Here is a 114,129-nt window from a genome sequence, read left to right as displayed (position 1 = left end):
CACAGGACCTTGGGATCCGTGGCCAGTGCCCGCGCGATTTCCAGGCGACGCTGGTACCCATAAGGAAGGTGCCGCGACAGGAAATGGGCGTGATCGGCGATGCCCACGAATTCAAGCAATGCCATGCCGCGCTCGATCGAGGTCTTCTCTTCCCTCACATGGGTCGGCAGGCGCAAGAGAGCCCCGCCGACACTCGTGCGGTGGCGCGCGTCGAGGCCGACAACCACGTTTTCCAAAGCCGTCATCTCACCAAAGAGGCGGATGTTCTGGAACGTCCGCGCCAAGCCTCGCCGGGTGATCTTGTGCTGGGGCAGTCCGTTGAGCAACTGGCCTTCCAGCAAGACCTTTCCCGAAGTCGGCTTATACACCCCTGTCATGGCATTGAAACACGTGGTTTTTCCCGCACCGTTGGGACCAATCAAACCGAGGATTTCGCCCCGGTTGATATCGAACGTGACGTTGTCCAGGGCGACCAGGCCACCGAACTTGATCGTCAGGTCCTGGACCTGGACCAGGGCTTCGCCCACCTTGGTGGCGATCTCCCTCTCGGGTGCCACCTTCTCGGCGACATCAAGGTCCACACCCTGCTCCTTGAGTGCGTCGACGTCGATATCCGGTTCGATCGCTTCACTCATTTGTCAGCCCCCTTTCCCGGTTCCAGGACGACTTTGCCCGAAGGAGGGATATCGCCCACGGCACCCTTGAGCTTGTTGTAGGCCAAGCGTCCATAGGCGAGGAGGCTCTGGCGTGCCGGCAGGAGGCCGCCGGGACGGAAAATCATGATGATCACCAGCGCCGCCCCAAAGATCAGGTACTTGAACTCCGCAATCGCGGTGAAGCGGAGTGGGATATATGCCACCAACGCACCGCCAAGGATCGCACCCACCTTGTTTCCCGTGCCGCCCATGACGACAGCGGCGACGAACAGGATCGAGGTGGCGATATCGAATTTCTGGTTGTTCACAAAACCTACCTGGCCGGCGAACAACGCACCCGAGAGTCCGCCCACGGAAGCGCCGATCGCGAAGGCCCACACCTTGTACTTGAAGGTGGGGACACCCATGATTTCGGCAGCGTCTTCATCCTCGCGGATGGCAATCCACGCCCGTCCCACCCTGCTGCGCTCAAGGTTTCCGGCAGCCAGGAGCACCACAATGATGATGGTCAGCGTCAGCCAATACCACGGGGTTCCGTTCGAATTCTGGAAGATCGTTTGTCCGCTGGAATCCGTACCAGGCGGGTGGCCGACATTCTGGAAGCCGACCTGGCCCTTCATGGCCGGAATGATGGTGGCCAGAATGCGTACGATCTCACCGAAGCCGAGCGTGACGATCGCCAGGTAGTCGCCGCGGAGGCGAAGCGTGGGAACACCCAGGACCACGCCAAAGAACATGGCGACTGCCATCGCCAATGGCAGCGTCCACAAGTAGGGAATGTGCACATACGGCGAATCCGGACTGGTGAACATCGCTGCGGTATAGGACCCCAGGGCGAAGAAGGCCACATAACCCAGGTCGAGGAGGCCCGCATAGCCGACCACCACGTTCAGGCCGACAGCCACCAGGGCATAGACAGACATCTGCGCGAGTGCGATTTGCCAATTGTTGCCCGGTTCCGTCGTGATCAACGGCGGATTGAGGATAGGAAGCAAATACGCAAGGACAACAACGACGATCAGGATCAGCCACTGGGTCTGGCGCGGGAGCGCATTCCATTTGTCACTGAGCCCCGGGAACCAGCCCTTGCGCTGCCGCATCTTGGCTTCGCGGTCGGCAATCTCCTGTGCAGAAGCATCATCGGGAATAAGTGTGGGGCCGTCTGTTGTGCTCATGCCTTACTCTTTCCTAGCGAGCTACCCAAGACACCTTCGGGTCGCACAATCAATACCAACACCAGGACCACGAACGCGACAACGTCCGTCCATTGGGAACTGCCCAGGAGCACCTGGCCGTAGTTGCCAATCAAACCGATCAGCAGGCCGCCCAGCAAAGCACCGCGGACATTGCCGATGCCTCCAAGGACAGCGGCCGCGAACGCTTTGACGCCCAGGATGAATCCGCCGTTGTACTGCACGCCGGACGGAATTTTCATGACGTAGAACAAAGCAGCCGCGCCGGCCAGGATGCCGCCGATGATAAAGGTGGTCACAATGATTTTTTCCTTGTTGACACCCATCAGGGTTGCAGTATCCGGATCCTGCGCCACTGCCCGGATGCCTCGGCCGGTCCGGGACCGCCTAATGAACTGATCAGTGGCGATCATGAGGATAACCGCGGCGACGATAATCACAACCTGCTGCGAATCGACGATCGTCCCGAAGACGTCGAAAATCGCGAGCGGCCGGAACATTGTGAGCGCAGCTTCCGGGCTCGGTCCACGCCACCAGTAGATGGTGTACTGGATGGCGAAAGAAACACCGATGGCGGTAATCAAGAATGCCAGTCGGGGCGCCTTACGTTGACGCAAAGGTTTATAAGCCACCCGTTCCACGATCACTGCCATCAGGGCTGAGGCGATAATGGCGACGACGAGGGCGAGGATAAGGTTTCCCACAATGGCCCAAAAACCCAGCCTCGGAGCGGAGGGGCCGAAATTCAGGGCGCTGAGGGTAAAGAACACTCCGTAGCAGCCCGTGATGAACACTTCCGAGTGGGCAAAGTTGATGAGGTTGAGAACGCCGTAGACGAGCGTATAGCCGAGGGCAACCAAGGCGTAGATTGCGCCGAAGGTCAACCCGTCAAAGGTGGAACTCCAGAAGTTTTGGGTAAAGGAGTTTACGTCGAAGGTGATCCACGTGTCGTCCACGGGAACCGAGTGGAGCAGGGTGGGAATTACTTCACTGATCATGGCACTTTCCTGATGTAATCAAAAGAAATGCTGGGGGTCGGCATGGATGCTAACCCCCAGCATTCATCTGGGCTCGGTGTTATTTTCCGATGACGCCGATGGGAACGATCTTGCCGTTCTCAACTTTGTAGCCGTAGACATCAGGCGTTGCCAGTTCGCCGGTTGAATCCCACTTGTAGTGCTTCGACAGGCCATCTGCGTCGTAGGACTTGACCCAGGACAGCAGGTCCGCGCGGGACTGCTTGCCCTTGTCGATGCCCGAGAGCAGGACCGTGACGGCGTCGTAACCTTCGATGGAGTACGTTCCGGGCTCCGCGTTGGCCAGCTTCTTGTACTCGCTCTCGAAGCTCGGGATCAGCTCGCCCGGGATGCAGGGGCAGGTGAAGTACGCGTTGGACGACGCATCGCCGGCCAGCTTGATGAACTGGTCATCCTTCACTCCATCGGGGCCCACGAAGGATCCGGTGAATCCCTTTGCGACCAGTTGCTGGTCGAAGGGGGCACCCTCTGCGTAGTAGCCGGCGTAGTAGACCGTGTCTGCCTTGGAGTTCATGATCTTGGAAATCACGGCCGAGAAGTCCTTCTGGCCCGTGACGACCTTGTCGGATCCCACCATCGCGGAGCCAAGGGCGGCGGACGTTGTGGTTCCCAGACCAATGCCGTAGTCAGAGTCGTCCTGGACCAGGTAGACCTTCTTTGCCTGCAGCTTGTCCGTGAGGAACTTTGCTGCCGCAGGACCCTGGACGGCGTCATTGCCGAGGGCCCGGAAGAAAGTGGTCCAGCCGTTCTTGGTCAGGCTCGGGTTGGTAGCGGAGGGCGTGATGTGCACCAAGCCCTTCTGCTCGAAGATGTTGCCGGTGGCCTTGGACTCTCCGGAGAACGGCAAGCCCACCACTCCGATGATGTCCGGTTCGGAAACGATCTGCGTCACCGGGCCCGTGGCCTTGTTCGGATCGCCTTCAGTATCGAATTTCTTGAACTGGACCTGGCAGCCGGGGTTCGCGGCGTTGTGCTGGTTGATGGCCAGCTGGATGCCGTTGAAGATGTTGATACCCAGCTGGGCGTTGGGTCCTGTCTCGGCACCGGCATAGGCAAGGGTGGTGGTGGACGGGCATGTCCCCTTTCCATCGCCTGCAGGCAAAACAGCTCCGGCAGGAACGTCGACTTTGGAGATCGCGGGGATATTGACCCTGCTGCCGCCACCCGAGGTTTCCGTGCCGCTGGGAGCGGTCTGGTTCGCACAGCCCGCTACGAGCATGCCAAGGGTGGCTGCTGCTGCAATCGCCGAAATGACTTTCTTCCTGTACATAAATAGCCTCCGCGGTGCGTCTGATTCGTGGTCATTCGCCCGAAGTCACTTTCACTTCGAACATGTTCCATGAGAGTACTACCAAATATGTGTCCTAGAACACATATACGCAGGTCAGGATCTAATAACGGTGTGTCACCGCAGTAACCGGAGAGCTCTTCCCGTGAACACGGGGTTAAATTCTTGTCACGGCACAGCTTGGCGCAAACAAAGAAGGTGGCGCGGCCCGCATTTCTCGTGCGTGCCCCAGGTGGGACTCGAACCCACAACCCGCGGATTTTAAGTCCGCTGCCTCTGCCAATTGGGCTACTGGGGCGCCCGGATAATGGTAACCCAGCGCACTCCCCTCTTTTGGCCTCCTACAGCGCTTGGAAGGGCGCGGCATAACGAAAGGTTCCGCTGGCGCCGTCGGGCCATGCTTTGAGGGGCAAGAGCTGGAAATGGTCTCCCCACCCTGCGCCGGGGGCCGACACGCCCAGCTTGCGGGCGGGAAGAAATCCGAAGCGAGGGTAGTACTCGGTGCTGCCCAGCAGCGCGATGCCCAGCTCCCCCGCCTCCTCGGCCCGCCGGGCCGTTTCCCGCAAAAGCGCAGATCCGATGCCACGCCGCTGGAGGTGCGGCTGGACGCTGATGGGGCCCAGTCCCAAGAGCCGGAGTTCTCCGACCCTGCCGCGGGTGCAGATGACGTGGCCTACGATTTCCCCGCCCATCTCCGCCACGATGCTGAACTCCTGCAGGTACTCATCGGAGTCGAACAGTTCCGTCAGCAGCTTCACTTCGGCCGGGACTCCTTCGACGGGCAATCCGGTGACCGCGCTCGTGGAAAACGCGGCCGCCGTGAGCGCCAGCACCGACTCGCGGTCCGCCGGCCGCTCCGTCCGCAGCACTACGCCTTGGCCCAGCAGCTCCAGCACTTCCATGGCGTGCCGCCGCTCAGTGGACGGAACCAAAAGGTGGTCGTGATGGAACCCGGCGAGGACGTTGCAGCTGATGCCGGCCGCCGTCAGGGCGGAGCTGACTGCCGCGGTGAGCCCCACGGCTTCCAGCGCGGAGTGGATTTGAAGAGTGATCCACGCGGCCACGAAATCGTAGGACAGCCCCAGGCGGCCGGCTTCCTCGCGCCGCAGCACCACGGTGAGGCCTTCCGCTTCGCGGACAGCGGCTTCGATATTGCCTTCAAGCGGTCTTCCGTGCGGCCACAAAGCGTAGACGTAGTCGCCCTCCCGAATCACGGGATGCATGGATCTCAGGAGGGTGGTCAGATCGCTTTCGCCAGCCATGCTGCAAGTCTAGGACCCGGCGTCGCGGAGATGCCGAACCGCCGCCGCGGACCGGACGGCAAGGCACGAGGAATAAAACGACGACGGCGGCCGCCTCCCGCGTGGGAGATGGCCGCCGTCGGCGGGACTGCTTGAGGTGCTGCTACTTGGCGTCAGCCGTGACCGGAGCCTTGGCTTCGGAAGGTGCGGCGGCCGGCTTGGGAGCCGGGGTGGCCGCGGCAACGAAGGCGCCGCGCGGGTTGTCGAGGTCCAGCAGCTGCGTGGTGTCGCGGCCCATGGTCATGCCAAGGATCCAGTTGAAGATCACGCGGACCTTGCGCTCACCGGTGGGGATGGCCAAGCCGTGGTAGCCGCGGTGTGCCAGCCATGCGAGCCCGCCCTTGAGGCCGATGCGGCCCAGGAGGTTGATGTTGGCAACGCCCTTCCACTCGCCGAAGCCGGCGACCGCACCGAGGTTCTTGTGCTTGTAGTCACCCATGGGCTTGTCCCAGCGGGAGGCCCACAGGTTCTTGGCGAGGCGCTTGGCCTGGCGAAGGGCGTGCTGGGCGTTCGGAACACAGGTGCCGTCCGGCAGGCCGCTGCCCGTGAGGTCCGGAACCGCGGCGATGTCGCCGGCGGCCCAGGCGTTGTCGATGATGCCTTCGTCGCCAGCAATCCGCAGGTCCGGGAGGACGCGGACGCGTCCGCGCGGCTCGAGCGGGAAGTCGGTGGAACGGATCATCGGGTTGGCCTGCACGCCGGCGGTCCACACGAGGGTGTCGGCTTCGAACTCCTGGGCAGGGGTCTTGTCCGGCAGGTTGATGAGCTTGAGGCTGCCCTCTGCGTTGTCGAGGGAGGTGTTGAGCAGGACCTCGATGCCGCGGCTGCGGAGGTGTCCCACAACCCACTCGGCCTGGGCTGCGGTGACCTCGGGCATGATGCGGCCCATGGCTTCGACCAGGACGAAGCGGACTTCCTCCTGGCGGATGCGCGGGTTGTTCTTGACGGCAGCGCGGGCGAGGTCTTCCATCTCGGTGATGCACTCGATACCGGCGAAACCGCCACCCACCACCACGAAGGTCAGGGCCTTGGCGCGCTCGGCGGCGTCGGTCATGGTGGAGGCGACCTCGATGCGCTCAAGCACCTTGTTTCGCAGGGCGACCGCTTCTTCGATGGTCTTCAGGCCAATGCCTTCGTCCGCGAGGCCCTTGATGGGGAAGGTGCGGGTAATGGCACCGGCGGCAACCACGACGTCGAAGTAAGGGATCTCGAAGTTGTCTCCACCGTCGGCCGGAGCGACAACGGCGGTGCGGTTCTGGTGGTCGATGCTGGTGACGCGGCCCTGGATGAGTTCCGTTTGCTTGAGGTGCTGGCGGTGCGAGATGACGGCGTGGCGTGCCTCGATGTTGCCGCCTGCCACCTCGGGGAGGAAGGGCTGGTAGGTCATGTAGGGAAGAGGATCGACGACGGTGACGATGCCGCCGGCGTTCGCGATCTTCTTCTGCAGCTTGAGTGCTACGTACAGGCCGACGTATCCGCCGCCGACAACGAGAACACGGGGACGGTCAATGAGCTCAGGGGTGGTTGCCATAAGAATAGAGTACAGCACCTTGTGAAAATCTTCACTAACTATTTCCCGAAGCTACGCACCTGCGCCGGGGGCTATTTCGGGCCGCCCTGATCCACGACGTCCACCACGCCGGTCGCGGGCCCGTCGGGCAGTTCGGGGGTCGTCCGGTAGGCGCGCCTCAATTGGACGGAGGCGCCCGCAACGATCGCCACGAAGAGCGAACCGAAGCCGATCACCACAGCCGCCGGAACGGCTGTGTCGGGCTGCGAGGGCGCCTTGGCGACGGGAACAGTGGGATCGGCCAAGGTCGCCGCGGGGATGCTCGGCGACGACGCAGCCTGCGGCGTGGGGCTGCTGAGGTCCCCGCGTCGGTGGACCCTGATCCAGTCTGCAATGGATCCCACCGGATTACTCGTCACCTCCGGCACATCGGCTTTCAGGGCCGCCTCGGCGTTGAGGATGCCGTAGCCGTAGATCGGGTCCTTGCCGGGCGCGCCGGCATCCACGGCCGTGGACACTATCCTGTTGATGACCTGCTTGGCGCTCATATCAGGCCATTTCGAGCGGATGAGCGCCGCAACGCCGGAGACAATCGGCGCGGAACCCGATGTGCCTGCCCAATCCTCGTAGCTCCCCCCGGGCAGGCCCCCCACCAGCTTTTCCGCGGGCGCCGAGACGCCGATGCTGATTCCCTGCGATGAAGCATCCACGCTGGCCATGCGGTTCCGGTCGAGTCCTGCCACTGTCAGGACGCCTGGAATCGTGGCGGGGGCGCCCACCTGGACGTTGCCGCCGATCCGGTTGCCCGCCGCGGCCACGATCACCACGTCCTTTTGTTCGGCATAGAGGAATGCCGCGTCCCAGCTTTGGGGCCAATCCGGCGAGGTGCTGCCGAGGGAAATATTGATGACCTTGGCGCCGTTGTCCACGGCCCACCGGACAGCTTCGGGAATCTGTTCCTGGTCCGTCTTGCCCGCCGGGTTCGGTGAACCGAGCCAAGCGGAAACCGACAGGATCTGGGCCTCGGGGGCTACGCCCACGATTCCGTCGGTGCCGACGCCGGAACCTGGCGACGGAGACGACGACGGGGAGGCCGACGGGTTGGGAGCAGCGTGTCCACGCCCGGCAAGGAGCGTGGCCACGAGGGTTCCGTGCTCGGGTTTGGCCCCGATGCTCTTCTGCCCGTTCGGATCGCCCGCGCCGGAAGCGTCGGTTCCGCCAACCACCGCACCTTTGAGATCGGGGTGTTGTCCGTCCACCCCGCTGTCGATGATGGCCACCTTCACGCCCGCGCCCTTGGATACCTGCCAGGCGGCGGTGATGCCGTACTCGGTGAGCCAGTATTCCTTGTCCCGCCACGAGTCGGCGAACGCCGAGGGCGCGGCGACAAGGGCCCCCGCAAGGCTTCCCCCGGCCAGCATGGCGGCCAGCGCGGCCGATGCCGCGCGGCGGCGCCAACCGTGTGGCAACGTCATCAGCGGATACCCATCTTTAGCGGACACCCATCATGAGCGGATACTCAGCGCGATGCCGTCGAGGATGTCATGCTCGCTGGAGATGGCCGCTGTGATGGAGCCGTTTCCGGGCTCGGCCCAACGCTGGAGGATGCGGCGCCAGACGAGGGCTCCGGCTCCGATGACGTCAACACGTCCGGGGTGCATGTAGGGCAGCAGGGCACGCTCTTCGCGGCTCATTTCCAGCAGGCTCGTGGCGGCCTTGCTGATGGTCTCCAGGTCCAGGCTGGCACCGTGGATCAGTGCGGGATCGTACTCGCCCAGGCCCAGGGCGTGCGCCGTGATGGTGGTGACGGTTCCGGCAACGCCGACGACGGCGGTGGCCCGGCCCAGCGGGACCGTGCGGGCGACGAGATCAATGGCTGCGTCGACGTCGGCTTCCGCTGCGGCGATCTGCTCCGGCGTCGGAGGATCGCTGCGGAGGTGCCGTTCAGTCAAGCGCACGCAGCCGATGTCGACGGATTTGGCGGCAATGACGCCGTCGGAGTCGCCGAGGACGAACTCGGTGCTTCCGCCGCCGAGGTCAACCACCAGCACCGGATCCTTGCCGCGTGATGGAAGCACGCTGCTTGCACCCGCGAAGGACAGCGCGGCTTCTTCGTCGCCGGAGATGACCTCGGGTTCGACGCCCAGCAGCTCCCGGATCCCGTCAACGAAGACGTCCCGGTTGCGGGCGTCGCGGCTGGCAGAGGTCGCCACGAAACGGACGCCCCGGGCATCATGACGGCGGATCAGCTCGGCGTAGTCCGCGGTTGCCGCGAAGGTGCGTTCGAGCGCCTCGGGAGCAAGCTCGCCGGTGGCGTCAACCCCTTGGCCGAGGCGAACGACGCGCATCTCACGGACGATGTCCCGCAACGGAGACCCTGTTCCCGCGCCGTTGGAATCCGCAATGAGTAGGCGGATCGAATTGGTGCCACAATCGATGGCGGCTACCCGGTTCATGCGTTGCGCTCCCCTGCGACCGACTCCGCGGACGCTTGTGCTCCGTGGGAGGACGTGGATTTGCGGACAGGTGCGGGACGGCCCACGATGTTCGGCAGGCCCTGCGGTCCGTGGCGGCTGAGGTCCCTGGACGGGGCCTCCCCTGCGCTGTCCCACGCGCCGTCGCAATAGCAGCGGTCCGCGGTCCACCATTCGCTGATCGCCTCGATGGCCTCGTCGCCGAGCGGATTGACGCCGGGACCGGCCGCCAGGGAGTGGCCAACCAGGACGTGCAGGCACTTCACGCGGGTGGGCATGCCGCCGGCAGAGATGCCGGCGATCTCGGGGACGTCCCCGGTACCGGCACGTCCGGCAATCTCGTCACGCGCCTGGAGATAGGCCTCGTGGGCGCCCCTGTAAGCCGCAGCCAAAGGCCCGTCCGCGGTGAGCCGTTCGTTCATCTCATTCATGAGCCCGCCGGCCTCCAGGCGCGACACGGCTGCGGTGATGACGGGGTGCGTCAAGTAGAACGTCGTCGGAAACGGAGTGCCGTTGCTCAACCGCGGAGCGGTCGCGGCGACCAACGGGTTGCCGCACACGCAGCGCGCCGGGATTTCGACGACGTCGCGCACCGGCCGCCCGAGCTGGCGGCTGAGGATTTCGAGATCGTGTGCTGATGGCTTGCGTGACTCCTGCGATGCAGGTGCCGAGGTCTCTTCCACTGGCGCTGCCATCCTTCCTGCCCTGTTTGGTCGCGCCCGTCAGTGCGCGACGGCGGCGGGCACCGCGTCTAGTCTGTTGCCGAGCGCCTGATGGATTCCCATAGCCCATCCACCCACGGCAGATTGGACGGGCTTCCGGAAGCCCCTGAGCTGGTGCTTCCACCGGGTGTCCCGGCGGGAACGTCTCCACCAAACACCCAGTAGCCTGCTTCACCCGGCATAACCATGTTAATGCGGTCCCGGGCTTGTTGTTTCACGTAGTTGGGGTCCTGCCACCGCGTGATCTGCTTCTGGAGGCTGGCTTGCTCGGCCTGCTTGCTCGCAATATCGGCTTCCAGGCCCGAGATTTCAGCCTTTTTCTCCAACCAGATCTTGACCGTGGGCGCGAGCATGATGGTGATCGCTATCATCACCACGGCGAGGGCAAGCATGCGGCCGGAGAACGCCTTCGCGGGCACCGGGCGCGCGCCGTGGTCCTTGTCCTGGTGGGTGGAGCCAGCGCCGGACGTTTTGCCGGACGCCTTGCCGACAACCGGCAAGCTTCCCGGCCCGCCCGCATGCGGACGTCCCGGTTTCGGGGCAGCTCCGCCCTTTGTGCCGGACTGGCCCTTGCTTTGGGCGCTGCCTTCGGCTGTGGCATTGGACGGCGCCCTGGACCCGGCGTGAACTGCGCTTTCCTGTTGGGGCGCGGTTGCCTTGCGGGACTCGCCGAAGTCGGCACGGATGACATGGCCACTGTCGGGGTTCTTCTGGGGCGAACGGCCGAGGGCATCGGCCCGGGGGACCTTGGGGCGGCGGGTGGCCATGACACTCCTGTAATGCCTGGTGCTTGCCTGGCGGGTTGCTGCGCGTTGTGTGCCTCACGGAGCCTGCGGTTTGCCGAAGTGCTCGCACATTTCGTTAAACAGAACCGGTGGCTATGGTCTTTCCACCATAGCCACCGGTCAGCTGTTTCAGCGGATACTAGCCCTTGAAACGCGGGAACGCGCTGCGGCCGGCGTAGCGAGCGGCGTCGTCGAGTTCTTCTTCGATGCGCAGCAGCTGGTTGTATTTGGCGACGCGCTCGGAGCGGGCCGGGGCACCGGTCTTGATCTGGCCCGCGTTGGTGGCAACCGCGATGTCAGCAATGGTGGTGTCCTCGGTTTCGCCGGAGCGGTGCGAGGTGATGGTGGTGTAGCCCGAGCGCTGGGCCAGGGAAACGGCATCCAGGGTTTCGGTCAGGGAACCGATCTGGTTGACCTTCACGAGCAGGGAGTTGGCCGTGGCGGAGTCGATGCCCTGCTGCAGGCGGACCGGGTTGGTCACGAAGAGGTCGTCGCCGACCAGCTGGACCTTGTCACCGATGGTGTCGGTAAGGGTCTTCCAGCCTTCCCAGTCGTTTTCGTCCAGCGGGTCTTCGATGGAGACCAGCGGGTAGTCGGCAACGAGTTCGGCGTAGTAGGCGCTCATTTCGGTGGCCGAGAGTGCCTTGCCTTCGAACTGGTAGGCGCCGTCCTTGTAGAACTCGGACGAGGCGACGTCCAGCGCGAGGGCGATGTCCTTGCCCGGGGTGTAGCCGGCGTTCTTGATGGCTTCCTGGATCAGGTCCAGTGCCGCGCGGTTGGACGGCAGGTTCGGAGCGAAGCCGCCTTCGTCGCCGAGGCCGGTGGAGAGGCCCTTGGCCTGCAGGACCGACTTGAGGTTGTGGTAGACCTCAACGCCCCAGCGCAGGCCTTCGGAGAAAGTCTCCGCGCCGATCGGGGCGATCATGAATTCCTGGATGTCGACGTCGGAGTCGGCGTGCGAGCCACCGTTGAGGATGTTCATCAGCGGGACGGGCAGGACGTGGGCGTTCGGGCCGCCCAGGTACTTGTACAACGGCAGGTCCGCGGAGGCGGCGGCTGCGTTGGCCACCGCGAGGGAAACGCCGAGGATGGCGTTGGCGCCGAGCTTGCCCTTGTTCGGGGTGCCGTCGAGGTCGATCATGGCCTGGTCGATGCTGCGCTGGTCAGTGGCGTCGAAGCCGATCAGGGCCGGCGCGATTTCGTCGATGACCGCGTCAACGGCCTTCTGGACGCCCTTGCCGAGGTAACGGCCCTTGTCGCCGTCACGCAGTTCAACGGCTTCGTGCTCGCCGGTGGAAGCACCGGAGGGAACTGCCGCGCGGCCGATCTGGCCATCGGAAAGCAGAACTTCAACTTCTACTGTCGGGTTTCCGCGGGAATCAAGGATCTCGCGGGCGTGGATGGCATCGATAAGCGCCATGGACTGCTCCTTATGGTGAAGCGATTTACTGGGAATCTTGAGGGAAATTCTCGACGTCCTCGTCGCCACTAGCCTAGTCGAGACAGGCCAAGGTTACGGAACAGCGTCGGACCCCTCACGTTTTGTGGCATCGCCGTCGCGGCCCTGGTAGCGGCGGACCGCAGCGCGCAGGGCCCGTTCGGCGTCGAAACCCTTCTCCCGTGAGCCCGCGACCACGGCGAGCAGCAAGTCTCCAAGCGCAGCTTCGGAGTCGGGAACCTCCGCCGCCGCGACGGGTCGGCCTGTGCGCTCCGGGCCGCCCGAACGCTCGGCACGGTCAAGCGACTTTTGCGCCAGGGCGAGGGCAGGAAGGTGCGGCGGGATGCCTTCGAAAGGATCCGAACGCCCGGGCTTTTCGGCCTTCTTCACGGCGTCCCATTTTTCGACGATCTCCTCCACGGTGGCCGGGAAGGAATCCTGCAAGGATCCGTCAGGCCTGAAGACGTGCGGATTTCGCCGCACCATCTTTTCCGTGATGGTGCGGGCGACGTCGTCGAAGGTGAACTGGCCGCGTTCCTCGGCGAGCCGGGCGTGCAGCACTACTTGGAGCAGCACGTCACCCAGCTCGCCGCGGAGTTCGTCGGCCGTGTCGGTGCCGGCCGCGCCGGCTTCGATCGAGTCGACCACTTCGTACGCTTCCTCGATCAGGTACTCGACGAGGGATTCGTGGGTCAGCTCCCCCATCCACGGGCAGTGCTCCCGCAAAGAGGCTATCTTCCCCAGCAGCTCCCCAACCGCGCCTGCAGGGCTTTGTTCAGCCAAGGTTGGCGTAGGCGTCGTTGATGTACTCCACCAACGCTTCTTTTTCGTCCAGCGGCAAGAACGACGACTCGGCCGCGTTGAGGGTCAATTCGAGGAGGTCGTCGAGATCGTAGTCGAAGGTCTCCACGAGAAGCTCGAACTCGTCCGTGAGGGTCACGCCGCTCATGAGCCGGTTGTCCGTGTTGATGGTGACGTTGAAGCCCAGCTGGTACAGCATGTCCAGCGGGTGGTTCTCGATGCCTTCGCCGAAGTTCGCGATGGCGCCGGTCTGCAGGTTGGACGAGGGGCAGATTTCCAGCGCAATCCCGCGATCGCGGACCCAGCCGGCCACCTCACCCAACGTGACCATGCCGATGGTGTCCTCGGCGTCGTCGTCGGCTTCTTCGCCTTCGGCGTCCTCGAATTCAACCGTGATGTCCTCGGCGATACGCACTCCGTGGCCCAGGCGCAGGGCCCGGCCGTCCACGAGTGCGGACTGGATGCTTTCCAGGCCTGCGGCTTCGCCGGCGTGCACGGTAGCCGGAAAATTGTGTTCGGCCAGGTAGGTGAATGCGTCCTTGAAGCGGGACGGCAGGAAGCCGTCCTCGGCTCCGGCGATGTCGAAGCCCACGGCTCCGTTGTAGCGGTGGCGCACGGCGAGCTCGGCAATTTCCTGGCCGCGGTCCGCGTGGCGCATCGCCGTGATGAGCTGGCCCACCTGGATCTGGCGGCCGGACTCCTCAACGGCGTCCACGCCGGCGTCGAGCCCTTCCTGGACCGCGTACACGACCTCGTCCAGGGTGAGGCCCTTCTGCAGGTGCTGCTCAGGTGCCCAACGGATCTCGCCGTACACGACGCCGTCGTCCGCGAGGTCCTCAACGAACTCCTTGGCGACGCGCGCCAGGCCTTCCTTGGTCTGCATGACGGCAATCGTGTGGTCGAAGGTTTCGAGGTAGCGGACCAGGGAACCTGAATCCGCGGACTCACGGAACCACTGGCCCAGCGCTACGGGATCCGTGGAGGGAAGGGTGTGGCCGACGGCCTCCGCCAGCTCGATGATGGTGGCCGGGCGCAGTCCCCCGTCCAGGTGATCGTGAAGGGAAACCTTCGGCAGGCTCTTCAGGTCGAAATCAAGGGCAGGGGCGGCATCAACAATAGGCTCAGTCACGTCTCAACTCTAGGGGGACGGAAGAAGCTTAGCCAGCAGGGTGTGAGCGCTCGACGCCGGCCGCCGCGTTAATCGCGGTCCCTTCGTCTGCTGCGGCTGCTTCCGCGGAAGCTGATTCTTTCTTCTCCGCGTCCTTCTTCTCCAGGTGCTTGTGCCACCAACGCAAGGTGTGGTCCACGATGACGCCGAGTACCACGGCGAATGCCACGGCAATCCCCACGCCAAGGAGCGGGTTGTTGTGCACCCAGTGGCCGGCGAGTGATCCGACGCCGATCGAATAGACAACCCACGTGAAGCATGCGAAGGCATCCAGGAAGAAGAAGGTCTTGTGGCGAAATCCGGTCTGTCCGGCGACGTAGTTCACCGCGACGCGGCCCCAAGGGATGTACCGGGCCGTGAAGATGAGCACGGCGCCGCGTTTGTCCAGCTCGTAGTGTGCCCAGGCGAACATCTTCTGGACCTTGGGCTTGCGCATCCATTTCCAGCGGTCCAGGCCGATCTTGCGGCCCAGCATGTAGGCCATGTTGTCACCGGCCATGGCCCCGACCAGCGCGGTGGCGCCGAGGAGCCACAGGTTGGGCTCGCCGCGGTGCATCGCAAGGGCCGAGAGCCCGACGATGGCCGTCTCGCTGGGAAGGATCGTGGCAAAGCCGTCGATGAAAAAGAAAACCAGGAGCACCGGGTAGATCCACGGTTGCCCGGCGGCATGCTCGAGCATGTGGTTCATGAATTCCACGCAGGCATTGCTCCTCAAGGAAAGTCACGCGGTTGCGCGACACAGATCGCTATCCAGTGTCCCATGGCCGGGACCTCGTTCGCTACGCCCCAGCCGGGGAAGAACACAATTTAAGGCTAGCTCGAAAGGTGGAATGGAAGCATCCCCCTGTGGACGGATCTTCCGGTCCCGTGGGAGTCATACCCCAGGAGGAGGCGGCGCCGCCTTGGCCACCCCGTCTCACACGACGGCTTCCTCCTCGGGCTCCCCGGTCTCTTCGTCCTCTTCAGTGATCGGCGTGGCCCCGCGGACTTTGCTGATGATCCGGTCCACGATGATTCCGAGGATGACGGCCGCGACGATCGCGATGGTCGCCCCGAGCAGGTGGTTGTGCTCGAACCACTGGCCGAAGAACAATCCGATAGCCACCGAGTAGCTGGCCCACAGAATGGCGGACATGGCCGTGAGGGCCACAAAAACGCGGCGCGGAAATCCGGTTGCACCGGCTGTGAGGTTGACCGCCACGCGGCCGATGGGGACGAACCGGGCCACCATGATCAGTGACGCGGCCCGGCGTCGGAGTTCGCGCCCGGCCCAGCGAAAGGCGCTTTGCATCCTTGGTGAACGCATCCACCCCCAACGGTGGACACCTATCCTGCGGCCGATCGCATAGGCGATATTGTCGCCCGTGAATGCCCCGAGGGCGCCCACCAGGATCAGCAGCCACGTGTTGGGCGTCCCAGCCGTCGCCGAAACGGCCGCGAGTCCCACCACCACCGACTCGCTCGGGATGGGCGGGAAGAAACCGTCGATCACGCAGCAGGCAAAAACCAGAAGCAAGACCCAAGGCTGCCCGGCTGCCGAGAGGATGAAGTCGTTGATCGCCTGCACGGTCTTCCCAACGAATGGCCGCGGGGATTGTCTCCCGGGCATCCGAAAATGCCCGGGAGAACAACAGCTACGAGATCCGGTCGATGATGAGCCGTTGCGCCGGCCGTGAGCCTTCCGGCGCGATGAGCACGGCACCTTCCAGGGCTTCCTTTGCCCTTTCGAACTTTTCCGGAGTGTCGGTCAGGAGGGTCATGAGTGGCTCCCCTGCGCGGACCAAGGCACCTGGTTTGGCGTGCATCCGTACCCCCGCACCGGCCTGGACGATGTCTTCCTTCCGCGCACGACCGGCGCCGAGGCGCCACGCGGCCACGCCCACGGACAACGCATCGAGCTCCACCAGGACTCCGTCTGCCGGAGCCGCGATGACCTCGGATTCCTTCGCAACGGGCAGGGCGGCGCGCGGATCCCCGCCCTGGGCTTCAATCATCCGGTTCCAGACGTCCATAGCGCGGCCGTCCTTCAGGGCGGCCGCGGGGTCGGCATCGTGCACTCCGGCGCAGGCGAGCATTTCTTCGGCGAGCCTGACGGTCAGTTCCACGACGTCTTCCGGACCGCCGCCCGCAAGCACCTCCACCGATTCCTCCACCTCGATGGCGTTGCCCGCAGTCAAGCCCAGCGGGGTGCCCATGTTGGTCAGGAGGGCCACGGTGTTGACGCCCGCGTCCTTGCCTAGGGCCACCATGGTTTCGGCCAGCTCGCGGGCACGGGCTTCGTCCTTCATGAACGCCCCGGACCCGACCTTCACATCGAGCACGAGGGAGCCCGTGCCTTCGGCGATCTTCTTGCTCATGATGGACGACGCAATCAAGGGAATGGCTTCCACTGTGCCCGTCACGTCGCGCAAGGCGTAGAGCTTCTTGTCCGCCGGAGCCAAGCCCGTGCCGGCGGCGCAGATGACCGCACCCACGTCCTGCAGCTGGGCAAGGATTTCCTCGTTGCTCAGGTTCGCCCGCCACCCGGGAATGGCTTCGAGCTTGTCAAGCGTGCCGCCCGTGTGGCCCAGTCCCCTGCCGGAAAGCTGGGGAACGGCCACCCCGAAGACTGCGACCAACGGCGCCAGCGGAAGCGTGATCTTGTCCCCGACACCCCCGGTGGAGTGTTTGTCGGTGGTGGCCTTCACGCCGCCGTCGGGACGCCGAAGGCTGGAGAAGTCCATCCGCTCGCCCGAGGCGATCATCGCCTCGGTCCAGCGGGAGATCTCGGCACGATCCATCCCGTTGAGCAGGATGGCCATGTTCAGGGCCGCCATCTGCTCGTCGGCGATGACGCCACGGGTGTAGGCATCGATGGTCCAGTCAATCTGCTCCGGGCTCAGTGTGCCCTTGTCCCGCTTGATGCTGATGATCTGGACGGCATCAAACGCTTCAGTCTGTGTCACAGGTTCTCCTCCAGGTTGTCGGGACCGAATGCATCCGGCAGCACTTGGTCCATGGTCTTGATGCCCTGCGTGGTCATGAGTTGCATGCCGGGTGCCCGGAATTCATAGAGCAATTGCCTGCAACGGCCACACGGCATGAGGACATTGCCCTTCGCGTCGACGCAATAGAACGCCCGCAACCTGCCGCCGCCACCCATGTGGAGGTCTCCCACGAGGGCACACTCGGCGCACAGGGTGAGTCCGTAGCTGGCGTTCTCCACGTTGCAGCCGCTCACGATCCGTCCGTCCTCGGTGAGGGCAGCGGCCCCCACCGGGAACTTCGAATAGGGAGCGTACGCCTTCCCCATGGCGGCGACCGCGGCGGCCTCGAGGACCGCCCAGTCCACTTCGGTATCCGCCACGGTCAGCCCTTGACGTACGGTATGCCGCTTGCCGCCGGCGGTCGGGACCTGCCCACCAGTCCAGCGACGGCGAAGACCGTGAGGGCGTAAGGCAGCATGGCCATGAACTGGCTCGGCACGGGCGATCCGATGATGGTGATGACGCTCTGGAGGTTGTCCGCGAAGCCGAACAGCAACGCAGCCAAGAAGGCGCCGATCGGGTTCCAGCGCCCGAAGATCAGCGCCGCCAGGGCGATGTACCCGCGGCCACCCGACATGTCCTTGCTGAAGGCATCCACGGATACGAGCGTGAAGAACGAGCCGCCAATGCCCGCGATCGCACCACCCATGAGCACGTTCCAGAAACGGGTCCGGTTGACGTTGATGCCCACGGTGTCGGCCGCCTGCGGGTGCTCCCCGACGGCCCTCACGCGCAGTCCCCACTTGGTGTGGAAGAGGCCGAGGTAAACCACGATCACGGCGATGTACATCAAATAGCCCACGAGGGACTGGTGGAACAGGATGGGGCCGATGATGGGGATATCGGACAGGAAGGGAATGTCCACGGGAGGCAAGCGCCCCGGCTTGTTGAGCCCATCCGGGTCAGCCGTCAGCAGCGTGGAAAAGAGGAAGCTCGTCAGGCCACTGATGAGGACGTTGAGCACGACGCCGACGATGATCTGGTTGACGAGGTACTTGATGCTGACCACGGCCAGGACCAAGGAAACAAGCGCCCCGGCTACGGCAGCCGCGACCAGCCCGGCGTAGACATTGTGCGTCACCGTGGCAACAACGGCCGCGGAAAACGCTCCCAGCAGGAGCTGCCCTTCGATGGCGATGTTGACCACGCCGACGCGTTCGCACAGGACGCCGGACAGGGATCCGAAGACCAGCGGCACGGCCAGGGTGACGGATCCTGCGATCAGTCCGGCGAGCGAGATGGACGGCTCATCGCCGTTTCCGCCAGCCACGATCCAGACCATGAACCCGATGAGGAACACTGCGGCAAACGTACCGCCTACCCAGCGGGGGGTGGCCTTCTTCGCCTGTGTCAGGTACACCGTGTAGCCGGCCAGGCCCAGGAGAATCACCGAGGCGATCCAGCCGATGGCCGCGGAAGGAAGCGTGATCTTGGAAACCTTCGCCACTCCCAGCGCGGCGAGTCCAAGGACCACCACGGCGGCGACGGTGGATGGCGGCAACCAACCCGGAACTGAAGCCGAGCCCGAGGCGCGGCCTGAACGACGGCGGGCGAACCACATATATCCGAGGCCGACCGAAAGCAGCAGCGCCAGGATGAACGTGACCAACGCGGCAACACTGGAGGCTGCTTCATTGGCCGCCTCGGCAATGCCGAAGCCCGCCGACTTCGAATCGGACATGAACCCGAACAGCACGGTGCCCAGGATTGCGAGCAGGGACAGTCCGATTCCGGCCTTCCAGCTCACCAGCTCCGTGGCACCCGTCTTCCCCGGGCGCGCAGGGGCGTTACCGGCGGGTGTGCCACCGCCGGACTGAGTTGTTGTGGTGCTCATGCTGTTGCAGCTCCGCTCTCGATTTTTCCGGAGGGCATGGTTCCGGAGCCGGGGCCGCCAGTGGCCTTCTTCTTTTTCCGCGGGTTCAGTCCGAAGATCGCGCGCACCAGCGGCGGTGCCGCGATGAACAGGACGATCAGGGACTGGATGACCAAGACAATGTCGATGGGGGTCTGGGTCTCAGCCTGCATCGCGACGCCTCCCGCACGGAAGGCGCCGAACAGGAGCCCCGCGAAGAAGGTTCCCCACGGCGTCGAACGGCCCAGCAACGCGACCGTGATGGCGTCGAATCCGATGGAAGCAGCGACGCCTCCGCTGAGGTATTTCTCCGTTCCGGATACCTGCGCAATGCCGGCCAGGCCCGCAAGCGCGCCCGCGATCGCCATCACGAGGATCACGGCGCGGGGAACGTTGATTCCGGCCGTGCGTGCCGCGCTCTGGTTGGCGCCCACGGCCCGGAATTCAAAGCCGAGCGTGGAACGCTTCAGGAGCCACCACACGAAAACGGTCGCGAGCACGGCCAGGAGGAAGCCTGCGTGGAGCCTGAACTGGGGCCCAAGCAACTCCGGAAACAGTGCCGACTGGTCCAGGAAGGGCGAGATCGGGTTGGTTGAACCCTTTCGCTGGAAGGCCGGAGTTGTGAGGAGGAACAGGAGCAGGAAGTTGGCGATGTAGTTCAGCATGATGGTCACGATGACCTCATGCGCCCCGGTCCGGGCTTTGAGGAGGCCGACGACGCCGCCCCACACCGCGCCGCCGACGAATCCGGCAACGATGACGAGCAGCAGGTGAACCAGGAAAGGCAAATGCCAGGTGAATCCCACGTAGGCGCCGAACAGTGCGCCAAAAATGATCTGGCCTTGCGCGCCGATGTTGAACAGTCCCGCACGGAAGGCCAAGGCCACGCCGAGTCCTGCCAGGATCAGGGGCGTTGAGACCGTCAGGGTTTCAGTGATCGGGTACAGCTGGGCTGCGGTGTCGGCACCGGCCCAGTTGAAGATCGACCCCTGGACGAGCGCCACGTAGGGCCTGAAGACTTCGGTGAGCATGTCCCCCGGCCGCGCGAAGAAATAGCCCGCCGTTTCGGCCACTTTGGGGTTGGTCACGGCCATCAGGATTCCGCCGAGCACAATCGCGAGAACCACGGACAACACCGAGACCATGGCGTTTCCGGTCACGATCTGCCGGAAGACCGAACCACCGGCGGCGTGCGGGATCTGCCCGCCCTGGCTGGTGGCCGGAATGACCGACGGCGCCATGGCACCGTCTGCCGTGTCCAGCGCGAGATCCAGGACGACCTCGTCGTCCAATGTCTCCGGGCGCTCCGGCGCGACGTCGTTTTCCTGTCGAGGGGCGTTGGACTCAGACATGTGTTCCTCCCTCGAGGGTCTTGTGTGCAGTCAGTTCTGCCTCATGTTCCGGAACGCCTGCCATCATCAAGCCCAGCACATCGCGCGAGGTGCCGGCGGGAACGATCCCGACGAGCTTTCCCCGGTAGAGAACGGCGATCCGGTCAGCGAGTTCGAGTACTTCGTCGAGTTCCGTGGAAACGATCATCACGGGAGTTCCGTTGTCCCGTTCGGCGATGACCCGTTTGTGCACGAATTCGATGGAGCCGACGTCGAGGCCCCGGGTGGGTTGCGATGCGATGAAGAGCCTCAAGGGCCTGGACAGCTCCCTGGCCAGAACCACCTTTTGCTGGTTGCCGCCGGAGAGCGTGCCCACGGCGACGTCGATCGACGGCGTCCGGACATCGAACTCTTCGACCTTCTTCTCCGCGTGGGAAGCAATCAATGCCGGCTTCATGCCGATGCCTTGGGCAAACGGAGGCTTGTCGTAAAGGTCCAGGACCATGTTCTCGGAAATGGAGAACGTTCCCACCAGTCCGTCGATCTTGCGGTCCTCGGGGACAAACCCGACGCCGGCGGAAAGGACCTGCTTGACGCTCTTGCCGAGCAGTTCGACGCCGTCCAGGACGATGGACCCGGTGACGTGCGGCTGGACGCCGAGGATGGCTTCCGTGAGCTCCGTCTGGCCGTTGCCTTGGACACCGGCGATGGCCAGCACTTCACCCTTGGCGATGTCGAAACTCAGGCCGTCCACGACGTGCTGGCCATTGTGGTCGACAACGGTCAGGTCGCGGACCTTGAACGTCGCCTCGCCCGGTTGGGCAGGCTTCTTTTCCAGGGTCAGGCTGACTGCCCGGCCCACCATCGCCGAGGCGAGTTCGGTCGGGGAGGCGGAGGGGTCAGCCGAGCCCACCACTTTCCCTCGCCGGATCACCGTGATGATGTCCGAAATTTCCTTGACCTCACGCAGCTTGTGCGAAATGAAGACAATTGATTTTCCGGCGGCCTTGAGCTGCCGGATGATGTCCAGAAGCTCATCGGTTTCCTGCGGAGTCAGAACCGCGGTCGGTTCATCGAGAATCAGGACTTCGGCGTCGCGCACCAGCGCCTTGATGATCTCGACCCGCTGCTGCACGCCCACGGGCAGGTCTTCCACGAGGGCATCGGGATCGACGTGGAATCCGTACTGCTTGGAAATCTCGGAGATCTTGCGGCGGGTTTCATCCAGGTTCAGGAAGCCGGCTGCCTTGGTGGCTTCGTTTCCCAACGCGACATTCTCGGCCACGGTGAACACCGGAATCAGCATGAAGTGCTGGTGGACCATTCCAATCCCGGCCGCCATGGCATCGCCGGGGCCCTTGAAGACCACCGGCTTGCCGTCAACCAGGATTTCGCCCTCGCTGGGATCGTAGAGTCCGTAAAGGACATTCATCAGGGTGGATTTACCGGCACCGTTTTCGCCCAGGAGGCAATGGACTTGGCCGGGTTCAACCACCAGATCGATGTGGTCATTGGCTACGAGGGATCCGAAGCGCTTCGTGATCCCTTTCAGTTCGAGTTTCAAAACTCCAACCCATCTATAAAGGATGGCTCCTCGTCATCACCGTGCTCCCAGCATAGTGCTCGGCCACGGGGTGTCGAAGAGCAAATTGAGGGCAACGCAGAACGCGCTGCCCTTCCGCCAAAACTCGGCTGAAGGGCAGCGCGACGCGGTTTAGCCCGGATTATTACTTGGGGCTGGACTTCGATTCGACCTTGACAGCGCCGGAGATGATGTCCTTCTTCAACTGGTCAAGATCGCTCTTCATGTCAGCCGGAACTGCGGAGTCGAGATCATGGAACGGGGCGAGTGCCACGCCTCCGTTGTCGAGCGTGCCGACGTACGGGCTGGGATCGAACTTGCCGTCCTTGTCGGACTTGATGACGGTTTCGACGGCAGTCGCCATGGTCTTCTGGACCGAGGTCAGGATGACCGACTTGTAGGCGGGCGCGGTCAGGTAGCCGTCCGAGTCGACCCAGATCAGCTTTGCGTCCGTGCCCTTTGCCTTGGCATCAAGGATCGCGCTTCCGGCGCCCGCTCCCACCGGACCGGCGACGGGAAGGATGACGTCTGCGCCCTGGTCCAGGAATCCCTGGGTAAGGACCTTGCCCTTGTCGACCTGCTTGAAGTCGCCGACGAAGGTTCCGTCCTGCTTGTCCTTGTCCCAGCCGAGCAGCTGGACGGACTTGCCCTTCTTCTGGTTGTAGTACTTCACGCCATCGGAGAATCCGTCCATGAAGATGCTCACGGTGGGGATGTTGAGGCCACCGAACGTGGCAACCTTGCCCGTCTTGGAGGTGCCGGCGGCGAGGTACCCGGCGAGGAAAGCGGCCTGGGCCGTGTCATAGACAATCGGCTTGACGTTCTTCGGGAAGGTGGGGTCCGAGTAGTCGATGATGGCGAAGTGGCTGTTCGGGTTCGCCGTCGCGATGTTCTTCGTGGCATCGCCCAGGAGGAAGCCGACCGTGACCGTCAGCTTGCACCCTTGCTGGACCATGGAACGGAGGTTGGGGTCGTAGTCCGTGTCAGCCTTGGACTGGACGTGCTTCTCCTGGATGTTCAGGTCCTTGGCCGCAGCCTGAAGGCCTTCGTAGCCCGACTGGTTGAACGACTTGTCATCGAAGCCGCCCGAGTCGGACACCATGCATGCGGTGTAGTCCGACTTGGTGGCGCTGCCCGAGCTTGACGCAGACGGTGCGCTACCGCAGCCTGCCAGCAAAAGTGCAGCGGCGCCCGCAGTTGCGACGCCTGCAAATGAACCGCGCTTTAGGGTGGCACGCAGTGATTGCTTCAATTTTCCTCCAGGAAGAAAGTTATTGATGCTACGACAGTCGGTCAATGAGTGTCCGTTTCGAAAACTCGAGTCTGAAATTCTGTTTTCACTGATGCTTCGCAGCACTGCGCCTGGGGCGCACTGATGGCTCAACTTTAGTGGGATTGAACACACCCGGCTAACACAAAAGCCCAACAACCCGAAGATTGTTGGGCTTTTGTTACCAAGCAGTAGTGGAACTCCCAGCCAACGGTCCTAGGATGCCCGCTCACCAAGGCGTACGAGCATCTTGCCTGTGTTGGCTCCGTCCAGGAGGTCGATGAAAGCCTGTGGCGCGTTTTCCAGTCCGTCAATGATCGTCTCGTCGTAGCGGACCGTCCCGTCGGCCAGCCATCCGGCCATCTTCCCGCCGAACTCCGCCGCGTGCTGGCGCTGGCCGCTGACGAGGAAGCCGCGAAGGGTCAATTGCTTCCCGATGGCCACGGCCAGGTTCCGCGGGCCCGGCGTGGGCTCGGTGGAGTTGTACTGCGAAATGGCGCCGCACATTGCGACACGTCCACCCACAGTGAGGACTGCGAGGGCGGCCTCCAAGTGTTCGCCGCCTACGTTGTCAAAATAGACATCGATGCCCCGCTCCCCCGCGGCCTCACGAAGCTGCTCCACCACGGGACCATCGTGATAGTCGAAGGCCGCATCGAAGCCGAGTTCCAGCAGGCGCGCCACCTTCTCCGGAGAGCCGGCGCTGCCGATCACCTTGGAGGCGCCCATCGCCTTGGCAACCTGGCCGACAATCGAACCTACCGCGCCTGCGGCACCGGAAACGAAGACGACGTCACCGGCCTTGAACTCGGCCACCTTAAGCAGCCCGGCATACGCCGTCAGGCCCGTCATGCCAAGCGCTCCGAGGAACGCCGACGTCGGCGCCAGGCCGGCCGGAACCGGCATCGCGCTTGCCGCATCCACAACGGAATATTCGCGCCAGCCGAGCTGGTGCACGACGACGTCGCCCACCTTGAGCGCCTCGGAACGGGACGCGATCACCTCACCCACCGCACCGCCGTCGAGCGCTGCGTCGAGCTGGAAAGGCGCCGAATAGGACTTCGCGTCATTCATTCGGCCGCGCATGTAGGGATCGACGGACATGAACTCGTTGCGGACCAGGATCTGGCCGTCCTGAAGCTCCGGCAGATCGGACTCGGCCAAGCGGAAGTTCGCGGTGGCCGGGCGTCCCTGCGGACGGGACGCCAGCTGGATTTCGCGGGTGCGTGTGGGAAGTGCGGCGCTCATGCAGCCACCTCCACGAGCTTGATGTCGACGGCGATGTTCCCGCGGGTCGCGTTGGAGTAGGGGCAGATCTGGTGGGCCTTGGCCACGAGCTGCTCGGCGGTTTCCCGGTCGAGCGCGGGCAGTGCGATCTCGAGTTCGGCGGCGAGTCCGTAGCCTTCACGATCTTCCAGGGCACCGAAGTGGATCTTGGCGGCGACGGCGGAATCGCTGAGATCCACGCGGGCCTTCCGTCCTACCAACCGCAGCGCAGAGTGGAAGCATGCGGCGTATCCGGCGGCGAAGAGCTGCTCGGGGTTGGTGCCCTGGCCGTTCCCGCCCAGTTCCACCGGGCTGGCGAGTGTCACGTCCAGCTTGCCGTCATTGGTGCGTGCGCTGCCTTCGCGGCCTTCACCGGAGGCAAGCGCCTCCGCTATGTACAAAGTCTTCACTGTGGTTCCTTTTCCTTCGATGGGATGGATGATCAGATGGCTGACTGGAGGGCGGCGGTAAGCCGGCCCAGGGTGTCGTGAAGCTGCGCAAGCTCGGCAGCGCTCAGGCCTGCGGCGTCGGCGAGCCGTTGCGGTACCGCCCCGGCCCGTGCGCTGAGGGCCCGCCCGGCATCGCTCAAGTGGATCTCGACGCGACGCTCGTCCTCGGTTGAACGCAGGCGCTCCACGAGGCCCAGGGCTTCAAGCCTCTTGAGGAGCGGCGACAAGGTGCCCGAATCGAGTCCCAGCTCGATACCCAGTTCGCGGACGCTTCGGGGCTCGTTCTCCCAGAGCACCAGCATCACGAGGTACTGCGGATACGTCAGTCCAAGCTCGTCCAGCACCGGGCGGTAGACGGCCGTAGCCGCCTTCGAGGCGGAATAGAGCGCGAAACAGACCTGGCGGTCGAGGCGGGGAGCTTCACTCATGGGAATAACGATAGCCCACAATTAAATTGTGCACAACTCAATTGGCCCAACGACGCCCGCTCACAAACAAGCCCCACCCCACAAACGCCCGCTCACAAACAAGCCCCGACGGCGGGATCCTCCCGCAGATGAGCTGAGCGGGCGTCGGCCTGAACGGCGGCAAAGGTGAGCGGGCGTCCGCCGTTTTAGAGATCCCGGATGGTTCGCAACGCAGCGGCGGCCAGGACTTGGATCGCGAAGCCGAGGGCACGCTCGTCCACGATGAAGTCGCCTCGGTGGAGATCGTATTCTTCGCCACCGGGCGTGTGGGTTCCGAGCCGCATCATGGCACCGGGCAGGTCGGCGAGGAACCAGGCAAAGTCCTCACCGCCCATGGACTGCGGCGTCAGGACGACGGCGTGCTCGCCGAGTTCCGCACGGGCCGCGGCCTCGATGATGGCAGTCTCGTGTTCCGAGTTGACCACGGGAGGGACGCCGCGGGTGTGCTCAAGGTGTACGTCCACTCCGTACGGCGCAGCGACTTGCTGGACGACGTCGTCGAGCAGTTCCCCGGCGCTATGCCAGGCGTCACGGTCCAGGCAGCGCATGGTGCCTGCCATGTAGCCGCTGGCGGGGATGGCGTTGGGCGCGGAACCTGCCGTGATCTGGCCCCACACCACCGACACACCGCTGCGCACGTCCACGCGCCGGGAGAGGACAGCCGGGACGTTGACGGCGATCTGGGCCAGCGCGAAGACCAGGTCTTCAGTCAGATGCGGACGGGATGTATGGCCGCCGCGTCCGGTCAGTTCGATCTTGATGGTGTCCGAGGCGGAGGTGATGGCGCCGATGCGGGTACCGATCTTGCCGACGTTGATGCGCGGATCGCAGTGCAGTGCCAGAATCCGCGGGACACCCTGGAGCACGCCTTGCTCGATGCAGGACAACGCCCCGCCGGGCATGGTTTCCTCTGCCGGCTGGAAGATGATGCGGACCGTGCCGCCCAAGGGGGATTCCTGGTGCATGGCGTGCAGCACCAAAGCGATGCCGAGCATGCTGGTGGTGTGAACGTCATGCCCGCACGCGTGGGTGACCCCGTGGTTCTTCGATGCGAACGGAAGCCCGGTCTCTTCGATGATGGGGAGAGCGTCGATATCGCCGCGCAGGGCCGTGGCGATGGGCCCCTCGCCGACGTCGACCGTCAGCCCGGAGCCCTCCAGCCGACGGGGCTCGAGGCCTGCCGCCTCGAGCCGTTCAACCAGCTTGTCCGTGGTACGAAATTCCTTGAAGGAAAGTTCGGGGTGCGCATGCAGGTCCCTCCGGAATTCGATGAGTTCCGGCAAGAGATCATCAAGCCACGGTTTCACCACGGGGGTCGGCTCGGTTTCGGTAGTGAAATTGCGCACCTCACAACTCTAGCCATCCGCACCCTCCGAATAGCGAAAGGGGTCTCTTGGTTACGACCGGCGCCACCGGAGTGCGCTAGAGAACGTCGGTGTCCCCGCTGGCCTTGAGCGCGTCCACCGCTCCCTTGACCCGTTGGGCATGCTCCTTCGTGGTGACAAGCAGCGCGTCCGGCGTATCAACGATCACGACGTCCTTGATGCCGATCAGCGCAATCACACGCTTCGTATCGGAAACAACCACGCCGCTGGCGTTCTCGGTGAAGACACGGGCGCCTTCACCGAGGACCGTCACCTCATCGACGTCGCCGGCATTGTTGAGGCGACCGATCGCGGCGAAGTCTCCGACGTCGTCCCAGCGGAAGGTACCGGGCACGACTGCGACATCGCCCGCCGCCGCGGCGGGTTCGGCCACGGCGTAGTCAATGGCGATCTTCGGCAGTGTCGGCCAGACCCGGGCGGTCACTTCATCGCGGTCCGGGGTGTCCCAAGCGTCCGCAATTTCCTGCAGTCCGGCAAACAGCACCGGCTGGTTGGCTTCGAGGTGCTTGAGCATGAGTGCAACGGGAGCGACGAACATGCCGGCGTTCCAGACATAGTCGCCGGTCTCGAGGTACTTCTTGGCAATGTCTTCGCTCGGCTTCTCGACGAATTCGACCACCGCATGCGCGTTCGGCGCATTGTCGATATTGAGCAAGTCGCCGGTACGGATATAGCCGAATCCGGTTGACGGGTGCGTCGGCTTGATGCCGATGGTGACGATTTTTCCAGCGGCGGCAGTGTGGATGGCCTCGCGGACGGTTTCCCGGAAGAGATCGTCAGGGCTGATGACGTGGTCGGCGGCGAAGGAACCCATGATGGTGTCCGGGTCACGGCGGTGCAGGATGGCGGCGGCGAGTCCGATGGCCGCCCCCGAGTCCTTTGGCTCGCTTTCGAGGACCAGCTCGTCCTCGCCCACTTCGGGAAGCTGGCGGCAAACAGCAATGCGGTGCGCCACGCCCGTCACTACCAGCACGCGGTTGCCGGCCAACGGTTCGAGGCGGTCGTACGTTGCCCGCAGCAGCGTGCTCCCCGAACCCGTGAGGTCGTGCAGGAATTTGGGCGCGGCAGCGCGCGAAAGCGGCCACAGGCGCGTGCCCACTCCACCGGCCGGAATAACCGCGTGGAAGTGGCGCAATGGCGATTCGAGGCTTGCAGCGTTTTCTATACTCACCGCAACACCTTATCCGACACGCGCGCAAGTCCCACTTTGTGGTCTTCGTCTCACCCTCGCCGCGGAAAGGCCGGAATTCAGGCGAACACCCGCACTCTCGTTACAACAAGGGGCACCTAAATTGAATAAGCTGTGAGCGAAGCCTAGATTTAGGCTGAGCTACGAGTGCTCTCGCGGCTGGCGTTCCCCCCGCATGGATCCCGTGCAAGCGCCGCTGTGTTGCAGGAAGGTTTATTCAGTGCCGACAAAACCAGCTGGCACCTTGTACCGCGGCCGTGAAGGCATGTGGTCCTGGGTTGGACACCGCATTACCGGTGTTGTGATCTTTTTCTTCTTGTTGGTCCATGTGCTGGACACCTCATTGGTGCGTGTGTCCCCGGAGGCCTACACGGCCGTTATCGGCGCCTACAAGAACCCCCTCATGGCCCTGGGCGAGACGGGCCTCGTCGCAGCGATCGTATTCCACGCCTTCAATGGCCTGCGCGTGATCGCCATTGACTTCTGGAAGAAGGGCGCCAAGTACCAGCGCCAGCTGCTGTGGACCGTCCTGGTCTTGTGGCTGGTCGTTTTCGGCGCCTTCGCCATCCGCCACTTGTCCCTCGCACTGGGAGGCCACTAAGCCATGAGCACTGACATTCAAAGCCCGCGCAGCGGAAAAGTGAGCGGCGGGAAGATTGCTCCGCAGTACCGTCGCGGCGCCGGTTCCAAGGGTAACTTCGAGATGTTCGCTTGGCTGTTCATGCGGCTCTCCGGCGTCGTGCTCGTGGTTCTGATCTTCGGCCACCTCTTCGTGAACCTCATGGTGGGCGAGGGCATCCACGGCATCGACTTCGGCTTCGTGGCCGGCAAGTGGGCCGACCCGTTCTGGCAGTTCTGGGACCTGGCCATGCTGTGGCTCGCCATGCTGCACGGCACCAACGGCGTCCGCACCATCATCAACGACTACGCCGAGAAAGACGCCACCCGCCTCTGGCTCAAGGTGGTCCTTTACGCGGCTACAGTCGTCATCGTGGTTCTTGGCACACTGGTGATCTTCACGTTCAACCCGTGCCCTGTCGCCAACGGCGTTCAGCTGCCGGGCGGGTTCTGCCCGGCGCCGTAGCCGCTCCGCTGCACCACCGGCTCGTCCGGCTGTGCACAACACGCGCGGAGCAGGCTCCGCCGACCATCTGACTTAGAGAGAAAGAGCATCTGGTATGCAGGTCCATAAGTACGACGTCGTTATTGTCGGTGCCGGCGGCGCCGGCATGCGCGCCGCGATCGAATCCGGTCAGCGCGCACGCACCGCAGTACTGACCAAGCTCTACCCCACCCGTTCCCACACCGGCGCGGCCCAGGGCGGCATGTGTGCAGCCCTCGCCAACGTCGAAGAGGACAACTGGGAGTGGCACACATTCGACACCATCAAGGGCGGCGACTACCTGGTTGACCAGGATGCAGCCGAAGTCATGGCGAAGGAAGCCATCGACGCCGTGCTGGACCTGGAAAAGATGGGCCTTCCGTTCAACCGCACGCCCGAAGGCCGCATTGACCAGCGCCGTTTCGGTGGCCACACCCGTGACCACGGCAAGGCTCCCGTCCGCCGCGCCTGCTACGCAGCAGACCGCACGGGTCACATGATCCTGCAGACCCTGTACCAAAACTGCGTCAAGCACAATGTTGAGTTCTACAACGAGTACTACGTCCTGGACCTGCTGACCGTCGAGGAAGACGCAGTCCGCGAAGACGGAACGCCGTACAAGCAGAAGCGTGTTGCCGGCGTCGTGTCCTACGACCTCGCCTCCGGCGAATTGCACGTCTTCCAGGCGAAGTCCGTGGTGTTCGCCTCCGGCGGCGCTGGCAAGGTCTTCAAGACCACCTCCAACGCCCACACCCTGACCGGTGACGGCATGGGCATCGCCTTCCGCCGCGGAATCCCGCTCGAGGACATGGAGTTCTTCCAGTTCCACCCGACCGGTCTAGCCGGCTTGGGCATCCTCCTCTCGGAAGCTGCCCGCGGCGAGGGCGCGATCCTTCGCAACTCGGAGGGTGAGCGCTTCATGGAACGCTACGCACCCACCATCAAGGACCTCGCGCCCCGTGACATCGTGGCCCGGTCCATGGCCAACGAAGTCCGTGAGGGACGCGGCTGTGGCCCGAACAAGGACTACGTCCTCCTGGACCTGACCCACCTGGAGCCGGCGCACATTGACGCCAAGCTTCCGGACATCACCGAGTTCGCGCGTACTTACCTCGGCGTCGAGCCCTACACGGAACCCGTTCCCGTGTTCCCGACGGCGCACTACGCCATGGGCGGCATCCCCACCAACATCACCACCGAGGTCCTGCAGGACAACGACACCATCGTGCCGGGCCTGTACGCGGCCGGCGAAGTTGCTTGTGTTTCCGTGCACGGCTCCAACCGCTTGGGGACCAACTCGCTGCTGGACATCAACGTCTTCGGCAAGCGAGCGGGCATCGCCGCAGCCGAATACGCCAAGACGGCGGACTTCGTGGAGCTCCCGGAAGACCCGGAGGCCTACACGCTGGATCTGCTGAACCACGTCCGCACGGCAGATGGTGGTGAAAGGGTTGCCGCGATCCGCAAGGAACTGCAGGACACCATGGATGCCAACATGCAGGTCTTCCGTACCGCGGATACCCTGAACCAGGTGCTCACGGACATCGCGTCCCTCGAAGAGCGCTACCAGCGCATCAGCGTCCAGGACAAGGGAAAGCGCTTCAACCTTGACTTGCTCGAAGCAGTGGAGCTGGGGTTCCTGCTGGAACTGGCCAAGGTCATGACAGTTGCTGCCCTGCACCGCGAAGAGTCACGCGGAGGCCACTTCCGGGAGGACTTCCCGGAGCGCGACGACGAAAAATTCATGAAGCACTCCATGGCGTATAAGGATGAGCACGCCCCAGCGGACGGATCTGCGGAAGCAATCGCGGGCATCCGACTCGGCACCAAGCCTGTTGTCTTTACGCGCTACGAGCCGATGGTGAGGAAGTACTAAGATGTCTGCCGAACTTGCTGAGCCAGCATCCAAGATCGAGCTGCCCGCGCACATTGGTGGAGGCGGGGAAATTCCCACCTTCAACATCACCCTGCGAGTGCGACGCTACAACCCCGAGGTCTCGGAAGAGCCCGTATGGGAAGACCACCAGCTGACGATGTACGGCACCGACCGCGTGCTGGACGCCCTGCACAAGATCAAGTGGGAGATCGATGGCTCGCTGTCCTTCCGCCGTTCCTGCGCACACGGCGTGTGTGGCTCCGACGCCATGCGCATCAACGGCCGCAACCGCCTCGCGTGCAAGACCCTGCTGAAGGACCTGGACACCTCCAAGCCCATCACCGTTGAACCGATCAAGGGCCTCCCGGTGGAGAAGGACCTGATCGTGGACATGGAGCCGTTCTTCCAGTCCTTCCGCGAAGTCATGCCGTTCCTGATCAACAAGGGCCACGAGCCCACCAAGGAACGACTGCAGTCGGTCGAGGACCGTGAACGGTTCGACGACACCACCAAGTGCATCCTGTGCGCTGCGTGCACCTCGTCCTGCCCGGTGTTCTGGACTGACGGCCAGTACTTCGGCCCGGCCGCGATTGTGAACGCGCACCGTTTCATCTTCGACTCCCGTGACGATGCCGGTGACATGCGCTTGGAGATCCTCAACGACAAGGAAGGCGTGTGGCGTTGCCGCACCACCTTCAACTGCTCAGAGGCTTGCCCGCGTGGCATCCAGGTGACCCAGGCGATCGCCGAGGTCAAGCAGGCTATCCTGGCACGCAAGATCTAGTTTCCGAAGTTAGAGTACGACGACGGTGTCCCCCATGGCGGGGTACGCCGTCGTCGTTCTTTAAGAGTCGCCCGCGAAAGCCGGGCAAGCCGCACAACGAAAGGCGGACAGGTGTCCAAATCCATGAAGATCAGCTTCGAAGGCAGCACCGGAGATCTCCTGGCAGGTATCGTGGATGTTCCCGAGGGCCCGGTCCGGGGCTGGGGCGTGTTCTCCCATGGGTTGACCCTCGGCAAGGACAGCCCCTCTGCTTCGCGTATCTGCAAGGGCTTGGCGGACCTTGGGGTCGGCATGCTTCGCTTCGACAACCTCGGGCTGGGCGACTCTGCGGGCGAATGGTCCGCCGGATCGTTCAGCGTGAAAGTGGCGGACACTATCCGCGCGGCGGAGTTCATGCGTGCGGATGACAAGGAAATCTCCCTGCTGGTAGGCCACTCTTTCGGCGGGGCGGCTGTCCTGGCGGCGGCTCTAGGTCTTCCCGAGGTTCGGGCTGTTGCCACTGTGGGCGCTCCCTTCGAGCCCAAGCACGTGGAGCACATGTTCGACGCCGAAGTAAGCACGATCCTCAGTGAAGGCAGCGCAGAAGTCAATCTGGGCGGCAGGCGGATGGAGGTTCGCCGCCACTTTGTGGAGGACGTGGAGCAGGCCGACCTCAGGGACTGCATCCGCACTTTGCACCGGCCCCTCATGGTCCTGCACTCCCCCACGGACAATACCGTGGGCATCGACAATGCCAGCGAGATCTTCCAAACGGCGCGGCACCCGCGGAGCTTCGTTTCGCTCGAAGGCAGCGACCACCTGTTGACCGGCAAGGGACAGGCTGCCCGGGTTGCCCGGATCATCTCAGCGTGGGCCGGTCAATACCTCGGCGACTAACGCGAGCCCCAGCCCAACTGACTAGCAGTTGTTGTCGTTATGAGGGATCAAAACGACAACAACTGCTAGTCAGTTGGGCCTCTGCTAGCCTTCAGGAGCCCTTGCGTGGGAACGTGCGCGGCGAAGGGTGCCGCGATCCGAGGGCAGGCCTGGGGTGCTCGCTGGCACCTGTATCCGCTTCCCTGACGGCCGCCCACGCTGCGGAGAGTAAATAGACCTGACTGACCAGGTTGAACCAGATGAGAAGCCCGATGATGATGGCGAATGAGGCCAGAATGGGGTTCCGTCCGGCGTTCGCCAGCAATTCCGTGCTGAAGATCTGGAGGATGGTGGTTCCGATGCCGGCAAGCACCGTTCCTTCCACGAACGCCTGGCGGCGAAGTTTCAGGCGGCCCGCGAAACGGAACATGATGACCGCCGTCGCCAAGTTGAGGACCAGCGGAACGGCCGTGCGAACGAGCCAAGTGACAGGGCCGGCCACTGCGTCAGCCATTCCGAGCCGGTCGATGATCCATCCGGCCGCCGTCCCGAACACAAGCGAAACACCGGCACTGACCACCAGGGCCGCGCCAAGCAGCAGGAGGGTACCGGCGTCGCGCGCCTTCATCAGCAGCGGGTTCTCCTGCAAGGGGTCCAGCCCGATGACTCCGCGAAGTCCCTCCCGGATTCCGGCGATCCAGCCGAGCGCGGTAAATACGGTGACGACGGCGGCTATGGCGGCAGTCCAGCCAAGGCCCGTGGGATTCAACAGATCATGCGGATCCACCAGGCCGTTGCCGCCGCTGGTTTTCAAAAGTCCCGGGGCCGCCGTGGCGACGCTGGAGACAATTGAATCAACCAGTTGGGGCTGTCCGTTGAGGACCAAGCCGGTCACGGCGAAACCCGTTGCCAGCAAGCCCGTCACGGAGAAGAACATGGTGAAGCCAATGCCGGCGCTCAAGAGCGGACCATGGCGCAGATTGTAGAGATTGAAGGCGCGCATGGGCCGGAAATTGCCCAGCCGCGCGAGGGCAAGGTTGATGAACGCCGGTATCGTGGCGCCCCGATTGCCCGAGCGCCGGGCTTTGCCCCATTCGACCTGCCGGTGAATGAGCTGCAGCTTCAGCTGCGCGCCTTCAGTCGGCAGAGGTGGCCTCTCGGCCTGCTGCCGGTCGTTGTGCTGTGCGTTTCCGTGATTGATCTGCGTCGCCGCCAAAGTCGAGCTCTTCCCGTAGCTGCCAGATGCCATTGTCATCGTGCTCGTAAAGTCCCATGCTAACCACCGGGAAGGTGGCGGTGTAGTTCTTGAGCACCGTTTCGGCCTCGTCCAGGCTTTCCGGGGCGACATCGTGGGCCACCGTCACGTGCGGGTGGTACGGGAAAGGAAGATCGCGTTCCAGCGGCCCTGTCTGCAGCTGTTCGTGAAGGCCCACGCACTCCTCGAAACCGTCTTCCACCTTCAGGAACACCACTGGTGAGACCGGCCGGAAGGAGCCTGTGCCGGAAATCGTGATCTTGAAGGGTGCCTGGCGGCGGGCTACATCGCGAACATGCTCGCGGGTGGCCTCCCAGTCCTGGGCGGGCGTAGTGGTGACGAGGGTGATGTGGGCCGGAATGACCTCTGCCATGGGATCACCGAAGGAAGCACGCCATTGCTGGAGTTCCTGGGCGACCTCCCTGGGGAAGCCCAGGATGACTCCTACGCACAGGCTGTCCCCGCAGGCGCTGGCAGACTGCCGCGTAGCCTCGTCCCGGCGGGCATCAGTGGCCTGGCCGGCTCCCCTTGAACGGGAGCCGACCTGGACGCTGAGCTTGCCAGCTGCGCACATGGCTTTAGCGGATTCCTTGTGCTCCGCCGTAAGGCAGGAAGCCCACCTTGGCGTAGACGTCGGCGAGGGTGGCCGAGGCGATTTCGCGCGCTTTGTCCGCTCCGTGGGCCAGGAGCCGGTCGAGCTCGGCCGGATCGGCCAGCAACTCGTTGGCGCGGTCCCGGATCGGCCCAAGGTGGGCCGCAACGAGTTCGGCGAGGTCGACCTTCAGGTGGCCGTACATCTTGCCTTCGTAGTCCGCTATGATCTTCTCCACCGGCTGGCCGCTGATGGACGAGTAGATGCTCAGCAGGTTGGACACCCCGGGCTTGGCTTCGCGGTCGAAGCGGATTTCCGTCTCGGTGTCCGTGACTGCCGACTTGATGCGCTTGGCCGTGATCTTCGGGTCATCGAGCAGGTTGATCAGGCCGGCCGGCGACTCCGCGGACTTGGACATCTTGGCCGTCGGGTTCTGGAGATCGTAGATCTTGGCCGTTTCCTTCTGGATGAAGGCCTGCGGCACCTGGAACGTCTCGCCGTAGCGGCTGTTGAAACGCTGGGCGAGGTCGCGGCTGAGCTCAATGTGCTGCCGCTGGTCTTCGCCTACGGGCACCCCGTGTGGCTGGTACAACAGGATGTCGGCGGCCTGCAGGATCGGGTACGTAAAGAGCCCGACGCTTGCATGGTCCGAACCGTGCTGAAGCGACTTGTCCTTGAACTGGATCATGCGCGAGGCCTCGCCGAAGCCTGTGATGCAGCCGAGGACCCACGCCAGCTGGGCGTGTTCAGGAACCTGCGACTGGACGAACAGCGTGCACTTGTTCACGTCGACGCCGCCGGCGATGTACTGCGCGGCGGTAACGCGCGTACGGCGGGCCAGCTCAGCGGGATCCTGAGGCACCGTGATGGCATGCAGGTCCGGGATGAAGAAGATGGCGTCGTATTCGTCCTGCATGCGGACCCAGTTGACCAGGGCACCGAGGTAGTTGCCCAGGTGGAGGGAATCAGCGGAGGGCTGCATGCCGGACAGCACGCGGTGCTTGGCCCCGGCGGCCAGTTTGGTTGATGTTGCCTTGGCTGCGGCTGCAGCGGGTTCAGTCGTGGTGGAACTGGTCATGAGGAAACTTTCGAAAGCTTAGAGCTGGTAGTCGACTACCAGCGGTGCGTGGTCGGAGAAACGGGTGTCCCACGACGGCGCCCGGTCAACGACGGCCGAAAGTGCGGCTGCCGCGAGTCCGGGAGTGGCCATGTGGTAGTCGATGCGCCAGCCAGTGTCGGTGTCAAAGGCCTTACCGCGCTGGGACCACCAGGTGTAGGGGCCTTCGACATTTCCTGCCAGGCCCCTGTGGACATCCCTCCATCCGATCTCGTCGCCGAAGAAGCGGTCGAAGTACGCGCGCTCCTCAGGAAGGAAACCGGCACGCTTGGTGTTGCCCTTCCAATTCTTGATGTCGAGTTCGGTGTGGCCCACGTTGAGGTCGCCGACCACCAGGGCGTGCTCGCTGTGCTTGGCAAGTTCCGGAAGCCTTGTGGTCATGACGTCCAGGAAGCGGTACTTGTCCACCTGCTTGGGCGTGTCCGCTTCCCCGGAGTGCACATAAGCGCTGACGACCGTCAGCGTAGTGTCCTTGCCGCCGCGGTCCCGCACGACGTAGTCCGCTTCGACCCAGCGTCCAGTCGTGGCGAAGTAGTCGTCGCCGATACCCACGCGGGTGGCAACGGGTTCCTGCCGGGAGGCAATAGCGACGCCGGCACGGCCCTTCGCCTCGGCTTCGGCGTGGAGGATGTACCAGCCTTCGCCGATGAGCTGGTTGACCACCTCGTCAGGCGCGCGGACTTCCTGCAGGCACAGGATGTCGACGTCGCGGGGTTCCAGCCACTCCGCCATGCCCTTCTTGTAGGCGGCGCGAATGCCGTTGACGTTGACCGTTGCGATGCGAAGGAAGTCCTTCTTCAATGCCGAGCTCACCCCGCCTACTCTAGTCGATGATGGTGCCCGAAACGGGCTCGTCGCCGCCGCTGGAGGACTTGATCATGTCCCGGGCATTGCTTGATGTAATGGCGATGGTTTCCAAGGCGCGGTTGATGGTGTCCTGATCGGCGGCGTCGCCCTTGGCGCGTTCGTCCTCCACCACGCGTACCTGCACCTGGACGATCTTGAAAGAGTGGTCCAGTTTGAGGTCCCGCATTTCGTCCGCTTCGTTCCGTTCCGAGACCACCCGGGTGCCACCGTGATCGGCGCTCGACGACGACGGCGCCCGGCCGGTTGCCGCGTTGAAGGCGTTCTGGGCTTCGGTGAGTTTTTCACCGGCCCGCCGGGCGGCCTTCTGGATGCTGAAGACCACGAAAGCGGCGAGCGCGAGCCAGCCGAAGGAGATAACGGCAACGATCCAGCCGACGACGTCGTTGTGGTTGGCGGCGAAGATGACGGCCACCAGGAAGGCGATGAGCACCACCGTCATGCCCAGTCCGCCGATGCGGAAGCCTTTGAAGGGGCTCCGGGCGGAAGCGGACGAGGGAACAGATGACGGGGAGTCGCCGAGGGATCGCATGCACCCATTGTCGCAAACTCCGGGCGACGAACCCCTCGCTTCCACCCCCGGCGAACAGCCTGCGCCGCTATTTCAGGAAGAGCTTGCGCAACCTTCCGGTCGTGAGGGTGATGCCGAGCGCGATCATCACGAGGTAGTAGGCGATATGGACTGCCGTTGCCGGGCTGAAGGAACCAATGCTGATCTGCCGCAGGAGTTCCACGCCGTGCCACAGGGGCATCGCCTGGATGAGCCACTGGATGTATTGCGGGTAGACGCTCAGCGGGTAGAAGGTGGCGCTGAAAAGGAACATGGGCAGCATGAAGAAGTTGATCCAGTCCATCTGTTGGAAAGTCTTCATGAAGCTGGTGATGCCCATGCCGAAACTCGCAAAGCCGAAAGCGATCAGCACCGAGGCCGGAATGACGAGGATGGCCCATGGCGTGGTGGTGAGTCCCATGACGGCCATGACGGCGGTGAACCCCGTGGCATACAGGAGTCCGCGCAGCAGGGCCAGGAAGATCTCCCCGATGGCTACGTCCAATGGTCCGAGGGAGGTGTAGAGCATTCCCTGGTACAGCTTGGCGAAGTTCATCTTGAAGAACACGTTCCACGTGGAGTCATAGACGGCTCCGTTCATGGCAGACACGGCCAGGAGCGCGGGCGCGATATAGGCCGCATAGCTGATTTCCTGGCCTCCCGGGCCCGCCACAGTACCTACGATGGGGCCGAGGCCCACGCCCATGGAGACCAAGTAAAGCACCGGCTCGAAGAACCCGGACACCAGGATCAACCAGGTGCTGCTTTTCGCGGCCATGAGGCCCCGGGACACCACGGCGAGCGCGTTGCGGGAGTACAGCGGACCGAAGGTGCGTTCACGGGCAGCGTCAGTGGCACTGTGGCCGCCGGTCAGTACGCTCATGCGCCCATCCTCCTGGCGAACTGCCGTCGTGTCAGCGTCCAACCCGCAGCGGCAGCTCCCACGAGGAACAGGACGTGGACCAGCGTCAACAAGGGATTCTCCTCGAGTCCATAAGTGAAGACGCGGCCCAGCTGCGTGCCGTGCCAGACCGGGGAAATCCAACCGATCCAGCGCACTCCCAGCGGCAGCGAATCCAGCGGGAAGAACGTGCCCGAAAACAGGAACAGCGGCACCACGATGAATCGCTGCACCAGCGCGAACTGGCCGGAGTCCTTGGTGATGGTCGAGGCATAGGCCATGAGCGGCAGCCCGAAGGACAGCCCGGCCACCGTGGCAACTATCGCCGACACCCAGCCCCACGGACTCGGCGACGCACCGAACATGGCCACGATGGCGAAGTACACCACCGATTGCACCAGGAACTTCAAGGCGCTGGCCATGATGTGGCCCGCGGCGATCTGCTGCGGCACCAGCGGGGAGGCATGCGGGCCGTAGAACACGCGGCGCCATTTGAAGCCGTCCATGATCGGGTAGGAAAAGTCCCCCGACGCCGTCATGACCGCAGATGAGACCAACAGCGCCGGCGCGATGAAGGTCAAGTAGTTCACGCCACCAAACACCGCCCCGCTGTTCGCATCCACGAGGCTCGCGAGCCCGATGCCCATCGCGAACAGGTAGGCGACCGGCTGCCCCACGCTGTACAGGAACACCGACCAGCCGTAGCCACGCATCACTCGCAGGACCTGCTCGGCGTAGAAGAAGGATCCCCAGCGCTTCGCCCGGCTGGCCGAGACAGCCGGGGAGTGGGCGCTAATCAACGAGGCTCCGTCCGGTCAGCCGGAGGAAGACGTCCTCCAGCGAAGAACGCCGCACCAGTGAGGTCAAGGGTCGGAGCCGGCGTGCGGAGACTTGTTCGAGCGCCGCTTCGCCGTCGTTCGCGTAGATGAGCACCCGGTCCGGTAGCGTCTCGACGCGTTCGCCGATGCCCGCGAGTTCGACGCCGATGGTGGAGTTGCGTTCCGAACCGAAGCGGAGTTCCAGGACCTCGCGGGTGGAATATTCGCGGATCAGGCTCGCCGGCGAGCCTTCGGCCATGATCCGGCCTTTGTCCACCACGATCAACCGGTCGCAAAGTTGTTCGGCCTCGTCCATGTAGTGCGTTGTAAGGATCAGCGTGACACCTTGCTCCTTGAGCCTGAACAGCCTGTCCCAGAGGATGTGGCGGGCCTGCGGATCCAGCCCCGTGGTGGGCTCGTCCAGGAGCAGGATCTTCGGTTCGTTGATGAGCGAGCGGGCAATCGTGAGGCGCCGTTTCATGCCGCCCGAAAGGGCATCGACCCTGGACCTGGCCTTGTCCGTCAGCTGGGCGAACTCGAGCAGTTCGTCGGCCTTGGGGCGCAAGTAGCTCAAGGGCAGGCCGAAGTAGCGGCCATAGACAATAAGGTTTTCGCGGACCTTCAGTTCCTCGTCCAGGTTGTCCTGTTGCGGTACCACTCCGAGGTGCGCACGGACTTCCGGCCCATGGGTTTCCGGGTCCAGGCCCATGATGCTGAGCTTCCCGGACGTGCGCTGGGAGACCCCGCCGATCATTTTCATGGTGGTCGATTTGCCGGCGCCGTTGGGGCCAAGCAGGCCGAAGGACTCCCCTGCCGGAACCTCGAACGAGATACCGTCGACGGCGGTGAGCTCGCCGTAGCTCTTGGTGAGGTTTTCGGCTGTGATGACTGCGGCTGGGTTCATCTCGAAGCTGGCTGACGTGGAGAAAGAGCGGGTGGCTTCATTGTGCACCCCAGCAGACTAGTAGAGCCAAGGAATGCGTGAAAGAGGTATTCCGCAATTTTCTGGATTAACCTGCTGGACCCTGCGCGGCATGCTGCTGGATCACTCCACACCTCAGGCCCTGGAACCGCGTGGTTCCAAGGCCTGATGGTTCATCCCGGCGAGTGATCCAGCAGAATCCGCCGGTTCCTCATTTCGTGGGATGTGCCCGTAGCACTTCCAGGCGCTGGCGGTACTCGGTCTCGTCGATTTCCCCGCGTGCGTAGCGCTCCCTCAGCACGCTTTCGGCGCCCTGGGTTGCTGCCCAGTAGTGGTTACGGCGCCACATCCGGCGCCCGAAGAAGATGAAGAATCCAATCACGAGGATCCAAAACAGCGGGATCAGGAGGAAAAACGGCCAGAAGACGAATCCGCCCCCGGGTCCATGGACGACGTCGGCGGGCAGCTGGGCGGCCGCGACGCCGAGGGTGGTGCTCAGTGATGTCAACATGTCCAGTCCAAACTCTCAACAGGCCGTATCTCGGCTCTGGTTCCAGTCTGGTTTTCGGCCCATCGAATCGCGTCGGCCACCGGGAGTCACTTGCGGCCTGCCGCCTACTCCCCCGGGAGACTGCGTGCCCTGGCTAGCTGCTCCAGCCGGGCCGGACCAGGCCGGATTCGTACGCCAGCACCACCAATTGCGCACGGTCCCGGACCAGCAGTTTGGTCATGATCCGTGAAACGTGCGTCTTCGCCGTCAGTGGGGTGATGAAGAGCCGCTCGGCGATCTCTGCGTTGTTCAGGCCCTCCCCTACCAATGCAAGGACTTCCCGCTCGCGCTCAGTGATTTGGTCGAGGGGCACGGTCTTCGACGCCGCTTTGCTGTGCAGGGCGAGCTGGGCCATGATGCGGCGTGTCACGGACGGCGAAAGGAGGGCGTCGCCGTCGTGCACTACCCGCACGGCGCGGATCAGTTCCTCCGGTTCGGTGTCCTTGACGAGGAAGCCTGCGGCACCCGCGCGCACGGCTTCGGCGATGTATTCGTCCAGCTCGAACGTGGTGAGGATGATGATGCGGGTGTGCGCGAGGCCGGGGTTGGCCAGGATGTCCCTGGTGGCGGCCAGTCCGTCACCATCGGGCATGCGGATGTCCATGAGGACGACGTCGGGCGCCTCGCGCTCGGCCAGCCTGACGGCATCCCGGCCGGTACCGGCTTCGGCCACCACTTCCATGTCCGGTTCGGCGTCCAGGAGGGCCCGGAATCCGGCCCGGATCAGGTTCTGGTCGTCGACGAGCAGCAAACGGATCATGCCTGGTGTCCTTGCACGGGGTTCAACGGGAGGTTCGCTTCCACGCGCAGCCCGGGCTCCAGCGACGTGAGGCCGAGAATGCCGCCGAGGGCCTCGACGCGCTCGCGCATGCCCCTCAATCCGTTCCCCGCGGGCGCTCCCCGGAGGCCTGCGCCGTCGTCGTCGATCCTGACGGTCAGCGCGTTCCCTGCCACGTCCAGATGCACGACGGCGGACGCCGCGCCTGAGTGCCTGCGGACGTTGCTCAGCCCTTCCTGGACGATCCGGTAGGCAGCTTCCTGCTGTGCAGCACCTACTCTGTCCCCGTCTAGGGAGTTCTCGAACCGCACCTCCAGCCCGCCGCGCCGCGCGTCTTCCACGAGTTCCAGGATCCGTCCCAGATTCGGCGGTGCCGCGGGACTGAGCGGGGCGTCGTCGCGCAGCACCCCGAGGAGTTGACGGACCTCGGCCAGGGATTCCTTGCTCGCGGCCTTGATGGCTTCCAGCGCCGGGCGGAGCTTCTCGGGATCGTTCGTGCCCAGGTGGAGCGCCACGGAGGCCTGGACGTTGATCATCGACAGGGAGTGAGCCACCACGTCGTGGATGTCACGGGCGAGGGTGAGGCGGTATTCGTCCCGTTCGGCCTGTTTCGCGGCCTCCCGCCGTCGCCGGTATTCGGCCATCCGTTCGCCCCGCCGTCGGAAGCCTTCACCGATCAGGACGAGGATCGCCGCCCAGGCAACGCCGGCGGAGGCCCGGACAAGCCCTGTCTCATCCCCGGCGAGGACAGCCGTCAGAACGACGGCCGCGGCCGAAATCCCGGCCCCAAGCCACGCCAGCCAGCGCAACCCCGCGGCGGCGGTCAGGATGATCGAGAGCGCCAGGGACAGCGCGATGGGACCCCAGGCATAACCAAGGAGGAGGTAGATGGCCGTGGCCGCCAGGGTGGTCGGCAGCATGACGGCGGGCCTGCGGGTCCGGAAAGCCAGGGCCGCGGGGCCCGCCAGCAACAGCAGGAACGCGAGCGGGTCCAAGGGGCGGGGGCCGGCTTGGTGGCTCGCCGAGAAGACGGTCCCGAGGACCTGGATCAGGGCCGCCGCGATCACGATGAAACTCGTGGGAGGGCCCTGGAATCGCCGCTGCATGCTCCGAGCCTAGCCGCGGACGGCGCCCGCGTCGTCGGGTTAACGGCGTAGGGCGCCTACTCCTGCGGGAGTAGGCGCCCTACGCGCTGGTGGGAAGCAATATCAGGCGACGCCGGAGACGCTTCCCGCTGCCAATTGGCGTTCCGCTGCTTCGACCACGTTGGTCATGAGCAGCGCCACGGTCATGGGACCCACGCCGCCGGGGTTCGGCGAAATCCAGCCGGCCACCTCGGCAACGGCGGGATCGATGTCGCCGTGGACCTTGCTCTTGCCCGTCTCGGGGTCGGTTTCACGGGTGACGCCGACGTCGAGCACGGCCGCGCCCGGCTTCACGTCCCCAGGCTTGACGATGTGCTTGGCACCCGCCGCGCCCACAATCACGTCTGCCTGCCGCAGCAACTCCGGGAGGTTCTTGGTGCCGGTGTGCGTCAGGGTCACGGTGGCGTTCACGGCCCGCCGGGTGAGCAGCAGGCCGATCGAGCGGCCGATCGTGACGCCACGGCCGACCACCACAACGTGCTTGCCGGCGAGGCTGTAGCCGTTGCGCTCCAGGAGCTCGATGACACCGCGGGGCGTGCACGGCAGCGGCGAGGTGATCTCTCCGTTGACGTTGAGCACCAGCCGGCCCAGGTTGGTCGGGTGCAGGCCGTCTGCATCCTTGGCGGGGTCGATCCGCTCGAGGATGGCGTCGGTGTCCAGGTGCTTGGGCAGCGGCAGCTGCACAATATAGCCGTGACAGGCGGGGTCCGCATTGAGTTCGTCGATGAGGGCCTCAACCTGGGCCTGGGTGGCGTCCGCCGGAAGCTCTCGCTGGATCGAGTTCATCCCGATCTCCACAGACTGCTTGTGCTTCATGGACACGTAAAGCTGCGAGGCAGGGTCAGCACCAATGAGCACAGTGGCAATGCCCGGAGTGATGCCGTGGGCCCTCAGCGCGGCGACACGCTCGGTCAGCTCAGACTTGATGGCGGCGGCAGCGGCCTTGCCGTCAAGGATCTTCGCGGTCTGCGTCATGGAAGGGTTCACCACTGCTCGTGCTGCGGGTACAGCGGGAAGTCGGCGGCGAGCTTGTCGACGCGGGCTTGGAGGGCTTCAACATCGGTGGCGGAGCCGGCCTTCAGCGCCGAAGCGATGATCTCGGCAACCTCGGTGAATTCGGTGGCACCGAAGCCGCGGGTAGCCAGGGCCGGGGTACCGATGCGCAGGCCGGAGGTGACCATCGGCGGACGGGGGTCGAACGGAACGGCGTTGCGGTTGACGGTGATGCCCACCGAGTGCAGGAGGTCTTCGGCCTGCTGGCCGTCCAGCTGCGAGTTGCGCAGGTCCACGAGGACCAAGTGCACGTCGGTTCCTCCGGTCAACACGGAAACGCCGGCTTCGGCGACGTCGGCCTGGTTGAGGCGATCGGCGATGATCTTGGCACCTTCGAGGACGCGCTCCTGGCGCTCCTTGAATTCCTCGCCGGCAGCGATCTTGAAGGCAACAGCCTTCGCGGCGATCACGTGCATGAGCGGGCCGCCCTGCTGGCCCGGGAACACGTTGGAGTTGAGCTTCTTCGCCCATTCCTGCTTGGCGAGGATCACGCCGGAGCGGGGGCCGGAGAGCGTCTTGTGCACCGTGGAGGTAACGACGTCGGAGTGCGGCACCGGGCTCGGGTGCAGCCCTGCTGCGACGAGGCCCGCGAAATGGGCCATGTCCGTCCAGAGGAGCGCACCGACCTCGTCGGCGATGGAACGGAAGGCAGCGAAGTCGAGGTGGCGCGGGTAAGCGGACCAGCCGGCGATGATGACCTGGGGCTTCTCGGCAATGGCCTGTTCGCGGAGCTTGTCCATGTCCACGCGGAAGGTGTCTTCTTCAACCTGGTAGGCAGCTACGTTGTAGAGCTTTCCGGAGAAGTTGAGCTTCATGCCGTGGGTCAGGTGGCCGCCGTGGGCGAGCGAAAGGCCGAGGATCTTGTCGCCGGGAGTGATCATGGCCGACAGGGCTGCTGCGTTGGCCTGCGCGCCGGAGTGCGGCTGCACGTTGGCATACTCTGCGCCGAAGAGGGCCTTCACGCGGTCGATGGCCAGCTGCTCGGCGATGTCCACGTATTCGCAGCCACCGTAGTAGCGGCGGCCCGGGTAGCCTTCAGCGTACTTGTTGGTCAGGACGGAACCCTGGGCCTCCATGACGGCGCGGGGCGCAAAGTTCTCGGAAGCGATCATTTCCAGGGTGCCGCGCTGGCGGCCGAGTTCCTGTTCCAGAACCGCGGCGATCTCGGGGTCGAGCTCGGCGAGCGGCTGGTTGCTGATGGTCGCGGAGGTGATGGTGGAGGTGGTCACGAAGATCTCCTGGATAGGCAACGGGTATTTCTACAGGTCAGGCTACCGGCTGGGTTTTTTCCATGCCTTTGATTACGGGGCGTGGCAGAGCGACGGTAAAACGTGACCCTCGGCCCAGGCGTACGATCCGTGGTCTTCATCAGTGCCGCTCCCTGGTGGTACACCACCCAACGCCAGTCGCGACGACTTAAACAGTACAACAGGTGCGCAACGGTAGGCTTGATCGTGTGACTGAATCCACCCTGCCTACGTCTTTTGTTGTAACCCTGTCCTGCCCGGACCGGCCCGGAATTGTGCACGCCGTTGCAGGCGCCTTGTTGGAGGCAGGCTGCAACATCGCCGATTCCCAGCAATACGGCAGCCCCAGCACGGGAAACTTTTTCATGCGGGTGGAAGCCACCACGTCCTCGACCGAGGCCGAGCTGAGTTCGGCGCTGGCCCCGGTGGCCCAAGCATTCGGCATGAAGTGGCAGATCAACCCGGTGGGCCAGAAAGTCCGTACCCTGATCCTGGGTTCGAAGGACGCACACTGCCTCAACGACCTGCTCTTCCAGCAACGCACCGGAACCCTCCCCATCGAGGTACCGGCCATCGTGTCGAACCACCGGGACCTCGAAGGCCTGGCGGAGTTCTACGGGATCCCCTTCCACCACATCCCGGTCACCCCGGACACCAAGCCCCGGGCCGAGGCGAAGCTGCTCGAACTCATCCACGAGCACGGCATCGAGCTGACCGTCCTGGCGCGGTACATGCAGGTCCTCTCCAACGAGCTCTGCACCGAGCTCAACGGCAAGGCCATCAACATCCATCACTCCTTCCTGCCGTCCTTCAAGGGCGCCAAGCCCTACCACCAGGCGCATGCCCGGGGAGTGAAGATCATCGGCGCAACTGCGCATTACGTCACGGCGGACCTCGACGAGGGTCCGATCATCGAGCAGGAAGTCATCCGGGTGGACCACGCCCGCACGGCCGAGCAATTCGTGCAGATGGGCCGCGACGTCGAAGGCCGCACGCTCGCCCAGGCCGTGCAGTGGCACGCCGAACACCGCGTCCTGCTCGACGGCACCCGCACGGTGGTGTTCAACTAACGCTCTCCCCACCCAACTGACTCGCATTTAATGTCGTTTTGACGCCTCATAACGACACCTACTGCGAGCTGATATGTGTTCTACGCTGGGACCATGGACGGGACCGGGCCTATGACCCCGCATCGGACGGAATGCCGCGATTGGTTCATTCGCCTGCTCAAGGACGAACACCGGCACTCTCTGTTCGAACTTGGCTGCGGCACAGGCGTCGAAGGTTTGGATTTCGTGCGGGCGGGACTGCATTACACGGGCGTTGACCTGTCCGAGGAGAGCATCCAGTCCGCCCGCGCCAAAGGGCTCGACGCCAGCGTTGCCAGCGGCCGGTCCCTGCCGTTCGCCGATGCCACTTTCCCGGCCGTGTGGACCATGGGCACCCTCCTGCACGTCCCCAACGCGGTAATCCACGACGTCGTCCGTGAACTCGTGCGGGTCAGCGCGCCTGGTGCGCCAATCGCCGTCGGGCTCTGGTCCGGTGACGATGAAGAAGTCCTCAACCCCGAGGACCACGACGAGCCGCGGCGGTTCCTCAGCCGGCGGAGCGACGACGACGTGCGACGCATCTTTGGTGCGCACGGCGACGTCGAGCACTTCGAGACCTGGCCCGAGGGCACGGGAGCCGAGTCCGGAACTGGTGCGGGCCAGAGGACGCAGCACTACCAGTTCCTCGTCCTCCGGACTCCTTCCGGCCCACCCAACTGACTCGCATTTGTTGTCGTTTTCAGTGCTCATAACGACAACAAATGCGACCCAGTTGGGATGGGTGGACCGGACGCCGTCATCTAGGCTTGCCCCATGGCTCCCATTTACACGTTTGCCGGGGATACCCCGACCATCCATGACACTGCCTTCGTGGCACCCACGGCTTCCATCATCGGCAAGGCCACCCTCGGCGCGGACTCGAGCGCCTTCTATGGCGTGTCGGTCCGTGCCGACACCGCCGCCATCAGCGTCGGCGCCGGCTCGAACCTCCAGGACAATGTGGTCCTGCACGCCGACCCGGGTTTCCCCTGCACCGTCGGCGAGCGCGTCAGCGTCGGCCACAGCGCCGTCGTCCACGGATGCACCGTGGAGGACGACTGCCTCATCGGCATGAGCGCCACCATCCTGAACGGCGCCGTCATCGGTACCGGCTCGCTGGTGGCCGCCGGCGCCGTCGTGCTTGAGGGAACCGTCATCCCGCCCCGCTCCCTGGTTGCCGGAGTGCCCGCCAAAGTGCGCCGCGAACTGAGCGAAGAAGAGCTCGACGGCGTAAAGCGCAACGCGGCGCACTACCGGGAGCTGGCCGCGGCGCACCGCGGGATGCACGCGCAAAGCTAGTCCAGGCTGATCGGCCCCAGCTCGTCCAACACGTCGCCGGGACCGGGGTTGCCTGCCACGGACGAACCGCCGAGGTGGTTCACCACGCCCCACACGGCGTTCAGTCCCGTGGTGACGGCGCCTTCGGCCCAGCCTGCGGTGAACGAGACGTCGTCGCCCGCCAGGAAGATGCCCCGCTGGCTTTCCGGCAGCTTGTCCTGCTTGAAGTGCGTGAACAAGCGCTGCTGGTAGCGGTAATGGCCGGGCAGGTTGGCCTTGAAGGCGCCCATGAAGTTGGGGTCGGCTTCCCAGGAAACGGTGATGGGCTGGCCAACGATGTGGCTCGCAATGTCCACACCCGGGTAAATCTGCTCAAGCGAGTGCAGCATGAGCTTGACCCGTTCTTCGGCGCTGAGCGAGAGCCACTTCAGAGCGTCGTCGTTCCACGTGTAGGACAGGAGGATGACGGCAGGCTTGTCCGGACCGTCGTCGAGCAGGTACGTTGCCCGGTTGAGCCGGTCGGTCAACGTCATGGACAACACTTCGCGGCCCGTTTCGGGGTCGATGTCCTTCCAGAACGGCCGGTCCACCATAACGAACGTCTTGGACGACTGCATGTAGTGCGAGCGCTCGATCGCGGTCCATAATTCCGCGGGGAACAACGATTCCTGGGTATGGATGCGCGTGGACAGCAGCCAGGACTGGCACGTGGTCACGACGGCGGGGTACCCGGTTTCGCGGCCCCAACGTTCGCGCACCATGAGTTGGCCCGAAGGGCCGTCAACACTGCCTCGTTCGATGCGGTCCACGGCTCCGCGTGGGGAGCCGGAATGCAGCGAGGCGAGCGAGGTGCCCTCGGGCCAGTGGGCCATGCCCGACGGCGCGTGGTGCCAGAGTGCCTCGGGGAGCCGTTGCGCTCCACCGGTGATGAGGCGGTGCTGGTCATCGGCGTCGGTGTAGACGACGCGCAGGATCTCAAGGATTGAGTTGGGGAAGTCCGTGTCCCAGCCGCCGGTGCCGAAACCTACTTGGCCGAACGCCTCGCGGTGCGCGAATCCGGCCTCCTTAAAGGACGTGCTCGCGGCGATGAAGCCGTAGAAGGTCTGTTCGTCGAGGAGCGGGAGCAGCTCATTCCATAGCTCCTTGATTCGCTTGGTGTCGCGGGCCCGGATCGCCTCCTGCATTTCCTGGAACGCGGCGCCGTCATTCACGGCTGCCTTCCAGGCTGCGGCAACCTCGTGGAAGAACTCCGGAAGGTCGGCGGAGGTGGCGGCGTAATGCTTCTGTCCTGCCAGCTCGATCACGGTGCTCGATGTTGCGGGAGCGAGCGGGTTGGGGAATTCCTGGGTGTCGAGGCCGAGGAGATCCACGTAGTGGTAGAACGCCTTTCCGGACACCGGGAAGCGCATGCCGCCGAGGTCTGCCACCACGCCGGGGGCGGAGGGGAAGCTCGCGGTGCGCAACCGTCCGCCGATCTGGTCAGCCTCATAGACAACGGGGCGCAGCCCGAGCTTCATGAGCTCGTAGGCCGTGACCAGTCCCGACAAGCCGGCACCGATCACCGCGACCTCCGTGCCGTACAGCTCCGGCGGAACAACCGCCAGACCGTCCCGGTGGGCCAGGTAGTGGTCGTAGCTGAACGGGAAGTCCGGGTTCAGCATCGTGATGGGAGCGTCAGCCGGCGTTGCTTGGGTAATCCCGGTGTCACCACGGGGTGTGGGTTCCGTGGGCAATTCGGTGGCGATGGTCATGAAAGTTCTGCCTTCACAGTTTCCGGGTCGGTGACCCTTGCGGATAGTTCACGGTATTCCTCTTCACTGAGCGCCGCTACCTTGGAGTTCCGGCGTCCGTAGCCGAAGTAGAGGGCAATGCCTACCAGCATCCAGCCACCGAACACCACCCAGGTGTCAGCACCCAGGTTGGCCATGAGGTAGGCGCACATCAGCGTGCCGAGGACGGGGGTGATTGGGTAGAGCGGGACGCGGAAGCTGCGCGTGAGCTCCGGGCGGTTGCGACGCAGGTAGATGACGGCGACGTTGACGAGCGCGAACGCGAAGAGGGTGCCGATGCTGGTGGCGTCGGCCAGCGCACCGAGCGGGACGAGTCCCGCGGTGAGTGCGACGGCGGTGCCCACGATGAGCGTTCCGGCCACCGGGGTGCCGGTGCGCGGGGAGATCCGGCCGAAGACCTCCGGGACCAGTCCGTCGCGGGACATGGAGAGCAGGATGCGGGTCTGGCCGTAGAGCACGGTCAGAACGATGCTGGCGATGGCGAGCACGGCTCCGATGGAGAAGACGAGCGCGATCCAGGGCTGGTGGGTGGTTTCCTCGAGGATCTGGACGAGTGCTGCCTCGGTGCCGCCGAACCATTCCCAGGGACGGGCGCCGATGGCGGCCACGGCTACCAGGACGTAGATGCTGGTCACGATCACCATGGAGAGCAGGATGGCCCGGGGCAGGTCACGCTTGGGGTTGCGTGCCTCTTCGCCAGCGGTGGAGGCTGCGTCGAAGCCGATGTAGGAGAAGAATACCCGGGAGGCGGCGGCAGAGACGCCTGCGGCACCCATGGGCATGAGGGGTTCGAAGTTGCCGGCGTTGAATGCGGTGAAGGCAACGGCACAGAAGAACAACAGGATGACGATCTTGATGGTCACGATCGCGGTGTTGATCCAGGCGCTTTCCTTGGCCCCGCGCACCAGCAGGATCATCGCGAGGACGACGATCAGCATGGCCGGTATGTTGACCACTCCGCCGCTGCCCGGTGGTTGCGACATCGCATCCGGCAGGACTTGCCCGAACGCGGAGAGGGTTTCGTTCACGTATTGCCCCGCACCGACGGCGACGGCTGCGACGGAGACCGCGTATTCGAGGACGAGGCACCAACCACAGATCCAGGCCATGCCCTCGCCCATCGTGGCGTAGGAGTAGGAGTAGCTGGATCCGGCAACGGGCACGAGGCCCGCCATCTCCGCGTAGGACACGGCCGAGAACAAGGCGGCAAGGCCTGCCACCACGAAGGAGATCCAGACTGCGGGCCCGGCCAGCGGCACGGATTCACCCAGGATCACCAGGATGCCGGTGCCGAGGGTCGCGCCGACACTGATCATCGTGAGCTGGAGGACGCCGAAGCTGCGGACCAACGGCGTACCGCTCTTGCCGCTTCCGGCCTCGCTGACCATCTGCCCGATCGGCTTGCGGCGCAGCAGCTGCGAACCGAGCCCCGGGCGGAGGGCGGCGTGGCCGGCGTCCGTATTCGTGGCGTGCGTTGGCTTCGTCTGGGTGGAGGTAGGCACAGTCACCGTTGACGTCCCTTCAGAGTAGTTGGCGGATTCCCCTGACAACCGTAAGCCTGTGAGCCAGCTCTCACGGCGGTGCAAAATGACCTATAGTGATCAACCATGAGACGTATTGCACAATCAGAAACGACGCCGGAAGCGGCGCTCTCCGGGCAGGTCAGCGTTGATCTGTCTGCGATTTCAGACAACATCAAAGCCCTCAGAAAGCGCACTGCCGCGCCGCATTTCATGGCCGTCGTCAAGGGGAACGGCTACGGTCACGGCCTCGTGGAGGTGGCCCGCACGGCGGTGGCGGCAGGAGCTGATTGGTTGGGAACCGCCCAATTGAGCGAAGCGATCACCTTGCGCAAGGCGGGCATCACGGTGCCGGTCCTGTCCTGGCTATATCTGGCATCCCAGACCAGCGCGACCATCCGGGAAGCACTGGAGTACGACGTCGACGTTTCTCTTGGGAGCGTCGCTCAACTTGAGGTCCTGGCCGGGATCGCGAGGCAATTGGGCCGCCCCGCCGTCGTGCACCTGGAACTGGACAGCGGCCTCAGCCGCGGCGGCGCTCGCAAGGAAGACTGGTCCGAACTCGTGGCCCAGGCTCGCAAGTCCGAAGAGGACGGCACGGTTCTGGTTCGCGGCATCTGGACCCATCTGGCCTGGGCCGACGTTCCCGCCCATCCTGGAAACGCTGCAGCCGTGGCGGAGTTCGAAGACGCCGTTGACGAAGCCCGCGCCGCCGGACTGGACTCGCAGCTGCGGCACGTGTCGAGCTCGGCAAACATCCTGGACCGGCCCGAATTCCATTTCGACATGGTCCGCGCTGGACTGGCGATCTACGGCTTGGCCCCCGCCGACCACCTGGATCCCGCCGACTTCGGGCTGCGCCCCGCTTTGAGCGTGACGGCGCCGCTCGTCATGGTCAAGAAGGTCCCGGCGGGGACCGGCGTCAGCTACGAACATCAGGCCATCACGCACGAGCCGCGTTATCTCGGCCTCATCCCCCTCGGTTACGCCGACGGCATCCCCAAGGGCGTCAACGGCCGGAGCCTGGTCCAGATCGCCGGACGGAAAGTCCCCGTGATCGGCAAGGTATGCATGGACCAGTTCATGGTGGACCTCGGTCCGGATGCTTCCGGGATCGAGGTCGGCGACACGGCGGTCCTGTTCGGCGATCCGGCCGGAGGGGCTGCGAGCGCCGACGATTGGGGCGCCGCCATCGGAAGCCACGGTGACGAGATCATCAACCGGATCGCACCGCGACTCCCGCGTGTGTATGAGTCCAGCGCCTACGAGTGCCCCGATTACCAGGAGGCCGCGAGCGATGTCTCCTGAGCCAAGCCCCAGCCGCCTGAGTTTCGTCACGCTTGAGCAGTTCCTGAAGCAGCTGCCGCCCGAGTTGGAGATACTCCACGACGGCGGCAGCGGCGGGGAGTTGCTGCGCTGGGTTGAACCCAGCGAACTGGACGATCCCACGCCCTACCTGCCGGACGGGGAGTTCCTGCTGACCGCGGGACTCCCCTTCCTGGGAGAGGGCGGGTCCAGCGACAATGTCGACGCGTATGTGAAGCGGCTGGTGGGGGCCAAGGTGGCGGCGCTGGGGTTCGGGATCAGGCCGTATTTCGACGCCGTCCCGGCCGAGCTGCTCAAGGCGTGCCGGCGGCATAAGCTCACTTTGATCGAGATCCCGGAGTCCATCCCGTTCGCCGCGATCGGCCTTGAGTTCTCCCAGCTCCTGGAGTCCGATAACGCGAAGGTCTTCCGCCAGCTCGCGGACACCAACCGGCAACTCATGCGGGCGGTCCTCTCCCCCAGACCGGAACACGAGCTGCTTGCCGCGTTGGTCCAGAAGGTGCCCGTCTGGGCACTTCTCGTCGGAGCGGATGGGCGGGTGCGTGCACGTGCCCACGCTGCCGGCGGCAGCACCGGCGTCGAGCATTCATCGCTGGAGCCCATGCTCGAACGGCTCCTTTCCGGCAGCGGGCCGCGGGTAGAGGTGGACGGCTTTGAGCAGCCGGGATCGGAGATGGTTTTCGGCCATCCGCTCCGGAGCACCAAGGACGCCAACCTGGGCGCCCTGATCCTGGGCTCGGACGCCGCGCTGACTCCCGCCCAGAACAGCGTGGTGCAGTCCGTCGTGGGGTTGCTGGAGTTGCTCGTCCGCCAACGGACCAGCGGCTCGCTCGCGCCGAGCCAATTGGCGACGGCGTTGCTTTTGCACCCTGAAACCCTTGCCACCGGCGGGACCCGGCACGTCAACGGGCTCAAGGACCTCCTCGCCCAGAGCCTGTCCTCTACGCGATCCGCTCCCCTGCGCGTGGTCCAAGGCATCAAGGTGGACTCGCCTGAGTGGCCTGCCGGCGACAGCCCGGTGCGCGAGCTACTGCAGTGGCGTCGCCTCTTCGACACCAAACTGGTGGAAATCACCGATTACGGATTCGCTGCCATCACTCGTTTGAAGGTGGACGACTCGCTCCTGGCGGACGTCGAAAAGCTCGGCTGGCGGCTCGTCATCGGAGAGCCGACGGAACTGACCGGCCTCGCCGCAGCGCACCAACGCGTAACATCGCTGCGATCCCGGGTCCAGTCCAGCGGACGGAGCGCCCGCGTCGACGAGGTGACCTGGTCCGTTACGGGACTCCTGGGACGCGAGGCCGGATCCATGCTTGCCGCGAGGCTCCTTGAACCGGTACTCGCTTTAGAAGCCGATCGGCGCGATCCCCTCTTAGCGGTACTCCGGGGCTGGCTCAGCGAAAACGGCAGCTGGGACGCCTCCGCCAAACTGCTGGGACTGCACCGCAACAGCGTGCGCCGCCAGATCGGCCTGCTCGCCGAACTGCTCGACGCCGACCTGAACCTTGCCCAGGTGCGGGCGGAGCTTTGGATCGCGCTCCAGTACACGGACGGCTTGGTGGGCGGAGGGGACACCTAGTCTTCGCGACTTCCTGGCTGTCTCCGTGCCGTGCTGCTCAAAACACGTAGACAGGACTGCAGGCACACTGAGAAACGTCGATTTTGCACGTATTTTGCCCCGTTCCACCACTTAATTTCGCCGTTTGACCACTGAGACGCGGTTTTCGCGGCCTACCATTCGGGTGCCGGCTACACGGGATCCGCCAGTAGCTCAAATCGAAATGGAGGAACGAAATGCTCACTACGACCGCATTGAACGCAAGCAGCACGATTGCATCTGCACGAACCAAGATTGACGAAATGATTGTTCGCTACGACGGCTGGTTTCTAGTCGTTCTCGCCGTCCTGATGGTGCTTGCTTTTGCATTGCTCGCAGCGATGGCCATCTGGTGCCTGACGCAGGGCCGAGGCCGCTTCACCGGCAACTGGAGTTGGAGCCAATGGGGTGTCTCTGTGTTCGTTGAATGCAGGTAGCTCGCTACAAGCCAGCCGTCGTGGTGGCACTGACAACGTGCCACCACGACCAGAGCATCGGAATCAAGCCTCATGACTCTCAGTGTTGCCAACGTCAACTACGCCTACAACCCCAGAACCCAAGTGCTTCACGATGTCTCGTTCACGATCGCAGAGGACCGGGTCATGGGCCTCATTGGTCCCAACGGGTCTGGAAAGTCCACGCTGATAAAGGTCATCCTGGATCTGCTCCAACTTCAAAGCGGCCGCGTCTGCATCGGGTCTGACAGTAGTCAGAGCCGCAGCGCCAAGATGTCGTCGATCTACTTGTCGAGCAATGATTACCTCCCTGAGTTCCTTACAGGGGAGGAATACGTGCGTTTCATGCACGGGCTGTATGGAGAACCCATGGATCACGCGGCACTGAGGACGCAATTCGCCAGGCACTCCATGCGCGACAGGCACCGCGACTTGATCGAAGACTACTCACACGGCATGAGGAAGAAGCTGCAACTCATCGCCGCGTTCATGCTCCGGCGAAGGTTTACCGTAATCGATGAGACCCTCAATGGCGTCGACATCGATGCGATCAACCTCTTCGAGCGCGATATCCGGAATCTTGCTAAAGAAGGCCGCTCAGTTCTGCTGTGCAGCCATGACTTCACCATGTTGGAGCACGTCGCTGACGAGTTGGCACTCCTCGTCCAAGGGGCCCTGGTGGTTCAGGCTCCGGTCCGGAAAATTATCCAAGATCACGGCACGATAGCTGACCTTGCCAACGAGTTCATTCAGGCAATGGAGCCATCTTAGATGCGCATCAAGAGCGTAGTTCTGCTGTTTCGATTGTTCTGGCTCTTCATCGTGAGACGCGTCTTGGGGCGAGGTCTGTTGGCAAGCCCGGCCGCTCGGCTTTCAGCCGGTATCCTGCTCGTTGCCGCGTTCGCCGGCTTCAACGTGTTGAGCTACGTGGTCATCCGCCAGTATCTCGGTGGTACCGGCCTGCTTGAGCCCGTTCTTCAAGTCGCCAACGCATCGGTCGGATTCTGGGTACTTATCGCCTACACACTAATTCGGGTGCTGTTCATGAAGGCAGATGAGCTTCTGAAGCTCTCCTTTAATCTGCCGGTGACCAATAAGGAAAGGACGATGGCATTTGCGCTCTTTGAGTCGTCCCTCGTTCTCCTGATGACCGTGTTCGTTTTCGGTGCATTTTCCATTTCAACCGTGCTGATCGAGGGAACTGATTACATTCCGAGGGTTCTGGTGTCCATCTGGTTCCCCGCTATTTCAACCTACCTACTCCTGAGCCTCGGCTACTACCTCCTTGAACGTGCTCTACAGGCTCTCAGGATTGCCCGACTTCGCGGCCTGGTAGTCCCGATGGTGCTGGCTCTCGGGCTGGTCGTGGCCTTTCCTCAAACCAACGAGCAGAGTAGCAAAATCGCCGAAAGCTACGTATTCGGGCGTGAATACAATGCACCGGTATTGCTCTACGCGAAGCTGCAGGGAGACGTCGGGATCTGGTTTTTCATTTTAGTGCTGCTTGCGACATCAGCAGCAATTATTCCAGCAATAGTGGCGATCGCGCCCAGGAACTACGTTCCGATGCGTCGCTTCTTCGCATTTCTGCCTTCACGCTTGGCAGGGAGCAAGTTCGGCGTTTACCTTCTGGTCTTGTTTCGAAGTTTCGAAACAATGGTGGCCGTTTCATTTATCACCATCTATTCGGTCTTCGCCTGGCTCGAGCATCTGGAGTTGCCACCCTACGCCCTTGCTCTCATAACGTTTCAGGGAGTCTACGCATTTTCAAACTCGGAGCCTCTCCGACGCATGGTCACCTATCCGGGCCGCACCGTTGCGAACTACTTGCGCCTCGTGGGCTCGCAAGGCATCCTCCTGACGGTTGCGGGCATCCCAGTCATCACGATTTCCGTGGCCCAGGGAGTTTCCTTTGAAGCCTGTCTGCCAGTGCTCGGATTCTGCTTGAGCAACATACTCATATCAACCCTGGTTGGCATCGCTTTCCCTCCCGAGAAGGGAAACCCATTCACCGTCATCATCGGAGTCCTGCTGACGGTGATAGTCGTCATGATTGTGGCGCTTGGTTTGAACGTCTTCAACTTTGATCCAATTATCAGTGCGGCAATTTTTGCCGCCCTTAACATACTGGTCGTCTTTTACAGCATCTTGGGTATGCGAAGAATGGAGAGGATTGCGCGCCATGAAGTGGCTGCTTAGATTCATCGCCGGGCTGACAGTCTCTTTTGTTGTCACCATGATCGTCGTTGTCACGAGTTTCATCACCACGATGTTCTCGGCGTCAGAAATAGGAGTCAGGAAGTATGGCCTGTTCGGCGCGCTCTTCTTCGAGCCTCATGAACAGCCCGACGGGGCGACCGCATTGGAAATCGGGGTGTCGAACAGCGCGCCCATCGCTTTGGTCTTCGCGGCATGCTTGGTTTTCTATGTTGCCGTTGCTGCAGTCCTGGAACGACTGAAGCTCCACAAGAAGCGACTTCTACGAGCAGACCAGGGTTGACCGTTCGCACGATCACACTCCCGGATGCGACCGTCGGCCTGATAGCCAAGCAACTCATATGGTCATGCAGATGGCCATTCGCCGCCGTCGTTCTCAGCTTCATTGCGTGCACCTTCCTGGCCGCCGTGACGACTGACCCAATCCTTTTCCAGGCCGGCCTGTGGCTCCTTGTGCATGCACTTTTCCTGCTGGGCGGTTTTCTGGTGCATGAGTGGTCCCATGTTGCGGGCATGAGGCTGTTTCGCGGGGTTTCAGACATCGTGATATCTGCCGGAGTCCTTCGCTTTTCCGTCATTCCCGTCGGGCGTCTCTACGGGTGGCAGATCGCAATCGTGGCGACACTAGGTCCGAGTGCATCCTGCTTGGTCGGGGCGCTGATTGCCCTGCTCGCACCCGGCTCATTCCTGCAGTACTGGTTCCTGTTGCATGCAGTCTTCCTTCTGCCATTCTTTGGCGACGGACGCGGCCTCATTCTCGGAATCCGTGTGTGGGCTCGGCCGGTTGGCTTACGAGCGCCCGGGATCAACTGCTGAGCCACGGTTCCGTCCCATGCATTCAGACCCTCAACCTTGTGGAGCGGAGTCTTCCCACTCGCGGTACAGCTGCGGGCGGCGTTCCTTCAGGTACGGCACCTGTTCACGGGCCGACGTGACGCTTTCCGTGGAGATCTCGGCGAACAGCAATGCCGCACCATCCCCGGCGGCAGCGAGCAATGAACCGTCCGGACCGGCCACCACGCTTCCGCCAAGGAAGTCACAGCCGTCCTCGTGGCCGCTATGGTTCGCGTAGGCCACGTTGAGTTGGCTCTCCAGCGCCCGGGCCCGGATCAGGACCTGCGGCACGGCGTCGAAGCCCGCGGACAGTGCGGTGGGAACCAGCAGAAGCTCAGCGCCCCGCATGGCCGCAGCGCGGACAGTTTCGGGAAACTCGACGTCGTAGCAAATCAGCAGCGACGTCTTGACCCCGTTGAAGTCCACGACGCCGGGAGCTGCTTGGGCGGCGGCGAACGCCTTTCGCTCCTCCTCGCCGAAGAGGTGCACCTTGTCGTAGTCCAGGAGCACGGCTCCGCGCGCGTCCAGAAGGGTGGCGGAGATATGCCAGCTGCCGTCGGCAGCTGGTGCCGGCAGGCTGTAGACCAGTCCGATTCCGTGCGTGCGGGCGATGTCCGCCAGACGCCCTCGGATGCCCGGGATAACCGCTGGATCGAGCTCCGCGTGGAGCCTCAGCGGCGCATACCCGACTGGGAAGAGCTCGGGCGTCAGCAACAACGAGGCCCCGGCCGCGGCAGCACGCTGTGCCGCCGCATCGACTGTCTTCAGATTGGCGTCGACGTCCAGGACAACAGCGTTGGCCTGCAGAACGGACAGCAGCATCATTACCACCTCGATAGCACCTTGCATCCCCGTCGGGCGTTCTTGGGAGACATGACCGGGATTACTCGTGATTCCAGCCTAGCCAGCCGCAGGCCGGTCCCACAGGACAAATGGACCTGCGGGCTACCCTGCGGGGATGGTTCGTACAAATCCGCGGCATAGTTCATGATGCCGACGCAAGTTCACCCCATTGCGTTAACTTCTTGACTGCAACTGTGATTTGAGGCACGCTTCATGTCATGCCTGCAACATCCAGCTCGACGAAGAGCCACCGCAAAAACCCCGGCTCGCAATCAGCGCTGCGCCACTTGAACCAGCAACGGCTCATCGAATGCCTGCTGAGCGGCCCTTCCACACAAGCCGAGCTGGCCAGGCAGACCGGCTTATCCACGGCAACAGTGTCCAACATCGTCAAGATCATGCAGGACGCCGGCCTCGTCTCCACCGAACCGATCACCAGCTCCGGACGCCGGGCACTGAACGTCAGGCTCAACAGCAACGGCGCGGTCGCCGTCGGGATCGATTTCGGCCGGCGCCACCTGCGGGTAGTCCTGGCCTCCCTGGGCTATCACATCATCGTCGAGGAAACGGTCACCCTCCCCCTTGGCCATCATGCCGAACAGGGGATCAGCGCCGCCGTCGCCCTCCTCGACAAACTACTGCTCGAAAGCGGAGTGGACCGCAGCGCGGTGGTTGGCGCGGGCGCTGGCATAGCCGGCCCCATCGACCGCCGTTCCGGGACTGTGGCACAAGGTGCCATCCTGCCCGAATGGGTGGGGATCCAGATTCTCGAACGGCTGGAGGAAGCCCTCGATCTTCCCGTATACGTTGACAACGACGCCAATCTCGGCGCGCTCTCCGAGGTCACGTGGGGGCCACACAGCGGGATCGGCAACCTCATGTTCCTCAAGATCGGTTCCGGCATCGGAGCGGGCCTCATCATCAATGGCGCACCGTACTACGGGGCGGTGGGAATCACGGGAGAGATCGGCCATGCGACCATCCACGAATACGGTGCAATCTGCCGCTGCGGCAACCGGGGCTGCCTGGAAACGATGGCTTCCACCTCCACCATGATCGAGCTGCTCGGAAAGGGCTCGGGGCTGCACCTCGAACCCGAGGACATTGTCCGCAACGCTATGGCGAGGGATCCGGCGACCCTTCGCGTGGTGGACGACGCGGGACTCGCGGTGGGACGCGCGTTGGGCAATGTGGCGAATCTCATAAACCCGGAAGTCATCGTGGTGGGAGGCCCTTTGGCCGGCCTCGGCGACATCCTCCTGGACCCGATCCGGCGCGGCCTCGTGCGCCATGCGGTGCCCGTTATCGGCGAGACCACGCACCTGGCGATGTCTTCGCTGGGCGCCCGGGCGGAGGCCCTCGGGGCGGCCGCCTTGGTGTTCCAGCACGCCGGAATCAAGCAGTCCTGAACATTTCGTTATCACGCTGTTACCGCCGTCTTGCGTTCAAGTCTTGACGACAAGCGGTGTGATCCAGTTTACTTTCTCATCAGATAGGCTCGCCATCCCCGAGCCGACAACGACGTCAAACATTGGAGGCGCGAGGGTATGTCGAACCCCATAACGCACCAGGATCCGGTTCTCCTCGAGATGCGGTCCATCACCAAGGAATTCCCCGGCGTGAAGGCGCTCTCGGACGTTAGCCTCCGGGTCAAGGTGGGCGAAATCCACGCGATCTGCGGCGAGAACGGCGCAGGAAAGTCCACGTTGATGAAGGTGCTCTCCGGGGTTTACCCCTACGGCAGCTACGACGGCGACATCGTGTACCAGGCGGAAGTCCAGCAGTTCAAGGACATCCGGGCCAGCGAACATGCGGGAATCGTGATCATCCACCAGGAACTGGCGCTGATCCCCGAGCTGTCCATCATGGAAAACATCTTCCTCGGCAACGAACCCGTCCGTCGCGGCATCATCGACTGGGCAGAGGCGCGCAAGCGGTCCATCGAATTGCTCGCACGGGTCGGCCTGCGCGAGGACCCGGACACCCCCATCAAGGAAATCGGTGTCGGCAAGCAGCAATTGGTGGAAATCGCCAAGGCCCTGAACAAGTCCGTCAAGCTGCTCATCCTCGACGAGCCCACGGCCGCCCTCAACGAATCGGACTCCCAGCACTTGCTGGACCTGATCCTCGGCCTCAAGGGCCGGGGCATCACATCCATCATCATTTCCCACAAGCTCAATGAGATCGAGCAGATCGCGGACGAAATCACCATCATCCGCGATGGCAAGTCCATCGAGACGCTCAACGTGGTGGAAGACGGCGTGGACGAGGACCGGATCATCAAGGGCATGGTCGGGCGGACGCTCGAGTCCCGCTTCCCGGACCACACGCCGAAGATCGGTGAGGTGTTCTTCGAAGTCAAAGACTGGAACGTCGGGCATCCGCAGATCCAGGACCGCCTGGTCTGCAAGAACTCCAATTTCCACGTGCGCCGCGGCGAAATCGTCGGCTTTGCCGGCCTGATGGGCGCCGGCCGCACCGAGCTTGCCCGGTCCGTCTTCGGCCACTCCTACGGCCGGTTTATCTCCGGGCAGGTGTACAAAGACGGCAAGCCGATCACCATGCGCAGCGTCCGCCAGGCGATCGACGCCGGTCTCGGCTACGTCACGGAAGACCGCAAGAGCCTGGGACTGAACCTCCTGGACGACATCAAGACCACCACGGTGTCTGCCAACCTGAAGAAGATCAGCCGGGGAATCGTTGTGGACACCAACAAGGAATTCATGGTGGCCGAGCAATACCGGAAGTCCCTGCGCACCAAGACGCCGTCCGTGGAGGAAGGCGTCTCGAAGCTCTCGGGCGGAAACCAGCAAAAGGTTGTTCTCGCCAAATGGATGTTCACCGATCCGGACCTTCTCATCCTGGATGAACCCACGCGTGGAATCGACGTGGGGGCCAAGTACGAGATCTACGGAATCATCCAGCAGCTGGCCAACCAAGGGAAGGGCGTGATTGTGATTTCCTCCGAGCTTCCCGAACTGCTGGGCCTCTCCGACCGCATCTACACCATCTTCGAGGGCTCCATCACTGGCGTACTCAACAAGGACGAAGCCAGCCAGGAGAGCCTCATGAAGCTCATGACATCCAGCCGCAAAGCCGCCTGATCCCGGTCATCCCCAGAACCACACGGACACAAGGACCCAAAACAATGAACGCGCTCAAGAAGCTATTCGGTGGCAACACCCGCCAATTCGGCATGATCTTCGCCCTGGTTGCACTCGTCATCTTCTTCCAGATCTTCACCTCGGGCCGCACCCTCACCCCGGGCAACGTCATCAACCTCTTCAACGGCAACTCCTACATCCTGATCCTGGCCATCGGCATGGTCCTGGTCATCATCGCGGGGCACATCGACCTTTCAGTAGGTTCGGTGGCCGCCTTCGTCGGTATCTCGGTGGCCTTGGCCATCAGGGACTGGCATCTGAGCTGGTATGTGGCAGTCCTGTTCGGGCTCCTGCTCGGCGCCTTGATCGGGGCCTGGCAAGGATTCTGGACTGCATACGTCGGCATCCCGGCCTTCATCGTGACCCTCGCGGGCATGCTGTTGTTCCGCGGATTCAACCAGTTCGTCGGCAAGTCCAACACTGTTCCGGTGCCCGAAGACTTCCAGTACCTGGGCTCCGGCTACCTGCCCGAGGTCGGGCCGAAAACCGGGTATAACAACCTGACGCTCCTGCTCGGCCTGATCGCCGTCGCCTTCGTGATTTTCAGTGCGATTCGTTCCCGCCGCACCGCCCAGGCACTGGGCGCCGAGGTACAAGAAGGCTGGGTGATGATCACCAAGCTCGTCCTGGTGAGCGCCGCCATCCTCTACGCGACCTACCTCTTCGCCACGGGCCGCCCCGGCACCTCGTTCCCCATCCCCGGCCTCATCCTGGCCGTCCTGGTCCTGATCTACGGTTTCATTTCCGCCAAGACGGTCATCGGCCGCCACATCTACGCAGTCGGCGGCAACCGCCACGCGGCCGAGCTTTCCGGAGTCCAGTCCAAGAAGGTCAACTTCATGGTCATGATGAACATGTCCATCCTTGCCGGCCTCGCCGGCATGATCTTCGTGGGCCGCTCCACCGCTTCGGGTCCGTTCGACGGCGTCGGCTGGGAACTGGATGCGATCGCGGCCGTCTTCATCGGCGGCGCCGCGGTCACCGGCGGCGTGGGAACCGTGATCGGTTCGATCGTCGGTGGCCTCGTGATGGCTGTGCTCAACAACGGCCTGCAACTCCTCGGCGTCGGCGCAGACCTCACCCAGATCATCAAGGGCCTCGTGCTGCTCGCAGCGGTCGCCTTCGATGTCTACAACAAGACCCAGGGGAAGAAATCGATCATCGGAATGATGATGAAGAACTTCGGCCGGAGCAGCGAAAACGCTCCGGACGAGACCTCCTCAACCAGGGAAGCCATCTCCAAGGAAGCCTGACCGGCTTCGGGACGACTTGTTCCATCCACAACAAAGAAAGCGAACCAAGATATGCGAATGTTTGGTAAAGCAGGAAAGGCAGCAGCGGTTGCTGCGATCGCGGCACTGGCGCTGACGGCCTGCGGCCGTGCGGACAGCGGCAGCTCCGGCGGTTCATCAAGCGGCAGCGAGGCATTCCCCAAGGGATCCTCGATCGGCGTCGCGCTCCCCCAGAAGACCAGTGAAAACTGGGTCCTCGCAGAGAAGCTCTTCAACGACGGGCTCACGAGCGCAGGGTACAAGCCGGACGTGCAGTTCGCCAACGGTGGCGTTTCGGAGCAGCAGAACCAGATCAGCGCCATGATCACCAAGGGTGACAAGCTCATCATCGTCGGTGCCATCGACGGCGCCCAGCTGGGTACGCAGCTCAAGCAGGCCAAGGACGCCGGCGCAACGGTCATTGCATACGACCGCCTGCTCCTGAACACCTCCAACGTGGACTACTACGTGGCCTACGACAACTTCAAGGTCGGCGTGCTGCAGGGCCAGGCCCTGCTGGACGGACTCAAGGCCAAGAAGCCGAACGGCCCGTACAACGTCGAGCTGTTTGCAGGTTCCCCGGATGACGCCAACGCGAAGGTCTTCTTCGACGGCGCCATGAGCATCCTGCAGCCGAAGATCGATGACGGAACCCTCAAGGTGGTTTCCGGACAGAAGTCGTTCGAGCAGGCAGTCACCCAGGGCTGGAAGGCAGAGAACGCCCAGAAGCGCATGGACACCCTCCTCGCGGGTACCTACACCAGCGCTTCGCTGGACGGCGTACTGTCCCCGAACGACACCCTGGCCCGCGCCATCATCACCTCGGTCAAGGCGGCTGGCAAGCCGATTCCGGTCGTGACCGGCCAGGACTCCGAAGTTGAGTCGGTCAAGTCCATCCTTGCCGGTGAGCAGTACTCCACCATCAACAAGGACACCCGCAAGCTCGTTGAGCACGCCATCACCATGGTCAACGACATCCAGTCCGGGAAGACCCCGGAAATCAACGACACCAAGTCCTACAACAACGGTGTCAAGACCGTACCGGCATACCTGCTGCCGCCGGTCATCGTGACCCTGGCCAACGTGAAGACGGCCTACGTGGACGATCCGATCCTCGGCCCGATCACGAAGTAGTACCTGTTATCCAGGCACCAACAACGGCGGCCATCCCCACTCACGGGGGTGGCCGCCGTCGTCGTGTCCGGCTCCATCCGCCGTCGCGCATCGCTTCACAGGCCCCGCATAGGAACAGCAGCACAACCGCACAGCCGCGGTGAGCACTGTTAGGTGAGCAGGCGCGCCGCTGGGGCGGGCCGGGTCCCTAAGGAGAATCGTGAGCGTCCTCGCCCGGAGTGTAGGCAATGCCTTCCGCAACAAGATAAGAACCGCGGCCGTCGTGGCAGTGCTGGCCGTCGCGATCGGACTGGCGCTGGCCATGCTCGTGGCCAACCAGGCCGTTGGCGGCAAGGTCCAGGAGCTCAACGCCTCCGTGGGGACGGTCCTGACAGTCAACCCCGCCGGCGCGCAGGGCTTCGACGGCGGCGGCGAGCCGCTCACCACGGCCCAGACCGCGACGGCGGCTGCCGTCCCGAACGTCGTCTCCGTGGTGGGCACCAAGGCATTGCGGCTCGAGACCGCAACCGCGGCATCCACCTCAACCACCGGCACGACCACGCAGCAGGCCGGACCGGGTGGTGGCGGTCCCGGCGGGGGCACGAGCGTCACCACGAACCTCCAGGCAGCCATCGACGCCGGAACACTCGGCACCCGAAACAACGCCAGCAGCAGCACCGGGTCGGGCAGCACAGGCACGGGAAACACCGGAACCGCGCCGGCGTTCTCCCTGCCCATCACGGCTACCGGTATCGGCGCCGAGGTGGACACCTCCGGCAAGGCCCTGAATATCACGAGCGGGACCGGCCTGGGCGACTACACCGTGGCAAGCACCAAGGCCCTCGTCGGAACCACGCTCGCGACCAAGAACAACCTGAAGGCCGGCTCAACGTTCACCATCGCCGGTAAGACGTTCACCATGGCCGGCATCTTCGACGCAGGAACCACATTCGGCAACAATGCCGTGTACACGACACTCGCCGAGGCCCAGGCCCTCGCGGCGACTCCGGGCGAGCTCTCCAGCATGGTGGTCACCGTCAACAGCATGGACAACGTCGACGCAGCCAAGACCGCCCTTCAAAACGCCCTGGGCACCAGCAAGGCCGACGTCACCCAGGGGCAGCGAAACCTCCAAACCGCCGTCAGTTCACTGGACAGTGTCAAGAACATTTCACTCGTGGCCTTCATCGCGGCACTGGGCACAGCCGGCCTGATCATCTTGCTCATCATGGTCATGCTGGTCCGGGAGCGCCGCCGTGAGATCGGCGTCTTGAAGGCCATCGGCGCACGCAACCGGACCATCGGCTTGCAGTTCGTGCTCGAAGCCCTCGTCCTCGTCGCGCTCGGCAGCGTCGTCGGCGCGGCCATTGCTTCCTTCGCCAGCGGCGGCATCGCATCGGCTTTGATCAGTTCCAACAGCTCGACGTCGACTGCGAGCCAGCGCGGCCCCGGCGGCGGCGGCTTCGGCGGACCAGGCGGGAACCCCTTCGGTGGAGCCTCCCAGCTGCTGACCTCCGTGACGGCGAGCGCCTCCCCCGGCGTCATTGCAGCCGGCGTCGCCGCAGTGTTCGGCGTCGCCGTCGTGGGTGCCTTGGTACCAGCGCTGCTCACAGCCCGCATCCGTCCCATCGAAGTCCTCCGAGGAGAATAGCCATGATTGAAGTCAAAGACCTGGTCCGCCAGTTCAAGTCCGGCGACCGCACCATCAAGCCCGTCAACGGTGTGAGCTTCGAGCTCGAAAAAGGCACCCTCGCCTCGATCGTGGGGAAGAGCGGCAGCGGCAAGAGCACCCTGCTCTCCCTGCTCGGTGCCCTCGACAAGCCCACCAGCGGGGACGTCGTCGTGGATGGCGTAAGCCTGGCCGGGCTGCCTGCCGGCAAACTCACCGAATACCGGCGCCGGGACATCGGCTTCGTTTTCCAGCAGTTCAACCTCATCCCCAATCTCTCGGCAGTGGACAATGTGATGCTGCCGATGGAGTTCGCGGGAATGCGGAAGACCGCCCGCTTGGAGCGGGCGCGGTCCCTCCTGGAGCAAGTGCAGCTGGATCCGGAGAAACAGTCCCGGCGGATCAACAGGCTCTCGGGCGGCGAGCAGCAACGGGTTGCGATTGCCCGGGCGCTGGCCAACGAGCCCAAGCTCATCCTGGCCGACGAGCCCACCGGCAACCTGGACGAGCAGACCGGTGAGCACATCATCGAATTGCTGAGTTCGCTGAGCCGGGACCACAACACCACCATTCTGGTGGTCACGCACGACCGGAGCCTGGCGCAGAAGACCGAACGCCGCTTCAGGCTTCAGCAAGGCAAATTGAGCGAGGAAACGGTGCGCCCACGAGTGGCTGCGGGGGCCTGACCGGCTCCTCGGACAACCGCAGCGGACGGGAGGACCGGGAACCGCATGGTTCCCGGTCCTCCCGTCTTGAGCGTGAGCTGTATAACGCCTGCGGCGGAGTGAGAGGATAGGCCGCATGAGTCTGCATATCGCCAAGCCGTGGTTGTTCAGTCAGCCGAACCAGGATCCCCGCGCGGCCACCGGCAAGGCCCTCAACTGGGGCATCATCGCCACAGGAGGGATCGCCAAGACCGTGAGCGGCGACCTCGCCCAACTCGAGGACGCAAAGTTGTATGCCGTGAGCTCTCGGCGCCAGGAATCCGCGGATGCCTTTGCCGCCACGCATGGGGTCACGAAGTCCTACGGGGACGACGGCGGTGTGCCCGGCTACCAGCGGCTGCTCGCCGATGACGCCGTCGATGTGGTCTATGTGGCCACTCCGCACGCCCAACATTTCGAGATCGTCAGGGACGCCCTCAACGCAGGCAAGCACGTTCTGTGCGAGAAATCCATAACCATCAATGGCCGTGAAGCGGCAGAGCTGGTCGCTTTGGCCCGGGAACGGAAGTTGTTCCTGATGGAGGCCGTCTGGAGTCGCTTCCTGCCCAGCATGCAGCGGGCGTTCGCCATTGCCGCGTCCGGCGAACTGGGCGACATCAAGTGGGTCAGCGCCGACCTTGGTTTCCCTGCCCCATACGATCCTTCCGCCCGCATCTGGGCCCCGGCGGACGGCGGCGGGGCCCTCCTGGACCTCACGGTATACGCCCTGCTGTGGCCCTTGGGTACCCTCGGTTTCCCGCAGTCAGTCAGCGCGATCGGCGCTTTGACGGACGACGGCGTCGACTCCCAGAATGCGCTCACCCTGGGTTACGACGACGGCGCCGTCGCCCAGCTGACCTCTTCACTGCTGGCCCACGGGCCACGCTCTGCCTCGGTTGCCGGCTCCAAGGGCTTCCTTCAGACGCAAGGGTCCATCAACAATCCGCGCGAGCTTCTGATTCGGACCGGCTGGGACGAACCGCGGGTCGAACGCTTTGACGCGGTCGGGATCGGCTACACCTACGAGCTCCGTGAGGTGACCCGCTGTGTCCAGCAGGGACTGACGGAAAGTCCCGTGATGCCGTTGGACGATTCGCTGAACACCATGCGACTCTTCGACGGGGTGCGCTCCCAGTTGGGAGTCCGGTACGCCAGCGACGCCCGCTGAGCTTATTGACGAATCCTTACGTCCAACGTCTGGACTAGTTAACTAGTGAGGCCTAGGATGGGAGCGATCGTCGATCCAAGCTGACGCTGGGGGGTGTCGAGATGGAAGCTGAGCAAAGTAAGTCGCGGGTTCTTCACGTTCTCCGCTCCGTCATGCTCGCCGGCGCCGGCGCCGTCGTTTGGATCGCCCTCTCTTCCACGGCGGCAAACGCTGATTCCGGAAGCACGAACAACCACACCCTTCTAGGCGGAGCGGGCTCCACAGTTTCCAACGCCGTGCACGACGCTGGAAGGGGGCTTTCCGGAGTCGTCGGCGATGCCGTTCCGGCAAGTGTCGCGTCCATGCCGGCGCCGGCTGTGGAGCCCCTTCCAGTGCCCGCAGTCCAGCTACCAGCGGTCCAGGTGCCCGAAGTTGTTCTGAACGAGCTTCCGCAGCTGGCTCGGAACGTCGACCAGCTTGTGGCCGGCACTCCCGTGATCAGCGCCGTCGTGCCTCAGGGGACCGTTGGTGCCGTGACTGCAGGCGTTGTATCACCTGCGGCCAGCGCGGTTGACCGCGCTGGTTCCTTGCTTGACCACGTCGTCACCCCTGTCGTGGGAGCGGTCGGATCCACGGTGGAGACGCTTCCGGGTGGCGGTCTTCCGGTTGTTGCCCCCGCGAACCCCATCATGGCCCCTCCCCTCCACTTCCCCGATGGCGTCGTAATGGGCGATGCTCTTGCGGGGGGTCCCACTGTTCTTGATCCCGTTGCCGAGATCCCCTCAACGCTCGCCCAGAATGCCGCGGATTCGTTGCCCGGCCTCGCAGGCCCCGGCGGTCCGCTGGGCCTGAACTCGGGACCTTCGAAGGCAACGGTCAGGGCTAGCGGTTCCGACCATCCTCCGGCGCCCTCACCAGACGGGACGTTCCCGCCCGGTACACCGGGCGGCAGCGATACTGCTAGCGGATCTGCAGTCCTTTCCGGCAATCCTTCGGGGGCTGCAGCTGCATGGCTCGAAGGCACAAACATGTCTTGCCCCTTGGCCGGGACGCTCGTGTCCACGGCTTCTGCGGGCAGAGTTCCGGCTCCGGTGTCGTTTGACCCGGGCTCTTCCCCTGATTAGTTCCGAGCTCTGCCGCCTCCCCGGACATGCGTTCCGGGCCGCGGCAAACGGCCGATCCGGGCGTTCCCGCAGTTTCCTGCGGACCGATGCGCCTTTGGGAACTAATCATTCAGGAGAAAAACACAATGCACAGCATGATTCGCAAGGGGCTGCTTGGCACCCTCTTTGCCGGCGGGTTGATAGCCCTCGGCGCAACTGCCGCGAACGCGGCAGACGCCACGACAAGCGCGCAGGGCAGTGCCTCGGGCACTCAAGTCGTTGCACCGGTATCCATTCCGGTGAACCTCGGGTCGACGTCGCTCTCGATACTTTCGGGCGCCGCGACCACTACCCCTGTTCCCGCCCAGGCTCCGGCCCCGGCGACCAATTCCGGCGGAGCAGCCGTCCCGTCCGGAACCCAGGTGGTGGCTCCGATATCGGTCCCTGTTAATATCGGAGCCACCTCACTGGCAGTTCTGAGCAATTCCGGCCCTGGAACAGCCTCCGGCACCCAGGCGACGATTCCCGTCAGCGCGCCGGTCACTGCACCGGTCACTGTGGGCGACACCTCCGTCAACGTCCTCAGCACGACGCCGACAGGCACCACCGGCGCCGCGGCACCCACAACCGGACTGGCCACCGTCGGTGACACCTCGGTCAACGTCCTCAGCACCACGCCGACAGGCACCGCTGGAGGCACCGGCGCCACGGCACCGGGCACCGGACTGGCCACCGTGGGTGACACCTCCGTCAACGTCCTCAGCACCACGCCGACAGGCACCGCTGGAGGCACCGGAAACACCGGCACCACAGCACCCGGCACCGGACTGGCCAACGTCGGCGACACCTCCGTCAACGTCCTCAGCACCACGCCGACAGGCACCACCGGCACCACCGGAAACACCGGCGCGACAGCACCGGGCACCGGACTCGCCACCGTGGGTGATACCTCCGTCAACGTCCTCAGCACGCCGACCGGCACCGCTGGAGGGACCGGAACCACCGGAGCCACGGTACCGGGCACCGGACTCGCCACCGTGGGTGATACCTCCGTCAACGTCCTCAGCACGACGCCGACCGGCACCACCGGAAACACCGGAGCCACGGTACCGGGCACCGGACTCGCCACCGTGGGTGATACCTCGCTGAACCTGCTCGGTTCCGTACCTACAGGTACCGGCATCATCTCGGGCACGGGACCCACAGCAGCTTTGGACCTCCCGCTGACGAGCGGCACGGTTTCGCTTGGCCTAGGGCTGCCGACCGGCGTCGTCAACCCTTCGGCAGTGACACCGCCCGTGGTCAACCCGCCGACGGTCACCCCGGGGGTTGTCGACCCGCCGTTCGTGAACGCGCCGAGCGATGCCCAAGGCTTCGTTGCTCCTGCCGCCTCGGTTCCTTCGACCGGGACTGAAGTGCAGGCCGGCGCTGCCTCAGCTACTGCAGCGATTGCGGTTGGCGCTGAAACGGCTGTTCTCGCTAGCACTGGCTTCAATGGCTTGTGGTTGCTGTTCGGGGCGGCTCTGCTGCTCCTTGGACTCATCGTGATGGTGGGCAGCCGGAAGATCCGGGCAGCCATTCCCGCATAGTCACCGGCTCGGGCTGCGCCACCTCACCGGATGTGGCCCGTTCCCGGCTCCTCCGCAGGGCTAACCGCCCCGCGGAGGAGCTTATGCGTGGCACCCCAAGGAAATCCGGACCGTACGGTGCGTTACGCCGTCGAGTCATGAATCAGGACCGCCGCCGGGGCATAGACCGGGGGAAACAGCTCGGACGCATCGCGACGCCGGTAGTCGCGTTCGCCGTAGGCGTGCACCATCTGTCCGAAAAGCCGCTGCCCTTCGGCGCGTGGCTCGCCCAGGTCGATGCCTGGGAGCGAGCCTTCCACAACCACTGGGCGGCCGGCGACGTAGGTGTCGATGACGTTGCGTGCCGAGCCGTTGAGGATCAGCGTGCGCAGTGGATCTTCCACCACCCCGTCGCGGAAGTCACCCAGTGAGGCGACCATGATGTCCGCTTGGGCGCCCGGACACAGGCGCCCCAGGTCGTCGCGGCCCAACGCCCTGGCGCCGCCCAGCGTGGCAGCATCAAAGAAAGCAGACACCGCGCCGGCGTCCCGGCGGCCCTCTACGATACGGGCCAGGTGCGTGCCGACGTCGATGCCCTTGATCAGGTCCGGCGGGAACGAATCCGTTCCCAGGCACATGTTGACCCCGGCGGCTGCGAACGCGTCAAAGGACTTGAGCATGCCTGAGTAATGGAACGACGTCAGGGGGCAGTGGATGATGCTGACGCCATGCCGGGCCAACACATCCAAGGGCCCTCCCTCTGCGCTGGACGACGGGTCCGTGCCGTCGATGACAACTCCATGCGGATGAGGAGCCGGGTGTCCAGCAGGCCGGAATCCGCAAGCTGCTCCAGGACGGTGCGCGGTGGCGTTCGTCCTCGCCAAGTACGTGCCGGCCGTGCCGTCCAGCGTATGGGTCCTTGCTCTCGCCACCTTGGCGACGGCTCCGATCCTTCCTTTCAGCGGCATGATCGTCTCCTTCACCCACAACCTTGACCCGCTCTACGTGGGCCTCGGCTCGATCGCCCTGCTCGGCATGAACGTTGGACGCGACATCAACGCGCTGAAGACACTCAACTGGCGCACGGTCATTGTGGCGACAATCACATTCTCCGCAAGTTTCATAGCGGCCGCGGCGCTTGCTCAATTCGTCATCCATGTTTGAGCGCTGACGCCGAGCGACATACCGAGTCAGATGAACGCGGGAAGGACATCAGAACACCTGGGGCTTGCTAAGATCTAAAGGCTCAACCGGTCGCCCCGGAGAGCCTCCCATCAACTGGCCCGGAAACGGACGTGCCCCCACGCGCCCGGTACCGGTCCTTGCCCGACCCCAGGAGATCCCCGCTCTCATGACCGCATTGGCCGAACCTGACTATTTCGACGTCCACGACGAGGATTACCGCACCGAACTGGACTCGCGCTACGAGGAAGGTTTCGGGCGCGGCCCCGAGCTCGACGACGACTACGGAAACGGCTACGACGAGCTCGACAAGCTCTTCGATGGCTTGTTCGACGACGAGGATGACTTCGAGGCACCGGCCAAGGCCGAAAAGAAGACCCCGGCCAAGAAAGATGCTCCAAAGGCCACTTCCCTAAAGGCTGCCACGCCGAAGAAAGCGTCGTCGACGTCGTTGCCCAAGGCCAGTCCGGTCATTACCCGCAGGGTGGTACCCACGGCCGCTCCCGCCGTCGAACCGGCCGCCGTCGTCGAGCCGGGCCTTGTTGTCGAGACGCCGACTGTCGCCGTCGTCGAACCAGCCGCCGTCGAGCCGGCCGCCGTCGAGCCGGCAAGCTCCGAAGCGGCTCCCGCGGAACAATCCGTGACGCCCGGGGTTCCGGACAGCCCCTTCTTCGCCCCGCACATCGCCGCGGTCAACCAGCATGTGGAATTCCTCCGCAAGCTCCGCCCGGGCTTCGAGGTCCCCTATGTGGATCCGATGCATTCAGTGGAGGATTGCCGGATTGTCACCCTGTTTTCCAACACGAGCGAGGCCTCCCCACGGGGGGTTGTCTGGGCCGGCGACGACGCCGCTGCCACACGCCTGCTGGGCCTGCAGTTCCAGCTCGGCCTGCGTCCCGAATGGATGATGCCGTGGAACACCCACCCTTGGTTCACTCCCGGCGAGGCGAACGGAAAGCTGACTCCCGAGCAGGTCGCAGCAGGCCTCAAGCCGCTCATCGCTTTCCTCAAACTCGTTCCGCGCGCCTCGGCGATCGTTGCCCATGGAACAGAAGCCAACCGCCTGGCGCAAATGCTTCTCAAGACGGACAACCAGCTGATCTGGCGCCGCGGCTTGAAGGTCTACAAGGCCCGCTCGCTGCACGGTCGCGCTTTCGCCGGTTCCAAGGAACGCCAGACTGAATGGCTGATCGAAATGGGCCGCTCCTACGCGGACGCCATGGCCCGGGCGGGTCTCCAGACGGGTCGGCGCTAAGGGCGCCTAGCGCCGTGGCTTTCGGGCCGGCTTCCCGGCAAACAGTTTCCGGTCCACCGAAAGCGCCCCGGAGCCGATGAAGGCAAACGCCAACGCCAACGCGATATACAGAATCAGCAGCTCGGCGTTGATTCCGGGACTATCGCTCAGCAGCGGCTTGCCTGATTCGGTGACAAACCAGATCCCGGCGTACATGAGCGCTGCCAGGAAGCCAGCCACCCTGGTCAGGGCGCCGAGCACCAAAAGTGCACCCAGCCCGGTTTCACCCCAGATGACCAGCCAGGACATCAGTTCCGCTTTTTGGACACCCATCGCGGCGATGGTTGCCTCGAACGCAGGCTGCCCGGCCAGGAGCTTCTGGACTCCATGCAGCAGCAGAAGGCCGCCGAACACGATCCTCAAAAACGCGATGCCGCGCGAGGACGATGTCTGCGAAGAAAGGAGGAGTTTCACCCGGTCCAATCTTCCATGCGGATGGCGCAGCTCAAAAACGGGCGCTCCGTCCACGGCAGAATGGAAACTGCGGTAGGCCTCGCTGGGAGGCCCGGACGGGATGGGTGAAGCCGGTATGGATGTTGACGTCGTCGTAGTCGGCGGAGGCGCAATGGGATCTGCTGCGGCCAGGCAGCTCGCACTCAGGGGGCGATCGGTGGTTCTCCTAGAGCAGTTTGAAGAGGGGCACCATGTGGGCGCTTCCCACGGTGCAACGCGCAACTTCAACACGGCCTACGCGGAGGACGCCTATCTCGCCCTGGTCAGCGAGGCCAGGGACCTCTGGGACGGGCTCGCAGAGGAGACCGAAATGCAACTGTTGGATCTTGTGGGTCTGGCCAACCACGGAAATATTGCCCGGCTCCGGGAAGTTCGCACCGCGCACGCACAGCGGGGCATCGCAAGCCACTTCATCTCCGCAAAGGAGGCGTCAGACCGCTGGCAGGGCATGGTCTTCCGAAGCGATGTTCTGTTTGTGCCGGACTCGGGCCGGGTCCGTGCGGCCGACGCCCTCAGGGCGCTGCGCGCATCAGCTGAGGCGCACGGTGCTCGCTTCACGTATTCCACACCGGTTCGCGACATCCGTGTCCTCCGCGACGATCGCGCCGTCGTCGTGACTGATTCGCTGGAGATCACCGCGCGCCGGGTTGTCATCACGGCGGGCGCCTGGACCAGCAAGCTTGTCGGGACGCAGGTGCCCCTCCCCCGCCTGGTAGTCACCCAGGAGCAACCTGCCCATTTCACGCCCATCGATGACTCCCAGTCCTGGCCGAGTTTCAACCACGCACCGGACCCCGGTGATCCCCGCGACGACTATTGGTACAGCCCCGTCTATGGGATGCTCACACCGGGCGAAGGGGTCAAGGCGGGGTGGCATGGTGTAGGACCGGTCACCGATCCTGATGCCCGCACGTTCCAACCCGAGCCGGTCCAGCTGGAGGCCCTCCGCCGCTACGCTCGTGAATGGCTGCCAGGGGTCGACGCCGAATCGGCGGTTCCCATCAGCTGCACCTACACGAGCACGGCCAACGAAGACTTCGTGCTCGACCGTTTTGGACCGCTGGTGGTCGGGGCCGGGTTCTCCGGGCACGGATTCAAGTTCACCCCGGCAATTGGCCGCGTACTTGCCGATCTTGTCGACGGGATAGACGCGCCGCGCCGCTTCCGCCGCGCTTAAATGCAACTGACTCGCAGTTGTTGTCGTTCTGAGCTCTCAAAACGACAACAACTGCGAGTCAGTTGGGTGGGGCGGGCGCTTAGTTCAGCGTCGCGACAACCTCGTTGAGCTTTGCGGAGGGACGCATCACGGCCTCTGCCTTGGCGGCGTCGGGGCGGTAGTAGCCGCCGATGTCGGCAGGCGAACCCTGGACTGCGAGCAGCTCGGCGATGATGGTGTCCTCATTGGACGTCAGGGCCCCGGCGACGGCGGAGAACGCCGCTGCGAGCTCGGCGTCGTCGCTCTGCTGGGCCAGTTCCTGCGCCCAGTACTTCGCGAGGTAGTAGTGGCTGCCTCGGTTGTCGAGTTCGCCCACCTTGCGCTTCGGGGACTTGTTATCCAGGAGGAACGTGCCCGTGGCGCGGTCGAGTGTGTCGGCGAGGACCTGGGCCCGCGCGTTCCCGGTGGTAGTGGCGAGGTGCTCGAAGCTAACTGCCAATGCGAGGAACTCACCCAGGCTGTCCCAGCGCAGGTGGTTTTCCTGCAGGAGCTGCTGGACGTGCTTCGGAGCCGATCCGCCGGCACCGGTCTCGAAGAGTCCGCCGCCGTTGATCAGCGGGACCACGGAGAGCATCTTGGCGCTGGTGCCGAGTTCCAGGATCGGGAACAGGTCGGTGAGGTAGTCACGCAGCACGTTTCCGGTCACCGAGATGGTGTCTTCGCCCTTGCGGATCCGCTCGAGCGTGAACGCGGTGGCCTTCTCCGGGGACATGATTTCGATCTGAAGGCCCTCGGTGTCGTGGTCCTTGAGGTATTCCTTGACCTTGCTGATCAGCTGGGCGTCGTGGGCGCGGGTTTCGTCGAGCCAGAAGACAGCCGGCATCTTGGAAGCGCGGGCGCGGGTCACAGCGAGCTTGACCCAGTCGCGGATCGGCACGTCCTTGGTCTGGCAGGCGCGCCAGATGTCACCCGGGGAGACCTGGTGTTCGATCAGCACGGTTCCAGAGGAGTCCACAACCTGCATGGTTCCCGGGTACTCAACTTCGAAGGTCTTATTGTGGCTGCCGTATTCTTCGGCGGCTTGTGCCATCAGGCCGACGTTCGGAACCGTACCCATGGTGGTGGGATCGAAGGCGCCGTGGGCACGGCAGTCATCGATGACCACCTGGTAGACATCCGCGTAACAGCTGTCCGGAATGACCGCGAGGGTGTCGGCTTCCTTGCCGTCCGGTCCCCACATGTGGCCGGAGCTGCGGATCATTGCCGGCATCGAAGCATCAACGATGATGTCGCTGGGAACATGGAGGTTGGTGATGCCCTTGTCGGAATCGACCATGGCCAGTGCCGGGCCGTCTTCCAGGCCCTTCTTGATGGCCGCCTTGATGCCTTCGCGAACGTCCTCGGGCAGTTCTTCAAGGCCGTTGAGGATGGAAGCCAGGCCGTTGTTGGCACTCAGGCCGGCAGCAGCGATCTGCTTGCCGTAGGTGTTGAAAAGCTCAGAGAAGTACGCCTTGACGACGTGGCCGAAGATGATCGGGTCGGAGACCTTCATCATGGTGGCCTTCAGGTGTGCCGAGAACAGCACGCCCTCTTCCTTGGCACGAACCACCTGGGCGGCCAGGAACTCGTCCAAGGCGGCCGCGCGCAGCACGGTGCCGTCCACTACTTCACCGGCGAGCACGGGGAAGGCCGGCTTGAGGACCTTGACGGTGCCGTCCTCGCGGACAATCTGGATCTTGACGGTGTCATCTGCGGGGATGACCACGGACTTCTCGTTGGAGCGGAAATCGTTTGCCGTCATGTGCGCGACGTTGGTCTTGGAGTCCGCGCTCCAGGCACCCATGGAATGCGGGTTCTGGCGGGCGTAGTTCTTCACCGACAGGGGCGCGCGGCGGTCCGAGTTGCCTTCACGCAGGACCGGGTTCACGGCCGAACCCTTGATCTTGTCGTAACGCGAGCGGATGTCCGTCTCTTCGTCAGAGGAGGGGTTGTCCGGGTAGTCCGGAAGCGCGTAGCCCTGGGCCTGGAGCTCGGCAATGGCTGCCTTCAGCTGCGGGACGGAGGCGCTGATGTTGGGGAGCTTGATGATGTTCGCTTCGGGTTTCTTTGCCAGTTCACCCAGTTCGGCGAGTGCGTCACTGATCCGCTGCTCTTCAGTCAGGTAGTCACCGAAGACGGCGATGATTCGGCCGGCCAGCGAGATGTCGCGGGTTTCGACCTCCACGCCGGCCGTTGAGGCGAAAGCTTCCACAATCGGCAGGAACGAGTACGTCGCCAGCATCGGCGCTTCGTCAGTGTGGGTATAGATAATCTTTGCCATTGGCGGGGCATCTCCCTGAAAGTCTGCAGATTTCAACATCTCTAACTTACCTGAGGGGGCCGGATTGGCGCGTACCGGGACGGATTCTTGGGACCTTTACCACGTCATACCTCGCCGAACCTTATGTACCTCAGCGACAAATCGGAGTAGGTTCATTGGGTCAAACTGTGGCCGACGTCACGTGGCCGCCAAACGATTGGCAGGACAATCATGACAAAGAAATCACTCCCCATCACTGGTCTCCTGAGCCTCCTTACCTCCGCCGTTTTGACCCTCTGTGCCGCTGGAGGGGCGGCAGCCGCAACGCCTTTCAATGCGGTTTCGAGCTTCGCAGCGCCTGGGACGCAGCAGCTCGTCAGTCTGGCGACAACAAACACCGACCCCACCGGGTACTGGACTCCCGAACGGATGCAAGCAGCAATCCCCGGCGACGTCCTCGCAGGCAAGGCCCTCGCAAGAGCGGGCGCATCGAGCACCGCCGCTGCCGCAGTCGAAACCGGGCCGCCCGTGAAAATCGCGAGCGCCAAGGGCAGCAACGGGAGCCTGCATCAAGACGAAGACCCCATTGACCACGTCGGCAAGGTCTTCTTCACCATGGGTGCCTTCGCATATGTCTGCTCCGGCAACGTCGTCGTGTCGGATAACGACAGCACGGTGGCGACCGCTGGCCACTGTGTCAACGAGGGTCCGGGAGCATTCGTGAAGAACTTCATCTTCGTACCGGCCTATCTCAACGGCAAGGCTCCATTCGGCATCTGGCCGGCCAAAGCCCTGTACACGACACCCCAGTGGCGCACCACGGGCGACATCCGCTATGACACAGGCTTCGCGGTCACTGCCACCGTCAACGGCAAACACCTGGCCGACGTCGTTGGGGCGTCGGGCGTGGAGTTCAACCAGGACCGGGGACTCAGCTATGAAGCCTTCGGCTACCCTGCTGCTCCGCCGTTCGACGGCCAATCGTTGAAGAGCTGTTCCGGCGACGCAACCAAGGATCCCATCAACCCCCAGTTCAAGGCACAGGGCATTCCCTGCGATATGACCGGTGGCTCATCGGGCGGACCTTGGATGGTCGACTCCGAACGGGATTCCTACCAAAACTCCATTACGAGCTACGGTTACCCCGGCGGCCCGGCCGTGATCTACGGTCCTTACTGGGGCTCCGTTATCCGGGATGCCTACGAGCTGGCGTCCGGATCCTAGGCCTTCCGGCCACCCGGAAATAGGGCAGAATTCGCTTCTTGTCAAAACGAAAGTCAAATCTCACAATCCCTTTACATCCTTGTCACGACTTGGGTAGTTTCGGTTCCGTCAGTCCACGCGGCCACCACAAAACCGGCCGCCTCTCCCCGATATCTAGGACAACTGTGACGAGAACCAAGACCCTGGCCACAAGCCTGCTCAGCCTGACTGCCGCCGCCCTGCTTTCGCTGGGCGCCGGCAGCGGAGCTTCTGCGGCTCCGTCCACAAGCCACGGCGCCGATGCGTCGACCGTCAGCAGCAATCCGGCGTCGGACGGCAACACTGCTGACTATTGGACTCCTGAGCGGATGAAGAACGCCGTCTCCGGCGACGTCCTGGCGACCAAGGCTCTCACGCGGGCACAAGCCGCACTCGGACTTGCCGACCTCCCGGTTTCTCCCGATCAGGTTTTTCCGGGCCTGGGGAGCGCCCTGACCACCATCGAAGGCCAGCAAGCCGCCAGCCCGGCAACGCAGTCCCCGGCCGTGGACCGCAAAGCAAATGGCGGTGAGGCTCCCGTCCCGCACATCGGGAAGGTGTTCTTCACTCTCGGCGGCGTGAATTATGTCTGCTCCGGAAACTCCATCACCTCGGCCAACCGGAGCACAGTGTCCACGGCCGGCCACTGCCTCAACGAAGGCCCCGGGGCGTTCGCGAGCAACTTCACGTTTGTTCCTGCCTACCAGAACGGCGTGGCACCCTACGGAAAGTGGACGGCCAAGGCGCTGTACACCACCAGCCAGTGGTCCTCGAGTGGAGCCATGCAGTACGACACCGGATTCGCCGTCATGAACCCCCTCAATGGCCAAAAGCTCGCTGACGTCGTGGGTGCCTCAGGAGTCCAGTTCAATGCCGCCCGCGGACTCGCATACAAGTCGTTCGGCTACCCCGCGGCGGCTCCCTTCACCGGAGAGTCACTCATGAGCTGCTCCGGCACGGCCGCCAACGATCCCTACAACCCCCAGTACAACACTCAGGGAATCCCGTGCAACATGACGGGCGGTTCCTCCGGCGGCCCATGGTTCACGGGAACCAGCTCCGCCGGGTACCAGAACTCGGTGAACAGCTACGGCTACGGCAGCAACTCCACCAACATGTACGGCCCGTACTGGGGCTCAGTCATCCAAGGCACGTACCAGAACGCGTCCACCGCCCCGTAACCTCCCCGGCACCCCAACCCCAACCCAACCCGACCCGAGCGCAGGGGACATGCCCCCCGTTCGCTCCCAGGACTGGACATATTGCGAACATGCCCAGTCCTGACCACTAAAAATGGACATGTCCATCCGGGAAGGGAGGACATGTCCATTTTTTGGTGGAACGAGTGGAACGAGCGGAGAGGGCGGATCAGGTGGAGCACCCGGACCCAGGGAATGGACCTAGTGGAAGAAGTGCCTTGCCCCGGTGAAGTACATCGTGATGCCGGCGGCGTTGGCTGCGGCAATCACTTCCTCGTCGCGCACTGAGCCACCAGGCTGGACGACGGCGCGGACACCGGCGTCGATCAGGATCTGCAGGCCATCGGCGAACGGGAAGAACGCGTCGGAAGCGGCCACGGCGCCGCGGGCACGCTCGGGAGCGCTGCTCGTCCCGACGTTGGAGGCACCGCCGGCACCATCGACGTCGGACTCTACCTGGACACCCAGGGTGTTGGCGCGCTCAACGGCCAGTTTGCACGAGTCCAGGCGGTTGACCTGGCCCATGCCGATGCCCACTGCGGCTCCGTTGTTGGCGAGGAGGATCGCGTTGGACTTGGCGGCGCGGCAAGCGGTCCAAGCGAACGCGAGGTCGGCCAGCGTGGCGTCGTCGGCGGCTTGGCCGGCGGCGAGGGTCCAGTTGGCGGGGTTGTCGCCGTCGGCATCCACCTTGTCGGCTTGCTGGACGAGGACGCCGCCCGAGACCTGGCGGATCTCCGTCGGGTAGCGGCCGTAACCGTCCGGCAGGGCCAGCAGGCGGATGTTCTTCTTCTTGGACAGGATTTCAACGGCTTCCGGCTCGAAGCCCGGGGCGATGACAACCTCCGTGAAGATCCCGGCCACGGTCTGCGCCATGCCCGCCGTGACAATGCTGTTTGCCGCGATGACGCCGCCGAAAGCGGACACCGGATCGCAAGCGTGGGCCTTGGCGTGGGCGTCGGCGATGGGGTCGGCCGCATCGACGGAACCAACGGCCACGCCGCACGGGTTGGCGTGCTTGATGATGGCGACGGCCGGCTCGGAGAAGTCGAACGCAGCACGGAGGGCCGCGTCGGCGTCGACGAAGTTGTTGTAGCTCATGGCCTTGCCGTGCAGCTGGTCAGCCTGGGCGATGCCGGCGGGCGCGGCCTTGTCCACGTAGAGGGCAGCCTGCTGGTGCGGGTTTTCGCCGTAGCGCAGCACCTCGGAGCGTTCCAGGGCGAGGCCGGCGTACGCGGGCCAATCGATGATGCCGTCGCCGTCTTCGTCGAGGAACTGGCTGGCAGTCCAGGTGGCGACGGCGGTGTCGTACGTCGCGGTGTGGGCGAAGGCCTTCGCGGCCAGGCGGCGGCGCGTCTTCAAGTCGAAGCCACCAGCGGCTGCAGCTTCCACCACGGCGCCGTAGAAGTTCGGGTCCACAACGATCGCGACGGCGGCATGGTTCTTGGCGGCCGAACGCACCATGGCGGGGCCTCCGATGTCGATCTGCTCGACGACGTCGTCTTGCGCGGCGCCGGAGCGGACGGTCTCCACGAAGGGGTAGAGGTTGACCACGACGAGGTCGAAGGGCTCGATCTCCATCTTGGCCAGCGTTTCCATGTGCGCGGGAACACGGCGGTCGGCCAGGATGCCGCCGTGCACGCGGGGGTGCAGGGTCTTGACCCGGCCGTCGAGCATCTCCGGGGAACCGGTGACTTCTTCGACTTCCTTGACCGGAATACCGGCTGCGGCGATCTTCTTCGCGGTGGAACCGGTGGAGACGATGGCGACTCCTGCTGCATGCAGGCCCTTCGCGAGTTCCTCCAGTCCCGTCTTGTCGTAAACCGAGATCAGTGCACGGCGGATGGGAACACGGTCAAGCTGCGTCAAGCTCACAAAAGTCTCCGTCTTATATCGCGGGATTCCGCGGTTGCTGGGGATACGGACGAGTTTATCGTGTTGTGGCTCCTCTTCGTCGTTCGAGACGTGGCGGCGCCCGCAACATATGGTTGGGCCATGGAATCCGCGGATGTGATTTTGGTGGCCGACGTCGGCAAGAGCCGATGCAGGATCGAGCTTAGGCAGGGCGACGAGGTGTTGGGCTCGGCGGACCAGCACGGCTTCCCCGGCCTGGGCATGGACAACGGCGCCCGGCTCGCCTTCCAACTGCTCGCGGACACTGCAGGCATGCTGCCGCGAGGGCTTCCGGCAGCATTCCCTGAAGGTTCCTTGTGTGGAATCGGCGCGGCCGTTGCCGGGGTTGAGGCTTCGGCGGAGAACTCCCACGAACTCGCCGTCCTCCTTTCCGAGAGCTTCAAGGTCCCGGCCGCGGTTCTCTCGGATGCCACCGCGGCGCAACTCGGCGCCTTGGACGGCGCACCGGGAACGGTGCTGATTGTGGGCACGGGTGCGGTTGCCTTCCGCTTCGACGACGCCGGGACCCTCCACCGCGCCGACGGTTGGGGACCGCTGTTGGGTGATCGCGGAAGCGGCCGGTGGATCGGCCAGCAGGGTCTCCAGGCCGCACTTCAAGCGCACGACGGCGGCCCTGCCACGTCGTTGCTCGGTGCAGCTGCCGGGCTGATCGGCTCGCCCGCGCAGCTTCCGGCATGGCTCGCCGAATCCGGCAACCCGGCCCGGACGATGGCGCGTTTCTCCCCCGCGGTGCTGGACGAAGCGGAGGCGGGAGACGCCGTCGCACGCGGCATTGTGGATGAAGCCTGCCGACTCCTCACGAACACCGTGACCCTTGCCTCCGGCGACACCAAGCAGGTGGCACTCGTTGGCGGCGTCGTGAAATCGGAGTTCTTCGCCCGGCTCTTGCACAACGCCCTCGCTTCGGCTGGGATTGAGGTGGTTGCGGCACTCGGCGATGGCATGGACGGGGCCGCCCTCGCAGCGAACCGCCGCGGGCTCCTCCAGGAAAGGTACATTCACCGTGACGGAACAGCCTGACGCAACAGCTCCTCCCGGCTCCCCGGACCCGCTCGAGGAACTCCGTTCCGAGCTCGCGGGCCTCCAAACCGAAGCGGCATCGCCCGCGCTCAGTGAATTGGACACCATGGGCACGGCCGAGCTCGTCGCCGCCATGAACGAGCAAAACCGCGGCGTCCCGGCCGCCGCCGAGCAAGCCAGCGGGCAGATCGCCGCAGTGGTCGACGCCGTTGCGGAACGCCTCGCCCGCGGAGGCCGGCTGCTCTACGTCGGCGCCGGAACGGCCGGACGGCTCGGGGTATTGGACGCGAGCGAATGCCCGCCCACCTTCGGCACTCCCCCGGGCCTCGTCGTCGGGATCATCGCTGGCGGCACCCAGGCCATCCAGAAACCGGTGGAGTACGCCGAGGACAACGCCACGGCCGGGGCCCGGGACCTGCACGACATCAGCGTGACCGAGGCGGACGCCGTCGTCGGAATATCAGCTTCGGGACGCACGCCGTACGTGATCGGCGCCCTCGAGGAGGCCCGCAGCCGCGGCGCCTTCACGGCATCGCTCGCCTGCAACCACGACTCACCGATCAGCAAACTCGCGGACGTGGCGATCGACGTTGTCGTCGGTCCCGAGTTCGTTGCCGGTTCCACGCGGCTTAAGGCGGGGACCGCCCAGAAGCTCGTCCTCAACATGATCAGCACGCTCGCCATGGTCAAGCTCGGGAAGACCTACGGAAACCTCATGGTCGATCTGCGTGCCACCAACAACAAACTCCTCGCCAGGTCCCAACGAACCATCCAACACGCCACCGGCGTGGACGCTGAGACGGCGATTCGCGCGCTGGATTCGGTGGGTGGATCGGTCAAGGCGGCCATCCTGGTGGTGCTCACGGGGATCGATCCGGCGCAGGCGAAGAGCGCTTTGGATGAGGCCGGCGGCTTCCTGCGGAAGGCGATCCAGAAGCACGGATAGAGTTTCCCCAGAAGGGGAAATGAATACTTATACGACCGTCCCGAGCGGCGAACAAGTTGTCCAGGAGCTGCCGTGGAGGTGGAAGGTCCAGGGCAGGATCTTCCTGATCGGCGGCCTCGGCAACATGTTCGATGCTTGGGACGTCACCCTCAACGGCATCCTTGTTCCGCTGCTTTCCAAGCGTTGGTCCCGACAACCCGCCCACGCCGGATGGATCGGCACCGCCAGCCTGATCGGCATGGCTTTGGGTGCCTTCGCCTGGGGCACCATCGCGGACACGATCGGCCGGAAGCGGGCCTTCACCGCGACCCTTCTGGTGCTCTCCATCTTCACGGTGCTGGGCGTCCTCGCCCCGGACATCGTCTGGTTCTGCGTCTTCCGCTTCGTGGCCGGTTTCGGACTGGGCGGATGCATTCCGGTGGCAGCTCGAGCTCGACTGATTCCCCCCTGCCCGCCCACCCAACTAGCTCGCATTAGGTGTCGTTTTCGAGCCTCAAAACGACACCTACTGCGAGTTAGTTGGGCCAAACGGACGACTCAGGCGTGCTTTCCCGCCGCGAGCTCTGCGAGGGTCCGGACCAGGAGCCGCCGCTCCACAACCTTGATGCGCTCGTGCAAGGTATCTTCGGTGTCGTCCGGGGCGATGTCGACGGCTTCCTGGGCGATGATCGGGCCGGTGTCCACGCCAGCGTCGGCCCAGTGCACGGTGCAGCCAGTCACCTTCACGCCATAAGCCATGGCATCGCGGACACCGTGGGCACCTGGGAAGGCCGGAAGCAGTGCGGGGTGCGTATTGAGGTACTTGCCGCCGAAGGCATCGATGAATTCCGGACTCACAATCCGCATGAACCCGGAGGAAACCACCACGTCCGGATCGTACGAGGCAACGGCCTTGGTCAGCGCGGCGTTCCAATCCGCCCGGTCCGCGTAGCCCTTGAAGTCCACCACGAAGGTGTCCAGTCCGGCTTCGGCGGAACGTTCCACGCCGTAAGTACCGGGCCGGTCAGCTCCCACGGCTGCGATCTCAACGTCCAGCTCGCCCGCCTTCACGGCGTCGATAACTGCTTGGAGGTTGGAACCGGTGCCGGAGACGAGGACAACAATGCGCATTGCACTAGCTTATGGCTGGCTCGCGTAGGCTGGAAAACATGAATTCCGGCGTTGGACCCACCCCGCAGCACCAGCCACAGAGCGAGGCTGCCAAATCAGCGCTTGCCGTTACCCGGACGCTGTTCAGGACTTTCCTGCTGACGGTGCTCGGCGCCATCTTCGTCTACATCCTGAACATCAGCTACGTCTGGCTCAGTGGCATCCTCACCGTCGTCGCGGGAGTGCTCGGAGTGGTGGTCCTTGTGCGCACCATCAGGTTCAAGCAACCGCGCATCGTCTTGTTCGGCACCATTTCCGGGCTGGTTGTCACGGCCATCATGTGCCTGCTGGTGCTCACCGCCGTCGTCTTCTTCCAGCAGATCCGCACCCTGGAGGACTGCGCACGAGGCGCGCTGACTCTCCACGCCCAGACCTCGTGCCAGCTCGATTTCCAGAACTCCATTCCCTCCGGATTGCGCTAGCCGGGCACAAGCCGAGGTGAGGCGGGTGCCTTAGCGGCGGTCGCCGTCGTACACGGCATCATCGAGATCCGCTTCGCGGAGCTTCTGCCGCCTCTCGAGCCAGGGCCCCACCCAATAACCGATCACGACGCCGATCCCCACCTCCGCGGCGATCCAGACTGCCGTCCACCGCGGGTCCGGTCCGATCTCGGTGAGGCGCCCGATCCCTGCGGAGCCGCGCGCCAGCCAGGCGAGGCCCCCCGCCAAAGCCCCGGCCACAGCCCCGACGAGCGCGCCGAGGAACAGCGTGGAAACAGGAGCCGTGAACCAGCGCGCCTTGATCTTGATGGAGAGCCATTCGTCGAAGTGGTTCTCCCCCGCACGCAGGAACCACCAGCCGGCCAGCAGACCCGCGATTACCGGAACAGCAAGGGCCGCGGCACCGAAGTCGAGTTGCCCAGTGGGCAGCGCGCCGAAGACGGGAATGGCGGGCAAGGGCCCGACGGCGGTGCCAAGCGGCCCGACGTGCGATCCAACACCGAGGGAGAACCCGGCCCCGGAGGACCAAGCCAAAGCGAAAACCGCAAGATTGGGCAGGTAGCCGAGCTGGGCGATGGTCAGGACGCCTCCGCCGAGGGCACCGGCTTTCAGGCCTTCGTAGACGGCGATGATGTCCGTCCAGTGCATGACAAGGTCGACTGCGAGCAACATCGCCGCGAGTGTCATGGCGGCCATGATCGCGACGAATCCGGCCTTGATGGCGGAACCAAAGTAGGACCCGGCCCAACGTGAATGTTGGCTAGTGCGTGCGAGCCAATCGACGGCGTCGACGCCAATGAGCCTGCTCCAGGAGCCGGACTCGCGGCGGGCGCCCACCACCATGCCCAGGCCGAACGGGATAAGCGGAAGCAAGGCAGCGAACCAGATGTTGATGACGATGTCCTGCGTGCGGCACACGAATCCGGTGGCCGCGCCGAACGCCCCATAGACAAGCAAGGCTCCGAAGAATGCCTGCCACAGTTGGTCCGTGTAGGAGGCCCTGGCCAGCCTGCGGCCGGCGCGCCACGCCAGCAGGAACGGGACCAGAGTCAGTCCGAGCGGGATAAGGGACAGCATGCCGGAACCCGGTAGGCTCGCGGTTCCCATGTTGACGGTGGCCAGCTGAAGCGGCACGCCGTGGACAAGCAGCCACGTTTGGCCAGCCAAGCGTGCCAGGAAATCGATGGTGTGGTTCTGGAATCCGTCAGTTGCCCAGACGCCGATCAGCGGCAAGACCACCACGAGCGCGGAGATAATGGCGGCCTGGGCCGACTCAAGGGCACCCTGCAGCCACAAGGGCATGGGCAAGCCATGGTTACCGGTCTGATCAGCGCGCAGTTTCATCGTGTTCTATCGTGCCACGGCGCGCCCCGCTCACCCGGCAGGCGCCCGGACGCCCCGCCAATCCTCCAACGCCCGCTCACCTATGGGGCCCTCCGGGCCAACGCCCGCTCACCTCCGCCGGGCCGCCGTCGTACATGTGAGCGAGCGTCCAGGAAAAACCGCACATTAGTGAGCGAGCGTCGGGGGCGGCGGGCCGGGGCGGCGCCGTCGGGGGCGGCGGGCCGTCGGGGCCGATCCGAGCGCTTTTTGCATATGGCAGACGTAAAATTGGATTGTTCGCAATAGGTGGATGGAGGGCGTAATGACTACCGCAACCCCCCATGCACACGGTGTTCACTTCGGACGGACGGACATCCAGAACATCGGCATGGGTGTAGGTATTCTGATGGCGCTGGTGGGCCTTCTCGGATTCATTCCGGGCATCACCATGCGGTACGGGGAATTGCAGTTCTTCGGGCCGGATTCGCGCGCAATGCTCTTGGGCGTGTTCCAAGTGTCGTTGCTGCTCAACATTGTGCAGTTGCTCATCGGTGGAACCAGCTGGGCGATGTCCCGCTCGGGCGGCCATAGCGCACGCAATACCCTGATGAGCTTCGGTGCCTTGTACATCGTGCTCAGTGTGTATGGACTGAGCGTCGGGGTTGATTCGGCGGCCAATTTCCTGTCGCTGAACACGCTCGACAACTGGACGTTCATGGTCTTGGGCATCCTGATGGTCGCCGCCGGCTGGATGTTTTCACGTCACCTGGCTGACGACGCAAAGTAGCCCTATTCAAAGCCCGGATTAAGTGAGCCCGGGATTATAGGAGCCGCCAATGGGTAGGATCTACAACCAAATCTGAATAGTCATACAAGCGGTTGGTGCAGTTCCTGCGGTGAAGAAGCCGGGGGCTGTGCCAACCTTCTTTGTGCCCGACGCCGTCAGATCCACTTGGGTGCCGCCGGCGCCGGCCCGGCGCCCGCGGTCACGCCGTCGGTCCCGCGTCCGGTGGCCCATTGCACGACGCCGGCAAGAGGCCCGGCGACCACGACGGCGGCGTCCGGATCGCCGAAGGTGCGGTCCGTGCCGCTGACCTTGATCAACAACCCGGCGTCGGTCCCGCGGGCCGCCCAGGCCGAGGTGATGTCGGCCAGCAGCCGTTCCAAGACCGACGCCGGGATATCAGCAAACGATGCTCCGTTGTCGAGATCCACGGCATGCACCCAGACTTCGCGGGTGCGCATCCAGACCGTTTCCGACGCCGGGACTTCCCTGCCCTGGATGGTCCGGACTGTGTGGTGCCAGGCGTCGTCGGGCAGGTCGCGCCAGTCCACGCTCAGGTGAACGGCGGAGTGGTCAAAGAGGTTACGCAACGCGATGGGAGACAGCGTGGCACCGAAGTTGATCTCCTCATCCCGCACCGCAACGGAGGGATACATCGGAGTCTCCACGCCGGTCGAGGCCCACTCCACCAAGCGCGCAATCGCCCGGGCGTTGTAGCCCACGTGTGCTACAACGTGACGGCGCGTCCAGCCGGGAAGCAGCGAACCGCCGTCGAGCTCGGCATCAGGGAGTTCATTGAGCTTGCGGGCGAAGAACGCGGTCCCGCGCCGGGCCTGCAGGAGTTGTTCCTGCAGGCCCGGATCGGTGGTGAGGTCTTGGCGGGCGACCATCAGGCTTCCTTGACCACGCGGTTGTTCAGCTGGCCCAGGCCCTCGATGGTGGTGACCAGGAGCTGGCCTTCCTGGAGGTAGCGCTTGGGGTCCTGGGCGTGGCCCACACCGCCGGGCGTTCCGGTCGCGATGACGTCGCCAGGGTTCAGCGTGATGATGGTGGAGATGTAGGACACCAGGAATTCGGGCGTGAACACGAGGTCCCCGGTGGGGGTCTGCTGCTGGATCTCCCCGTCCACCGCGGAAGTCATCAGCGGCCCGGCTGTGAACTCGTCCTTGGTGACCAGGGCAGGCCCGAAGGGCGTCGACTTCTCCCAGGTCTTGCCCTGCAGCCACTGGACGGTACGGAACTGGTAGTCGCGCATGCTGATGTCGTTCAGCACCGAGTACCCGGCGATGTGGTCGGCCGCGTCCGCCTCGCTGATGCGCCGGCCTTTCTTGCCGATCACGACGGCGAGCTCGGCCTCCCAGTCAACGGTGTCCGACTCCTGCGGCAGCGCCAGATCGTCGTTGGGACCAATCAGCGATTCCTGGTACTTCGCGAACAACGTGGGGTACTCGGGGATTTCCCGGCCCATCTCTTTGATGTGGTTGCGGTAGTTGTGCCCGACGCAGATGATTTTCCCCGGTGAGGGCACGACGGCGGCGAGGTCGGCGCCGTCGTACGCGTGCGTTGCGCCGTTGGCCGCCTCCGCGATGGCCGTCCAAGCGGGATCCTGCAGGAGGGCGCCCACGTCGGAGAAGCCATCGATCTCGGTCAGGGTGCCCCCGTCCTGGCGGACCGCCGTCGTCGTTCCGGCGGAAGTGCGGAGGGTGAGGAGTCTCATTTGTTGCGTCCTTCGATGTACGTGCGGTTGAAGTTCAGTCGTTCGAAAATGGGGGCATCGCTGAAGCGGAACAGATCAAACGACGTTTCGGCCTGCAGGGACCATTCCTGCCAGGACGGCACAACAAAGAGGTCGCCCTTCTCCAGGACCTTCGATTCCCCGTTCAGCACCACGGTGCCGGTTCCTTCGAAGACTTGCCAGACGCTCGAGCCGACCTCGCGCAGCGACTCGGTGGAGGCCCCGGCGCGCAAGCGGTGGAACTCGGCCCGGATGGTGGGCATCACGTCCCCGCCCGTGGTCGGGTTGGTGTAGCGCACGGCGGCATGGCCCTGGGAGACGGTGGCGGGGTGGCCTTCGTCTTCAAGGAGCAATTGCTCGCGGAGGGCCGCATCAGTGTGTTCCCAACGGTATGCCGCGATGGGTGAGTTGGTGGTGTCATCCAGCCCGGAGAGCGGGCGCAGGCCCGGGTGGGCCCAGAGCCGCTCGGAACGGGAGATGTCCGGGGTGGCCTCGTCCGTGACGCGCTCGGTGCCGAACTCGAAGAACCCGGCGTCGGCGTAATGCACGAACGGGATGTCGAGCCCGTCGATCCAGGCCATCGGCTGATCAGTGTCGTTGTGGTGGCCATGGAAGTTCCAGCCCGGCGTGAGCAGGAAGTCACCCCGGCGCATCGCCACCGGATCCCCGTTCACCACGGTCCACACGCCTTCGCCCTCGACGACGAAGCGGAAGGCGTTCTGCGAATGGCGGTGCTCCGGGGCAGTCTCGTGCGCACCCAGATACTGGATCGCAGCCCACAGGGTCGGCGTCGCATACGGGGTGCCGGCCAGGCCCGGGTTCGCCAACGCGATGGCCCGGCGTTCCCCGCCACGGCCCACGGGAACCAAGTCCCCGGCGCGGGCGGCCAAGGGGTACAGATCGTTCCAGCGCCACACGTGCGGCACGGCTTTCGGGGACGGCACCATCGGCATCAGGTCCGCGATCTCGGTCCAGAGCGGAATCAGGTTCCCGGCCTCGAAATCCTTATACAGCTGCTCCAGCTGGGCAGCTTCTTCGGGAGTCGGCTCAGGAACCGCATGCGCGGCCGCGACCGATTCATGTGTTGTGCTATCGGCGCTGATGGACACAGGGGCCTCCTCGATGGGTGCGGGACAGTTTTGGCGTACTCCTGACCCTAGGGAGGCCCCCAAGTGATCTCCAGCATATTCTGCTAGCCAGAATTACCTGTCCCAACTTGCTCACGGACTGACCCAACTGACTCGCATTTGTTGTCGTTATGGGCCCTCAAAACGACACCTATTGCGAGCTAGTTGGGTGGGTTATGGCTGGGACTCGGCGGGATTGGCGGCGATGTCGATCTCCAATTGGCGCCGGGTTTCCCGCATGATGCCAACAAGACCAGCATCGAAGAGCCTGCGGAACCGCGCCACGGGAGTCGCGACGCTGAGGGCACCAACTGCAACGCCGCGCCCGTTGTGCAGGGCCACACCCAGGGCGCTGATCCCTTCCTCCGTGCCTTCGAAATTCGCGGCGAATCCGTTGCTCCGGATCGTCTCAAGCTCGCGCAGGAAAGCCGGATATTCGGCGTCGGGAATGTTGTCCCCGCCGATCTCCGCATTATGGCTGCGGAACAACTGCTCAATCATGGCGGGCTCCAGCTCCGCCAACAGCGCCTTGCCTCCCGAGGCCTTGTTCGCGGGCAGCACGGTCCCCTGCCGGTCGCCCACCCGCAGGGCGTTCGTCCCCTCCACCGTCGCCAGGAACCGCACCTTGGTACCCACGCGGACCATGAGGTTGACGGTCTCGTTGATCCGGCCGCTCAGGAGTTCCATGTGCGGTTGCGCCACGGTGCGCAGCAATCGGCTCCAACTCAGTCCCGCCGGACCCACTCCCATGGCCGGCCCGGGCACATAACGGCGGTTCTCGTCCTGGACCGCGAACCCCCGGTAGACCAACATCGCCAACAGCCGGTGGGCTGTAGAAGGTGCAACACCCAGCTCCGCCGCGGCGTCCTTGAGGCGTAGGCTGCCGCCGTCGCGCAGGAGCTGAAGGAGGTGCAGGGCGTTGTCCACGGCTTCAATGGAATAGGCCGGTTTCTTGCGGGCTGGAAGATTCTGCACGACAGAATTCTATTGGGCCACACAAGCAACGGCCACACAGTGGTGGGATGAATCACACCCCATCCGCTGCAGCGCCGGAGCGGACCCAAGACGGCGTTCACCACTCTCCCGGAGCATCAGCCCGGTTCAGCAAGCGTTCCGCCGCTGCCGCGCTGGTCTGCTGGCTGCTCGTGGTATTCGATGGCTACGACCTCATCGTTTACGGAACCGTGCAGTCCTCCCTCATCACCGACACAGGCTGGGGGCTCACCAAAGCCACGGCCGGCACGGTCGGTTCGATGGCGTTCCTCGGCATGATGATCGGAGCCATCTTCGCCGGCAGGATGTCGGACAGCTGGGGGCGGCGACGAACCATCATCGCCTGCGCCGCACTGTTTTCGCTCTTCACCATCCTGTGCGCGTTCTCCCCGAACGCCTTCGTCTTCGGCGGCCTGCGCTTGCTGGCCGGCATTGGCCTGGGCGGACTTGTTCCCTCTGCAAATGCCTTGGTCGCGGAACTGGTTCCCGCCAAGTGGCGGTCCACGATCGCCACACTGATGATGTCCGGAGTGCCGATCGGCGGCTCGATCGCCGCGGTGGCCGGCATTCCGCTGATTCCCGCCTTCGGCTGGCCGGTCATGTTCCTCGTGGCCGCCGTTGCCCTGCTCGTGGTGGTTCCGCTCGGCATCCGCTTCCTCCCGGAGACGCTCCTGGAGGCTCGCCCTGCCGCCAAGAACGCGAATCAAACAGGCGGCTTCAAGTCCCTCCTCCGCGCCCCGTACCTCGGTATGAGTCTCCTGTTCGCGATCTCCACCCTCGTGACGCTCTTTGCTTGGTACGGCCTGGGCACGTGGCTGCCGAACCTGATGCAACTGGCCGGCTACAACCTCGGATCAGCCCTGACGTTCGCCCTGGCACTCAACCTCGGTGCCGTCGTCGGCTCGGTGGCCACCGCTTGGGCAGGAACGCGCTTCGGTCCCATCCCGACGGCGATCGCGGCAGCCGCCGTCGCCGCCGTCGCGCTGGCCGTGCTCGTGGCGGGTCCGCCCGTGGGGCTTGTCTACCTTATGTTGGTGCTGGCCGGGGTGGGCACCCACGGAACCCAGTGCCTGATCATCGCGGCGGTGGCCAGCCATTACCCTGCGCATTTGCGCGGCACAGCGCTCGGCTGGGCCCTCGGCGTCGGCCGCATCGGCGCGGTCGCCGCGCCCCAAGTAGGCGGACTGCTGCTCGCGGCCGGGCTCGGCGTCAACTCGAACTTCCTGGCATTTGCCGGGGCCGCCGCCGTCGCGGCCATCCTGCTCGGCATCATCGGCACGAAACTCAAAACCGCGAAGATCAAAACCGCCAAAACCCAATCCAAAAACACCACCTCCGTAGGAGTCAGCAATGTCTAATCGCAACCCGTCCACTGAAGTCCTCGTCGTCGGCGGAGGGATGGCCGGCCTCGCCGGCGCCCTTGCCCTCCGCGCGAACGGCGCCGAGGTCACCTTGGTTGAGCGGGCCCCCGAATTCGGCGAGGTCGGCGCGGGACTGCAGATGGCACCCAACGCCTCCCGCGTCCTGAAGCGCTGGGGCCTTCTCGAGAAGGCGCTCGAGATCGGCGTCCGGCCCAAACACTTGGTGTTCCGCGACGCCCTGAGCGGTGAGGAACTCACCCGGCAGACCCTCGGAGGCGAGTTCGAAGAGCGTTACGGCGCCCCGTACGTGGTGATCCACCGCAGCGACCTGCACCGGATCCTGTTGGAAGCCTGCCAGGACGCCGGTGTCCGCTTGGTGAACGACGTCGTCGTCGAGAAAGTCGAGACCGTGAACGGCCGCGGGATGGCTCACACGTCGACTGGCGACGTTTACGAGGCCGACGTCGTGATCGGCGCCGACGGCCTCAAGTCCACGCTCCGCCCCTCCGTCGCGCAGGACGGGCCGGTGTCGTCGTCGTACGTCGCCTATCGCGGAACCGTCCCCATCACCGCTGAGACCCCGGCGACGGATCTTGAAGACGTCGTCGTCTACCTTGGACCGGACTGCCACCTCGTGCAATACCCGCTGCGCAAAGGCGAACTGCTCAACACTGTGGCCGTCTTCAAGTCGCCCTCGTTCGAGCGCGGCGAGGAGCAATACGGAGGCCTCGACGAACTCGAGGCGGCTTATAAGGACTGCATCCCGGCAGTACAGCGAGCGCTGCAGAACCTGGCGACCGGCATCCGCTGGCCCATGTACGATCGGGATCCGATCGAGAACTGGATCGACGGCCGCCTGGTTCTGATGGGCGATGCCGCGCATCCCATGCTCCAGTACTTGGCCCAAGGCGCGTGCCAAGCCCTTGAAGACGCCGCGGTCCTCCAAGACTCCACCGTCGGTTCCGTGTTCACCGACGACGGCGTGGACACCGGTGCGTGGGATCGCGCCATCAGCGATTTCAACTCAGCCCGCGCGGCACGCACGGCCCGCGTCCAGCGCACCGCGCGCGTCTGGGGAGAGTCCTGGCATGTGTCCGGCGTCGCGCGCGTCTTGCGGAACCTGCTGTTCAAGAGCCGCAAGGACGGCGACTTCCAGTACAGCGATTGGCTCTACGGCCAAGAAGGCGACGGCGTTCCGGCGGTCCCTACGGAAGGCACGGCGAGGACTGATGCGCTGGCGGGAACGCACGCCTAGGAGCATCCGTTATGTCAATTGTAGCTAAGCAAATTGCTGGACTCCTGGAGCAGACCGAAGCAGACTGACTACACGAGCCACTTGGGTGCTTGCCGTTGAAAGGACAGTCATGTTCGACCTCGTTGCTTATCTCCCCGTTCTTGTCACCGTCGTGGGGGTAGTTGTCGCCGTTGCCGTCATTAGGCTTCTCATTAAATTGATGTGGAAGGTGGCTGAACCAAACGAGGCACTCATCATTTCCGGCCTGACTCGGGGAAGCTTGGACACCAGGGACGGAATGGATTTCAAAATCGTCACCGGGAAAGGCGCCTTGGTGGTTCCCGGGCTCCAAACAGTGAGGACTTTGTCCCTGACGCTGAATGAAACAGAACTCCAGGTGAACTGCGTGACCTCGCAAGGTATCCAGGTGATCGTGGAGGGCGTGGTTATTTACAAAATCGGGGACGCCGCACCTTTCATCGCGAATGCGGCGAGGAGGTTTCTCGGCCAGCAGCCCAAAATGCAAAGCCAGGTCTACAACGTTTTTGAGGGGCATTTGCGCTCGATCATCGGCAGCATGACCATGGAAGAAATCATCCGCGAGCGCGACAAACTTGCATCCTTGGTCCGCAGCGCCAGCGGCATAGAAATGGAAAAGCTTGGCTTGGTGGTTGATTCCCTCCAAATAAAGGATCTCCAGGACCCGACGGGTTACATCCAAAACCTGGCCAAACCGCACATTGCGCAGGTCAAAATGGAGGCGCGCATTGCCGAAGCCACCCGGAACCGCGAGGCCGCGGAGAGGGAAGCCGAGGCAGCTGCCCAGATCGCGGACGCCCAAAGCATCTCGGCGATCAAGCAATCAGCGGCCCAGGCCAATGCCGAAACGGCCCGGGCCAACGCCGCGCAGGCAGGCCCGTTGGCTGATGCCACCGCGCGCCAGCAAGTGGTGGTCCAGGAAACCGAAGTCGCCAAGCTGGAGGCCGACCGCGAAGAGCAGAAGCTTCAGACGTCCATCAGGAAGCCTGCCGATGCCAAGGCGTATGCCCAGCGGACCGAGGCGGAAGCGCAAAAGGCTGCCGACATCAGCGCGTCCGAGGCGCGGGCACGGCGCACGGAACTCGAGGCCCAGGCGAACGCCCGCAGGGTGGAAGTCGAAGCTCAAGCCAATGCCACGGCCGCGGCCGCCATTGCGGGAGCCACCAAGATCACCGGTGAAGCCGAAGCTGCCGCCACCCGGGCCCGGGGCGACGCCGCAGCCTCGGCCATCAAGGCCAAGTCCTTGGCGGAAGCGGACGGCATCAAAGCCCGTGCCGAGGCGCTCGGAACCAACCAAGAGGCAGTTATTTCCCAGCAGCTTGCGGAGAACATGCCCGCCATCGTGGCTGCCGCGGCCGAACCGTTTGCCCACGTGGGGCAGATGACGGTCCTCAACGGTGGCGAGGGCCTCAACAGTATGGTGGGCGGGATCCTCTCCCAGGTGGGCAACTACCTTCCGTCGATCACAGCTGCCCTCAAGAACGGCAAGGAAGCGCCCAAGCGGCCCACCAAAACCCCTGATGCATAGGGACACCGATGCACAAAGAGGTTGATCGGAGCCTGACCGGCAAAATCGGCAGGGTCACGGGTCGAATCGGGCCGGGCACCGTGGGAGAAGTGATGCTGCCGTTCCACGGCGGCACGAGCGCCTTCCACGCGCACCCCTTCGACAAAAACAGTGTCTTCAACGTGGGTGACGAGGTGCTTGTCATCTATTACGAGCCCCCCGGGACGGTATTCGTTGACGAGCTGCCGGATGTTCTGAAGACGGCGCGATAACGCGGCCGGCCCGGCCGCCAGATAGAACAACTGAGGGCGGCTAAGCAGCCGCCCTCAGTTGTCTCAGTGAATCTCTGTTGCTCAGCCCAACGGCGGAGCTCCCACGGAGTCGTACATCGCGTAGTCGTCGGTGGTGACCGATCCGTTGCTGAACAAGCTCAACCCGAAACTGATGGCAGTGGCCCCGGCGGGGAGCGCCGGCGTCGTGAAGCTTGCCTGGGTGTACGTGCTGGCGGCAGCCAGCCACGGTCCGGAAGTCCAATACACCCAGTTGTTGGAGGCGTCACGGTAATACAAAGCGAACTGTGTGACGGCTGTGGAGGTGTACCAGACCCGCACCGAGTAGGTGTGGCCAGCGACGGCCGCGGGTGGGCAGGTGCTGGTGTCCATGGTGGGCAACAGTTTCGCGTCACCGCTCGAGTATCCCGTGATGGTGAGTTTCTCCGCCTTAGTACCGGTGTGCGCGGTAGCTACCGTGCTGAATGTGGCGGTGTTGGTGCCGTATCCGCCGGCCTGCCAGCACTGCGGGAACGAACCCGACCCGGCCGTTTCAAGGCTGGGGTTTTGTACCAGGTTGCCGCCGGCCGGTGGTGGCGGCGGAGGCGGTGGCGGCGTCCCGACGTCGAACATCTCGTAGTCATCCGTGGTCAGGGTGCCGTTGCTGAACAGATTCAGCCCGAAGCTGATGCCGCTGGCCCCGGTGGGCAGCGGAGGCGTTGTCCACGTGGCCTTCTGATAGCTCGTAGCCGCCGAGAACCAAGGACTCGATGTCCAGTACTTCCACGTGCCGAGGCCGGTCCGATAGTAGAGCTCGAACTGGGTATTCGTGGTCGATTTATACCAGGCACCTATCGAATAGGAGTTCCCCGGTGTGGCCGTTGGTGAGCAACCTCCCAGGTCGAGGGTGGGTAGCAGCTTCGCGTCGCCGTCGACATAGTTGGTCACCACGAGTTGTTCGGCGACCTTTCCCGTGTGTCCCGGCTTGACGGTGGAGAACGTTGGAGTGTTCGTTCCATAGCCTCCGGCTGCCCAGCACTGCGGTACGCCGCCTACGAGGGTTTCAAGGCTTGGGTTCTTGATGAGGTTTCCGGTGCCCTCAGGCGGAGCAGGCGGTCCCGAGACGAGCGGCTTGACGGTTCCGCCGATCACTTGCGCCACCGTCTTGACCATGGTGGTTGCAGGGCGGGACTTAAGCCACGTGGCGAACTGGTTGAACAGGGTCGGGGTGACGTTCAGCGGATCGGTGCTGGTCGCTGAAATGTGGTGGAAGGTGAGCTGGACCCACCCGCCTGCCGGCTCCGCCTGGGTGACGGACTTTTGCAGGTCGGCCAGGGTCCAGGTGTTGTCAACCTCGTCGGGAGCAGCGGTGTCGTATGCGTTCACCGGCGGGATGCTCTCCGCGAGCGGGCAACCGGCGCAACTGAACCGCGTCTTGATGTCGCCAAGACCGCGGGCGCTGTTCAACCCGCAATTCTTCACAATGGTTTCGATCGATGCGTTCTCGGCAGCGAAGGGATAGGCGAAGTCAGTGATCGTGAATCCAAGGTTGCTGAGGTTCACCCTGTCGTTGCAGATCTGGCGGGTTGCCTCATCCGACGTCACGGTGGTCAGGTCCGGGTGTGTGACTGTGTGGCCGGCAATCTCATTGCCGTTCGCCACAAGGCCCTGCATGTCGCTTGTTGTCAGGTAATTGGGGTTGTTGATGAATCCCGACGGCGTGAAGAAAGTACCCACCAAGCCCAGGCTCTGCATGGTCTGCGCGGCGGTGAGCTGATCGGCATTTGCATCATCAAAAGTCAGGGTGACGATGGTGGGGTTGGCAGCTTGGGCTGCAGGTGCGGTGATGCCGGCGGTGACGCCGGTGAAAGCGAGTACAACTACAACGGTGGATAACCAGGTAAACCATCTACCGGGGATCGTCCTCTTGAACGTCCGGTTCTGGTCAACCTGGTTAGTACGATGGAGGATTTTCATAGGGTCTGGCTCGATTCTAGACAACGGCCTGGCCGGACATACGGGCGGCGCGGGGCGAAAACACCCTGCGCTGTTCAGCGCATGAGGGCGCGCCGCCCAGTCAGCGCCCTCCTGCCGAAATACCCCGGTGCCCGGGACAAGCCCCAGTCATGGCCACGAGGTTCACTACGGTGTCACCGTAAGGCGTGCCGATACGGGGGAATAAGAGTAACTTCTACCCGTCTTCCAGCCCGGGAGTTACCCAGATCGGCGAAATTTCCGGCCGCGCGGATCCTCCACTCGGGAAATCAACGTCAATTTGTTAACCAAACCTTCCCCCTACCGTCACGCCCATTCCTCCGCGTCGCCAACCTCCGCGCACACCGTGGAGGGGTGAGGATCGCTATCGTTGCCGAATCATTCCTGCCGCTCATGAACGGGGTCACGCACTCCATCCTGCGGGTGCTCGAGCATCTCCAAGAGCGAGGCGACGAAGTGATGGTGATTGCGCCGTCGACGTCGGACACTGCCGTCTCGGACGTCGTGAACGGCGCTTTCGTCCACCGCCTCCCCTCCGTGCCCTTGGCCGGATACACAAATGTGCGGGTGGCGTTGGGGGGTGTGAGCCGGGTCAAGAGAATCCTTGCCGACTACGCGCCGGACGTTGTCCACCTCGCCTCACCTTTCGTGCTCGGATGGCGGGCCGTGCAGGCCGCGCACCAGCTCGGCATCCCCACGGTTGCGATTTATCAAACCGAGGTGCCGAGCTACGCCGCCCGGTATGGCCTCCCCATGCTGGAGAACTGGGCATGGAACCGGGTGGACAACATCCATCTTCGAGCGGACCGGACGTTGGTCCCGTCCACGTTCGCGCTCAACCAGTTGCGCGGCCGCGGGATCTTAAGGGTGGGCATGTGGCGGCGCGGTGTGGATACCGCGCGGTTCTCCCCCACCAAGCGCTCGACGGCGTGGCGCGCCTCCGTAGCGCCCCACGGCGAGCGCATCATCGGCTATGTCGGCAGGCTCGCGGTGGAGAAGCAGGTGGAGGACCTTGCCGTTCTCGCGGATCTGCCGGGAACCCGGCTTGTGATTGTGGGCGACGGTCCGCAACGCGCCGCCCTCGAAACAGCACTGCCAAACGCTTTCTTCACCGGGTTCCTGGGCGGCGAGGAGTTGGCCCAAGTAGTGGCCGGCCTTGACCTCTTCGTTCATCCTGGCGAGTTCGAAACCTTCTGCCAGACGATCCAGGAGGCCATGGCCTCCGGCGTTCCCGTCGTGGCCACCGGCCGCGGCGGTCCCCTTGACCTCGTGGAAAACTCGCGCACCGGCTGGCTTTACGAGCCGGGAGACCTCGCGCAGTTGCGGGCCTACGTCCAGGACCTGGTGGGCGACGACGCCAAGCGCCGCGCGTTCGGAACGGCGGCACTCGCTTCGGTCCAAGGACGAACCTGGCCGGTGCTGAGCGCGCAACTTGTCCAGCATTACGAGGCAGTGATCGCCGGCGAAGCGCTCGTGGAGCCTGCCGCCGCGCCAAGCCCGGTTCAGCCGGCCGGGCTGCACGCGGCCGAGCTGCACGCGGCCGAGCCTGCCACCATTTCCGTGACTTCCAGCAAAGGACTCCCAGCATGAAAATCTCCGTTGTAGGCTGCGGCTACCTCGGCGCGGTGCACGCCGCCACGCTCGCATCGATGGGCCACACCGTGGTGGGCATCGACGTCGACGCCCAGAAGGTCGCCCACCTGAACAAGGGCTTCGCGCCCTTCCACGAACCCGGCCTCGACGAACTTCTCCGGGACGGCTTCGCCACCCAACGCCTCACGTTCTCCACCGACTTCGCCGATGCCGCCGACGCCCAGACGCACTTCCTCTGCGTGGGCACCCCGCAGTCCAAGACGTCGGATACCGCGGACCTCTCGTACGTGATCGCCGCCACGAAGAGCCTCCTCCCGCATCTGGCGAGGGGCGCCGCCGTCGTCGGCAAATCCACCGTTCCCGTGGGAACAGTGGACATGCTCCGCGGCATCCTCGCCCGCAGGCCGGATGTCCTGCTCGGCTGGAATCCCGAGTTCCTGCGCCAAGGCACGGCGGTCAAGGATTCCTTGGTACCGGACCGTTTGGTGTACGGCGTGCCGGGCGGCAAGGACTCCGCCGCCGGCGCCCCGGTCACGGCTGCGCTCGACGCCGTCTACGAACCGCTGATTTCAGCCGGAATACCGCGGTTGGTCTGCAACTTCGCGACGGCCGAGCTCATCAAGTCCGCCTCCAACGCATACCTCGCCACGAAGCTCAGCTTCATCAACGCCATCGCCGAACTGTGCGACGCCTCAGGGGCCGACGTCACGGAGCTCAGTGAGGCGATGGGGCTGGATCCACGCATCGGCAACCGGTACCTGCACGCCGGCCTGGGATTCGGTGGCGGCTGCTTGCCGAAGGACATCCGCTCGTTCCGCGCACAGGCACAAGCGCTGTCCGTGCCTTCCCTCGATGAGTGGATGGGTGTGGTCGACTCCATCAACCTCGGCCAGCGCGCCCGCGCCGTGGAGGTCGCCCGCGAGATGTGCAAGGGCTTCCTGTCCGGCCGGACCGTCACCGTGTTGGGCGCGGCCTTCAAGCCGGACACCGACGACATCCGCGACTCCCCATCCCTCGACGTCGCACTCCAACTGGCCGCGGCCGGCGCCCACGTTACCGTGACCGATCCCAAGGCCATCAACAACGCGTGGATGCGCTACCCGCAGCTCCGCTTCGAAGCGTCCACGACCCGCGCGCTCGAAGGCGCCGAGTTGGTGCTGCTGCTCACCGAATGGGACGAATACCGCGCCCTCTCACCCGCCGTCGTCGGCTCGCTTGTACGACGCCGGATGGTACTGGACGCGCGGAACGTCCTGGATGCTCGAGCATGGCAGGCGCAAGGCTGGACGGTTCGCGGGCTCGGAACCGGCTCCAGCGTTGAGCCTTCGGTGCCGATTGCTGAAATCAAGCCTGCTGTCCTTCCCGTCGAACCGCTCAACACACGGCCCTTCATTGTCGGTTCGCCGGCCAAGGCACCCTCGACGCGACGCTGAGCCTTCTTCGCCGGGGTTGGCTGCCGCGGTCGGTCGGGGCAGGCGAGAGGGCCGCGAACGGCTCTCAGTGTTTTAGCCCCGCGAACACGTAGACGAGCCCTCCCGCACACGGAGATCGGGCTTGTTCACACTGAGAAACGGCCTTTGGCACACGGATTTTTCCGTTTTTTACACGTAGACGCCAATTTCACCGAGAGAATCTGAACCGTGGATGGCCCTCCTTTTTGGAGGGGCACCACTCTTCAGGGCCAGCGAAACCGTTGGCCGTTCTACTCGAGAAATGGGGTTGTAGTGGAATCAACAATGACGAAAAGGACCGGCCTTCAGGCTGCGGCCGCGGCGGCTCTGGCTGTGGTTGGCATCTTCGGCGCGAGCTTGGCTGTTTCGTGGATCGCGGGGTCCCTTGGCATTTCTGCCGCGGCGGCGTCCCAGATCATGCACGCCATCGAGGTCGGAGGCTGGGCACTCGTTGTCATCGGCACAATATTCGGGGCAGGAATCACGGGTGCCTTGATCGCAACGGCTCGAACCATCCTTTTCCGCATCGGTCGGGCGCAAGCGGTCGCCTAAATCGATGCTTGCTAAGACAGCACGCGTGCTTGGGGGCATCCCTGGATGGTTGCTCCCAAGCACGGGCCTGGCCATGGCTGCCATAGCCTTCTTCGGCTACTCAGCAGTGGACCTGTCCTGGATCCGGGACGCCAGGGACATGGGCGGAAGCCCCTTCTACGGCAAGGACTTCCTCCAGATCCTTGGGCGGAACGTCGGCGCGGCCTTGGTGCTGTATTCGGGGGTCGCGACCCTCGGGCTGACTACGCTTCTCGGGGCCGGAATCCTGGCGCTGTATATCGGAGCGACAGTGTCCCTCGGGGTGCATTCCGTCGGCAGTGCCGGCCTGGTTGCCGACGTCATATGGTACGTCCCGTTCGAATTCTTCGGCCTGGTGATGGCGGCGACCGCTGGATTCCAGCCCGCCGCGGGCCTGGCCCGCCGGCTGCTGATGAAGAACGAGCCCCCAACCCTGAGCTCGTTCATCGACGACATGGCCCGGTCCCTCGGCACTTTGCTCCTTGCCTTGGCCCTCATCATCCTCGGTGCCGCCATTGAGGCCATCGTGATTCAGCTCAAGTCCTGAGGAGGATTTCATGACCAGCACGGAAGACGGCCGAGAGTCCGAAACCGTCATCAGCGTCGCGAGGGTCGGAAAGTTGCGGCCCGAGCCGTCATCAGCAAGGGGATGGGTCTCCACGTCCCGGGGTCTATGGATCGCGAGCTACATTCTGCTGATGGTCTTGGTGGCCCTGAGGCTTCCCCTGACCAGAAAGTACCTCAACGCGAACGTTCCGGCGGACGTGCCCTCGGAAATCGGCGACGATCGCTTGCTAAGCCTCTCCATGACGGTCGGCACCGTCATGTTCTTCCTGCTCTACGCCGTAATCATCGCTTTGTATTTCTCCCTTGCCGCGTTCCTGGACAAACGCGTAATCCCCGGAAAGTCGGTACTCGCGGGCCGCGTCAATATCGGTGCCTTCTTTGTGATCGCCATTTTCGCCACGATCCCCGTGAATCTGTTCAGCGTGCTGTTCGGCGTCATCCAACCGCGTGATGTCCCCGGATTCTGGGCCTATTTCCCTTCAACGGCCCTCGTTGCCTTGGCGATCTTCTACCGGCATTGGCGCGGGTTTTCCACAGGCAGGAAGATCCTCGTTGTGCTCTCAGCCATCAGCCTGTCAACAATAGTTGCCATCGGCTGACCTTCTTCAACTACCTCCCACGGACAGAAACCCTCAATGAATACTCAGCTTTACAGCCTTCTTCTACGAATCGTGGGCCTCATGGTCGCTGCATTCTCCGGCATTTCCCTCGGCCTCGTGTGGGCTTCTCCTGCCCCGGAAGGCCTCAACAATATCGATCCGCTCGCCGTGAAGAACGGGGCAGTCGCCATACTTCTCGTCTTCGGAGTGGCGGCACCGTTGATTGCGGCCTTTAGCCCGGCCGGGAAATGGCTACCGCTCAAGGCGGCTGTTTTCGCCGTCGCCGGTTTTGCCAACGCGGCGGCCCTCAGCCCGCTCATCGTTGTCCCGTTCCAGGGAACGACGTCGGCAATCGCCGTCGTTTGTGCGCTCGGACTAGCGGTCCTCACCATTGTGGCCTTCATGGACTCTGTCCAGAAGAAGAGTCCGAGGAGCAAGTTCTAGGTGCTGATGAGGACCACGGTCTCTCCCGTCGCAGATGCCGGCCGGACGTCGAACGCCAGGGTCCGTGCCGCATCGGTCCGCCGGTCCGATTACAGGATCCTGCGGGACTTCCGGGCGTTCGAAATCGTCAACGCGATGCGTTTGCCGCTCACCCTGGATGGCTTCAGGGCCCTCGCGGTCTTCGGATCGACAGCACTGGCCGTGCTCGCAACTATGGTGTTCGCTTCCACGATGTCTGTTCTCCGCGACGGCCCGCTCCGCCACGACACGGCCGCCGTGCTCAATTGGGGATTCCTCGGGATCCTCTACTCCGCTGTGGCGACGGTTCTCAGCGAGGTGATTTCGAGCCGACGGCTCGCAGTTTCCGGCACTCCGCACCTGGAACTCTTCCGGGCGATGGAGCTTCCCCTCCCGCAGGTTGTTGTGAGATACGGCTTGCTCCCGGCACTTCGCCGCACGGGGCTCCTTTGGTATTCGGCTGCGGTATTCCTCCTTGTCTTTTTAGAGGAGACGACGAGCTACCTCAACGTCGTGCTGGCTTCGGTCTCCGTCCTGGTTTTCGCCTCCTCTGCAGGTGCCTACTGCGTCCTCCATTTCGCTTCAACACCTGCACAACGGATAGGCCTCCATTGGCTGTATTGCCTCTTGGCTCTCATCCTCGGGCTCTTGCCCGGGGCTGTCACCGGGTTCCTCTTGCCTCAGCTCTCCCGGTTCAGCGGCCTCGCCAAGGACCCTTCGCCCTTCCTTCCAGCGTTGTGCTTGCTGGCGGCCGCTGCGTCCGGGACATTGATCCTCCTCAGCATCCGCGCATGGCGCCGCCTCAGCTATCACAGGATTTCCTTCAGTACAGAGCGACGCGGCAAGCAAAGACCGCTGACGAAGTTCGTGGTATTCGTCGTCACGGATCTGTTGGGCAGCAAACAAGGCTCTGTGATCAGCACCATCGTCCTCGCCTGGATCGCCGTCGTTGGCATCCTCCTGGGCGCCAGGGGCATCCTTCCCGTCCACTCGGCTCTCGGTTCCGGGGAACTGCACAAATCCTTGATCGGTGTTGCCGTGCTCTTGAGCTTGGGAGTTACGGAACCGATGCTGAATCGGATCGGGCCCACCGCGAAGCTGTACCACTACCGCTTTGCCTGGGAGAACGGCTACTCCGCCAACGCGATCGTTGTCCGCCTTGTCGGGATCTACGTTTTGGCGGGGGCCGCCGTTGGTGGATTTGTTTTCCTGGGGGCACTTCTCGCCTTGGACATTCCGGTTCCCGGTGCTGTTCTCGCGGGCGTGATCGTCGCCGCCTCCGGAGTCGTCGCCGAATCGCTCTCCCGGCCGCCGGCCGCCACCGACGGCACCAAAGCCAATGATGTGATGGACGCCCTTTTCACGCTCCTCCTCATCTCTCCTTGTTCGCTCATCCTTGTTTTCAGCCCTGAGTTCAGCACCGTGCTGTTGTCGGGCTATTCCATCCTCTTGATCCTGGGAGCCGCCGTATGCCTACGCCAACGTCTTTTGAGACTTCGATCGAGATTGACTCTGTAACCGTCGGCTACCGGCAGGGCTTACCTATCCTTGAGGGACTCAGCCTCAGCATGAGCGGGCCGGGACTCTACCGGGTGGCGGGCAGCAATGGCAGCGGAAAGTCGACCTTCCTTGAGCTCATCAGCGGCTTCCTCCAGCCTTGGGCCGGAAGCGTTCGCCTGTGCGGTATCGACGCTGGCTCTCCCGACGCGCGACACGTACGGAGCGTCTGCCGCACGACGCCGGCCCTCTACCCCTCCATGACTGTTCGCGATCATCTGGCTCTTGCGGCCCGCAGCCGCCAGGTCGGCCCGGAGGCCGGACTCGCCCGACTGGCCAAATATGGACTGCAGGACTGGGCTGAACAGCCCGTCTCCATGCTGTCGACGGGCAACATCCGGAAGCTCTGGTTGCTCATGTGCACCGTTGCCGATACCCCCGTGGTCGCCATCGATGAACCTTTCAATGGCATGGACCTCCAGGGCATCGAGGCCCTGACTTGCGAGCTCGGCGAATGGGCGCAGCACAAGGTGGTGGTCCTCATCTCCCACACAGTTCCGGACCAACTGACCGTTAGCCATTCCTTCGTCTTCAAGCCGGAAGGAGCAACGCTGTAGTCAGGAAACCACCATGTCGGCTCACTCGGAAGGCCGTTTCTCCCGGAACGGAGACGATTCCCGGACAAGGTCGAAGAGTGCGGTGCGGGACGGGCTTCCCGTCTTGCGCAGCGCGTTGGAGATGTGGCTTTCCACGGTCCGGATACTGATTCCGAGATGCTCGGCGATCTCGGGGTTCGAGCGATGACCGGCCAGGGCGGCTATCTCAATTTCCCGGACGGTCAGGGGCGAGTAGCTCCCCGAACTAAACGCGATGGGCTCATCCTCCGAGGGAAAACGTGTCGCGAACATGGAGTACGCCCGGTCCATCGCGGCCGCCCCGACGGTATTGTCCACGAAGGCATACCGCTTGAAAGCACCGCGGAGCAGCATCCGTACCTGGTAGAAATCGGCGTCGGGCTCATAGTGTTCGAGCAGCACGCCCAGCATTTGATGGTCGTCCTCCACCACCGCGGCAGCAATTGCCACAAGCTGATCATGGGACGTGGAGGGGGCATACTCCTTCAAGGTCTGCCGAAGGAATTCGAGAACCAATCGGCCAGGGAGCAGGCACGTGAAGAACAGCGCGGAATAGATCGCCTCCAGCACATAGCCTCGTTCGAGCTGCCGTTGGATGAGTTTCGCGGCTTTGGCGTCGAATACAGCGGGGATAAGGGGCCGCGCGGCGACCAGTTCGTAGACTCCTCGTGCGGTCCCGGGGAGTGGTCCGATGTCTTCAGCTTCGCGCCGCGCCTGGGTGGCCAGGGTTGCTGCTGGCAGGATCGCCGACGTCGCGGTCCTCAGTCCAGCGAGCCTCAGCATGGCGTCGTGAAGGGAAGCCACGAGGAAGCCTGGCCGCCCCATGGCAAAGATGCTGCTCATGAGGTACTCGGCATCGTCGAAATAGCCGCGGTACATGAGGGCTTGGGCAGCAACATAGGTAGTGGAAACCATCCCGAATTGGTCCAGGTTGCGGCGGGCTTCTGAGCGCTGGTCGAGGGCAAAGACAATCGATTCATCAATCCGACCCGAGCTGAAAAGGGCCATTCCGCGGATGAACGGTTCGGCTCCTGGAATGCCCCTTAACCCGTTGGAGGTGTCGATGGCTTTGAGCGCGGCGGAAGGGTTGAAGCGATAGAGTTCCAGAATCCCTCGGATGCTGGAAATGACACCGCTTTCAGGGTGGCGATCGTGCAGCTGCGCGAAGGTTTCGTCGAGATTCTCCGGCATTCGCTCATAGGAAGCCCTGAGGAAAAGTTCCGCCGCTTCGGCTTCGGCGGACCATTCGGGACGTTCCTTACCGAAGCTCCTGAGTGCGCCAGCTGCAGAATCCAGTCCTTTGCCTTTATGGATCGCCCAAAGTGCTTTGGTGAATGCCAGGAACAGGAGTTCGCACGACTCTCCGCCCGGGGTCAAGGTCTGGGCAAGTACACGCTCAATTCTCGAAGCGTCGATCGGCGAGCCCCAGTAGACGCTCAGAAGCGCCACCGCGTTCGATACCGATCTGTTGGCATCCCACAGCTCGTAGCGTTGGCGCTCCAGGACGGAGATTTGCTCGTGAAAGTGGCGCGCCGTGGCTGCGTCGTCGGAGCTACGTTCAAGGCGCAGCGCGGCCAGGACCCTCACCAGCGAATCAGCTGAGTTGCCGTCAACGAGGGATTCCTGCGGCAATCCACTGAGGGCTCGCGTGATCCGGCTCTTCAAGACCCGTCTGCTTGTGAGCACCCTTTGACCACGGAAATAGTCGGCAAGGATCGGTGGGGTGATCGAAGCGCTGACATTGGTGTGGAGATCCTCCATGACTGAAATGAGGCCGCGCTGCTCAAGCCTGTCGAGAACATCTGAATGGACCACTTGTTGCAGCACATCGAGAGGCGCCGTCCCGGCGATGGCCATGGCCTGAAGGCCCGTGAGTTCGTCGGATTCAAGTCCTTCGAGGAGGGATTGCACCGTGCCATGGAGGTGCTCATTCCACAGGGAGTCGCCTTTCATGTGCCACTGCCCGTGGCGGAGGACAATCGAGTCACTGAGCGCGGCAGTTTCCGCGATGCGAACCACAAGCCGCGGGTTCCCTGCCGATTTCGTCAGGATGCGGGCGGTGGTGTCAGCGTCCGCCGGAGCTCCCAGGACGTCGGTGATGAGCTCGTTCACCTGCTCGTAGCGGAGAGGATTCAGGTGGACCCTGGCTTCGGGGCCGGGGCTGAGCACGGCCGGCTGTGCCATCGAGTAGATGGATGGCTCGCTCATGGTGACGATCATGGGCCGTTTCGTCCGACGGCGGACGGCATCCAGAACCGCTATTGTCTCCGCGTCGACAAACTCGAGGTCATCGACGACAAGCACGCGCTCTCCCGGCCGTGAGAGCCGGCTTGCCAGGGTGTCAGCCACACCCAGAACTCCGAACTGACCTATTCGAATATCCAGGCTCAGGCTATGAATTCCACCAAATGGTATTCCGCGGTGTGAGCGGAGTCCCGAAATGGAATAAACCGTTGCTCCGGTCTTTTCCAGGTCAGCAATAGCTTTTTGCACCACGCTTGTACGGCCGCTGCCAGGCGCACCGACAATTCGAACCATCATTCCGCGAGCAACGTAGTCCAGCGTTCGCCGGACTTCTTGATCGAACACTCGCGATCCAACTTTCTCTGCTGCGCTGATCCAACGCTCTCCGGGCCAAAGGTGGTGCAAGGTCCAGACGATTCAACTGTTCCTGCCAACAGCCGGGGCGTTGGCAGGCGGACTTCCCACGCATTCCCGTGGATTCCCCCAGGTGCGCCGACGAACCTCGCTCCAAGGGCAACCGTAGATTGCGAAACAGCCATCTCAGTGGTGTTTTGGCGAAACTCAGTGTGCTCGGGGATGCGTCTACGTGTGCCGACGTGGGGTTTTACTTCCCATCTACGTGTGCCCCAGTGAAATCTCAGTGTTCCGCCGGCGTCGAAGGGGGTGTGGTTTGGCAGGGGTTTCTCCATGGCTCTCCTGGTGGCGGTCTCATGTTTTTGACGCTACGGGGGTTTCGTGGCCGCCTCCAGACCGAACCTCGTGCATGTGGATATTTATTCGAATATATCTTTTCTTGATCGAACAAATATTCTAATACGAGCCGTACGATCTGATCTCGAGGGCCTCGTCAAGAGGCCTTCTTCTCTATGTGGACAACTTCTTCTCTTTTCTCGCATTTCAGATGCCAGGATCTGCTGACATTCGCGTCGAAATAAGAATCATAGAGGCAATAAGTGAATACTCGCGCGCCTGAAAACAACGGGGAAATAGAGCACGCGTCGCACCGCTTCTTGAAATCTCGCACGTCTATTTTCAAAGTCCTCACTGTCGTCACGACCACCGCCGCGGCGCTCTCCCTTGCCGCCTGCGGCGGAGCCAGCCCAACAATTTCGCAGGCCGGTGCCACCCAATCGGCATCGGCTTCGGGTTCGGCGACTCCCACCCCAACACCAACGCCGACGCCGACCGCGCCGAAAACCGCGTCCTGCGTGACGGAGAACGCGACTGAGAGCTATCCACCCAAGCAATTCATCTGCACAAAGTCCGACGCGGGAGTCCTGCTTTGGATGGAAAGCTCAGAGTCCAAGAGGGTAACGGATGCGCGCGCGGCTGCAGCCGCAGCGGCTGCGAAGGCGGCGGCAGACAAGGCTGCATCTGACAAAGCGGCTGCCGATGCCGCTGCAGCTCAGGCAGCGTCAGCTCAGGCTGCCGCCCAGGCGAAGGCTGCCGCCGATGCTGCTGCAGCGAAGGCACAACAAGACCAAGCCCAGGCCAGGCAGGTACAGCCGGTCGCGCCGCCGTCGTCCGTTTACTACGCGAACTGTACGGCCGCCCGGGCAGCCGGCGCCGCACCGATCTATCGGGGGCAGCCAGGCTACAGGCCCGCATTGGACAGGGATGGCGACGGGATAGCCTGCGAATAAGGGTTACACAGGACACACCCCAGGGACATCGCCGGATTCTGCTGGATCACACTGCTACAGCAAAAGCTGGGCGACACGCCAAATCCCTGTCGCTACCCGAATTCAGGTGTCGACAGGGATCTGGCGCATCCCCGGGTAATTTGCGCGTCGAAAGAAACCCCACGCAACCCAAAAAAGAGGGCACAAAAAAGCAGGACCGGTCATTGACCGGTCCTGCTTTTTGAAATCCGAAGCTTAGAGAGCCTGGATGTTTACTGCCTGGGGACCCTTGGGGCCCTGCTCGACATCGAAGGAAACCTTCTGGTTCTCTTCGAGGGAGCGGTAGCCGCCCGAGTTAATTGCAGAGTAGTGAGCGAAAACGTCCTGGCTGCCATCTTCCGGGGAGATGAAGCCGAAGCCCTTTTCGGAGTTGAACCACTTGACGATACCTGTAGCCATTTTTTCAGTTTCCTTACTGAAGGTGGAGGTTGTCCCGACTGTCGGGCCTCCGGTGTGGGGTGTTCTCCACCGTTACTTCAGAAGGTCGCGGTTGATGAACCGCGGGAACTGCCTGAACTACCAAATGCCAAACACAACAACAGCTACAAGCATACAGGCCTTTGGGCGGATGGCTACTATTTGTCAAAATCCTTCATCTGCCGCGCGCCGCACTTCACGCCGGGGTCGCTGTCCTCTCCCCTGGAATATAGCTCGCCTCCCCCTCCCCTGGAGCCTCAAGCGGCGTAGAGTTCCGCCATGGAACCGATTCGGGTCATCCTTCTTCCCGGAAGCGTTCTTCCGGCCCAACCCGCGTACGGGGCGCTGATCGACGCGCTGGGTCCCGACGTCGACGCCGTCGCGAAGGACCTTGAACTGTACGACGGCGATGAGCCGCCGCCTGGCTGGAGCCTGGACACGGAAATCGAGGGTGTCCTGCGCGAAGCCGACGCCCGCGGCTGGGAGACATTCCACTTGCTCGGCTATTCCGGTGGCGGGGCTGCGTCTTTGGCGTTCACCGCCAATCATCCACAGAGACTGCGCAGTCTCACACTCCTGGAGCCCGCGTGGGCGGGAAGCTGGGACTGGAGCCCGGGGCACACCCAGCTCTGGAAGGAGTATGAGGCGCTGGAATTACTGCCGCCTGATCAGTTCATGGCCGCTTTCATGAGGCTGGGCGTGAAGCCCGACGTCGTCCTTCCGCCACCGCCCGAGGGCGGACCGCCGCCGTGGATGGCCAAGCGGCCGGCGGGGATCAGGGCATTCCTGCGGGACTTCAAGATTTACGATCTGGATCGGGAACGGCTTGCGGCGTTCGCTCGGCCGGTGTTCTTCGTCCTCGGCGGCCTCAGCAACCCGGACGACTACGGCGAGGTCGCCGAGCGTTTGTCGACGGTTTTCCCTGACTTCCGCCTCGAAATGTTCCCCGATCGCCATCACTTCGACCCCCCGCACCGGATCGAACCCGAGCGGCTCGGCGCGTTGCTGCGCGAACATTGGGAACGCGCGGATCGGGCTGTGTAGGGCGCCGTGTCGGTTCCCATCAAAACATCAGGTTCCCGGATATAGACTCATCGCAACGGCGCCCTGCCATGGGGCTGCTTGGCCACCCTGAGGGGGATGCGGCTCGATGAGTGAAGTGAATGTGCCGGCACAACGGCCGGTTTTGGACATCAGCGACTTGTACGTCGCGTACGGTGCGCGGACCGTCGTCGACGGTGTGAGTTTTCAGATTCACCGGGGTGAGATCTTCGGCCTGCTGGGCCCGAACGGTGCGGGGAAGACGAGCACACTCAGCGCCATCGAAGGGCTGGTTACGCCGAAATCCGGGCGGCTGCTGGTGGACGGAATCGACGTTCAAGAAGAGCCGCTGGACGCGAAAGCGCGGCTCGGGGTGCAACTGCAGTCCTCCAGTTTCCAGGCCGAATTGACTATTCAACAGATCGCGAAGCTCTACGGCGGGCTTTACGGGGTAAAACTCTCGCGCACGCAAATCGGGATGAGCATGCGTTCCATAGGGCTTGAAGAAGAACTGGGCAAAAGGTTCAAACAGTTGTCGGGTGGGCAGCAGCAGCGGCTTGCACTGTTCATTGCCACGATTCACAACCCCCTCCTGCTCTTGCTGGACGAACCCACCGCCGGGCTGGACCCCCAGTCACGCCGTGGACTATGGCGTCGCATCGAGGAACTCCGTGGCGAAGGCAACAGCATTCTTCTGACCACGCACTCGATGGAGGAGGCTCAGGCGGTGTGTGACCGGGTCGCGATCATCGATCACGGGGTACTGCTCACCATCGGCAAGCCGTCGGAGCTGATCGACAAACACAGGGACGATCCGCGGGTGCTTTCGGTCGCCCACGGCGCACCGACCTTGGAAGACGTGTTCATCGGACTGACTGGAAGTGAGATCCGTGACTAACACCAGCGTCGCCACTGTCCGCCCACCTCGCGGCCTCGCCATGGGTTCGTTGCTTCGCGCGGACTCCATTGTGATGCTCAACAGTAAGACTTCACTTGTTTTGAGCGCCCTGCTGCCGGTCGTCATCCTTGTGGTCACAAGCTTTGGCAAATCACAATCTCGGCTCGGAGGGTCAAACCTCCTCATCGGATTGGCGTTGACCCTTGGCCTACTCACCTCGTGCCTGCTCGGATTCACCTTGGCTCTGGCCCACGACCGTGAGATCGGTGTGCTGCAAAGGCTCCGCGTCACCCCGGCGCCCAACTGGATGATCATGACGAGCCGCCTTGTCGTCCAAATAGCCACGAACCTGCTCGCCTCCATCATTGTCGTCATCGTCGGCGCCATCGTTCACGGGCTCACGCTCAACATCGGCCAATACCTCTTGGTCATCATCATTGCGGTCCTCGGAGCGGCAATGTTCCTGGCCATCGGACAAGCCCTGGTCGGCTTGGTTCAGTCCACCAACGCCGTCAGCGCGATCGGCCGGTTGCTCATGATCTTCTTGTTGCTCCTCGGCCTCCTCGGAGGAAGCGGCATCCTCGGGGACGCGATGCAAACCATCGCGGACTGGTCCCCGGTCGGAGCCCTCCTGGCACTCTTCTCGGATGTCCTGAACCAGTCTGCCTGGAGCGGTCAGGACACCTACTCGCTCTTGGCCTGCGTGGGGTACGTCGTCGTGTTCGCCTTCATCGGAATCCGCTGGTTCCGATGGAACTCGCGTTAGCGCGGCTACCCGCGGCATCCCTCCCAGCTCACGCTGACGCCGGCTCCCATGCAAACCCGTCCGGGTCGGTGAACGGGCCGGCGCCGCCGTAGCCCCGTGATTTTTCGACTTTAAGCCGAGGCCCCACCGACCGCTTCTCCGATCCTGACCGATGTGTCGTCAGTCCAGGCAGAGGCACAAAGGATGACCGGCCGGGTCAAGAAACACCCGGAATGTCGTTCCCGGCTGATTCTCGTGCTTGGTCGCGCCGAGCTCGAGCACAGCTGCCTCAGCGGCGTCGAGGTCGTCCACCACGACGTCGAGGTGCATCTGCTGCGGAACGTCCTGGCCGGGCCATTGTGGCGGCGTGAAGGAGTCGACTTTCTGGAAGGCCAGCGAATCGCCGTAATCGGCGCGGATGGACCACCAGTCGTCGTCGTTCCGCTCGACTTTCCACTCGAGCAGGGCGCTGTAGAACTCAGCCAGGGCCTTGGGGTCGGGACAGTCGAGTACCACGACCGGGAACCGTGCGATAGCCATGGCCAACACTCTAGGACCGTTTCCGGAGGATCGCATCAACTTTCGTTCGCGGAATATACTCGGAATTTACCGATACCGCGTGGCGAGCTCGGGGCTCTGCCCTCCGAAAGCGGCGAGGTCTGCGTGGAAGACGGCATCGAGAAGGCCGACGTCCTCCACGCCCGGTGCGCAGACGGTTTCGCCCATTTCCAGGCCGCGCAAGCTTGCCGTGACGACGTCGGCGGCGCTCATCCGCGGCATCCTGCTCAAGTCCATCCCTTGGCGCTCGTGGAACTCGGTGGCCACCACTCCCGGGCACACGACTTGCACCGTGATTCCGGTGCCCTCCAGTTCCGCGCTGAGGGTCTGGGACATCGCGACGAGGTACGCCAGGCTGCCGCCGTAGACGACGCGGCGGGGCATCTGGGCGTGCGGGGCCGGGCCGCCGAAGGCGATCATGCCGGACACGTTGATGATGGTTCCCCCGCCGCGTTCCTGCATGCCCGGGATTGCCGCCCGGCTGAGCATGGTGGGCGCGAGGACCTTGACGTTGACGAGTTCCGTGGCCTTGTCGGTGGGAAGTTCGGCGAAAGGCATGTAGTGCGCGACGCCGGCGTTGTTCACGAGCATTGTTACCGGCTCGGTTGCGCAGATCCCGGCGACCGTGTCGATACCCACCGGCGTTGACAGGTCGGCGACGACGGCCCGGACCGTAGTCTGAGGGTGCGAATCGGCGAACTGTTCCAAGCGTTCCTGCCGTCGGCCCACGATCACCAGATCGTAACCGTCGGCGGCCAGGCGTTCGGCGAATGCCTGGCCGATTCCAGAGCTGGCGCCCGTGATAAGTGCTAGCTTGCCCACTGTGGTTCCTCCTGTTGGCGGCAATGACGACCGTTCAACGCAACCACGGAGCTGACGTGCTGTCCACCTCCCGCACGCGAAGAGCCGGGCGACGGCGCGATGCTGCGCTGGCATCCGGAAGCAGCCAACGACGGCGAACTCACCCTCACGGACCACCTCCCCGAACGCTTGGCAACAGTCGAGGCCGCCTTCGGTCAGCGCCTGGACCAGCGCCGATCAGCCGGGCCGGTCAACCTGGCCGCCGGAGAACATCACCTCGGTGCCATGGACCACTGGGGGACAAACTGGACCTTGGGTTCGTGGACATTCCCGTGCTTGAGCCGTGGATGCGGATCACGTTGCGGGGGCGTGTGGCAGGGCGGCGAAGAGATGGTTGCAGTAATCCCCCCGTCATCGTGCATTTGATCGTGCGGGTCTTACGTACATGGCGTGGGCCAGCAACTGCGCGGCCCGGCCGCCGGGTTACCGCGGCACGGTGATCGACCGGCTAGCGGGCGGTGATTTATGAAGTTGACGGTAGTTCACCAAAAGGCGCACTTGGTTCGGACTTCGTTGCCGGCCCGGCTTAGTCGGGGCGTCCTCACGTAGTGGAGAATGTCGATCGTGGGTGTTCTTTTTGACTACTTCTCTGCTGCCTCCGATGAGGAAGCAGCCTCGGTGATCGATCGTGTCGGCGGTCCCGGATCCCAGACGACGATCGCTCCGCCGGCCGAGCCCCGGCGAGGCATCTTCGGCCGCAAACGCCAACCGGCGGCACCGGCGGCCGTGACCTACCAGGAGGCGGCAGTATTCGACACGGTATCCGGCAACGGTATTGATCCCGTTGTGCAGCTGGGAACACTAGAAGAGCTGCTCACCGGACGGTCCTTCGACGAAGTCATGGACGATCCACGGAGCGGGCAAGCCCTCGCGGATCGGGATGGCGGGGAGCGTCTTGTACTGACCCTAACGGAGCCCCTTTCCACAGCGTTGGCCACCGCTTCCGACGAGGCTCTTGAGCGGGTGGCGATCCCATGGTCGGAGACTGAGGAGTTCTGGAACGCAGCTGACCCGGCGCTTCTTGCCGGCTTCCTAAAAGATTTGGCCGGCCTGGCCCGACGATCCAAAGCCTCCGGGCAAGGGCTCTACTGCTGGGTGTGCGTGTAGGCTGGGCGGCCTCGGTCAAGGACCGGCTAATGGACACTTGTTTTTGGGAAGGTCACTCACCTTCTTTCGTTCCAAAGGCTAGGCTGTCGTCAAATTCCTAGTGTTAGGAGAAGACCAATGGGGATAGCGGGAAGCCGAACAAAGCCGATGTTCGAAAAGACCGAACAGTGGTTCTCACCGCTTTCTCCAGATGAGGTCTTGGCGGCCATCTCCACAGCGTTCGCGTCCGAGAAGGCAAAGATCCAACAGGACGAGGACTCCCTCGAGATACGAACGGGATCAAACTGGCAGTACCGTCTCTGGGGCAATCTGCTCTCCCTGGGTCGCAAGAACTTGCCAGTTGCGATAACAATCCGAGTTCGCGCGGCTAAGCAGGGCGCCGAAATTGAGGCTCACGCATTTGATACCTTCGGCCCCAGATTGACTGATCAGGCATTTTTCGGAGCCCAGGAGACTTTTGAGGACCGGCTCAACGTGTTATTGGAAATGGCTGCTTCCGCCGCAAAGGCATCTCCCGAAGCCTGAACAGAAATCCCGATCCGAACACCCGAGGCAACAAGTTGAGAGGATGATCGTCCTCTGGAGGATCCTCCTACGAACAGGTTGTTGACGGGACTTCGCCTTATTTCGCTATCCGCAGGCCCAGTCGAAAGTATCGGATTCCAGATCGAATTGAGCGTTGCCGCCACCGCCGAAGTTGAGTCCCGAGATCTCTTCCAGTTCCAGGTACCAGGGAGTGAGCCCATCAGGCATCGCTTGGACGGGGAAGGCCGTTCCGCCCAAGTGACTTACGGCGAATAGGGGTTCTGCCCAGTCTGCGAGGCTCCCGTTTGTTATGGGATTGACATACCCGTCGGGGCCGACCTCATCTCCCCAGAGTTCGACGGGTGTCTTGCCAGCATTCGGATCCACTCGCGGGATCAACCAAACGTCGGTGGTCGGTTCGATGTGGTCCCAAGCATTAGTGCCCTGTGACTCATCGATATGCTCACCCTCGGCACGCAGATCGGGACGAGGTGCCGTCGGGCCGGCAGCCACCTCATCATGCGTGAGCCAGAGGATCGCGAATTCTCCGTCGATCAGGTCTCTGCGCCTGAGCAGGCCGGGATGGTTCTCGGTTGCTGCAAGGTCGCGTAGGAACGGATCGGTTGAGTCAGCGCTTAGGATGGGTGATTTGTCTTCGACTGCGAACTGGCCCTCACCTGTCAGTGACGGTCGAAAACTGAGCCATTGTGACGGTTGAAAACTGAGCCACCTG

Annotated in this window: 110 protein-coding genes, 1 tRNA gene, 2 pseudogenes and 1 riboswitch (1 of these 114 only partly in view); of the genes and pseudogenes, 52 read left to right on the top strand and 61 right to left on the bottom strand. The window is 63.7% G+C overall.

What is annotated here, in order from left to right:
* From QRN45_RS14420 to QRN45_RS14290, 27 genes are all read right to left on the bottom strand, one after another.
* Positions 1-635, bottom strand: partial view of an ABC transporter ATP-binding protein gene (locus QRN45_RS14420; RefSeq protein ID WP_078105962.1) — the 5' portion only. The gene continues 253 nt to the left of window position 1, outside the view; 635 of the gene's 888 nt are visible here — the first part of the coding sequence; its start codon is at positions 633-635; its stop codon lies beyond the left edge, outside the window.
* Entirely contained in the window at positions 632-1,831 is a 1,200-nt protein-coding gene (locus tag QRN45_RS14415; protein WP_241709482.1) for a branched-chain amino acid ABC transporter permease, read from the bottom strand. Before QRN45_RS14415 ends, QRN45_RS14420 begins: the two co-directional genes overlap by 4 nt.
* Positions 1,828-2,847, bottom strand: a complete 1,020-nt coding sequence (locus QRN45_RS14410) for a branched-chain amino acid ABC transporter permease (RefSeq protein WP_241709481.1) — start codon at positions 2,845-2,847, stop codon at positions 1,828-1,830. The genes QRN45_RS14415 and QRN45_RS14410 overlap by 4 nt, the downstream gene beginning before the upstream one ends.
* 79 nt (positions 2,848-2,926) lie before the next feature.
* Entirely contained in the window at positions 2,927-4,156 is a 1,230-nt protein-coding gene (locus tag QRN45_RS14405; RefSeq protein WP_241709480.1) for a branched-chain amino acid ABC transporter substrate-binding protein, read from the bottom strand.
* Positions 4,157-4,398: 242 nt separating this feature from the next.
* A tRNA-Leu gene (locus QRN45_RS14400) sits at positions 4,399-4,472 on the bottom strand.
* Between the two features lie 43 nt (positions 4,473-4,515).
* Positions 4,516-5,436 (bottom strand): N-acetyltransferase, encoded by a 921-nt coding sequence (locus QRN45_RS14395; protein WP_241709479.1) that lies wholly within the window; start codon positions 5,434-5,436, stop codon positions 4,516-4,518.
* A 142-nt stretch (positions 5,437-5,578) separates the two neighbouring features.
* Positions 5,579-7,006 (bottom strand): NAD(P)/FAD-dependent oxidoreductase, encoded by a 1,428-nt coding sequence (locus QRN45_RS14390; RefSeq protein ID WP_284763780.1) that lies wholly within the window; start codon positions 7,004-7,006, stop codon positions 5,579-5,581.
* Between the two features lie 71 nt (positions 7,007-7,077).
* Positions 7,078-8,460: a S8 family serine peptidase gene (locus QRN45_RS14385; RefSeq protein ID WP_241709478.1), complete on the bottom strand. Its 1,383-nt coding sequence runs from the start codon at positions 8,458-8,460 to the stop codon at positions 7,078-7,080.
* A 30-nt stretch (positions 8,461-8,490) separates the two neighbouring features.
* The gene (locus QRN45_RS14380; RefSeq protein WP_241709477.1) at positions 8,491-9,441 is read right to left on the bottom strand and encodes a Ppx/GppA phosphatase family protein; all 951 of its coding nucleotides are present in this window, start codon (positions 9,439-9,441) and stop codon (positions 8,491-8,493) included.
* A complete protein-coding gene (locus QRN45_RS14375) occupies positions 9,438-10,154 on the bottom strand; it encodes a DUF501 domain-containing protein (RefSeq protein ID WP_284763779.1) in 717 nt (238 codons plus the stop codon). The genes QRN45_RS14380 and QRN45_RS14375 overlap by 4 nt, the downstream gene beginning before the upstream one ends.
* Positions 10,155-10,210: 56 nt before the next feature.
* Positions 10,211-10,948: an FtsB family cell division protein gene (locus QRN45_RS14370; RefSeq protein ID WP_241709475.1), complete on the bottom strand. Its 738-nt coding sequence runs from the start codon at positions 10,946-10,948 to the stop codon at positions 10,211-10,213.
* Positions 10,949-11,105: 157 nt separating this feature from the next.
* Positions 11,106-12,386 (bottom strand): phosphopyruvate hydratase, encoded by a 1,281-nt coding sequence (gene eno, locus QRN45_RS14365; protein ID WP_078105972.1) that lies wholly within the window; start codon positions 12,384-12,386, stop codon positions 11,106-11,108.
* A gap of 93 nt (positions 12,387-12,479) precedes the next feature.
* Positions 12,480-13,109, bottom strand: a complete 630-nt coding sequence (locus tag QRN45_RS14360) for a MazG nucleotide pyrophosphohydrolase domain-containing protein (protein WP_241709474.1) — start codon at positions 13,107-13,109, stop codon at positions 12,480-12,482.
* Between the two features lie 70 nt (positions 13,110-13,179).
* On the bottom strand, positions 13,180-14,334 hold the full coding sequence (locus QRN45_RS14355) for an adenosine deaminase (RefSeq protein WP_241709473.1): 1,155 nt from the start codon (positions 14,332-14,334) through the stop codon (positions 13,180-13,182).
* A gap of 28 nt (positions 14,335-14,362) precedes the next feature.
* Positions 14,363-15,052: a DedA family protein gene (locus QRN45_RS14350; protein WP_242598812.1), complete on the bottom strand. Its 690-nt coding sequence runs from the start codon at positions 15,050-15,052 to the stop codon at positions 14,363-14,365.
* A 237-nt stretch (positions 15,053-15,289) separates the two neighbouring features.
* The gene (locus tag QRN45_RS14345) at positions 15,290-15,940 is read right to left on the bottom strand and encodes a DedA family protein (RefSeq protein WP_241709471.1); all 651 of its coding nucleotides are present in this window, start codon (positions 15,938-15,940) and stop codon (positions 15,290-15,292) included.
* Positions 15,941-16,007: 67 nt separating this feature from the next.
* Positions 16,008-17,318, bottom strand: a complete 1,311-nt coding sequence (locus QRN45_RS14340) for a thymidine phosphorylase (RefSeq protein WP_241709470.1) — start codon at positions 17,316-17,318, stop codon at positions 16,008-16,010.
* On the bottom strand, positions 17,315-17,719 hold the full coding sequence (locus tag QRN45_RS14335) for a cytidine deaminase (protein ID WP_241709469.1): 405 nt from the start codon (positions 17,717-17,719) through the stop codon (positions 17,315-17,317). Before QRN45_RS14335 ends, QRN45_RS14340 begins: the two co-directional genes overlap by 4 nt.
* A gap of 2 nt (positions 17,720-17,721) precedes the next feature.
* Positions 17,722-18,960, bottom strand: a complete 1,239-nt coding sequence (locus QRN45_RS14330; protein ID WP_370873915.1) for an ABC transporter permease — start codon at positions 18,958-18,960, stop codon at positions 17,722-17,724.
* 269 nt (positions 18,961-19,229) lie between these two features.
* Positions 19,230-20,603, bottom strand: a complete 1,374-nt coding sequence (locus QRN45_RS14325; RefSeq protein WP_372489673.1) for an ABC transporter permease — start codon at positions 20,601-20,603, stop codon at positions 19,230-19,232.
* On the bottom strand, positions 20,596-22,146 hold the full coding sequence (locus QRN45_RS14320; RefSeq protein ID WP_241709467.1) for an ABC transporter ATP-binding protein: 1,551 nt from the start codon (positions 22,144-22,146) through the stop codon (positions 20,596-20,598). Before QRN45_RS14320 ends, QRN45_RS14325 begins: the two co-directional genes overlap by 8 nt.
* 163 nt (positions 22,147-22,309) lie before the next feature.
* Positions 22,310-23,416: a BMP family lipoprotein gene (locus QRN45_RS14315; RefSeq protein WP_171983400.1), complete on the bottom strand. Its 1,107-nt coding sequence runs from the start codon at positions 23,414-23,416 to the stop codon at positions 22,310-22,312.
* A gap of 234 nt (positions 23,417-23,650) precedes the next feature.
* Positions 23,651-24,682 carry an NADP-dependent oxidoreductase gene (locus QRN45_RS14310; protein WP_241709466.1) on the bottom strand — a complete coding sequence of 344 codons (1,032 nt, stop codon included), beginning with the start codon at positions 24,680-24,682 and terminating at the stop codon, positions 23,651-23,653.
* Positions 24,679-25,110, bottom strand: coding sequence for an organic hydroperoxide resistance protein (locus QRN45_RS14305; RefSeq protein ID WP_078105983.1), 432 nt, complete (start codon positions 25,108-25,110; stop codon positions 24,679-24,681). The genes QRN45_RS14310 and QRN45_RS14305 overlap by 4 nt, the downstream gene beginning before the upstream one ends.
* Before the next feature lie 32 nt (positions 25,111-25,142).
* Positions 25,143-25,577 carry a MarR family winged helix-turn-helix transcriptional regulator gene (locus tag QRN45_RS14300; protein ID WP_241709465.1) on the bottom strand — a complete coding sequence of 145 codons (435 nt, stop codon included), beginning with the start codon at positions 25,575-25,577 and terminating at the stop codon, positions 25,143-25,145.
* Between the two features lie 185 nt (positions 25,578-25,762).
* Positions 25,763-26,962, bottom strand: a complete 1,200-nt coding sequence (locus QRN45_RS14295) for an amidohydrolase (RefSeq protein ID WP_078105985.1) — start codon at positions 26,960-26,962, stop codon at positions 25,763-25,765.
* Between the two features lie 76 nt (positions 26,963-27,038).
* Positions 27,039-28,172 (bottom strand): mannose-1-phosphate guanylyltransferase, encoded by a 1,134-nt coding sequence (locus tag QRN45_RS14290; protein WP_078105986.1) that lies wholly within the window; start codon positions 28,170-28,172, stop codon positions 27,039-27,041.
* A 238-nt stretch (positions 28,173-28,410) separates the two neighbouring features.
* Between QRN45_RS14290 and sdhC the strand changes: the two genes are divergently transcribed.
* The 5 genes from sdhC (at position 28,411) to QRN45_RS14265 (ending at position 32,828) form a co-directional block, all read left to right on the top strand.
* Positions 28,411-28,791 carry a succinate dehydrogenase, cytochrome b556 subunit gene (sdhC, locus tag QRN45_RS14285; protein WP_241709464.1) on the top strand — a complete coding sequence of 127 codons (381 nt, stop codon included), beginning with the start codon at positions 28,411-28,413 and terminating at the stop codon, positions 28,789-28,791.
* Between the two features lie 3 nt (positions 28,792-28,794).
* Entirely contained in the window at positions 28,795-29,274 is a 480-nt protein-coding gene (locus QRN45_RS14280; protein WP_078105988.1) for a succinate dehydrogenase hydrophobic membrane anchor subunit, read from the top strand.
* A gap of 94 nt (positions 29,275-29,368) precedes the next feature.
* Complete coding sequence (gene sdhA / locus QRN45_RS14275; protein ID WP_241709463.1) at positions 29,369-31,168, top strand: succinate dehydrogenase flavoprotein subunit; 1,800 nt, start codon at positions 29,369-29,371, stop codon at positions 31,166-31,168.
* Position 31,169: 1 nt separating this feature from the next.
* Positions 31,170-31,952, top strand: a complete 783-nt coding sequence (locus QRN45_RS14270) for a succinate dehydrogenase iron-sulfur subunit (RefSeq protein ID WP_078105990.1) — start codon at positions 31,170-31,172, stop codon at positions 31,950-31,952.
* Positions 31,953-32,063: 111 nt separating this feature from the next.
* Entirely contained in the window at positions 32,064-32,828 is a 765-nt protein-coding gene (locus QRN45_RS14265; RefSeq protein WP_078105991.1) for an alpha/beta hydrolase family protein, read from the top strand.
* A gap of 91 nt (positions 32,829-32,919) precedes the next feature.
* On the opposite strand, the gene QRN45_RS14260 is transcribed toward QRN45_RS14265, so the two are convergent.
* The 13 genes from QRN45_RS14260 to glyA all read right to left on the bottom strand — a co-directional run bounded on the left by QRN45_RS14260 (position 32,920) and on the right by glyA (position 44,596).
* On the bottom strand, positions 32,920-34,056 hold the full coding sequence (locus QRN45_RS14260) for a YihY/virulence factor BrkB family protein (protein WP_502870722.1): 1,137 nt from the start codon (positions 34,054-34,056) through the stop codon (positions 32,920-32,922).
* Positions 33,944-34,636, bottom strand: a complete 693-nt coding sequence (locus tag QRN45_RS14255) for a 2'-5' RNA ligase family protein (RefSeq protein ID WP_264637537.1) — start codon at positions 34,634-34,636, stop codon at positions 33,944-33,946. Before QRN45_RS14255 ends, QRN45_RS14260 begins: the two co-directional genes overlap by 113 nt.
* Before the next feature lie 4 nt (positions 34,637-34,640).
* Positions 34,641-35,732: a tryptophan--tRNA ligase gene (gene trpS / locus QRN45_RS14250; RefSeq protein WP_284763776.1), complete on the bottom strand. Its 1,092-nt coding sequence runs from the start codon at positions 35,730-35,732 to the stop codon at positions 34,641-34,643.
* Between the two features lie 18 nt (positions 35,733-35,750).
* Positions 35,751-36,584: an exodeoxyribonuclease III gene (locus QRN45_RS14245; protein ID WP_078105994.1), complete on the bottom strand. Its 834-nt coding sequence runs from the start codon at positions 36,582-36,584 to the stop codon at positions 35,751-35,753.
* Positions 36,585-36,594: 10 nt separating this feature from the next.
* Positions 36,595-37,167, bottom strand: a complete 573-nt coding sequence (locus QRN45_RS14240; protein ID WP_078105995.1) for a hypothetical protein — start codon at positions 37,165-37,167, stop codon at positions 36,595-36,597.
* A gap of 67 nt (positions 37,168-37,234) precedes the next feature.
* Positions 37,235-38,068 carry an ABC transporter permease gene (locus QRN45_RS14235; protein ID WP_284763775.1) on the bottom strand — a complete coding sequence of 278 codons (834 nt, stop codon included), beginning with the start codon at positions 38,066-38,068 and terminating at the stop codon, positions 37,235-37,237.
* Positions 38,065-38,886, bottom strand: a complete 822-nt coding sequence (locus QRN45_RS14230; protein ID WP_284763774.1) for an ABC transporter permease — start codon at positions 38,884-38,886, stop codon at positions 38,065-38,067. Before QRN45_RS14230 ends, QRN45_RS14235 begins: the two co-directional genes overlap by 4 nt.
* Positions 38,879-39,808 (bottom strand): ABC transporter ATP-binding protein, encoded by a 930-nt coding sequence (locus QRN45_RS14225; RefSeq protein ID WP_241709522.1) that lies wholly within the window; start codon positions 39,806-39,808, stop codon positions 38,879-38,881. The genes QRN45_RS14230 and QRN45_RS14225 overlap by 8 nt, the downstream gene beginning before the upstream one ends.
* Before the next feature lie 229 nt (positions 39,809-40,037).
* A complete protein-coding gene (locus QRN45_RS14220) occupies positions 40,038-40,337 on the bottom strand; it encodes an SHOCT domain-containing protein (protein WP_078105997.1) in 300 nt (99 codons plus the stop codon).
* A gap of 133 nt (positions 40,338-40,470) precedes the next feature.
* Positions 40,471-41,136 (bottom strand): response regulator, encoded by a 666-nt coding sequence (locus tag QRN45_RS14215; RefSeq protein ID WP_241709458.1) that lies wholly within the window; start codon positions 41,134-41,136, stop codon positions 40,471-40,473.
* The gene (locus tag QRN45_RS14210; protein ID WP_241709457.1) at positions 41,133-42,260 is read right to left on the bottom strand and encodes a sensor histidine kinase; all 1,128 of its coding nucleotides are present in this window, start codon (positions 42,258-42,260) and stop codon (positions 41,133-41,135) included. Before QRN45_RS14210 ends, QRN45_RS14215 begins: the two co-directional genes overlap by 4 nt.
* A 102-nt stretch (positions 42,261-42,362) precedes the next feature.
* Positions 42,363-43,274 carry a bifunctional methylenetetrahydrofolate dehydrogenase/methenyltetrahydrofolate cyclohydrolase gene (locus QRN45_RS14205; protein WP_241709456.1) on the bottom strand — a complete coding sequence of 304 codons (912 nt, stop codon included), beginning with the start codon at positions 43,272-43,274 and terminating at the stop codon, positions 42,363-42,365.
* A gap of 8 nt (positions 43,275-43,282) precedes the next feature.
* The gene (gene glyA, locus QRN45_RS14200) at positions 43,283-44,596 is read right to left on the bottom strand and encodes a serine hydroxymethyltransferase (RefSeq protein WP_502870721.1); all 1,314 of its coding nucleotides are present in this window, start codon (positions 44,594-44,596) and stop codon (positions 43,283-43,285) included.
* 90 nt (positions 44,597-44,686) lie between these two features.
* Positions 44,687-44,772: riboswitch (ZMP/ZTP riboswitch) on the bottom strand.
* Between the two features lie 36 nt (positions 44,773-44,808).
* Between glyA and purU the strand changes: the two genes are divergently transcribed.
* The 3 genes from purU to QRN45_RS14185 all read left to right on the top strand — a co-directional run bounded on the left by purU (position 44,809) and on the right by QRN45_RS14185 (position 46,986).
* On the top strand, positions 44,809-45,669 hold the full coding sequence (purU, locus tag QRN45_RS14195; RefSeq protein ID WP_078106002.1) for a formyltetrahydrofolate deformylase: 861 nt from the start codon (positions 44,809-44,811) through the stop codon (positions 45,667-45,669).
* Positions 45,670-45,762: 93 nt separating this feature from the next.
* On the top strand, positions 45,763-46,368 hold the full coding sequence (locus QRN45_RS14190; protein WP_284763773.1) for a class I SAM-dependent methyltransferase: 606 nt from the start codon (positions 45,763-45,765) through the stop codon (positions 46,366-46,368).
* A gap of 93 nt (positions 46,369-46,461) precedes the next feature.
* The gene (locus QRN45_RS14185) at positions 46,462-46,986 is read left to right on the top strand and encodes a gamma carbonic anhydrase family protein (protein ID WP_284763772.1); all 525 of its coding nucleotides are present in this window, start codon (positions 46,462-46,464) and stop codon (positions 46,984-46,986) included.
* Here QRN45_RS14185 and QRN45_RS14180 read toward each other — a convergent pair.
* Positions 46,983-48,716 (bottom strand): flavin monoamine oxidase family protein, encoded by a 1,734-nt coding sequence (locus tag QRN45_RS14180; RefSeq protein ID WP_502870719.1) that lies wholly within the window; start codon positions 48,714-48,716, stop codon positions 46,983-46,985. The genes QRN45_RS14185 and QRN45_RS14180 overlap by 4 nt on opposite strands.
* Positions 48,713-50,143: an amino acid permease gene (locus tag QRN45_RS14175; protein ID WP_284763804.1), complete on the bottom strand. Its 1,431-nt coding sequence runs from the start codon at positions 50,141-50,143 to the stop codon at positions 48,713-48,715. Before QRN45_RS14175 ends, QRN45_RS14180 begins: the two co-directional genes overlap by 4 nt.
* A 219-nt stretch (positions 50,144-50,362) precedes the next feature.
* On the opposite strand from QRN45_RS14175, the gene alr reads away from it, so the two are divergent.
* From alr to QRN45_RS14145, 6 genes are all read left to right on the top strand, one after another.
* A complete protein-coding gene (gene alr, locus QRN45_RS14170) occupies positions 50,363-51,583 on the top strand; it encodes an alanine racemase (protein WP_284763771.1) in 1,221 nt (406 codons plus the stop codon).
* On the top strand, positions 51,573-53,180 hold the full coding sequence (locus tag QRN45_RS14165; RefSeq protein WP_284763769.1) for a PucR family transcriptional regulator: 1,608 nt from the start codon (positions 51,573-51,575) through the stop codon (positions 53,178-53,180). The genes alr and QRN45_RS14165 overlap by 11 nt, the downstream gene beginning before the upstream one ends.
* A gap of 215 nt (positions 53,181-53,395) precedes the next feature.
* Positions 53,396-53,635: a hypothetical protein gene (locus QRN45_RS14160; RefSeq protein ID WP_241710480.1), complete on the top strand. Its 240-nt coding sequence runs from the start codon at positions 53,396-53,398 to the stop codon at positions 53,633-53,635.
* Between the two features lie 72 nt (positions 53,636-53,707).
* On the top strand, positions 53,708-54,424 hold the full coding sequence (locus tag QRN45_RS14155) for an ATP-binding cassette domain-containing protein (protein ID WP_284763767.1): 717 nt from the start codon (positions 53,708-53,710) through the stop codon (positions 54,422-54,424).
* A complete protein-coding gene (locus QRN45_RS14150) occupies positions 54,425-55,852 on the top strand; it encodes a hypothetical protein (RefSeq protein WP_284763765.1) in 1,428 nt (475 codons plus the stop codon).
* Entirely contained in the window at positions 55,836-56,153 is a 318-nt protein-coding gene (locus QRN45_RS14145; RefSeq protein ID WP_241710477.1) for a hypothetical protein, read from the top strand. The genes QRN45_RS14150 and QRN45_RS14145 overlap by 17 nt, the downstream gene beginning before the upstream one ends.
* Before the next feature lie 62 nt (positions 56,154-56,215).
* Here the strand turns inward: QRN45_RS14145 and QRN45_RS14140 are convergent, their stop codons facing one another.
* Both QRN45_RS14140 and QRN45_RS14135 read right to left on the bottom strand, forming a co-directional pair.
* A complete protein-coding gene (locus tag QRN45_RS14140; protein ID WP_264637528.1) occupies positions 56,216-56,362 on the bottom strand; it encodes a hypothetical protein in 147 nt (48 codons plus the stop codon).
* A gap of 354 nt (positions 56,363-56,716) precedes the next feature.
* Positions 56,717-57,526, bottom strand: a complete 810-nt coding sequence (locus QRN45_RS14135) for a nitrilase-related carbon-nitrogen hydrolase (RefSeq protein ID WP_372489703.1) — start codon at positions 57,524-57,526, stop codon at positions 56,717-56,719.
* Between the two features lie 239 nt (positions 57,527-57,765).
* Here QRN45_RS14135 and QRN45_RS14130 point away from each other — a divergent pair, with 239 nt between their 5' ends.
* From QRN45_RS14130 to QRN45_RS14090, 9 genes are all read left to right on the top strand, one after another.
* Positions 57,766-58,956 carry an ROK family transcriptional regulator gene (locus tag QRN45_RS14130; RefSeq protein WP_241710475.1) on the top strand — a complete coding sequence of 397 codons (1,191 nt, stop codon included), beginning with the start codon at positions 57,766-57,768 and terminating at the stop codon, positions 58,954-58,956.
* Between the two features lie 138 nt (positions 58,957-59,094).
* Positions 59,095-60,651: a multiple monosaccharide ABC transporter ATP-binding protein gene (mmsA, locus tag QRN45_RS14125; RefSeq protein ID WP_241710474.1), complete on the top strand. Its 1,557-nt coding sequence runs from the start codon at positions 59,095-59,097 to the stop codon at positions 60,649-60,651.
* A gap of 44 nt (positions 60,652-60,695) precedes the next feature.
* On the top strand, positions 60,696-61,964 hold the full coding sequence (gene mmsB, locus QRN45_RS14120; protein WP_241710473.1) for a multiple monosaccharide ABC transporter permease: 1,269 nt from the start codon (positions 60,696-60,698) through the stop codon (positions 61,962-61,964).
* Positions 61,965-62,015: 51 nt separating this feature from the next.
* The gene (locus QRN45_RS14115) at positions 62,016-63,116 is read left to right on the top strand and encodes a substrate-binding domain-containing protein (protein WP_078106011.1); all 1,101 of its coding nucleotides are present in this window, start codon (positions 62,016-62,018) and stop codon (positions 63,114-63,116) included.
* 199 nt (positions 63,117-63,315) lie between these two features.
* Positions 63,316-64,746, top strand: coding sequence for an ABC transporter permease (locus QRN45_RS14110; RefSeq protein WP_284763760.1), 1,431 nt, complete (start codon positions 63,316-63,318; stop codon positions 64,744-64,746).
* A gap of 2 nt (positions 64,747-64,748) precedes the next feature.
* On the top strand, positions 64,749-65,450 hold the full coding sequence (locus QRN45_RS14105) for an ABC transporter ATP-binding protein (RefSeq protein WP_078106013.1): 702 nt from the start codon (positions 64,749-64,751) through the stop codon (positions 65,448-65,450).
* 115 nt (positions 65,451-65,565) lie between these two features.
* Positions 65,566-66,636 (top strand): Gfo/Idh/MocA family protein, encoded by a 1,071-nt coding sequence (locus QRN45_RS14100; RefSeq protein WP_284763758.1) that lies wholly within the window; start codon positions 65,566-65,568, stop codon positions 66,634-66,636.
* A 101-nt stretch (positions 66,637-66,737) separates the two neighbouring features.
* Positions 66,738-67,739 (top strand): hypothetical protein, encoded by a 1,002-nt coding sequence (locus QRN45_RS14095; RefSeq protein ID WP_284763756.1) that lies wholly within the window; start codon positions 66,738-66,740, stop codon positions 67,737-67,739.
* A gap of 125 nt (positions 67,740-67,864) precedes the next feature.
* Positions 67,865-69,307 (top strand): hypothetical protein, encoded by a 1,443-nt coding sequence (locus QRN45_RS14090; RefSeq protein ID WP_284763754.1) that lies wholly within the window; start codon positions 67,865-67,867, stop codon positions 69,305-69,307.
* A gap of 122 nt (positions 69,308-69,429) precedes the next feature.
* Here the strand turns inward: QRN45_RS14090 and QRN45_RS14085 are convergent, their stop codons facing one another.
* A complete protein-coding gene (locus QRN45_RS14085) occupies positions 69,430-70,029 on the bottom strand; it encodes an amidohydrolase family protein (RefSeq protein WP_284763802.1) in 600 nt (199 codons plus the stop codon).
* 121 nt (positions 70,030-70,150) lie between these two features.
* On the opposite strand from QRN45_RS14085, the gene QRN45_RS14080 reads away from it, so the two are divergent.
* Both QRN45_RS14080 and QRN45_RS14075 read left to right on the top strand, forming a co-directional pair.
* Entirely contained in the window at positions 70,151-70,450 is a 300-nt protein-coding gene (locus tag QRN45_RS14080) for a hypothetical protein (RefSeq protein WP_241710466.1), read from the top strand.
* Between the two features lie 775 nt (positions 70,451-71,225).
* Positions 71,226-71,723: a uracil-DNA glycosylase family protein gene (locus tag QRN45_RS14075; protein ID WP_241710486.1), complete on the top strand. Its 498-nt coding sequence runs from the start codon at positions 71,226-71,228 to the stop codon at positions 71,721-71,723.
* Positions 71,724-71,729: 6 nt separating this feature from the next.
* Here QRN45_RS14075 and QRN45_RS14070 read toward each other — a convergent pair whose 3' ends face one another.
* A complete protein-coding gene (locus tag QRN45_RS14070; protein ID WP_284763751.1) occupies positions 71,730-72,176 on the bottom strand; it encodes a DoxX family protein in 447 nt (148 codons plus the stop codon).
* Between the two features lie 115 nt (positions 72,177-72,291).
* Between QRN45_RS14070 and QRN45_RS14065 the strand changes: the two genes are divergently transcribed.
* Positions 72,292-73,392, top strand: coding sequence for an FAD-dependent oxidoreductase (locus QRN45_RS14065; RefSeq protein ID WP_284763799.1), 1,101 nt, complete (start codon positions 72,292-72,294; stop codon positions 73,390-73,392).
* Positions 73,393-73,471: 79 nt separating this feature from the next.
* On the opposite strand, the gene QRN45_RS14060 is transcribed toward QRN45_RS14065, so the two are convergent.
* On the bottom strand, positions 73,472-75,691 hold the full coding sequence (locus QRN45_RS14060) for an NADP-dependent isocitrate dehydrogenase (protein WP_284763749.1): 2,220 nt from the start codon (positions 75,689-75,691) through the stop codon (positions 73,472-73,474).
* 210 nt (positions 75,692-75,901) lie between these two features.
* Between QRN45_RS14060 and QRN45_RS14055 the strand changes: the two genes are divergently transcribed.
* Together QRN45_RS14055 and QRN45_RS14050 are read left to right on the top strand one after the other, a co-directional pair.
* Entirely contained in the window at positions 75,902-76,894 is a 993-nt protein-coding gene (locus QRN45_RS14055; RefSeq protein WP_241710463.1) for a trypsin-like serine peptidase, read from the top strand.
* A 164-nt stretch (positions 76,895-77,058) separates the two neighbouring features.
* Entirely contained in the window at positions 77,059-78,093 is a 1,035-nt protein-coding gene (locus QRN45_RS14050; RefSeq protein WP_284763746.1) for a trypsin-like serine peptidase, read from the top strand.
* Positions 78,094-78,312: 219 nt separating this feature from the next.
* Here the strand turns inward: QRN45_RS14050 and purH are convergent, their stop codons facing one another.
* Positions 78,313-79,983 (bottom strand): bifunctional phosphoribosylaminoimidazolecarboxamide formyltransferase/IMP cyclohydrolase, encoded by a 1,671-nt coding sequence (gene purH / locus QRN45_RS14045; protein ID WP_241710461.1) that lies wholly within the window; start codon positions 79,981-79,983, stop codon positions 78,313-78,315.
* A 120-nt stretch (positions 79,984-80,103) separates the two neighbouring features.
* Here purH and QRN45_RS14040 point away from each other — a divergent pair, with 120 nt between their 5' ends.
* From QRN45_RS14040 to QRN45_RS14030, 3 genes and pseudogenes are all read left to right on the top strand, one after another.
* Positions 80,104-81,042 (top strand): N-acetylglucosamine kinase, encoded by a 939-nt coding sequence (locus QRN45_RS14040; RefSeq protein ID WP_284763744.1) that lies wholly within the window; start codon positions 80,104-80,106, stop codon positions 81,040-81,042.
* Entirely contained in the window at positions 81,026-81,988 is a 963-nt protein-coding gene (murQ, locus tag QRN45_RS14035; protein ID WP_284763743.1) for an N-acetylmuramic acid 6-phosphate etherase, read from the top strand. Before QRN45_RS14040 ends, murQ begins: the two co-directional genes overlap by 17 nt.
* 19 nt (positions 81,989-82,007) lie before the next feature.
* Positions 82,008-82,409 (top strand): annotated as a pseudogene (locus QRN45_RS14030) (MFS transporter); the annotation flags it as partial.
* A gap of 116 nt (positions 82,410-82,525) precedes the next feature.
* Here QRN45_RS14030 and purN read toward each other — a convergent pair.
* Positions 82,526-83,098 carry a phosphoribosylglycinamide formyltransferase gene (purN, locus tag QRN45_RS14025; protein ID WP_284763742.1) on the bottom strand — a complete coding sequence of 191 codons (573 nt, stop codon included), beginning with the start codon at positions 83,096-83,098 and terminating at the stop codon, positions 82,526-82,528.
* Positions 83,099-83,136: 38 nt separating this feature from the next.
* Here purN and QRN45_RS14020 point away from each other — a divergent pair, with 38 nt between their 5' ends.
* A complete protein-coding gene (locus QRN45_RS14020) occupies positions 83,137-83,559 on the top strand; it encodes a hypothetical protein (protein WP_284763741.1) in 423 nt (140 codons plus the stop codon).
* Between the two features lie 30 nt (positions 83,560-83,589).
* Here QRN45_RS14020 and QRN45_RS14015 read toward each other — a convergent pair whose 3' ends face one another.
* Positions 83,590-84,921, bottom strand: a complete 1,332-nt coding sequence (locus tag QRN45_RS14015) for a cell division protein PerM (RefSeq protein ID WP_241710932.1) — start codon at positions 84,919-84,921, stop codon at positions 83,590-83,592.
* Positions 84,922-85,222: 301 nt separating this feature from the next.
* Here QRN45_RS14015 and QRN45_RS14010 point away from each other — a divergent pair, with 301 nt between their 5' ends.
* Positions 85,223-85,687 carry a DUF4383 domain-containing protein gene (locus QRN45_RS14010; protein WP_241710930.1) on the top strand — a complete coding sequence of 155 codons (465 nt, stop codon included), beginning with the start codon at positions 85,223-85,225 and terminating at the stop codon, positions 85,685-85,687.
* A 155-nt stretch (positions 85,688-85,842) separates the two neighbouring features.
* Here QRN45_RS14010 and QRN45_RS14005 read toward each other — a convergent pair whose 3' ends face one another.
* From QRN45_RS14005 to QRN45_RS13990, 4 genes are all read right to left on the bottom strand, one after another.
* Complete coding sequence (locus QRN45_RS14005) at positions 85,843-86,574, bottom strand: maleylpyruvate isomerase family mycothiol-dependent enzyme (RefSeq protein ID WP_284763740.1); 732 nt, start codon at positions 86,572-86,574, stop codon at positions 85,843-85,845.
* On the bottom strand, positions 86,574-87,401 hold the full coding sequence (locus tag QRN45_RS14000; RefSeq protein WP_284763738.1) for a fumarylacetoacetate hydrolase family protein: 828 nt from the start codon (positions 87,399-87,401) through the stop codon (positions 86,574-86,576). The genes QRN45_RS14005 and QRN45_RS14000 overlap by 1 nt, the downstream gene beginning before the upstream one ends.
* Complete coding sequence (locus QRN45_RS13995; protein ID WP_284763736.1) at positions 87,398-88,528, bottom strand: cupin domain-containing protein; 1,131 nt, start codon at positions 88,526-88,528, stop codon at positions 87,398-87,400. Before QRN45_RS13995 ends, QRN45_RS14000 begins: the two co-directional genes overlap by 4 nt.
* 192 nt (positions 88,529-88,720) lie before the next feature.
* The gene (locus tag QRN45_RS13990) at positions 88,721-89,521 is read right to left on the bottom strand and encodes an IclR family transcriptional regulator (protein ID WP_078106040.1); all 801 of its coding nucleotides are present in this window, start codon (positions 89,519-89,521) and stop codon (positions 88,721-88,723) included.
* A 47-nt stretch (positions 89,522-89,568) separates the two neighbouring features.
* On the opposite strand from QRN45_RS13990, the gene QRN45_RS13985 reads away from it, so the two are divergent.
* The 4 genes from QRN45_RS13985 to QRN45_RS13970 all read left to right on the top strand — a co-directional run bounded on the left by QRN45_RS13985 (position 89,569) and on the right by QRN45_RS13970 (position 93,952).
* Positions 89,569-90,897 (top strand): MFS transporter, encoded by a 1,329-nt coding sequence (locus QRN45_RS13985; RefSeq protein ID WP_241710457.1) that lies wholly within the window; start codon positions 89,569-89,571, stop codon positions 90,895-90,897.
* A complete protein-coding gene (locus tag QRN45_RS13980; protein WP_241710456.1) occupies positions 90,890-92,155 on the top strand; it encodes an FAD-dependent oxidoreductase in 1,266 nt (421 codons plus the stop codon). Before QRN45_RS13985 ends, QRN45_RS13980 begins: the two co-directional genes overlap by 8 nt.
* Positions 92,156-92,264: 109 nt before the next feature.
* The gene (locus tag QRN45_RS13975; RefSeq protein ID WP_241710455.1) at positions 92,265-93,701 is read left to right on the top strand and encodes a flotillin family protein; all 1,437 of its coding nucleotides are present in this window, start codon (positions 92,265-92,267) and stop codon (positions 93,699-93,701) included.
* Positions 93,702-93,709: 8 nt separating this feature from the next.
* Positions 93,710-93,952: an NfeD C-terminal domain-containing protein gene (locus QRN45_RS13970; RefSeq protein WP_078106044.1), complete on the top strand. Its 243-nt coding sequence runs from the start codon at positions 93,710-93,712 to the stop codon at positions 93,950-93,952.
* Positions 93,953-94,033: 81 nt separating this feature from the next.
* Here QRN45_RS13970 and QRN45_RS13965 read toward each other — a convergent pair whose 3' ends face one another.
* Entirely contained in the window at positions 94,034-95,926 is a 1,893-nt protein-coding gene (locus tag QRN45_RS13965) for a polysaccharide deacetylase family protein (RefSeq protein WP_284763735.1), read from the bottom strand.
* A 372-nt stretch (positions 95,927-96,298) separates the two neighbouring features.
* Here QRN45_RS13965 and QRN45_RS13960 point away from each other — a divergent pair, with 372 nt between their 5' ends.
* The 8 genes from QRN45_RS13960 (at position 96,299) to QRN45_RS13925 (ending at position 103,300) form a co-directional block, all read left to right on the top strand.
* Positions 96,299-97,534, top strand: coding sequence for a glycosyltransferase family 4 protein (locus QRN45_RS13960; RefSeq protein WP_284763734.1), 1,236 nt, complete (start codon positions 96,299-96,301; stop codon positions 97,532-97,534).
* On the top strand, positions 97,531-98,970 hold the full coding sequence (locus tag QRN45_RS13955) for a UDP-glucose dehydrogenase family protein (RefSeq protein ID WP_241710452.1): 1,440 nt from the start codon (positions 97,531-97,533) through the stop codon (positions 98,968-98,970). Before QRN45_RS13960 ends, QRN45_RS13955 begins: the two co-directional genes overlap by 4 nt.
* A gap of 303 nt (positions 98,971-99,273) precedes the next feature.
* Entirely contained in the window at positions 99,274-99,540 is a 267-nt protein-coding gene (locus QRN45_RS13950; RefSeq protein WP_078106048.1) for an uberolysin/carnocyclin family circular bacteriocin, read from the top strand.
* Between the two features lie 4 nt (positions 99,541-99,544).
* Positions 99,545-100,105, top strand: coding sequence for a hypothetical protein (locus QRN45_RS13945; protein ID WP_241710451.1), 561 nt, complete (start codon positions 99,545-99,547; stop codon positions 100,103-100,105).
* Between the two features lie 10 nt (positions 100,106-100,115).
* On the top strand, positions 100,116-100,724 hold the full coding sequence (locus QRN45_RS13940; protein ID WP_284763733.1) for a hypothetical protein: 609 nt from the start codon (positions 100,116-100,118) through the stop codon (positions 100,722-100,724).
* Between the two features lie 36 nt (positions 100,725-100,760).
* The gene (locus QRN45_RS13935) at positions 100,761-101,168 is read left to right on the top strand and encodes a hypothetical protein (protein ID WP_284763732.1); all 408 of its coding nucleotides are present in this window, start codon (positions 100,761-100,763) and stop codon (positions 101,166-101,168) included.
* Complete coding sequence (locus QRN45_RS13930) at positions 101,169-102,704, top strand: hypothetical protein (RefSeq protein ID WP_284763731.1); 1,536 nt, start codon at positions 101,169-101,171, stop codon at positions 102,702-102,704. It abuts the gene before it with no gap.
* Complete coding sequence (locus tag QRN45_RS13925) at positions 102,656-103,300, top strand: ABC transporter ATP-binding protein (RefSeq protein WP_284763730.1); 645 nt, start codon at positions 102,656-102,658, stop codon at positions 103,298-103,300. The genes QRN45_RS13930 and QRN45_RS13925 overlap by 49 nt, the downstream gene beginning before the upstream one ends.
* A 21-nt stretch (positions 103,301-103,321) precedes the next feature.
* On the opposite strand, the gene QRN45_RS13920 is transcribed toward QRN45_RS13925, so the two are convergent.
* Both QRN45_RS13920 and QRN45_RS13915 read right to left on the bottom strand, forming a co-directional pair.
* Positions 103,322-105,667 carry a helix-turn-helix transcriptional regulator gene (locus QRN45_RS13920; protein WP_284763729.1) on the bottom strand — a complete coding sequence of 782 codons (2,346 nt, stop codon included), beginning with the start codon at positions 105,665-105,667 and terminating at the stop codon, positions 103,322-103,324.
* A gap of 742 nt (positions 105,668-106,409) precedes the next feature.
* The gene (locus QRN45_RS13915; RefSeq protein ID WP_284763814.1) at positions 106,410-106,724 is read right to left on the bottom strand and encodes a hypothetical protein; all 315 of its coding nucleotides are present in this window, start codon (positions 106,722-106,724) and stop codon (positions 106,410-106,412) included.
* Positions 106,725-106,848: 124 nt separating this feature from the next.
* Between QRN45_RS13915 and QRN45_RS13910 the strand changes: the two genes are divergently transcribed.
* Complete coding sequence (locus QRN45_RS13910) at positions 106,849-107,205, top strand: excalibur calcium-binding domain-containing protein (protein WP_350309780.1); 357 nt, start codon at positions 106,849-106,851, stop codon at positions 107,203-107,205.
* Positions 107,206-107,439: 234 nt separating this feature from the next.
* On the opposite strand, the gene cspE is transcribed toward QRN45_RS13910, so the two are convergent.
* The gene (cspE, locus tag QRN45_RS13905; protein WP_028266315.1) at positions 107,440-107,643 is read right to left on the bottom strand and encodes a transcription antiterminator/RNA stability regulator CspE; all 204 of its coding nucleotides are present in this window, start codon (positions 107,641-107,643) and stop codon (positions 107,440-107,442) included.
* A 297-nt stretch (positions 107,644-107,940) separates the two neighbouring features.
* On the opposite strand from cspE, the gene QRN45_RS13900 reads away from it, so the two are divergent.
* From QRN45_RS13900 to QRN45_RS13890, 3 genes are all read left to right on the top strand, one after another.
* Entirely contained in the window at positions 107,941-108,705 is a 765-nt protein-coding gene (locus tag QRN45_RS13900; protein WP_241710444.1) for an alpha/beta fold hydrolase, read from the top strand.
* Positions 108,706-108,811: 106 nt separating this feature from the next.
* Positions 108,812-109,600 (top strand): ABC transporter ATP-binding protein, encoded by a 789-nt coding sequence (locus QRN45_RS13895; RefSeq protein WP_242599002.1) that lies wholly within the window; start codon positions 108,812-108,814, stop codon positions 109,598-109,600.
* Positions 109,593-110,366 (top strand): ABC transporter permease, encoded by a 774-nt coding sequence (locus tag QRN45_RS13890; RefSeq protein ID WP_241710442.1) that lies wholly within the window; start codon positions 109,593-109,595, stop codon positions 110,364-110,366. The genes QRN45_RS13895 and QRN45_RS13890 overlap by 8 nt, the downstream gene beginning before the upstream one ends.
* A 159-nt stretch (positions 110,367-110,525) precedes the next feature.
* Here QRN45_RS13890 and QRN45_RS13885 read toward each other — a convergent pair whose 3' ends face one another.
* The gene (locus QRN45_RS13885; RefSeq protein ID WP_241710441.1) at positions 110,526-110,885 is read right to left on the bottom strand and encodes a VOC family protein; all 360 of its coding nucleotides are present in this window, start codon (positions 110,883-110,885) and stop codon (positions 110,526-110,528) included.
* Between the two features lie 66 nt (positions 110,886-110,951).
* Positions 110,952-111,725, bottom strand: a complete 774-nt coding sequence (locus QRN45_RS13880; RefSeq protein WP_284763728.1) for an SDR family NAD(P)-dependent oxidoreductase — start codon at positions 111,723-111,725, stop codon at positions 110,952-110,954.
* A 99-nt stretch (positions 111,726-111,824) separates the two neighbouring features.
* Here QRN45_RS13880 and QRN45_RS13875 point away from each other — a divergent pair, with 99 nt between their 5' ends.
* The 3 genes from QRN45_RS13875 (at position 111,825) to QRN45_RS13865 (ending at position 113,396) form a co-directional block, all read left to right on the top strand.
* Positions 111,825-112,130, top strand: coding sequence for a hypothetical protein (locus tag QRN45_RS13875; RefSeq protein ID WP_284763727.1), 306 nt, complete (start codon positions 111,825-111,827; stop codon positions 112,128-112,130).
* 198 nt (positions 112,131-112,328) lie between these two features.
* A complete protein-coding gene (locus QRN45_RS13870) occupies positions 112,329-112,871 on the top strand; it encodes a hypothetical protein (protein ID WP_284750851.1) in 543 nt (180 codons plus the stop codon).
* 117 nt (positions 112,872-112,988) lie between these two features.
* The gene (locus tag QRN45_RS13865) at positions 112,989-113,396 is read left to right on the top strand and encodes a hypothetical protein (protein ID WP_284750852.1); all 408 of its coding nucleotides are present in this window, start codon (positions 112,989-112,991) and stop codon (positions 113,394-113,396) included.
* A gap of 105 nt (positions 113,397-113,501) precedes the next feature.
* Here the strand turns inward: QRN45_RS13865 and QRN45_RS13860 are convergent.
* Positions 113,502-114,129, bottom strand: a pseudogene (locus tag QRN45_RS13860) (hypothetical protein); the annotation flags it as partial.

This window comes from Arthrobacter sp. efr-133-R2A-63 (assembly GCF_030209795.1).
GTDB lineage: Bacteria > Actinomycetota > Actinomycetes > Actinomycetales > Micrococcaceae > Arthrobacter > Arthrobacter bambusae_A.
Note: the sequence above shows the minus strand (reverse complement) of the source record. Positions and strands in the feature narration are given on the sequence as shown.

Bases quoted from the DNA above. Each gene is read 5' to 3' on its own strand.
- QRN45_RS14415 (WP_241709482.1), bottom strand. From the start codon at position 1,831: ATGAGCACAACAGACGGCCCCACACTTATTCCCGATGATGCTTCTGCA.
- QRN45_RS14410 (WP_241709481.1), bottom strand. From the start codon at position 2,847: ATGATCAGTGAAGTAATTCCCACCCTGCTCCACTCGGTTCCCGTGGAC.
- QRN45_RS14405 (WP_241709480.1), bottom strand. From the start codon at position 4,156: ATGTACAGGAAGAAAGTCATTTCGGCGATTGCAGCAGCAGCCACCCTT.
- QRN45_RS14395 (WP_241709479.1), bottom strand. From the start codon at position 5,436: ATGGCTGGCGAAAGCGATCTGACCACCCTCCTGAGATCCATGCATCCC.
- QRN45_RS14390 (WP_284763780.1), bottom strand. From the start codon at position 7,006: ATGGCAACCACCCCTGAGCTCATTGACCGTCCCCGTGTTCTCGTTGTC.
- QRN45_RS14385 (WP_241709478.1), bottom strand. From the start codon at position 8,460: ATGACGTTGCCACACGGTTGGCGCCGCCGCGCGGCATCGGCCGCGCTG.
- QRN45_RS14380 (WP_241709477.1), bottom strand. From the start codon at position 9,441: ATGAACCGGGTAGCCGCCATCGATTGTGGCACCAATTCGATCCGCCTA.
- QRN45_RS14375 (WP_284763779.1), bottom strand. From the start codon at position 10,154: ATGGCAGCGCCAGTGGAAGAGACCTCGGCACCTGCATCGCAGGAGTCA.
- QRN45_RS14370 (WP_241709475.1), bottom strand. From the start codon at position 10,948: ATGGCCACCCGCCGCCCCAAGGTCCCCCGGGCCGATGCCCTCGGCCGT.
- eno (WP_078105972.1), bottom strand. From the start codon at position 12,386: ATGGCGCTTATCGATGCCATCCACGCCCGCGAGATCCTTGATTCCCGC.
- QRN45_RS14360 (WP_241709474.1), bottom strand. From the start codon at position 13,109: ATGGGGGAGCTGACCCACGAATCCCTCGTCGAGTACCTGATCGAGGAA.
- QRN45_RS14350 (WP_242598812.1), bottom strand. From the start codon at position 15,052: ATGCTCGAGCATGCCGCCGGGCAACCGTGGATCTACCCGGTGCTCCTG.
- QRN45_RS14330 (WP_370873915.1), bottom strand. From the start codon at position 18,960: ATGTGGTTCGCCCGCCGTCGTTCAGGCCGCGCCTCGGGCTCGGCTTCA.
- QRN45_RS14325 (WP_372489673.1), bottom strand. From the start codon at position 20,603: ATGTCTGAGTCCAACGCCCCTCGACAGGAAAACGACGTCGCGCCGGAG.
- QRN45_RS14310 (WP_241709466.1), bottom strand. From the start codon at position 24,682: ATGAGCGCCGCACTTCCCACACGCACCCGCGAAATCCAGCTGGCGTCC.
- QRN45_RS14300 (WP_241709465.1), bottom strand. From the start codon at position 25,577: ATGAGTGAAGCTCCCCGCCTCGACCGCCAGGTCTGTTTCGCGCTCTAT.
- QRN45_RS14280 (WP_078105988.1), top strand. From the start codon at position 28,795: ATGAGCACTGACATTCAAAGCCCGCGCAGCGGAAAAGTGAGCGGCGGG.
- sdhA (WP_241709463.1), top strand. From the start codon at position 29,369: ATGCAGGTCCATAAGTACGACGTCGTTATTGTCGGTGCCGGCGGCGCC.
- QRN45_RS14270 (WP_078105990.1), top strand. From the start codon at position 31,170: ATGTCTGCCGAACTTGCTGAGCCAGCATCCAAGATCGAGCTGCCCGCG.
- QRN45_RS14260 (WP_502870722.1), bottom strand. From the start codon at position 34,056: ATGGCATCTGGCAGCTACGGGAAGAGCTCGACTTTGGCGGCGACGCAG.
- QRN45_RS14255 (WP_264637537.1), bottom strand. From the start codon at position 34,636: ATGTGCGCAGCTGGCAAGCTCAGCGTCCAGGTCGGCTCCCGTTCAAGG.
- trpS (WP_284763776.1), bottom strand. From the start codon at position 35,732: ATGACCAGTTCCACCACGACTGAACCCGCTGCAGCCGCAGCCAAGGCA.
- QRN45_RS14240 (WP_078105995.1), bottom strand. From the start codon at position 37,167: ATGCGATCCCTCGGCGACTCCCCGTCATCTGTTCCCTCGTCCGCTTCC.
- QRN45_RS14235 (WP_284763775.1), bottom strand. From the start codon at position 38,068: ATGAGCGTACTGACCGGCGGCCACAGTGCCACTGACGCTGCCCGTGAA.
- QRN45_RS14225 (WP_241709522.1), bottom strand. From the start codon at position 39,808: ATGAACCCAGCCGCAGTCATCACAGCCGAAAACCTCACCAAGAGCTAC.
- QRN45_RS14220 (WP_078105997.1), bottom strand. From the start codon at position 40,337: ATGTTGACATCACTGAGCACCACCCTCGGCGTCGCGGCCGCCCAGCTG.
- QRN45_RS14215 (WP_241709458.1), bottom strand. From the start codon at position 41,136: ATGATCCGTTTGCTGCTCGTCGACGACCAGAACCTGATCCGGGCCGGA.
- QRN45_RS14210 (WP_241709457.1), bottom strand. From the start codon at position 42,260: ATGCAGCGGCGATTCCAGGGCCCTCCCACGAGTTTCATCGTGATCGCG.
- QRN45_RS14205 (WP_241709456.1), bottom strand. From the start codon at position 43,274: ATGACGCAGACCGCGAAGATCCTTGACGGCAAGGCCGCTGCCGCCGCC.
- QRN45_RS14190 (WP_284763773.1), top strand. From the start codon at position 45,763: ATGGACGGGACCGGGCCTATGACCCCGCATCGGACGGAATGCCGCGAT.
- QRN45_RS14185 (WP_284763772.1), top strand. From the start codon at position 46,462: ATGGCTCCCATTTACACGTTTGCCGGGGATACCCCGACCATCCATGAC.
- QRN45_RS14180 (WP_502870719.1), bottom strand. From the start codon at position 48,716: ATGACCATCGCCACCGAATTGCCCACGGAACCCACACCCCGTGGTGAC.
- QRN45_RS14175 (WP_284763804.1), bottom strand. From the start codon at position 50,143: ATGGTCAGCGAGGCCGGAAGCGGCAAGAGCGGTACGCCGTTGGTCCGC.
- alr (WP_284763771.1), top strand. From the start codon at position 50,363: ATGAGACGTATTGCACAATCAGAAACGACGCCGGAAGCGGCGCTCTCC.
- QRN45_RS14165 (WP_284763769.1), top strand. From the start codon at position 51,573: ATGTCTCCTGAGCCAAGCCCCAGCCGCCTGAGTTTCGTCACGCTTGAG.
- QRN45_RS14160 (WP_241710480.1), top strand. From the start codon at position 53,396: ATGCTCACTACGACCGCATTGAACGCAAGCAGCACGATTGCATCTGCA.
- QRN45_RS14155 (WP_284763767.1), top strand. From the start codon at position 53,708: ATGACTCTCAGTGTTGCCAACGTCAACTACGCCTACAACCCCAGAACC.
- QRN45_RS14150 (WP_284763765.1), top strand. From the start codon at position 54,425: ATGCGCATCAAGAGCGTAGTTCTGCTGTTTCGATTGTTCTGGCTCTTC.
- QRN45_RS14145 (WP_241710477.1), top strand. From the start codon at position 55,836: ATGAAGTGGCTGCTTAGATTCATCGCCGGGCTGACAGTCTCTTTTGTT.
- QRN45_RS14140 (WP_264637528.1), bottom strand. From the start codon at position 56,362: ATGCACCAGAAAACCGCCCAGCAGGAAAAGTGCATGCACAAGGAGCCA.
- QRN45_RS14135 (WP_372489703.1), bottom strand. From the start codon at position 57,526: ATGCTGCTGTCCGTTCTGCAGGCCAACGCTGTTGTCCTGGACGTCGAC.
- QRN45_RS14130 (WP_241710475.1), top strand. From the start codon at position 57,766: ATGCCTGCAACATCCAGCTCGACGAAGAGCCACCGCAAAAACCCCGGC.
- mmsA (WP_241710474.1), top strand. From the start codon at position 59,095: ATGTCGAACCCCATAACGCACCAGGATCCGGTTCTCCTCGAGATGCGG.
- mmsB (WP_241710473.1), top strand. From the start codon at position 60,696: ATGAACGCGCTCAAGAAGCTATTCGGTGGCAACACCCGCCAATTCGGC.
- QRN45_RS14115 (WP_078106011.1), top strand. From the start codon at position 62,016: ATGCGAATGTTTGGTAAAGCAGGAAAGGCAGCAGCGGTTGCTGCGATC.
- QRN45_RS14105 (WP_078106013.1), top strand. From the start codon at position 64,749: ATGATTGAAGTCAAAGACCTGGTCCGCCAGTTCAAGTCCGGCGACCGC.
- QRN45_RS14100 (WP_284763758.1), top strand. From the start codon at position 65,566: ATGAGTCTGCATATCGCCAAGCCGTGGTTGTTCAGTCAGCCGAACCAG.
- QRN45_RS14095 (WP_284763756.1), top strand. From the start codon at position 66,738: ATGGAAGCTGAGCAAAGTAAGTCGCGGGTTCTTCACGTTCTCCGCTCC.
- QRN45_RS14090 (WP_284763754.1), top strand. From the start codon at position 67,865: ATGCACAGCATGATTCGCAAGGGGCTGCTTGGCACCCTCTTTGCCGGC.
- QRN45_RS14075 (WP_241710486.1), top strand. From the start codon at position 71,226: ATGCATTCAGTGGAGGATTGCCGGATTGTCACCCTGTTTTCCAACACG.
- QRN45_RS14065 (WP_284763799.1), top strand. From the start codon at position 72,292: ATGGATGTTGACGTCGTCGTAGTCGGCGGAGGCGCAATGGGATCTGCT.
- QRN45_RS14060 (WP_284763749.1), bottom strand. From the start codon at position 75,691: ATGGCAAAGATTATCTATACCCACACTGACGAAGCGCCGATGCTGGCG.
- QRN45_RS14055 (WP_241710463.1), top strand. From the start codon at position 75,902: ATGACAAAGAAATCACTCCCCATCACTGGTCTCCTGAGCCTCCTTACC.
- QRN45_RS14040 (WP_284763744.1), top strand. From the start codon at position 80,104: ATGGAATCCGCGGATGTGATTTTGGTGGCCGACGTCGGCAAGAGCCGA.
- purN (WP_284763742.1), bottom strand. From the start codon at position 83,098: ATGCGCATTGTTGTCCTCGTCTCCGGCACCGGTTCCAACCTCCAAGCA.
- QRN45_RS14020 (WP_284763741.1), top strand. From the start codon at position 83,137: ATGAATTCCGGCGTTGGACCCACCCCGCAGCACCAGCCACAGAGCGAG.
- QRN45_RS14015 (WP_241710932.1), bottom strand. From the start codon at position 84,921: ATGAAACTGCGCGCTGATCAGACCGGTAACCATGGCTTGCCCATGCCC.
- QRN45_RS14010 (WP_241710930.1), top strand. From the start codon at position 85,223: ATGACTACCGCAACCCCCCATGCACACGGTGTTCACTTCGGACGGACG.
- QRN45_RS14005 (WP_284763740.1), bottom strand. From the start codon at position 86,574: ATGGTCGCCCGCCAAGACCTCACCACCGATCCGGGCCTGCAGGAACAA.
- QRN45_RS14000 (WP_284763738.1), bottom strand. From the start codon at position 87,401: ATGAGACTCCTCACCCTCCGCACTTCCGCCGGAACGACGACGGCGGTC.
- QRN45_RS13985 (WP_241710457.1), top strand. From the start codon at position 89,569: ATGAATCACACCCCATCCGCTGCAGCGCCGGAGCGGACCCAAGACGGC.
- QRN45_RS13980 (WP_241710456.1), top strand. From the start codon at position 90,890: ATGTCTAATCGCAACCCGTCCACTGAAGTCCTCGTCGTCGGCGGAGGG.
- QRN45_RS13975 (WP_241710455.1), top strand. From the start codon at position 92,265: ATGTTCGACCTCGTTGCTTATCTCCCCGTTCTTGTCACCGTCGTGGGG.
- QRN45_RS13970 (WP_078106044.1), top strand. From the start codon at position 93,710: ATGCACAAAGAGGTTGATCGGAGCCTGACCGGCAAAATCGGCAGGGTC.
- QRN45_RS13965 (WP_284763735.1), bottom strand. From the start codon at position 95,926: ATGAAAATCCTCCATCGTACTAACCAGGTTGACCAGAACCGGACGTTC.
- QRN45_RS13955 (WP_241710452.1), top strand. From the start codon at position 97,531: ATGAAAATCTCCGTTGTAGGCTGCGGCTACCTCGGCGCGGTGCACGCC.
- QRN45_RS13950 (WP_078106048.1), top strand. From the start codon at position 99,274: ATGACGAAAAGGACCGGCCTTCAGGCTGCGGCCGCGGCGGCTCTGGCT.
- QRN45_RS13945 (WP_241710451.1), top strand. From the start codon at position 99,545: ATGCTTGCTAAGACAGCACGCGTGCTTGGGGGCATCCCTGGATGGTTG.
- QRN45_RS13940 (WP_284763733.1), top strand. From the start codon at position 100,116: ATGACCAGCACGGAAGACGGCCGAGAGTCCGAAACCGTCATCAGCGTC.
- QRN45_RS13935 (WP_284763732.1), top strand. From the start codon at position 100,761: ATGAATACTCAGCTTTACAGCCTTCTTCTACGAATCGTGGGCCTCATG.
- QRN45_RS13925 (WP_284763730.1), top strand. From the start codon at position 102,656: ATGCCTACGCCAACGTCTTTTGAGACTTCGATCGAGATTGACTCTGTA.
- QRN45_RS13910 (WP_350309780.1), top strand. From the start codon at position 106,849: ATGGAAAGCTCAGAGTCCAAGAGGGTAACGGATGCGCGCGCGGCTGCA.
- cspE (WP_028266315.1), bottom strand. From the start codon at position 107,643: ATGGCTACAGGTATCGTCAAGTGGTTCAACTCCGAAAAGGGCTTCGGC.
- QRN45_RS13900 (WP_241710444.1), top strand. From the start codon at position 107,941: ATGGAACCGATTCGGGTCATCCTTCTTCCCGGAAGCGTTCTTCCGGCC.
- QRN45_RS13895 (WP_242599002.1), top strand. From the start codon at position 108,812: ATGAGTGAAGTGAATGTGCCGGCACAACGGCCGGTTTTGGACATCAGC.
- QRN45_RS13885 (WP_241710441.1), bottom strand. From the start codon at position 110,885: ATGGCTATCGCACGGTTCCCGGTCGTGGTACTCGACTGTCCCGACCCC.
- QRN45_RS13875 (WP_284763727.1), top strand. From the start codon at position 111,825: ATGCTGCGCTGGCATCCGGAAGCAGCCAACGACGGCGAACTCACCCTC.
- QRN45_RS13865 (WP_284750852.1), top strand. From the start codon at position 112,989: ATGGGGATAGCGGGAAGCCGAACAAAGCCGATGTTCGAAAAGACCGAA.